Source organism: Rhodococcus sp. SBT000017 (genome assembly GCF_003688915.1).
Classification (GTDB): domain Bacteria; phylum Actinomycetota; class Actinomycetes; order Mycobacteriales; family Mycobacteriaceae; genus Rhodococcoides.
In genome coordinates this window covers 1,783,346-1,898,688 of sequence record NZ_REFU01000001.1, presented here as the reverse complement: position 1 = coordinate 1,898,688, position 115,343 = coordinate 1,783,346, and the positions used below count along the sequence as shown (strand labels likewise).

Genomic DNA, 115,343 nt, shown 5'->3' with positions numbered 1-115,343 from the left:
TCGATCGCACTCGGTCGGTGCGCTCGCTCGCGCGAACTGTTTGATCGTGATTCCGCCCTCCGACGGCGGCCTGGGTCCGCTGGGCGAGTACCCCGCGTTGCTGCTCGACTCGGTCGCGTCGACGCGGCGAGGTACGTGCATCTGAGGGCGCGGAGAACCTCTCCGCGCCCCGCACGCCGGTGTGAGGAGAGTGCACGCATTTCGTAACGCAAATGCCTCGGATGGCTTACGCCCAAGGCTTACCGTGTGTGCACTCGAACCTAGCGCGGAGTGCATCATGACGTCATATTGGACAACCCGGGGACTCGGCCCGGCCGATCAGATGAGCTATTGGGCCGATGTTCTCTGCCAGGCATTCACCCCTCTGGCACCGTGGCGATCCAGAGACCATGTCGAACACAGCTCGTCGCGTTCCGGACTTCCCGGATGGGTGCGCTCCGCAGCGATCGGGGGTGGCAACGCAGCGGAGATCGCCTCCTGCACACAGCGAATCGATCACGGAAAGCGCGAGGTCGCCCGCGCAGACGAGGACGTCGTCTTCGTGAATCTGCAGCTCGACGGCCACTGTACGACCACTCAGGACGGGCGGCAGTGCACGGTCTCCCGAGGTGAGTTCGCCATCGTCGACTCGACACGCCCGTACCGGCTCGAGTTCGTCGAGCCCGGCAACGACGAACTCTGGCGGGTCCTGTCGTTTCGGCTGCCACGACCACTGCTGGCAGACGTGGTCGGACCGTCGGCGGGGACCACGGCTCTGCGCTTTTCGAGCTCATCGGGCTCGGCTCGCCTACTGAGCTCGTTGATGGTGGAGACCTGGCGGACCGATTCCTCGCTGCATCCCGCTGAACGACAGATGATCGGTGCTGCCCATGTCGACCTGCTCCGCGCAGTGCTGGGAGCGACGGCTGAACGGGACACCGGATGCTCGTTGCAGACCGACGAAGCACTTCGGGTCGCCGCCGTTCGGTACGTCGAGTCCCGGCTTCCCTTCGGCCGAGTTCCCGCCACCGATGCGGCCCGCCATGTCGGGGTCTCGGTACGCACGCTCCATGCCCTCTTCGAGAGGACGGGAACCACTTTCGGTGCTGTGGTACGTAAGCATCGCGTCGAGGCGTGTCGTCGTGAGCTTGCCGATTCGCGTGACGATCGATCGATCGGAACGATCGCTGCAGCGTGGGGATTTTCGGATTCGGCGCACCTGGCCAAGTCGTTTCGATCGCACTTCGGATGCAGTCCGGTCGAATACCGGGCGTCGATGAAGACCAGGGCACTGCCGCAGCATTAGCGAAACGCTCTGTCCGAGTGTGCAGAACGGTACCGACGATCGTGCAGTTAGGTACAAGACCGGGATGCATCGGGCCGTGAAACATGGTGTGCAGGGCAGCGTCGCCCGATTCCGTTCTTCACCCCACCAGGACAGACATCGAGGAGTCTCACATGACCCTGAGTTTCGAGCTCAGCCCCGAGCAGATGGCCGTGCGCATTCAGGCGCGGCAAGTGGCGGACGACATTCTGAGCGGAGTAGCGGCCGCTATTTCCTCCATACAGCGCCCCGAGGATCGCTTCTACGCACTGCAGCCGGTCTACAAGCAGCTGGCCGGTCTCGGATTCGTCAAAGGACTCGTGCCCGACGAATACGGCGGCGCGTACTTCGACAATCTCACCTTCGCGCTCGCGGCCGAGGAGCTCGCTCGGGTCGACATCAACACTCCGACTGCATTGCTGGGCACGGGATTGGGACTGAACCCGATCATCAATTTCGGTACCGAGGAGCAGAAGAATCGTTGGCTTCCGACGTTCTGCGACGGCGAACCCCGATTGGCTGCGATCGCCTACACCGAGGTGACCGGCGGGGCGAACTACGATTCGGAGGACCCGACCGTCGGCATTCGGACCTTCGCTCGCCGCGAGGGCGACGAGTGGGTGATCAACGGCGCCAAGCACTACACCACCAATGCGTCGGGCTGGGACGGGCAGGGAGCCGACCTCATCAGCGTCGTGTGCCGCACCGATCCGGCCCTGCCGCCGTCGGAGTCGCTTGCGGTCATCGTCGTCGAACGGGGAACACCCGGGGTCGAGATCACCGACATGATCGACACCATCGGACATCGCGCCACCAATTCGCCGAGGGTGGAATTCCGCGACGTACGCGTGCCCGTCGACAACCTTATCGGCAGGCCCGGTGACGGGTTGGACATCGTCGCTACTGCTTTCTCGTGGACGTGCTCGTCCATCGCTGCCGCCTGTGTGGGGCGGATGCGGGCTGCCTTCGACTACTCACTGGAGTTCGCCAAGACCGACCATCGGTCCGGCCCGGTGCCCGTCATCGATTACCAGAACGTCGGATACATGTTGACCGACATCAAGACTCGTATCGAGGCCGTTCGCTACTTCGCCTGGAAAGCAGCCGACCACTTCGACCGCACCGGCGGGCGCGACCGCGAATTGGCCAACGAGGCAAAGATATTCGCGTCCGAGACGGCAGTGCAGGTGGTCTACGATGCGATGCGACTGGTCGGGGTCGACGCGTACACGAACCTGACGCCGATCGCCGCGATCATGGAGGACGTGCTGTGCTTCCCGGTGTACGACGGCGGCAACATGGGCGTCCGGCGACGCAACGTCCACAACCTGCTCAAGGCAGAAGGCTTCGATTCACTTGCCGCAGCAGAGAATCGACTGTCGGTACCCGAACACGCTTAGGCCAATGACGATTGTGGTGTCAGGATCCGATCGATCCTGACACCACAAACGCCCCCTCGCTCGGATCCGGGTCGATACACCACGATCACCGGCGAAAGGCTGACTGAGCCTTTACTTCTCGGTCATCTCTTCGGGAATATTCGGGAGCGTGTGCGACTCCGGGATCTCGGGTGGACACTGTGGTAGTCCTGACCGATTGTCCCGAAGTCGGTTGCCACCGATCTGCCTACGTCAGATCGCGTCAGATCGGTGGTGAGTCGGGGGAACGAGCACGCGAACGACATCGCTGAGTAGACGCTGAACGAGATGCACAAGGCGATGGGTACGTCGCGCAGGGCCCGCCTGTTCGGGACGGTCGTCCATGCTCGGTAGAGGCTCAGGTGACGACATTCTGAGTTCGATCTCGGCTGATTGTCCTGCTCGGAGTGCTGAGTACGACCTGCCGAGTCTGAGGTTCCGTTTCTGTCGGTGGGCCGGGTTACTCTTCACCTCGTTCGAACGCACGTTCTGAAATTGTTGCTCACCGGGGGGTGAAAAATGGGGGCAGTACCGACCGTGTCACTGGAGGGGTTGACCGCTGCCGCGCGTGAGGAGAATCGGCAGGCGGCACGCAAGATCACCGCCTGCTATCGGGTGCACTGCGACTGGATCACCCGCGACACCAAGCACAAGCACTACAGCCGATACGGGCGCACGGAAATGGCTGTCGCGTTGGGCTGTTCGGCGACGGTCGCCGAATCGTACGTGTCCGTCGGCGTTGCCCTGCACACCCGACTCCCACTGTTGCGGGCAGCGTTCGAGGCCGGGGAGATCGACCTCCCCCGCGTGCGGACCGCATGCCGGATCCTCGACAACCTCTCCGACGCGATCGTGACGTCGGTGGAGAAAGAAGTGGTGGAGGCGGCGCGGAGGTCGTCCCCGGGTCCGCTCGAGAAGGAGATCTGGGACATCCTGGTGCGGGTCGCACCCGAGGAAGCAGCGGCACTGCGGGAGTTCGCGAGGAAGTTCCGCACCGTCACCTACAGTCCGGCCGGGGAACTCACCCGCATTCGGGCGGAGTTGACCGCACCCGAAGCCGCCGCCGCATGGCAACTCCTCGAAGAGATGGCCGACACCCTCTGCCCGAAAGACCCGCGCGGGAAGAAGGAACGCCTGTGCGATGCGTTCATGGCCCGCATGCACGGCGAACCCCGACTGGCATGCCTGTGCCAACGGGAGGATTGTCCCAAGAAGGATGCGGTGTTGCCGGATCGGCGAGTGCCGTTGACGATGATCACCGTCGACATCGCCACCCTCATCGGACTACTCGCCAACCCCGCCTACCTGGCCGGGCACGGCTCCATCGACCCCGATCTCGCGCGGGAGTTGGCCCGCAGCAGTCAGTGGCAGATCCTGCTCACCGAAGCAGTGACCCTCGCCGAGAAGCTGGGCCTCGCCGTGCAGAACCCGGAGACGGGGGAATGGGAACGAGCACCGAAGGACCGGAAGCAGGAGGACTCGGGGTCGGATACTGACGACGATGCTGATGCGGCAACAACGGACACGGACACGGACGCCGACTCAGGGACTAGCACTGCTTCGGGAACACGCGCTACCGAGACTCACAGCCGCACCGACAGCAACCCGGAACCCGAGACAGAGACCGAATCCTGCCCGACCACAGGAGCTTCCGTCGACGTCGAAACCGATGCGGCTACTGCCCCGAATACGGAACCGGCGAACGAATCCGCCACCGCAGCATCGCCCGCCCCCGCGCCCTCTCCGACCAGCGCGACGGCAACGACCACGACCGCCTGGCCCTCGCCCTCGCCCTCGCCCTCACCGACCACCGTGACAGCAACCGCATCAGGACCGTCGGCGGCGGGATCTGCGTCCAACCCGGGAACAGGTCGCGACCCTGGCACCGGTCCAGCACCCTCGCATGCAGCATCGGCCCGAGGTCCGGTCGGCACATCAGATTCACCTCGCGACCCGACCGGCGAACCACCTCGAACACCGGATCCAGCACAAGGACCTGTGCCGACGCCGAAAACTGAACCGCCACCGACAACAAGCCCCGCGCAAGGAACAGTTCTCGCGCCGGACCCGAGGACAATGACATCACCGGATCCGAGGGAGGGCCAGACGGAGGACAACCCTGCCCATTCAGCGGCCGATCCAGCTCCACCCGAGACCGGGGTAGGCGAAGGCAGTCCACGACGGACGCAGTCACTGACGTCTGCCGCAGTGATGTTCTGCACCCACACTCCCGTCGGCAGGTGCACACGGCACAGCTCTGCCCTCGACCTGGACGCCATCAGACATCCCGATCGCAACATGAGGGCACTCGATCTACGCTCGACGATCCGGCCAAACCGAACCGTCCACACATCAGGCCACACACCCTCCGGCATCTACCTCGGCACCGCGACCCTTGCTGCCGCACTCGAAGCCGCCATCGCCGCCGACCCCACCCTCGGCAAGTCGGTACCGCGCGACCCCCTCACCGACCGGGCCCTGATCTACAGGCCCGACACACTCACCACCGCAGCCGTCCGACTCCGTGACAAACACTGCCGCTTTCCTGGTTGCTATCGACCCGCCGCACGCTGCCAACTCGACCACGTGAACCCGTTCGACCACACCAACCCCCTCGGCGGCGGCTGGACCACCGTCAACAACCTGCAATGTCTTTGCGAGTTCCACCACACGATCAAAACCGCCGGCTACTGGAAAGCTGTCATGCTCCCCGGCGGAGCCATCCTCTGGACATCGACCTCCAACACCACCCGAATCACCCTGCCCACCAACGGCACAGCCGTACCCGTCCTCGGCAACGACCTCAGACCACACATCCCCACCACACCCCGAAACTCCGGCATCATCGCCTACCCCAACCCACCCGACAACCACGAGCCGGTCACAGAACCAACCGCCGAAGACGCTGACGAGCCGCCGTTCTAGGTGTGCTTGGGGCAATACTCCCAGGATGCGAAACCTGTTCAGGTGAACTGGTGTGCCCAGGTCTTGTCGATCACGAGCCACCCGCCGTGGTGCTCCGAGGTCTCGATTTTCGAACCCGTCGACCGACCCAATGCCACCAATGTCTGCGCGTCGAACGTGCGGACGTGTCCGTGGCAGGCGGTGGTCTCGGTCTCGAAGGGCACAGCAACGACGACACGGGTGCGCGCGATCCGTAGCGCTTCTTTCATTATGCGCGTGCCTGTTTCGGCGTCGACGTGCTCGAGGAGATGCAGTGCGGTCACGGTATCGACACTGTTGTCTGCGACTGGAACATCGGAAGCATCACACACGACAGTGTCGAGCGTGATCCCGAGATGCGGGGCAACGGTGGCGAGCAGACGCATGGTGCCGGCGGAGAGGTCGGTCGCAGTCACCGAGTGACCCTTCTTCGCCAGTCGTAGCGGAAAGAAGCCGAAACACGACCCCAGGTCGAGCACCGATCCGACGATCAGGCTCTCCGCGCGTTCATGGACGGGCGCGAAATCGGCGGTGCCGGAGAGTAGTTCGTCCAGCGAATTGCGGTAGTAGGTGGCCCAGGCGTCGACCGGATCGGCGACGGTGGTGCGGACGATCCCGACCAACACCAATTCGAATTCCCGCTGCGACAGACCCACATGACGTGCCTGTTCGGTCACGATCGGAACCAGGCGCTCACCGATCTCGGCCGACGTCAGGCCATGGCACACCTGCACGGTCGATCCTGTTCGGGCTGCGTCCAACTCGAGTCCGGGTATATGACGGACCACGACGTTCTCGTGACCCCACACGTCGTCGGGACTCGGTGCGAGCGCATCCAGTTCGGTCATCTCGAAAGCCTTCTGTATTCGTATGCACTAAGGCGGTGGGGTCAAGCCGGACTGCAACGGTGCGATTCCGGCAGTGAGTAGCTCGACCAGACTCGATCGGTCATCGGTCAGCCACTGCTCGTATGCCGAGATTGCCACACCGAGGACCATCCAGCCAACAGTTCGCGGAAAGTGGTCTGTCGGATCGGAAGCGGTTCGTGCGGCAACGTATTCGGCGATGACGGCTCGCCAACCCTCGTACATGACCATCGAATAGCTCTGCAGTGCAGGATTGCTCAGTATCAACGACATCCGTTGTCGGTGAACCGCGGTTTCTTCTTGGGGAAAAGTATTGAACTGCAACAAGGCCGAACGTAGTCCATCGGCGAGTTCTATGTCCGCGGGTAGGCCGTTCAGATGTGCCCTCAGCGCTGCGAGTTGAGCGTCGAAGTCACCCCAAGGAACCGCATTCTTGGACGGGAAGTAACGGAAGAACGTGCGCCGAGCGATGCCTGCCGCGTCGGCTATGTCGTCGATGCTGGTCTCCTCGAAACCTCGGGAGGCGAACAGTTCGATCCCGAGATCGCTCAGTTCGCCCCGTGTCGTGGACGGGCGCCGACCTACCCGAGTGGACGGTTTCTCGCTCCTGGCCATATTTCCCTTCGATCTACTGGTTTTTCTGCACCCAGTGCCATTATGGTGGTGATCCAAGCCACTGTCGATCACGATTGTGGTCCCCAACATCTTTTGGAGGTTTCAGATGTCGAAGAACAACGAGAACCCTGTGGTAGGCACCGCCGTCGTCGAATCCGATCTGGTCGAAGAGTCGTTGGTCGAGGAAGTGTCGATCGACGGCATGTGCGGCGTGTACTGATCATGACTGTTGCAGTGCAGGGCGCACTCGATGTGGATGTGCCGTGGGCATTGCATCCGCAGGTGGCGCTGCGTCCCGAGTCGTTCGGGGCGCTGCTCTACCACTTCGGAACTCGCAAGCTCTCCTTCCTGAAGAACCGCACGATCGTGGCGATCATCGAGTCTCTTCCCGATCATCCCGATATGCGCACCGCGATCGCGGCCGCAGGGATCACCGAGTCCGGATCGGCTCCGTATGTGAAGGCACTCGCGACGTTGGCCGACTCGAAGATGATCACGCCCCGCTAAGGACCATTGACCCTCGACACCTTTCTGGACAGGACCGACCCACATGACTTCCACTCTCGAAAGACCCGCTCCGGTAGGAAAACTCGTCGATCAGTTCGAGCTCGGTCTCGACGCACCCATCTGTCTGACGTGGGAATTGACGTACGCCTGCAATTTGTCGTGCGTGCATTGCCTGTCCTCGTCGGGTCGTCGTGATCCGCGTGAACTGAGCACCGAGCAGTGCAAGTCGATCATCGACGAGTTGCAGAAGATGCAGGTGTTCTACGTCAATATCGGTGGCGGTGAGCCGACGGTGCGGTCGGATTTCTGGGAGCTCGTCGACTACGCGACTGCGCATCAGGTGGGGGTGAAGTTCTCCACCAACGGGGTCAAGATCGACAAGAAGGTGGCGGCGCGGTTGGCGGCCTCGGACTACGTCGATGTGCAGATCTCCATCGATGGCGCGACCGCGGAGGTCAACGATGCGGTCCGCGGACCAGGTTCGTTCGACATGGCGTGCCGTGCCCTGGAGAATCTGAAAGAAGCCGGATTCCGGGACGCGAAGATCTCCGTCGTCGTCACCCGACACAACGTGAGCCAGCTCGACGACTTCAAGGCGTTGGCCGACAAATACGCTGCGACACTGCGAATCACCCGGTTGCGGCCGTCGGGCCGCGGTGCGGATGTCTGGGACGATCTGCACCCGACGGCCGGGCAGCAGCGTGAGCTCTACAACTGGCTCGTCGCCAACGGTGAGGGTGTGTTGACGGGCGATTCGTTCTTCCACCTGTCTGCGTTCGGTGACGCTCTGCCCGGGCTCAACCTCTGTGGCGCGGGACGGGTGGTGTGTCTCATCGATCCCATCGGCGACGTGTATGCCTGCCCGTTCGCCATTCACGAGAACTTCCTCGCCGGCAACATAGTCCGTGACGCGAAGGACGGTATGGGAGGGTTCCAATCCGTCTGGCAGACCTCGGAGTTGTTCCAGGAGTTGCGCTCCCCGCAGACCTCGGGTGCCTGCACCAAATGTGCCCACTTCGATTCGTGCCGCGGTGGCTGCATGGCAGCGAAATTCTTCACCGGTCTCCCCATGGATGGCCCGGATCCCGAATGCGTCATCGGTAACGGCGAAATGGCATTGGCAGCGGCGGGCGAGATCCCCAAGTCCAGTGGCGATCATTCCCGTACCGGCCAGCGCAAGACCCCTCGAAAGTCGGTGCCGCTCACGTTGATGATGCGTCCGCCGGCGAAGATCTGCGACGAGAACCCGCTCGCAGGAACGGAACAGGAAGCACAGTAATGGCCAAGAGTGCGTGGTTCGAGACCGTTGCCGAAGCGCAGCGGCGGGCGAAGAAACGTCTACCGAAATCCGTGTATGCCGCGCTGGTAGCCGGGTCCGAACGTGGGTTGACGATCGACGACAACATGGCCGCGTTCGGCGAACTCGGCTTCGCCCCGCACGTGGCAGGATTGTCTGACAAGCGGGATCTGTCGACGACGGTGATGGGGCAGCCGCTGTCGTTTCCGGTCATGATCTCCCCGACGGGTGTGCAGGCGGTCCACCCCGACGGTGAGGTCGCTGTCGCGAGAGCTGCTGCGGCGCGGGGTATTCCGATCGGGCTGTCGTCGTTCGCGAGCAAGTCCGTCGAGGAGGTTGCTGCGGCGAATCCGCAGACGTTCTTCCAAATGTACTGGGTGGGCTCGCGCGAGATCCTGCTGCAGCGGATGGAGCGGGCCCGCGCAGCAGGTGCGGTCGGGTTGATCATGACGTTGGACTGGTCGTTCTCCAATGGCCGCGACTGGGGTTCGCCGTCGATCCCGGAGAAGATGGATCTCAAGGCAATGGTGCAATTCGCACCGGAGGGCATCACCCGCCCGAAGTGGTTGTGGGAGTTCGCCAAGACCGGCAAGATCCCCGACCTGACTACCCCGAACCTCACGCCACCGACCGGCGGTCCCGCGCCGACGTTCTTCGGAGCGTACGGCGAGTGGATGGGTACTCCGTTGCCGACCTGGGAGGACGTGGCGTGGCTGCGGGAGCAGTGGGGCGGGCCGTTCATGCTCAAGGGTGTCATGCGGGTCGATGACGCCAAGAAGGCCGTCGACGCAGGAGTGACGGCGATCTCGGTGTCCAATCACGGTGGCAACAATCTCGACGGCACACCGGCACCGATCCGGGCGCTACCCGCGATCGCGGAGGCCGTCGGTGATCAGATCGAGATCACCCTCGACGGCGGAATCCGGCGCGGCAGCGACGTGGTGAAAGCACTCGCACTCGGTGCGCGTGCGGTGTTGATCGGGCGGGCGTACCTGTGGGGTCTGTCGGCCGGTGGCCAGGCCGGTGTGGAGAACGTACTCGACATCCTGCGCGGCGGAGTCGATTCGGCCGTCCTCGGACTCGGACACACCTCGGTGCACGACCTGTCACCGTCGGATGTGGTGATGCCGGCCGGGTTCGACCGCAGGCTGGGTGTGTGACCGACTGGTTCGAGACTGTCGCCGAAGCGCAGCGGCGCGCGAAGAAGCGGCTTCCTAAGTCCGTGTATTCGGCGTTGGTCGCGGGATCAGAACAGGGAATCACCGCCTCGGACAACACCGCTGCGTTCGGTGAACTCGGATTCGCCCCGCACGTGGCAGGTTTGTCGGACGCGCGCAATCTGTCGACAACGCTGATGGAGCAGTCGCTGTCGTTTCCGGTGATGATCTCCCCGACGGGTGTGCAGGCCGTACATCCCGATGGTGAGGTCGCCGTCGCGAGAGCGGCAGCGGCACGGGGGATTCCGATGGGTTTGTCGTTGTTCGCGAGCAAGCCCATCGAGGAGGTCGTCGCGGCGAATCCGCAGACGTTCTTTCAGCTGCATTGGGTGGGTTCGCGGGAGTTGTTGGCGAACATGCTCGATCGTGCACGTGCGGCGGGCGCGGTCGGGCTGATATTGACGATGGATTGGTCGTTCTCGGAGGGGCGCGATTGGGGGAGTCCGGTGATACCGGAACGCCTCGACGCGCGGGCGATGCTGCGGCTGGCACCCGAAGTGTTGGCCCGTCCGGGGTGGCTGGCGCAGTGGGCGCGGTCAGGCACGTTCCCGGATCTGACGGCACCCAATCTCGCCGAGCCCGGAAAATCAGCGCCGACGTTCTTCGCCGCGTATCGGGAGTGGATGTCCACCCCGCTGCCGTCGTGGGAGGACATCGCCTGGCTACGCGCACAGTGGGATGGACCGTTCATGCTCAAAGGTGTTTCGCGGGTCGACGACGGGCTCCGGGCAGTCGATGCCGGTGTCACGGCGATCTCGGTGTCCAATCACGGGGGCAACAACCTCGACGGTTCCCCGGCGTCGATTCGGGTGTTGCCGTCGATCGCCGAAGCGGTGGAGGATCAGGTGGAGGTCACCCTCGACGGCGGTATCCGGCGGGGCAGTGATGTCGCGAAAGCACTCGCTCTCGGTGCGCGGGCCGTCCTGATCGGGCGGGCGTATCTGTGGGGTCTCGCCGCGAACGGTCAGGCCGGAGTGGAGAACGTGCTCGACATTCTGCGCGGTGGCCTGGACTCCGCGGTACTCGGACTCGGCCGCGCGTCGGTCCACGAACTGTCACCGTCCGATGTCGTCGTACCACCCGACTTCAGCCGAGCGAATCAGCTCCCCGGGCTGGGATACCCGCCGCCGATCGGATTCCGGGATACGGAACCGAGGAGCTGATTCGGAACGGCCACGGGTGTGTCACCAGTCGGACAGCTGAGTGTGACCGTCCTGTAGGGCGCGTGCGAACAGAGCGGCCTTCGTCGGCGCGTTGCGACCCACTGCCGCGTACTTCTGTCGGACACGGGTGATGTGCGTGTTGATCGTCCCCACCGAAATGTAGACGGACCGTGCCGCGACCGTTTTCGAGTCGGAGGCGAACCAGGCGATCATGACCTCGACCTCACGGGCGCTCAGCGCAGGCTTGCGGCGATGAGGATCGGGAGGTGTCGGGAACGCACCGGATGCCGGCTGTACCGGCCTTCGGAACCGATGATGTACCGCGGTTGCCAACGTGTGTTCGCGCACGAGAAGTTACCCCCTGGAGATTTCACCGACACGCTCATCGTCGGGGCAATTTCCTCGCGGTTCCAGCTCTGCGAGGAAGTCCATACAAGGTCAATACGGATGGTTTCGCGCTCGATCCGAGCGTCATTCAAACGAATCAACTTGCCGTTCTTGCTGCTCAGCGGGACGTTCAGTGCATCTGCACATGATTTTTCGGCTCTATAGTTTTCGCCCATGACCTCCGATCGCCCGGATCCCTCGTCGATTTCGGACCGCTCCGAATTCGCGGCGGGGCTGCGTGCGATCAGGATCCAGGCAGGTGCCACGGTCCGCGATGTCGTCCAGCGCTCCGGTGGCCTGCACGGCACGATCAGTGGTTGGTTCTCCGGTCACCATGTTCCGACCAAAGCCAGCGCCCAAATGTTCTCGGCCGTACTCATCGCCTGCGGAGTGGACGACGAGGACGAGCGTGCGCGGTGGTGGGATGCGGTGTCCAGAGTGCGGTCCGTTTCGGGCAGGCGCACCGTCGACCCGGTGAAGGGCGACCCTCCCTACAAGGGACTGGAAGCGTTCGAGTTCGCCGACGCCGAATGGTTCTTCGGACGCGAGGATGTGATCGAGCGCCTGAGCGCGCGCGTCCGCGAAGCCCTCGACTCCGGTGGAGGCATCGTTTTCGTCGTCGGTGCGTCGGGTTCGGGTAAGTCCTCGCTGCTGCGGGCCGGCCTGGCACCGAGGTTCGCCGGTTCGGACATCTGTGCGGGCATCGGCGATATTCGCGCCTTCCCGGCGCGAACAGCGTCGCTCGAGCCGGGTTCCGTCGTTGTTCTGGATCAGGCCGAAGAGTTGTGGACCCTGGCTACTGTGCAGGAACGCGAGAGCTTTCTCGGTGCAGCGACGGCACTGCCCAATTCCGGATCGGTCCTCGTTGTCGGCCTACGGGCCGACTTCTATCAGAACGCCGTATCGGAGGACGCTCTGCTGTCCGGGCTGTCCGACAACCCGATTGTCGTCGGCCGGCTCACCGAATCGCAGTTGCGGGAAGTCATCATCTCGCCTGCTGCGAAGGCGGGTGTGGCCGTCGACGATGCCCTCGTGCTGGTTCTGGTCGGTGAGTTGGGTCCGCGTGGATCGCAGTTCGCCCACGACTCCGGTGCCCTGCCCCTGCTCTCTCACGCACTGCTGAGCACGTGGCAGGTCTCCAGCGGGAGAACGCTGACCGTCGCGGACTATCTCGCAACTGGCGGCATCGGCGGAGCGGTGGGCCAGAGTGCCGAGGAAGTGTTCTCCGCCTTGACTTCCGAACAGCAGCGCGAAGCTCGCCGCATCTTCATGCGTCTGGTCAATCTCGACGACGATGTGGTCACTCGTCGCCGAGTCGATCGTGTCGAGTTGTTCAACGGAGACGAAGACGAAGACGTGGTCACCGACGTCGATGTCGTCATCGAACGCTTTGCCGCGCGCAGACTGCTGACCGTAGAAGAAGAGACGGTCCAAATGACACACGAGGCGTTGCTCACGGCATGGAAGCGGCTGCACGAGTGGCTCGACGACGATCGTCAGTGGCTGGTCGAACACCGTCGGCTCACTCAGGCGGCCGAACTGTGGGAGAACAACGACCGCGATGAAGGCTCGCTGTTGCCGGAGTCGAGGCTGACGTCGGTACAGGAAGCCGTCGGTCCGGTGCGGCGGCGAGATCTCAATTCCGTCGAGAAGCTCTACCTCGAAGCAAGCGCGCATCGAGTCGAGGAACAGAACCGAAACGACCGACGTCGGCGACGAACCCTCGAAACGCTCGTTACCGCACTCGCACTTCTGACCGTACTGGCAGTGACACTGGCGGTGACGGCATTCGTCGCCAGATCGGACGCGAACACGAGGCGCGACGACGCCGAGCACGCAGAGGCGGAGGCCGTCTCCCGTCAGATTGCCGGTGTTGCAAAGCAATTGCGAACGCAGGACCCAGGTCTGGCCGCGTACCTCGCGTTGGCATCGTACGAGGTGGACCGAACGTCGGAGGCGCGATCGGCGCTGCTCGATTCGTCGGCGATCCATGCGCCGGTGCGGCTGCTCGGCGTCGAGGGGGAGTCCGTGACCGCGGTCGATCCGCTCGGAAGCATCGTGGCGACAGGCGGTTCCGACGGGCGCGTCCGAATCTGGTCTCTCGCCGATGGCCACACCCGGCTCGGTGAGATCGTCTCGCGGGATTCACTCGTTCTGACGTTCGATCCGCGCGGTCGATTTCTCGCAGTGGGCGGCTATTTCGGCGTCGAGCTGTGGGACGTGTCGGATCCGGCGACACCGGTGATGTTGTCGGACATGGACGTCACCGGCGTGCAGAGCCTGTCCTTCTCGCCCGACGGCCGGTTCCTGCTGGTCGGCACCGAGGGCGAGGGCTTGCCCCTCCTCGACGTTGCAGAGCCGACCCTGCCGCGCACGATCGGTGAACTCTCCCAACCCGGTTCGCCCTCGGCAACGGAGTTCAGCCCGGATGGTCGGTTCCTGGTGACGGCCGGTGCAGGCCGCGCGATGCGATTGTGGGACGCGACGCGGCTCGCCGGCATCTCGGTAGCACAGGCCGTTCCACTCATCGACATTCCTTCCGACGGATCGACCTACACCTGGCGGCAGTTGGCATTTTCGCCCGACGGTACGACGTTGATCGCGGGTACCACCGGTCGTGAGGTTCTGCGGTGGGCCGTCGATGCCACCGGCGGGCTTACTTCATTGCCGCCGCTGACGGGGTTCACCAGCTACGTCAACGATGTGGCGTTCAGTCGGGACGGGGCATTGATCGCTGCGGTGAGTTCGGACAACTCCACGAAGGTGTGGAATGCGGCGTCGGGAACGCTGCAGCTGACGCTTCCCGGGCCGATCGCAGTCGGTTCACTCGCGTTCTCGCCGGATCGGTCGTCGATCGTGACTGCGAGCGGTGATGGAATCACCCGGATTTGGCCGATTCCCGGACCGGTCCTCCCCGATGCCGGTGACACCGTGTTTCAGAACGCCACCGACGCGTCGGGCACCCGACTGCTGGTCGGTGCCGGTCGCAATGCCGCGGGCACGGTCCTGTGGGACGTCGCGGACGTGGAGCATCCGGTGGCGTCGCCGCCGTTGGTGATGAGTGACGGTCTGGAGCAGACAGGTGCCGTGGCCTTGACCGCCGACGGCACCCGTGCTGCGGCGGGCACCTCTACCGGTGGATTTCAGCTATGGGACACAACCGATCTCGACCAACCGACAGCGCTCGGCGCCATCCGGACGGCAACGAGCAGTCTGACTGCGGTGGTGGCGTTCGATCGCTCCGGCCGTATGCTCCTCGTGTCGGGCCAGAACTCGAGCGACGTGTCGTTGTGGTCGCTGGCGGATCCTGCGGCCCCGCGTGCGTTGTCGACCCTGGTGGCGGGAAACTATCCCTCGGCAATGGCGGTGTCTTCCAACGGTTCGGTCCTTGCCGTCGCCAGTGTCGGTGGCGTGGTCGAGTTGTGGGATATCCGCGACCCCACCGATCCGCGTCGAACGACCACGCTCGGCGGTTTCGGAAGCGCCGTCCAGGCCTTGGCCATCTCGGCGGATGGGCGAACTCTCGCCGCGGGTAGCGCGGATCGCTCGATTCGACTGTGGGACATGGCAAATTCTGCCGCACCGCAGCATTTGGCTCGCCTGGTGGGGCCGTCCAATCCGATCTGGTCGCTCGCCTTCGATCGGTCCGGTATGCAATTGGCCGCAGGCGACGGCGGTTCGACGGCCTGGCTGTGGAATGTCGGTGATCGTGCCGCGCCCGAGCAGTACGCCGCCCTCACCGCGTACGGCCAGCGTGTCTACACAGTGGTGTTCGCCGCGGACGGGCGAGTGCTGTTCGGCGGTGGCACGGCCCGCGACGTCCGCATCTGGCGGACCGACCCCGACGAGGTTCGTACCCATCTGTGCGAATCCGGGGGGTCGGTGGTGACGGAAGCCGAATGGGCCCAGTACCTACCCGGCGTTCCTTACCGGCAGTTGTGCGAGAACTGATGGGTGGAAGCGCTTACCGGATCGGGTCAGCGGGAGGCCTGCTGAAACCTTCGAGCATCCCCGTGTAGAGCTTGGCCGGTGGCGTAGCGAATTCGCCCCGCTTTCCGGTCGCCAGTCCCAGCGAGACCAGGGACTGCACGAACAGGGTTCCCGCGGCCACACCGTCGACCACCGGTACTCCGATCTCGGCCGAAATGTGTTGGCACAGATCCGCCATGCCCGCGCAACCGAGTACGACGGCATCGCTGCCGTCCGTCTCGACGGCGACGCGACATGCCTCGGTGACGATCTTGCGGGCATCGGGGTCGGTCTCGAGATCGAGGACCGGCAGCTCGCACGCATGGATGCCGAGGCAGTGGCGTCCGAAGCCGTAGTGGTTCGCCAGATCCTGGGCACGACCGATGGTGCGGCCGAGTGTGGTGACGACGCTGAACCCTCGACCCAGGAAGCTCGCGGCGTGCATGGCCGCCTCGGCGATGCCGATGACCGGCCCGGTCGCCAGCTCGCGGGCTGCGTCGATGCCGGGATCTCCGAAGCAGGCGATGACGTAACCGTCGACCCCCGCGGCCTCGCCACGGGCAATCTCGGCGAGAATGCCTGGGACGCTGAGTGCTTCGTCGACGTGGCTCTCGATCGAAACGGGCCCCATCGCAGGGCTGACCGCGTCGACGACGGTGCCCGGGCCGACCACGGCCCGGGCACAGTCACCGATCGTTGCGGTCATCGAACTGGTGGTGTTCGGATTGATGACCTTGATGAGCACGAAGAAATCCTATGCCTTCGCTGGAACGTCGAAGTTGGTGACGGCCAGCTTGGTTCGCGTCGCGAGGAAGTAGTACGAGACGAATCCGATGCCGCAGCCGATGAACCAGCTGTACTTGGATGCGGTGGACATACCGGCGATCTCCAGCCCGTCGACGGCTCCGTTGAACAGCACGGTGAACATCGCCACCGCTGCGCCCGCGACGGTCGCATACACCGCCGCCGGGTTGTAGCCCTTCGAGTACCAGTACAGGCCGGTCTTGGACATCGAGAAGAGTTCGTCGACCGCCACATGCTGCTTGCGGATCAGGTAGTAGTCGGCGATCAAGATTCCGAACAGAGGCCCGATGAACGCGCCCAGTGTCTCGAGCGTCAGGTGGATGACGTCAGGGTTGTTGTACAGGTTCCACGGGGTGATCAGTACCGAACCGACTGCGGCGATCATGCCACCGGCACGCCAGCTGATGCGTTGCGGGCTGACGTTCGAGAAGTCGAATGCCGGAGCGATGAAGTTGGCGACGATGTTGATGCCGACCGTCGCGATGGCGAAGGTGAGGGCACCGAGGACGATGGCGAAGGTGCTGTCGATGCGGGCGACCGTCTCGACGGGGTCGGTGATCAGCTCGCCGAACACCGGAAGAGTCAGTGATGCCGTGACGACGACGAGGATGGAGAACACCAGGAAGTTGATCGGCAGACCGAGGAAGTTGCCCTTCTTGACGGCAGCGTACGACTTTCCGTAGCGAGAGAAGTCACCGAAGTTGAGCATAGGACCGGAGAAGTACGAGACGACGAGCGCAATGGCTCCCAGCATGACGGGTACCGCGCTGAAGCCGGTGTACTCGACCTCGCCGAGGGTGAGATCGATTGCGCCCCATCCGGCTTTCCAGATCAGGTAGCCACACAGCATGAACATGACGACGTAGACGGCCGGGCCGCAGAAGTCGATGAACTTGCGGATCGATTCCATCCCGCGCCAGAACACCGCAGCCTGGACGACCCAGAGGAACAGGAAGCTCGCCCAGCCCAGCAGCGACAATCCGGCGAAACCGTAGTCGGCGGTGACGGCGTACTGACCGAGCGACGGGAACAATTTGATCAGCACGATGTCGAGGGCAGCCGAAGCCAAGAACGTCTGAATGCCGTACCAGGCCACCGCGATCAAACCGCGGATGATGGCCGGAATATTGGCACCGAGGACGCCGAAGACACTGCGGCAGATGACCGGATACGGAACACCCGACACCTGGCTCGGCTTGGCGACGAGGTTGCAGAAGAAGTAGACGATCGTGATGCCGACGAGCAACGCGATCAGCACCTGCCAACTGGCCAACCCGAGCGCGAACAGGCTGCCCGCGGTCACGTAACCGCCGCCGAGTGCACGTCGGACATCCAGAAGGCGAACAGGTTGTACGAGGTCCACGTCTGCTTCTTCAGCGGAGCGAGGTCCTCGTTGGTCAGTCGAGGGTCGTAACTGTCCTTGATCAGTCCACCACCGACGGGGTGGCCCGCGGCTTCCACGAGATCTCCCGCTCGAGCGGGACCGTGCGCTGTATCTGTCATCGATGCTCCTGACGGCATGGCGTATGAGACGAACGAAGGAGGTGAACGAGTGAATGAGGAAAAGTTAGCGGTGAAGTGTTGCGCACTCGTGACGAGAGCGATATATCTTTCGGGTCATTGCTGCAGGCTCCACTCCCGTATCTTTCGGGTCGTTCCTGCAGGCTCCACTCCCGTATCTTTCGGGTCGTTCCCCCGGCTATTCCGGCGACGGATCGGCAAACAATCCGCGGTCGTTCGACAGTGTCGAAATGACCGAATTGAGACGCGTGTGGTGATGCTGTGCTGCGCTGAGCAGTCCGGCGGAATCACCGTCCAGGAATGCCGTGAGCATGTCGGCATGGTCGCTGTGCAGCGACGCTCTGTCGGACCCGGCGACATGCACCATGGGTTGCACGGGTTCGGTTATGTTCCAGGCAGATTCGAGCATGTGCAGCAACCGGTGCATCCGAGACGGTCGCGTCAGGGACAGGTGGAATTCACGTGAGAGTCGGTGATACTCCCGCGAGTCGTCCCGAGCCAGTGACGCTTCGAGTTGCCGATTGATCTCGATGATGTGCTCGCGGTCGGCATCGGTGGCGAGTTCGACGGCGATCGGAAGCGCTGCCGTCTCCAGAACCTCTCGGACGATGTACATTTCGCGTAGTTCGGCCGCTGTCAATTGGGCGACCGTGTAGCCCAGATTCGGCCGATGATCGACCAATCCCTCGCCGATCAGCGTCTTGAGCGACTCGCGCACCGGTATTCGGCTCACCCCGAACAGTTCCGCCACTTCGTTGAGTGGAATAGGGGTATTCGGTGGAGCGTCGCCGGCGAGAATTACCCGACGCAATTCGCGCAGAATCGAAGGCTGTGGGCCGCCGGGTGCCGATATCGACAATTGCGAGAGCAATATGGACCGACGACGGGGTGGCACGAATCGAAGATTAACGCCCATGTGTTTCGGCGGCGTGACGGCTTCGTTCCATCCGATAGCATCTGCATCCATGGCCACGGACCCCCTCGGTGTGCAGTACTGGCCGGACGTCGACGGGTCGAGGACCCTCGTCGTGCCGGTCGGTTCGATAGAGCAGCACGGACCGCACCTTCCCCTCGACACCGACACCCGTATCGCCGACGCCGTGGCGCGAACCATTCCGGACGCAGTCGTGGCCCCCGCGATCGCGTACGGTGCCAGTGGCGAGCACGAGGGCTTTCCCGGCACCGTCTCGATCGGTGCCGCTGCGCTCGAAACGCTCCTGGTGGAGTACGGACGCTCCGCCTGCCGGTGGGCCGAGCGGGTGGTGTTCGTCAACGGGCACGGCGGCAACGGGCCCACGGTGCGGTCCGCAGTGCTGCTGCTTCGGTACGAGGGACGCGATGTCGTGTGGTTCCCGTGCGCGATACCCGGAGCAGATGCTCACGCCGGACGGACCGAAACGTCGTTGCTACTGCACCTTTCGCCCGAGGTGGTGGACATGACCAAGGCGCAGGTGGGAAATGTGACCGACATCGCCGCCCTGCTGCCGGCACTTCGGAACGGTGGATTGGCACCGATCACTGCCAACGGCGTGCTCGGCGATCCCACCGGGGCCGATTCGGAGGAGGGCAGGGCTCTGTTCGAGGCCTTGCGCGCCCGCGCCGACGATGCGGTACGCAGATGGAGTCCCTCCGAGCACGGTGTGATCGCATGACCGAACACTCTGAAACGCCTGCTGGGGGACCTGACGACGAGTCCCGTGAAACGGGGCGCAGGTATGTTCCGTCCTATTTCCCGGGTGGCCGACACTCCGGCGGCTTGTCAGCTTACGATCTCCTGATGGGTGAAGGTCGGTTGCCTGATGGCTTCGGGGTGCGAGTCGATCCACGCGTACGCACATTCTCCGAAGGGCGCGTCCTGATCGGTGGTTCACCGACCCGCATGCTCAAGCTCGCGCCGACCGCTGCGGCGATGATCGGCGACGGATTCATCGAAGTGACCGACTCCCAGTCCGCTCTCGTTGCTCGCAAATTGCTCGACTCGGGAGTCGGGAACCCGCGCCCGATGTCGATCCCGTCGCCGTGCGATGTCACCGTCGTCGTACCGCTCAAGAACAACGAGGCGGGGTTGGAGCGCTTGATCGCGGCACTCCACGGTCTGCACGTCATCATCGTCGACGACGGGTCGGACGTCCCGGTCGCAGTACCGCGGATCTCGTGGAGTGTGGGCAGCGTGACGGTGCTGCGGCACGAGCGCTCGCGCGGACCTGCTGCGGCGCGGAACACTGGCTTGCGATGTGCCACAACAGATTTCGTAGCATTCCTGGATTCGGACGTCGTCCCACGCAAGGGGTGGCTGGAGGTGATGCTCGGTCACTTCTCGGATCCGGCGGTCGCCCTGGTGGCCCCCCGCATCGTCGCGCTCGAGCCCGAAGGCAGCGCGCTGGCCAGGTACGAACACGCCCGCTCGTCGCTCGACCTGGGCCGCAAGGAAGCGGCAGTACGGGCAGGCAGCTCGGTGTCGTACGTCCCCAGCGCTGCGATGTTGATGCGCCGGTCGGTGGCGATGGACTGCGACGGATTCGACGAGTCGATGCACGTGGCCGAGGACGTGGACCTGTGCTGGCGATTGCAGGAAGCGGGGTGGCGGCTGCGCTACGAACCCGTCGCCCACGTCGCGCACGAGCATCGCGTCACCTTTGTCGAGTGGTTCTCCCGCAAGCTGTTCTACGGGACCGGTGCCACACCGTTGTCGGCACGTCATCCGGGAATGGTGCCGCCGATCGCGATGTCTCCGTGGACGTTGGTCGCGTGTCTGCTCGCCGCGAGTCTGACGCGGATCGGACTTGTCGGAGCCGCCGCCACACTCGGCGTGACGATCGTTCGTCTGCGCAAGATGTTCGTCGGTCTGGATCAGCCCACGCGGATCGCGGCCATTCTCGCCGCGGAGGGTTTCGTGGCGGGGTTGTGGCAATTGGCGTCGGCCCTGTGTCGACATTATTGGCCGATCACCCTGCTCGCCGTGCTGCTGTCGAGTCGAATTCGTCGAATTGCGTTGGGATTGGCTGTGGCAGAGGCATTCTCGGATTGGTACAAGCATCGTGAGCTCGGCGGCCTCGATCCTGTGCGTTATGCCTTCTACAAGCGAGCCGACGACGTCGCGTACGGAGCGGGGCTGTGGCGCGGCGCACTGTCCGCTCGCAGCGTCGAGGCCCTCAAGCCCCGCCTCGACGGCTGACGTGGTGCGAGCCCGGTCGGCTCCGTCGACGGTGTGAACCCGGTCGAGTTCGCCGACGTCATCGTCGTCGGAGGTGGCTCTTGCGGATGTGTTCTCGCGTCGCGGCTCAGCGAGAATCCCGATCGGTCGGTGCTGTTGCTCGAAGCCGGACCGGCGTTCTCCGGCGTCGCCGATGTTCCGGCGGTCTTGCTCGACGCGTCGACGCTTCCCATCGGCCCCGGCAGCGAATGGGTGGGAACCTATGCGGCCGAACTCGCAGCGGGTGTCTCTCGGACGATCGCGCGAGGCCGGGTGCTGGGAGGCTCCGGCGCAGTGAACGGCGGCTACTTCGTCCGGGCGACGCCGGGTGACTTCGACGCCTGGCCGCAGTCGTTGTGGTCGTTCGATCAGGTGCTGCCGTTCTACATCGGCTCCGAAACCGATCTCGATGCCGGAGCGATCGATCGGTGGCACGGTTCCCGCGGGCCGATGCCGGTCTCGCGCACCCCCGAGCAGGACCGACATCCTCTGACGGCATCGTTCGTGCAGGCCGCGCAGAGCGCGGGTTTTCGATTCCACGAGGACCTGAACGCTCCCGACGCGGCCGTGGGGGGAGTGGGTGCCGTCCCGTCGAATATTCGCGGTGGGGTCCGCGTAAGTGCCGCTCTGGCATATCTTTTGCCGGTCATCGGCCGAAAAAATGTACGGGTACAAGGCAATACGACGGTGGCGTCGTTGATGTTCAAGGGAAACAGGGTGATCGGGGTCGAGATCATCGTCGACGGGGTACGCACTGTCGTCGAGTCCGACACCGTTGTCGTCTCGGCCGGCGCGGTACACACCCCTGCGTTGCTGCTTCGATCCGGCATCGGGCCCTCCGAAGGCTCTGCTGCGCTGGGTATTTCGGTGGTTGTCGACAGTCCGGGAGTCGGCCACGGTTTCAGTGACCATCCCGAGGTTGCTGTTCCCGTCGTCACGACGAAGGAATTCTCGACGGCATCTCCGGCGCTGGAAGCCGTGCTGCATGCGGGCGACGTGGAGATCAGGCCGTACACGAGGAGATTCGATCGACTGATCTCCGGTCTGCCGCGTGGGCCGCACGTGTTCGGTGTCGGCCTCATGCGCTCGACGGCACGTGGGAGCATCGCGCTGCGCAGCACGGATCCGTTCGAGGCCCCGGACGTGAGATACCGCTATCTCGAATCGGAGAGCGACCGGCGGGCGATGCGAGGTGGCGTCGAGCTGGCGCGAGAACTGCTCGCATCGTCGTCCATGGCCAGCAGTGTCGAAGTCCCCGCTATCGACGACCCCCTCGCGGCACTCGGTACGTCGCTGCACCTGTCCGGAAGCGCCCGGATGGGACCGGAGTCGGATCCGGGGTCGGTGCTCGACGAACACTGCCGGGTACGCGGAGTGGACGGTGTCTTCGTCGTCGACACCTCGGCGTTTCCGGTGGTGCCCAGCCGGGGCCCGCATGCGACGGCGATCATGTTCGCCGAGCGTGCCGCTGTGATGGTTGCGGACCACGGTAGGGGTGTCGAGGCGTAGCGTTCGTGGTCTGGGGACCGTTCAGGTTCCCCGATAGATGGGTTACTGCCATGTCGGACAAATCGCCCCGCAACACGATGACCAAGAAATCCGGCAAATCTCTCAAGGACAAGCGCGCGGACAAGCGGGCCAAGTCGAGTGGTGACACCAGCAACGACATCATCACCTCGGCCGTCAAGAAGAAGTAGGCACTCGGGGTCGGCGCGACCGGCCACGGCCGCACGCGTCGGCCACGGCTGTATCCTTGCTTGTGAGCTGGGTTACAACGATGTGGACAGGTCACGGAGGAAGCGTCGAATGGCAAGCCGATCGGACAGTGGTGGCAACCCCTGGGTCGCAGTGCGACCCGGCGAGGACATCGCTGTGCTCGCGCGCCAGATGTCCAGTGCCCATCAATCTTTCGTCGACGATATTCGTACGCACGGCTCGACGGTCAGGTCCGTCGTGCTCGATTCCTGGATGCGCAGTCGGACGAAGGGCGTCGATCCCGACGGCGGCAACGACACTCCTGCCTTGACCGGGCCGGATCTCGAGCGCTACCGCAACGGGCATCCGATGGCCATCATCCGTCCGGTCATCCGCAAGCTGCTGGTCGAGGACGCGTCGGACACCGGCTTGCTCGTCGCCATCTCCGATGCCGAGGGACGGCTGCTGTGGGTCGAGGGTGATTCTGCGGCCAAGGACCGAGCGTCGACTATGGACTTCGCCGAGGGGGTCGATTGGAGCGAGGAGAGCAAGGGCACCAACGCTCCCGGTACCGCTCTGGCGGTCGACCACAGTGTGCAGATCTTCGCGTCCGAGCACTTTTCCCGGTCGGTGCACGAGTGGAGTTGCTCGGCGGCACCGGTTCATCACCCCACCAGTGGCCATATTCTGGGAGCCATCGATATCACCGGTGGCCCGCGCGTTGCGGTGCCCGAGGTGCTCTCGCTGGTGCGTGCCACCGTCGCCGCCGCTGAATCCGAGCTACGCCTGCATCTGATGAATTCTCCGAAATCTCTGGGCGACACAGCTCCTCGGCTCGAGGTTCTCGGATCGGGACGGCCGGGAGTGGTGCGCGGCTCCGGCCGGATACCGCTCTCTCAGCGACACGCGGAGATCCTGCTTCTGCTCGGTGAGCATCCCGAAGGACTGAGCTCCGATCACCTCGCCGTGCTGCTCGACGAGCAGGAGCTGGACTCGGTGACGATCCGCGCCGAGATGTCGAGACTGCGTAAGACATTCGGGACCGCAGGCCTGGCGTCGCGGCCCTACCGTCTGGTCGGCGAGCTGACCTCGGACGTCGGCGACATTCGGCGCGCCCTCGACCGCGGTGACGTCGACGCTGCTCTCCGCATCTACTCCGGCCCGGTGCTTCCCGGGTCGTCCGCGCCCGGCATCGAGGAGATCCGCGAGGAACTGCGATCCCGGATGCAGGCCGCACTGCTCCGACTCGGAGATCCGGTGCTGCTGGCGCAGTGGACATCGTCCATTCACGGTCGCTCGGACGTGATCGCGTGGGAGGCGTACCGGGCCACCCTGAGCAGTGATTCCGCGCTCTACGGGCAAGTCAGCGCACGCATCGATCTGCTCGACCGCGAACTCGGAATCTGACCGCAGGCCCCACCGGTCCTCGTGCATAACGCGAAGCAACGTAGTTGCAACGTTGCAAACCCTAGTGTCCTGAATCACACACCGCATCAACTGTGAAGCACGTGTCGATCAGGAGGATTTTCAATGTCCGTCTACGCCCGTCCAGGTACCGCCGATTCCGTCATGTCGTTCCAGTCGCGCTACGACAACTGGATCGGCGGCGAGTGGGTACCGCCGGTCAAGGGTCAGTACTTCGAGAACCCGACGCCCGTCACCGGTGAGAACTTCTGCGAGGTCGCCCGCTCCACGTCCGAGGATATCGAGCTCGCGCTCGACGCCGCGCACGCCGCCGCTCCCGCGTGGGGCAAGACCTCCGCCGCCGAGCGCGCGGTGATCCTCAACAAGATCGCCGACCGCATCGCCGACAACCTCGAGTCCATCGCACTGGCGGAGTCCTGGGACAACGGCAAGCCGATCCGCGAAACACTCAACGCCGATATCCCCCTGGCTATCGATCACTTCCGGTACTTCGCCGGCTGCATCCGCGCGCAGGAGGGCTCGCTCTCCGAAATCGACAGCGACACAGTGGCTTACCACTTCCACGAGCCGCTCGGAGTCGTCGGGCAGATCATCCCGTGGAACTTCCCGATCCTCATGGCCGTCTGGAAGCTCGCACCCGCTCTCGCGGCCGGTAACGCCGTGGTGCTCAAGCCCGCCGAGCAGACTCCCGCGTCGATCCTGCACCTGATCTCGATCATCGGCGACCTGCTGCCCGCAGGCGTGCTCAACATCGTCAACGGATTCGGCGTCGAGGCAGGCAAGCCGCTGGCGTCGAGCCCGCGTATCTCCAAGATCGCGTTCACCGGCGAGACCACCACCGGCCGCCTCATCATGCAGTACGCCTCGCAGAACCTGATTCCGGTGACGCTGGAACTCGGCGGCAAGAGCCCCAACGTCTTCTTCTCCGACGTGCTGCAGGCCAACGACGACTACCAGGACAAGGCCCTCGAAGGCTTCACGATGTTCGCCCTCAACCAGGGCGAAGTGTGCACCTGCCCGTCGCGCTCGCTGATCCAGGCGGACATCTTCGACGAGTTCCTCGCCCTCGCTGCCATCCGCACCAAGGCTGTGCGACAGGGAGATCCGCTCGACACCGACACCATGATCGGCGCGCAGGCATCGAACGATCAGCTCGAGAAGATCCTCTCGTACATCGAGATCGGCAAGGGCGAAGGCGCACAGGTCGTCACCGGCGGCGAGCGCGCGCAGCTCGGCGGCGACCTCAACGGCGGCTACTACATGCAGCCCACCATCTTCACCGGCAAGAACAACATGCGCATCTTCCAGGAGGAGATCTTCGGGCCGGTCGTCTCGGTCACGTCGTTCACCGACTACGACAACGCCATCGAGATCGCCAACGACACCCTGTACGGGCTCGGCGCAGGCGTCTGGTCTCGCGACGGCGGTATCGCCTACCGTGCCGGTCGCGATATTCAGGCCGGTCGCGTGTGGACCAACACGTACCACCAGTACCCCGCGCACGCCGCGTTCGGTGGCTACAAGCAGTCCGGTATCGGCCGCGAGAACCACAAGATGATGCTCGATCACTACCAGCAGACCAAGAACCTGCTCGTCAGCTACGCCCAGAAGGCCCAGGGCTTCTTCTGATGAACGACGCTGCGCAGCCCGCGCGGCTGAAGACCACCGTCGAGGCGATGGACCTGCTCCGTCGCCTCGGCGGTATCCACGGGGAACTGATGATGCATCAGTCCGGGGGATGCTGTGACGGGTCGTCGCCGATGTGTTATCCCGCAGGCGAATTCATCGTCGGCGACCGGGACGTTCTCCTGGGGTACATCGACCTTCGGCTCGGGGTCGGCGAGGTCCCACAGGACCTGCCGAACGGGAGCGACGGTGTGCCGGTGTGGATCTCGGGATCTCAGTTCCAGGCGTGGAAGCACACTCAACTCGTGCTCGACGTGGTTCCCGGCCGCGGCGGTGGATTCTCTCTCGAATCACCCGAGGGAGTGCGCTTCCTCAGTCGTGGACGCGCGTACTCCGCCGAGGAGAACGAGATCCTCGCGGAGCATCCACCACTGGTCGGTGTCGACTGGGAAGCAGGTCGACGACCGGAGGTTCCCGCAGACCCCTTGGTAGTGGCCGAGGCCGTCGACGCGTGTCCCGTCCCGGGGATGCTCCAGGGCTGAATGCGGCGCACGCCACATGATGCAATCGGTGTGACAAATCCTTCTTACTGTTACGCCACGTAGACACCAAGGGCCCTCTCGTTGATTCTTGTACCGCCTCCACGAGGCGATCAGCGAGGGGGACACCATGGACATCAGCCGCAGACGTGCACTGCAGGCCGCAGCACTACTGGGTGTGAGCGGAGCGTCGGCATTCCTTTCCGGTGCACGCCCCGCCGCCGCAGCACCCATCCTCGACCCCGTCTACCGAGCCTTCGTGCCAGAGCTGTGGAACGAGCCGCTACGCGCACCCGAGCACTCCGAATCGATCATCGTCGGCTCTGGGTTCGGTGCCGCGATCGCCGCGCGTCGACTGACCGAATCCGGGTCCTCGGTCACCGTCCTCGAACGCGGATCGCAGTGGCCGCTCGATGCGCGACGGCAGATATTCGCCAACGATTTCGCGCCGGACGGTCGTGCCTTCTGGCGGCGCGGTGGCCTGACTCCGTTGACCGGTCTGCCGATGGTGCCGACCGATCGGTTCGGTGGGATATTCGACGTCACCGAGCACGGGTCCATCGACGTGTGGCGCGCGGCGGCCGTCGGTGGCGGCTCGCTGGTGTTCACCGGGGTCATGATCGCCCCCGAGCGTCGATTCTTCGATTCGCTCTTCGGCTCCACCGTCTCGTACGACGAGATGGATTCGATCTATTTCCCGCGAGTGCGTTCGGCGTTACGACTCTCGTCGATGCCCGACGACGTCTATGCCTCCATGCCTTTCACCCACTCCCGCATCTGGGACGCGCAGGCGCGCCGAGCGGGATACTCGCCCAGGCGCATCGACGGCATCTGGAACTGGGATGTGGTGCGCGCGGAATTGTCCGGCGCTGCACGACCTTCCGCGACGATCGGCGAGTCGAATCTCGGAAACTCCAACGGTGCGAAGTTCGACCTGACCCAGAACTACCTGGCCGACGCGCAACGCACCTCTCGCGCGAGGATCCATGCGCGGCACGAAGTCACCGCGGTCTCACGGGCCGCCGACGGCCGGTACGTACTCGAGGTCGACATCCTCGACCCCGGTGCATCCGTCGTCGAATCCCGAACGTTGACGTGCGACCGCCTGTTCCTCGGGGCGGGATCGATGGGCACATCCGAGCTGCTGGTCGCGGCCCGGGACACCGGCGCGCTGCCCGATCTCAACGAACACGTCGGGCAGGGATGGGGTACCAACGGCGACGCCGCTCTCGTACGCGGTATGACCCCGGAGGGCAACGGCATCGTGCAGGCGTCGCCGTCGGCGTCGCGCATCTTCGACGAGTCGGGAAGCCCGCTCACCCTCGAGAACTGGTACGTCCCCGGCTCTCCCATCGACATGTCCCTGATCGGCTCGCTCGGAATGGTGCTGGATTCGACCCGCGGTGAGTTCGTCTACGATCGCGCGGCAGGAAAGACCCAGCTGCGCTGGCCCGAGCAGGGCAACCGGTATGTCGAAGAGGCACTGCGCGCGGTGCACGATCGCATCGCCCACACCTCCGGAGTCGGAACCGGCTTTCCGCTCCTGCGGGTCCCCGACGTCAATGCCTCGTTCACCGCGCATCCTCTCGGTGGCGCGGTGCTGGGCAAGGCGACGGACGGCTACGGACGAGTGGTGGGATACGACGGCCTCTACGTCGTCGACGGCGCTCTGATCCCCGGAAGCACCGGTGCGGTCAATCCGTCACTGACCATCGCCGCTCTCGCAGAACGGAACATCGAGGAGATCATCGCCTCGGGACGGTGAGGTCTCGTTCTGCGGGCGCTCCGCTCGAACCTCGCCGTCCCGTTGATCGATCGAAACCGCCGATTCCTCACCGGCGAACCGGGATCGAGAGCATTATGGAACGCGGTGGTGCAGCGGATCGAAGAACTTCCCGACGAAGCGTCGGTTCGGTTCGTTCGCATCGAGTTCGTCGGTCCCGAACAGCTCTACGTGGTGGCGAGTGTCGATCTCGTCGGTGATTTCGCTTCGATCACGCATCGCGCACACGCTCCGGCGGCTGGAGCGTGAGTTGAAAGCCAACAGAGCTGTGGTGGACGCAGTACTGACAGTCGCCGAACCGGACGAGGGAGACATCGGCGACGTCGACGCCGCCGGGTACGAGCCGTAATTCGCCCGTCATTCATCGATGACGCGCCGCTTACATCACGGGCCTATCTTGAACCGATTCGCGCGCCACACGTGTTGTGAATCGTCCCCTCGGGCGTGACCCCGCTCCGAGCGAAATGGTTACGAGAGGCTTGCAATGTCCGTAGTAGACCCCCAGTCGTCTCATCCGAAATCCGGCTCTCACGAGAGCACTCAGTCGCACGTCGAGGGCGGTGACTACCTGGCCAAGCGAACCCTGAAGAAGGGGACGGCGGGCTGGGTCCTGCTGGCGGGCCTCGGAGTCAGCTACGTCATCTCCGGCGACTACTCCGGCTGGAATCTCGGCCTCGCCGAGGGTGGCTTCGGTGGTCTGCTCATCGCGGCGATCGTCATCGCGGGCATGTACCTGGCCATGGTCCTCGGTATGGCCGAGATGTCGTCGGCGCTGCCCGCTGCAGGCGGTGGCTACACCTTCGCCCGCCGCGCTCTCGGACCCTGGGGCGGATTCGCCACCGGCACAGCGATTCTCATCGAGTACGCCATCGCTCCTGCGGCGATCGCCACGTTCATCGGTGCCTACGTCGAATCCCTCGGGCTGTTCGGTATCACCGACGGCTGGTGGGTCTACCTGGTGGTCTATGCGGTGTTCATCGGAATCCATCTCTCCGGCGCAGGCGAAGCCCTCAAGATCATGTTCGTCATCACCGCGATCGCCTTGGTCGGACTCGTCGTGTTCGCCATCGCCGCCATCGGACAGTTCGACGCGAGCAACCTGACCGACATCGCGCCGACCGACGCAGCCGGAGCTTCGGGATTCCTGCCGTTCGGTTACCTCGGCATCTGGGCTGCCGTCCCGTTCGCCATCTGGTTCTTTCTCGCGATCGAAGGCGTTCCGCTGGCCGCAGAAGAGGCCAAGGATCCGACCAAGAACGTCCCGCGCGGCATCATCGCCGCCATGGGCGTGCTGCTGGTCACCGGTGCCGTCGTGCTGTTCCTGGTGACCGGCGCAGGCGGTGCCGACGCCGTCAAGGAATCGGGAAACCCGTTGGTGGAAGCTCTCGGTGACGGAACCGCGAGCAAGATCGTCAACTATATCGGCCTGGCCGGACTGGTCGCGTCCTTCTTCTCGATCATGTACGCGTACTCGCGCCAGCTCTTCGCACTCTCCCGTGCCGGATACCTGCCGAAGACACTGTCCATCACCAACTCTCGCAAGGCTCCGACGCTCGCATTGATCGTCCCAGGCGTCATCGGCTTCCTGCTCTCACTGACCGGTCAGGGCGGAATGTTGCTCAACATGGCCGTGTTCGGCGCGGCACTGAGCTACGTTCTGATGATGGTCAGCCACATCGTGCTCCGTCGCAACGAGCCGAACATGGAACGCCCCTATCGAACCCCCGGCGGCGTCGTGACCACCGGATTCGCATTGATCATCGCGGCGCTCGCCGTCGTCGCCACGTTCGTCGTCGATTCCACAGCGGCACTGTGGTGCCTGGCCGTGTTCGTCGCGTTCATGGCCTACTTCGGCATCTACAGCAGGCATCATCTGGTTGCGAACTCGCCGGACGAGGAGTTCGCTGCACTGGCCCGCGCCGAGGCCGAGCTGGAATGACGATCTACACCCAGCAGGTCTCGGGGACCACCTACACGTTCGACGGGCTGGTGGACTTGATGGCCAAGGCGACACCGCTTCGATCGGGTGACGAATTGGCCGGCTGCGCAGCCGAATCGGATGCCGAGCGCGCCGCAGCGCAATGGGCGCTGTCGGAGGTCTCGCTCGATGTCTTCCTGCACGATCTGCTCGTTCCGTACGAGAGCGACGAGGTCACCCGGCTCATCATCGATTCACACGACCGCATCGCATTCGGGGCCGTCTCGCACCTGACCGTCGGCGGCCTGCGGGACTGGCTGCTCCAGGTCACCGCGAGGCCGGACGCGGCGGCGGCGTTGCGGTCGGTGGCCGCCGGACTGACTCCGGAGATGGTGGCAGCGGTCAGCAAGATCATGCGAAACCAGGATCTGATCGCGGTGTCACGGGCCGCGCAGGTGACGTCGGCGTTCCGTACGACGGTGGGACTTCCCGGAACACTCACCACTCGGCTCCAGCCCAATCATCCGACGGACGATCCCCGCGGAATCGCCGCGGCCACCCTCGACGGGCTGCTGCTCGGATCGGGCGATGCGGTGATCGGGATCAACCCGGCGACCGACTCACCTCAGGCGACTGCCGAACTGCTGCATCTGCTGGACGAGATTCGGCAGCGCTTCGAGATTCCCACTCAATCGTGCGTTCTCTCGCACGTGACGACGACGATGGAACTGATCGACAAGGGCGTTCCGGTCGATCTGGTGTTCCAGTCGATCGCGGGCACCGAAGGGGCCAATTCGAGCTTCGGAGTGAACATTCCGCTGCTTCGCGAGGCCAACGAGGCCGGCCGATCGCTGCACCGCGGGACCGTCGGGAACAACGTCATGTATCTCGAAACCGGTCAGGGTTCGGCGTTGTCGGCGGGCGCGCACATCGGTACCGGCGACCGGCCCGTCGATCAGCAGACCCTCGAAACGCGTGCGTACGCGGTGGCCCGCGATCTCGAGCCGCTGCTGATCAACACCGTCGTCGGATTCATCGGGCCCGAGTACCTGTACGACGGCAAGCAGATCATCAGGGCCGGCCTGGAAGATCACTTCTGCGGCAAGCTGCTGGGACTGCCGATGGGAGTGGACGTCTGCTACACCAACCATGCCGAGGCCGACCAGGACGACATGGACACCCTGCTGACACTCCTCGGCACCGCCGGGGTCGCGTTCGTCATCGCGGTGCCCGGTGCCGACGACGTCATGCTCGGATACCAGTCGTTGAGCTTCCACGACGTGCTCTACGTTCGGCAGGTTCTCGGGCTGCGACCCGCACCGGAATTCGAGTCGTGGCTCTCCCGACTGGGAATGGTCGACGCCGATGGTCGAGTACTGGACGTGGACGCGGCGGGAAGCCCGTTGCGCGCGTTGATGAGTGCGCGATGACCGGTGAATCGGAAGTGGCAGGAGTGGAGCCCGCGGAACGACCGGAAACAGAGTTCTGGGGCGAATTGCGGGCGATGACCCAGGCGCGGATAGGCCTGGGGCGCATCGGTGATTCGTTGCCGACGACCCGGGTGCTGGAGTTTCGCTCGGCGCATGCTGCGGCGCGGGATGCGGTGCACATGCCGCTCGAGGTCGAGGAGTTCGTGGGCCGGGTCGAGCAGGTCGGTCTCGGTGCACCGTCGGTGGTGACCTCGTTGGCGACGAGTCGTGCGGAGTATCTGCGACGGCCCGATCTGGGTCGGCAGCCGAAAGATCTGTCGGCGGTTCCGCATTCCGAGGACGAGATCGGCATCGTGTTGGGCGACGGGTTGTCTCCGCGTGCGCTTGCCGATCACGGTGTGGCGATGCTGGAGGCGCTGAAAGCAGAGCTGTCCGATCGTTATTCGATAGCGGTCCCGGTAATCGCGACCGAGGCGCGGGTGGCGCTGGGTGATCACATCGCCGCGGCGATGGGTGTGCGGACGGTGCTGGTGCTGATCGGGGAGCGTCCGGGGTTGTCCGTCGCCGACAGTCTCGGTATCTATCTGACGCATCTGCCGAAACCCGGGTGCACCGACGCCGATCGCAACTGCATCTCCAACATCCACCCGCCGGAGGGGCAGGGGTATGCGCAGTCGGCCCGCATCGTGGCCGGTCTGTTGGCCGGTGCGCGCAAGCTCGGGCGGTCGGGGGTGGCGCTGAAGGACACCTCGCGCGCCGATGCGCTCGAGTCGGCCGAGGTCCTGACCCTGGAGTGAGGCCCCCATTCGGGGGTGGCTGTGCGTGATCGAGGTCACTACCGTGGGGTTCATGGACAGTTACTCTTCCGGGGCGTCGGACACAGCGGTGCTGGACGACACCATCGGCGCGAATCTGGATCGAACTGCGGTGCGGTACCCGGATCGTGATGCGTTGATCGATGTCGCGTCCGGGCGGCGGTGGACCTACTCGGAGTTCGTCGCCGACGTCGATCTGTTGGCTGCCGGATTGCTCGTGGCCGGAGTCGAGGTGGGGGACCGCGTCGGAATGTGGGCTCCGAACTGCCCGGAATGGGTTCTGGCGCAGTACGCGACGGCCAAGATCGGTGCCGTGTTGGTCAACATCAATCCCGCGTATCGCTCGCACGAGTTGCAGTTCGTGCTGAAGCAGGCCGGGGTGTCGGTGTTGTTGTCGGCCACGGAGTTCAAGGGGTCGAACTATGCGGCGATGATCGACGACGTGCGCCCCGAGGTGAAATCCCTGCGTGAGGTGCTGTTCATCGGGAGCATCCAGTGGGAGGCGGTGACCGATCGCGGGCATCGAGCGTTGGCGAAGACTCCGCGCATGATCACCGATGTGTCCGAGCGGCTCGGTGCCGACGATGCCATCAACATCCAGTACACCTCGGGGACAACGGGATTCCCCAAGGGTGCGACGCTCAGTCATCGCAACATCCTCAACAACGGCTTCTTCGTCGGCGAGCTCTGCCATTACACCGCAGAGGACCGCGTGTGCATTCCGGTGCCCTTCTATCACTGCTTCGGCATGGTGATGGGCAATCTCGCGTGCACGTCGCACGGCGCAGCGATGGTGATTCCCGGTCCCTCGTTCGATCCGGTGGCGACGTTGACGGCCGTCGCCGCGGAGAAGTGCACGTCGCTCTACGGAGTCCCAACGATGTTCATCGCCGAACTGGCACTGGAGAGCTTCGAGGACTTCGACCTCGGCAGTCTGCGTACCGGCATCATGGCCGGATCACCGTGTCCCACCGAAGTGATGAAGCAGGTGATCGACCGGATGGCGATGTCGGAAGTATCGATCTGCTACGGCATGACCGAGACGTCGCCGGTGTCGCTGCAGACTCGCAGTGACGATTCGATCGAGCAGCGGGTGTCGACTGTCGGACGCGTCGGCCCGCACCTCGAGGTCAAGATCGTCGACTCGATCGAGGGCAGCACATTGCCTCGCGGTGAGGCCGGCGAGCTGTGTACCCGCGGCTATTCGGTGATGCTCGGCTATTGGGAGCAGCCGGAGAAGACCGCCGAGGCCATCGACTCCGAGGGATGGATGCATACCGGCGACATCGGGGTGATGGACTCCGATGGCTACGTGGCGATCACCGGGCGGATCAAGGACATGGTGATTCGCGGCGGCGAGAACATCTATCCCCGCGAAGTCGAGGAGTTCCTGTACACCCATCCCGATGTCGTCGACGCGCAGGTGATCGGAGTGCCCGACCCGAAGTACGGCGAGGAGCTGATGGTGTGGATCAGGATGAAAGACGATGCCGCGCCGCTCGATTCGACGGCGGTACGGGCATTCTGCGACGGACGGCTGGCGCACTACAAGATCCCGCGTTACGTACATGTCGTCGACGAGTTCCCGATGACGGTCACCGGCAAGGTGCGCAAGGTGGAGATGCGCGAGCGATCGGTCGGCCTGATCGAGCAGCTGCCGTTCGGCTGACATACTCGCTTCCATGATCAGTGCGCTGTGGACGCCGACGGATTCCGATCTCGCCGAGGCTCGGGTGACCGCGTTCGCCCGGTTCGTCGAGCAACGTCACGATGTGCTTCTCCCGGACTACGCGGCTCTGTGGCGCTGGTCGACGAACGAGATGGAACTGTTCTGGCGAGCGGTGTGGGACTTCTTCGAGGTCCACTCCTCCAGCACGCCGACGACGGTGCTCGCAGAGCGCAGTATGCCGGGAGCGCACTGGTTTCCGGGTACGGAAGTGAACTACGTGGACCAGGTGATCAGGCACGCTCGACCGAGCCGCGCCGCGATCGTGCACGCCCGTGAAGACGGTTCGACGCGGACCGTGACGTGGGAGGAGATGATCGACCGGGCCGGGGCGCTGGCGGGCACGCTGGCCGACGCGGGAGTGCGCCGCGGCGACCGCGTCGTCGGGTACCTGCCCAACGTTCCCGAGGCGGTGATCGCATTCCTGGCGACCGCGAGCCTGGGTGCGGTGTGGTCCGCGTGCGGGCAGGACTACTCGGCCTCGGCGGCACTCGACCGTCTGGGCCAGCTCGAACCCACGGCACTGATCACTGCCGACGGGTACCTGTACGGAGGGAAGTTCCGAGACAAGGCCGCCGATGTCGACGCGCTCACGTCGGGGCTGCCCACGCTGCGAGTGGTCGTGACAGTCGGCGAGGCGTCGGGAAATGCGGTGAGCTGGTCTGCCGCAACAGCGCAGACTCGTGAATTGAACCCGGTCGCAGTGCCTTTCGATCACCCGCTGTGGGTCGTGTTCTCCTCGGGTACCACGGGTCTACCGAAGGGGATCGTGCACGGTCACGGCGGTGTGGTGCTCGAGCATCTCAAATCCGTTGTCCTGCAGTCCGATCTGGGGCCCGAGGACGTGTTCTTCTGGTACACCAGCCCCAGCTGGATGATGTGGAATTTCCAGGTCGCCGGCCTGCTGGCCGGGTCCACGATCGTGTGCGCCGACGGCAATCCGGCATTTCCGACGCCGGATGCACTGTGGGACATCGCCGGTCGTCTGGGTGTGACCTACCTCGGCACCAGCCCCGGGTACGTGCTCGCCTGCATCAAGGCCGATGCTCATCCGGGCTCGGATCACGATCTCTCGGCGCTGCGGGCCGTCGGTATCACCGGATCCGCGATGCCCGCGACGTCGTCGATCTGGTTGTCGGAGAACATCGGGGCTCACGTGCCGGTCTTCTCCATCTCCGGCGGCACCGACGTGGTGTCGGCATTCGCCGGGGGAGTGCGGACCGTGCCGGTCTGGGCCGGAGAGCTGTCGGTGCCGTTCCTCGGCGTGGCGCTCGACGCCTACGACGAGGACGGCGGACCCGTCCGCGGCACCGTCGGTGAACTGGTCGTCACCGAGCCGATGCCGTCCATGCCGCTGTACTTCTGGAACGACGCCGACGGATCTCGTTACCGAGACGCCTACTTCGACACCTATCCGGGAATCTGGCGGCACGGCGACTGGATCACCGTGACCGATCGCGGCAGTGTGCTCGTGCACGGGAGATCCGATTCGACACTCAACCGCAACGGAATTCGCATGGGGAGCGCAGACATCTACCAGGCCGTCGAATCGCTGGACGAGGTCACCGAGGCGCTCGTCCTCGGCATCGAGCTACCCGGCGGCGGATACTGGATGCCCCTGTTCGTGGTGGTCCCTGGCGGTGCGACCGACGAGTTGCGTGAGCGCATCGGATCCGTCATCAGAACACAGGCGTCGCCGCGACACGTTCCCGACGACGTCATCGCCACGCCCGCGATTCCCCACACACGAACCGGGAAGAAGCTCGAGGTACCGCTCAAACGACTCTTTCAAGGTGCTACTGCTGCAGGCACTCTCGACGCGAGTGCCGTCGACGATCCGGCTGCGTTGGCGTGGTTCGTAGAGCGGGCAGCCGAGTTTCAGCGAGTCCAGCGCGCGAGATAGGCCTTCTCCTCCGGCGCAATTCGGCGCAGGGTCTCGGCACCGACGTCGACCATCGCCATCCGGGTCGTCGCCACCACGGCGGGCGGCGAATCGGGTGCCGCGCCCGCGGCGCGGACCTCGTACCCGATTGTGAAATCGACAGCGCGAACCTTCTCGAACCAGAGCGTGACGTCGAGCGGACCGTCCGAATGTCGAAGCGGCTTCTTGTACGCGATGGTCACGTTGGCGATCAACGCACTCTTGATCAGGGCTTCGTTGGCCTCGCCCTCGCTGAGCAGCCATTCGATGCGCGCTTCTTCGAGCAGGGTGACCATCCGGGCATGGTTGATGTGCGCGAAGGCGTCCATATCGGACCAGCGCACGGTCACACTCGCGTGATATCCGACGGGCTCGGTCGGCTCTGTCTGCATTGCAACAGGCTCTGTCTGCATGGCTAGAGGATGTCATGCGCGCCCGGGAAGTCGACGCTCTAGAGTCCCAGGAGTGATTATCGCCAATGTCGCACTGGATCGTTCCGGCGTATTCTTCGACATCGAACTCGCAGGCTCGGTCATCGCGTCGATCACCCCTGCAGGCACCCGGCGCGCACCGGGCGACGAGGTGCTCGACGGTGGGGGCGGGGTTGCGCTGCCCGGGTTCGTGGACTCTCACGTGCACCTGACGCAGTGGGCGGCGGCGCGGCGGCGAATCGATGTCGGGCCCGCTGTGTCGGCTGCCGACGCGGTCGCCCTGGTGTACCCCTACGCGCGCACGGCAGGAGAATCCGTCGTGCGCGCCAACGGCTTCCGTGACGCACTCTGGCCGGAGGAGCCGCACAAGGATCTACTCGAGAATGCGCTGCCCGGTGCCCGCGTGGCGATGACGAGTATGGATCTGCACACGCTGTGGCTGAGCCCGGCGTTGCTCGACGATCTGGGTATCGACCACCCCACCGGTGTGTTGCGCGACGTCGACGGCCTCGAAGCGGTCATGGCGCTCGAAGAGCAGGAGGACCCGGCCGAACTCGATCGGGCCGTGCTCGACGCGACCGCCGCACTGGCGGTCCGTGGCGTCACCGGCGTCGTGGATTTCGAGTTCGCGGACAACAGGACGGTCTGGGATCGGCGCCTGTCGGCCGGTTCTCCCGCGGTACGCGTCGATACGACGGTATGGCCGCAGTGGCTCGACGAGGCACTCGAGCGCGGCGAGCGGACCGGCGACGTCTCGGCTCTGTCGGAACTGATCCGGCGCGGACCGCTCAAGGTGATGCTCGACGGTTCGCTCAACACCCGAACGGCGTGCTGCCACGACCGGTACCCGGGGATCGAGGGGGACGACGCGTACGGGCTGCTGCTCGAGACCCGGGAGAGCCTGTTCGAGCTCGTCTCGCGGGCGTCGCGCAGTGGCGTCGTTCCGGCGATCCATGCGATCGGTGACCGCGCCAACAGCATCGCTCTCGATGCGTTCGAGCAGGCCGGCTGCGGTGGTCGGATCGAGCATGCGCAGCAGATCCTGCCGGAGGACATCGCGCGTTTCGCCGAGTTGGGTGTCGCGGCATCGGTGCAGCCCCAGCACGCGATGTCCGATCGCGACATCGCCGAGGACCTCTGGGCCGGACGGCGCTCGGTGGCCTACGGGTACGGCTCGCTGCACCGAAGCGGTGCGACCCTGCTGTTCGGGTCCGATGCCCCGGTCAGTCCACCGGAGCCGTTGGCGGGCGTCGCCGCAGCGGTGTTCCGCACCGACGACGAGCGACCCCCGTGGCACCTCGAGGAAGCAGTACCCCTCGATGTTGCTCTTCGCGCAGCGTGCGGTGGCCGTGGAACGCTCCGAGTCGGGGATGTGGCGGATATCGTCGTTCTCACCGAGCATCCTGTGCACCGCTCGGTGCGCGATCTTGCCGAGACGGACATCAGAGCCACGATCTGCGCCGGCGCGTTGACCCACGCAGCTGCCGTGTAGGCGCACCAGGACGAAGGCCGCGGATCCGTTGTTGTCGGTGCGGCCGCGTAGCGTCACTGCGATGACGTCGATCACCGATCCGCGCGTACGCGAGTTTCTGTCCGCGGGTACCCGCACCGGCAAGCTCGGGTACCTCGCCTCCGATGGAAGGCCACTGGTGGCACCCGTCTGGTTCGTCGTCGAGGGCGACGCGATCGTGTTCAACACCGGGGCCGACACGGCGAAGGGAAAGTCGATCCGCCGCGATCCCCGCGTCGTGTTGACCGTCGATCTCGAAGAGCCGCCGTACGGATTCGTCCAGGTGCAGGGCATTGCATCGGTCGATGAGGACCCTGAGGAGTTGGTTCGCACCGCAACCGAGATCGGGGCCAGGTACATGGGCCGCGATCGCGCCGAGGAGTTCGGCGCTCGCAACGGTGTTCCGGGCGAATTGATCGTTCGGGTGACGCCGAACAGGGTGATCGCCGCTTTCGACATGACGGCATGACGACCGACCGTCTCCGCGCCGTCGGCACTGTAGATTGACCGGGTGCCGAATCGAGTCGGAGTGCGTCCGCTGCGGTCGAATCGGTTCCGACATGTAACGGTCCGGTACATAAATGCGGATATGTACTGAAAGGTAACTTCGAGTTGTTTCCGGTGAGAAAATAGAGAACGAAGTAAGCAACTTGCTCGATGTGTTCGGTGCCCACCGATCGCTGCCGCTTCGGCAGCCGGTGGGGGCGCGTGTGATTGTGGGAAAGAGAGGATTCGATTGGACCCGCTAGGTGTGGAAGGTGCTGGACACGACGACGGAGTCGGCAGTCCTGAGCATTCGTCGTTCCCACTGTCACCGGCCCAATTGGGAATGTGGTTCGCGCAGCATGTGGACCCCTCGGTACCCGCGAACATCGCCCAATACATCGAGCTGCACGGCGAGCTCGACGTGGAGCTCCTCCGTCGCGCATCCTCACAGGCGGCACTCGAGCTGCAGTCCGGATTCGTGCGCATCGTCGAGATCGACGCCGAGCCGCGGCAGATCGTCGATCCCACCCTCGACGACTCTCTGAACTACCTGGACCTACGCGGCGAGGCCGATCCGCGGGCAGCGGCCCTTGCGTGGATGCACGGCGACTACAGCGCGCCGATCGACATCCTCCGCGACCGACTGATCGCCGCGACCGTCCTGCGCCTCGAGGACGACGTCTGGTTCTGGTACGAGCGCGTGCATCACGTGGTGCTCGACGGATTCGGTGCCGTCACGTTCATGAACCGTGCGGCGGAGCTGTACACCGCGGCGGTCGAGGGCACCGAACCGAGCAAGAACCTGGCGTCGGACCTGACCAAGGTCTACGACATCGACGTGGCCTACCGCGACTCGACCCGTTTCGAGGCCGACCGCGAGTACTGGGCATCGCGGATCGACGGGATCGACGGAGTCACCACCCTCGCCGGTCACACGGCTGCTCCCGCAGCGACGAGTCTGATCGACAGCACAGCTCTGTCCAGCGAGACGATGGACAGCCTCGAAGCCCTGCGTGTCGAGACCGACACGACGATGGCGACCATCGTCATCGCCGGCTTCGCCGCCTACCTCGCGCAGATGACCGGACGCGAGGACGTCGTGCTCTCGCTCCCGGTCACCGCGCGCACCACTGCAGTGTTGCGCCGCTCCGGCGGCATGGTCTCCAACGTCGTTCCCCTCCGGCTGGACGTGTCGGGTGACACCACCGTCGAGACGCTGCTCGCGCGCGTCAACGCCGAGGTCTCCGGGGCCCTGCGTCACCAGCGATACCGGCACGAGGACATTCGGCGCGATGCCGGAGCGGCCAGCGGTCAGGCCTCGTTCTTCGGCCCCTGGGTCAACATCATGCTGTTCTTCGGCGAGGTGCGCCTCGGTTCGATGGTCGGCGGCATCAACATCCTCTCGACCGGCCTCATCGAGGATTTCGGGCTCAATCTCTACACCAGCGTCGCCGGGTCCACCACGCACATCGACTTCGAGTCCAACCCCAATCTGTACGGACCGGAACAAGCCGGCCGGAACCACGAACGCTTCGTCGACTTCTTCGCCCGCTTCGTGGCGTCGGGACCGAAGGACGCGGTATGGGATCTGGCACTGACGAACGGTCTCGAACGCGAGCAGGTCGTGGACCGGTGGAACGACACCGAGCACGAGACCGAACCACGGACTCTGCTCTCTGCATTCGAGGCAGCCGCGGCCGCGAATCCGAACGCAACAGCCCTGGTGTACGAGGGTGAGGCGCTGACCTACGGTGACCTCTCGGCGCGCGTGAACGGCCTCGCTCGCCACCTGATCGACATGGGTGTGGGTCCCGAGACGCTCGTCGGACTGTCGATTCGCCGTTCTTTCGACCTCGTCGTCGGCATGTACGCGATCGTCGCGGCAGGCGGTGCCTGGGTGCCGATCGACCCCGACCACCCCGCGGATCGCACGGCCTACATTCTGGACTCGGCACAGCCGCGGTGCGTGCTGATCTCTTCCCGCGACGACGTGGCGCTGCCCGAGGGAACCGAGACGGTTGCGGTCGATCTCGTCGACTGTGCCGCGAGGTCCACGGCACCCGTTCGGGATGTCGAACGCACTGCGCCACTACGACTTTCGAATACTGCGTACGTGATCTACACCTCCGGTTCCACCGGACGGCCCAAGGGCGTCGCGGTCGAACACGCGGCGATCCACAACCAGATGGAGTGGATGCTCTCGGAGTATCCGATGGACGGCTCCGACGTCTATCTGCAGAAGACGGCCACCACCTTCGACGTCTCGCTCTGGGGATTCTTCCTGCCGCTGCGCGTCGGCGCGACGATGGTGCTCGCCACCCCCGACGGGCATCGAGACTCGGTCTACGTGGCCAACAAGATCGCCGAACATCGGGTCACGATCACCGATTTCGTGCCGTCGATGCTGACGGTGTTCGTGGCCAACGCGCCGATGGGCACCTGCAGTTCGCTGCGCCACGTGTTCGTCATCGGTGAGGCCCTGCCGGTCGAGACGGCAGCGTCGTTCCGCGCGCTGTGCTCGGCGGGGCTGCACAATCTCTACGGCCCCACCGAGGCCGCGGTCTCGGTCACCTATCACCCCAGCGGACCGGAGGACACCCGCACCGTTCCGATCGGTGTCCCCGAGTGGAACACCAGGGCCTTCGTTCTCGACGGTCGGCTGCGACCCACCCCGATCGGCGAATCGGGCGAGCTGTACCTCGCCGGAGTCCAGTTGGCGCGCGGCTACGTGGGCCGACCGGATCTGAGCTCGGATCGCTTCGTCGCCAACCCCTTCGGCACCGACGGCGAGCGGATGTACCGCACCGGTGACCTCGTGCGCTGGCGTAGCGACGGAGTGCTGGACTACATCGGACGAACCGATTTCCAGGTCAAGTTCCGCGGCCAACGCATCGAGCTCGGTGAGATCGAAACGGTTCTGCTCGCCAACGAATCCATCTCGCAGGCAGTGGTGTTGGTGGTCCAGACGGTCACCGGTGATCAGTTGGTGGCGTATGTGGTCGCCGCTCCCGGACGATCCATCGAGTCGGCCGCGGCGATCGAGTTCGCCGGTCACGCCCTACCGTCGTACATGGTGCCTGCAGCAGTCGTCGTCCTCGACGCCCTGCCGCTGAACACCAGCGGCAAGCTCGACCGAAAAGCGTTGCCGGAACCGGTGTTCAGCAGTGCGAAGAAGTACCGGGCCCCGCAGAGCCGCGCGGAGTACGTCGTCGCGGGCATCTACGAGGATCTGCTCGGAGCTTCCAAGGTCGGTCTGGACGAGGACTTCTTCGAGCTCGGTGGCAACTCTCTGATCGCCACGCAGTTGGTGACACGAGTCGGCAGCGCTCTCGGTGTGCGCCTCGGTGTCCGTGAGCTGTTCGAGGCTCCCACGGTCGGCGCACTCGCGGCCAGGGCCGAATCGGCGGCCCGGCTCGGGGCGGACACCCCGGTTCTGGAGTCGCGGGAACGCCCCGAGCGTATTCCGCTCTCACCTGCGCAACAGCGGATGTGGTTCCTCAACCGCTTCGACCCGACCACCGCGGCGTACAACCTGCCGTTCTCCGTTCGTCTGACCGGCCCGCTGGACGTGGTGGCGCTGTCTGCCGCATTCGCCGACGTTGTCGATCGACACGAAACGCTGCGCGCCGTCTACCCCGAAGTGGACGGCTCACCGGAACAGGTCGTACTCACGGCCGCACGGACACCGGCGACGATCCTGCCGGTCCGCATCGAACGCGACGAACTGGGTGGCCGGCTGCACGAACTGGTCGCCAAGGGATTCGACGTCACGGTCGATACACCGTTCCGCATCGCACTCTTCGAGATCTCACCGACCGAACACGAACTCGCGATGGTGCTCCACCACATCGCCGCCGACGGTGCGTCGTTCGGCCCACTGGCGCGGGACGTGCTGGTGGCGTACTCGAGCCGCGTCAAGGGGCGCGCACCCGAGTGGACCCCTCTCGAGGTCCAGTACGCCGACTACGCGTTGTGGCAGCGAGCGGTGCTCGGTCCCGAGACCGATCCGCTGTCTCTGGCGTCTCGCGAAATCGCCTACTGGAGCGCGACTCTCGAAGATCTGCCCGATCAACTGGCGCTGCCGTCGAGCAGGCCACGGCCCGCCGTGTCCTCGAATGCGGGCAGCAAACTCCGGGTGGACGTTCCGGCGCATCTGCATGCCTCGCTGGCGAACCTGGCCCGAGCGAACAACGCCTCGCTGTTCATGGTCATGCAATCGGCGTACGCGCTGCTGCTCGCCCGGCTCAGTGGTACCACCGACATCGCTATCGGTGCGCCCGTGGCCGGTCGGGGAGAACCCGCGCTGGACGACCTGGTCGGCATGTTCGTCAACACGCTCGTGCTGCGCACCGAGGTCGACCCGGCGTTGACGTTCGAGGATCTGCTCTCGCGCGTACGTGACACGGATCTGTCCGCGTTCGCGCATGCAGACGTGCCGTTCGAGCGCCTCGTCGAGGTGCTGAACCCGGTCCGCTCGACGTCTCGGCACCCGCTGTTCCAGGTCGCGATCTCACTCGAATCGGCGATGTCTCGTGAACTCACCGTCGGCAGTCTGCGCGCGGAAGCCGCCGAATTCGATGTTCCCATCGCCAAATTCGACATACAGCTGTGGCTGACCGAGCACCTCGACGACGGAGCGCCCGCGGGTATCGATGCGGTGTTCGAGTACGCAACGGATCTGTTCGACGAAGATCTCGTCGAGAGCTTCGCGCGTCGCTTCCTGGCGATTCTGGACGCGGTCACCACGGACGCGACAGTGCCGGTCGGTGACGTCACGATCGTCGACGCCGCGGAGCACCGTGCCGTGGTGTCGCAGTGGAACGTCTCGGGAGACGACGTCTCACGAGAGCTGACCCTGGTGGATCTGCTCGATGCAGCAGCCGCGAATCACCCGGACGCCGTCGCGGTGCGATTCGGTGGCTCGTCGATGACCTATGCGGAGTTCGATGCGCAGTCCAATCGCCTTGCGCGCGTTCTCGTCTCGCACGGCGTCGGCCCCGAAAGCCTGGTCGCCGTAGCACTTCCTCGGTCGGCGGAACTGGTCGTCGCGCTCGTCGCGGTGATCAAGGCCGGCGGTGGATACCTCCCCGTCGACCCGAGCTACCCACTCGACCGGGTCGAGTACATGCTCGACGATGCTCGCCCCACCACCGTTCTGTTGTCCGGCTCGGACCGAGTCGAACTGCCGTCCGACGTCGAATCACGTACCGGCGCAGCGCTGCTCGATATCGACACCGTCGATCTGTCCTCGGTGTCCGACGATCCCGTCACCGACGAGGATCGGACTGCTCCGCTGCGGCCCGACAACGTCGCCTACGTCATCTACACCTCGGGTTCGACGGGCCGTCCCAAGGGCGTGATGGTTCCGCATCGCAACGTCGTTCGGCTGCTCGACAACACCGATTCGGTCTACGGCTTCGGTGCCGACGACGTCTGGACGATGTTCCACTCCTACGCGTTCGACTTCTCGGTGTGGGAGCTGTGGGGCCCGTTGCTGTACGGCGGCACGTTGGTCGTCGTCGACTACTTCACCTCACGGTCGCCGGAGGCATTCCACCGACTGCTCGTCGACGAGCAGGTCACGGTGCTGAACCAGACGCCGTCGGCGTTCTATCAGCTCTCCGAGGCCGATCGCACGACGGCGACCGCGCACGGCGAATTGGTGCTGCGGTACGTGATCTTCGGCGGTGAAGCCCTCGAACAACGACGGCTGACCGGCTGGTTCGAACGGCACGGGCACAGTGCGCCCCAGCTCGTCAACATGTACGGCATCACCGAGACGACCGTGCACGTGTCCTACCGTGCGCTCGATGCCGCGTCCGTCGAGACCAGTGCGTCGGTGGTCGGTAAGCCGATCGCCGGGCTGCGGGTATTCGTACTGGACACTCGCCTGCACCCGGTTCCGGTCGGGGTGCCCGGTGAAATGTACGTCGCCGGTGGACAACTCGCCCGCGGTTACCTCGGTCGCCGGGAACTGACGTCGGTTCGCTTCGTGGCGAACCCGTTCGCGTCGGGAGCCGACGAGGGATCGCTGCTGTACCGAACCGGTGACCTCGCACAGTGGAACGCCGCAGGCGAACTCGAGTACCTCGGACGTTCCGACGACCAGGTCAAGGTTCGCGGATTCCGCATCGAACTGGGTGAGGTCGAGGCGGCGGTGTCCGCGCAGCCGACCGTCACCCAGGCCGCCGTGGTCGTGCGCGAGGACTCGCCCGGTGCAGCTCGACTGGTCGCCTACGTGGTGTCCGCCGCGGTCGAGGGCAGGCCGATCGTCGACATCGAAGACATCAGAACCGGTATCGCAGAGGTACTTCCCGAGTACATGGTGCCGTCGGCTTTCGTCGTGCTCGACGCGATCCCACTGACCGTCAACGGCAAGCTCGATCGCCGGGCACTGCCGGCTCCGGTGTTCGAGGTGCGCGAGTTCCGCGCCCCGACCACACCGATCGAGGAGATCGTCGCGGACGTCTTCGCAGACGTTCTCGGCGTGGAACGCGTGGGTCTCGACGACGACTTCTTCGAGCTCGGCGGTAACTCGCTGATCGCCACGCAGGTGGTCTCGCGCCTGGGAGTCGCTCTCGATGCGACCGTGCCGGTGCGCATGCTGTTCGAGGCATCGACCGTAGCGCTGCTCGCGGTACGGGTGGAGCAGGCCGCAGGGGAGGGCGGCCGCGTCGCGCTCGTCGCAACCGTGCGGCCCGAGCGCATTCCGCTCTCGCTCGCGCAGCAGCGTATGTGGTTCCTCAATCGATTCGACGCCGATTCGACCGCGTACAACATTCCGTTCGCACTGAGACTGACCGGCGAACTCGACGTCGCCGCGTTGCAGGTGGCGATCATGGACGTCATCGACCGTCACGAATCGCTGCGCACGGTCTACCCCGACACCGCGGCCGGCCCGCAGCAGACCATCCTCGATGCCGCGCAGACGGTGCCGAACCTGATGCCCGTTCCGACGTCCGCGACCGATATCCAGCGGCAGGTCTTCACGCTCGCGTCGACGACGTTCGACGTGACGGTCAACGTTCCGATTCAGGCTCGCCTCTTCGAGATCGGTCCCCGCGAGCACGTCATCGCCATGGTGGTGCACCACATCTCGGCCGACGGCTGGTCGATGGGTCCACTGGCCCGCGACCTCATGATCGCGTACGCCTCACGCACCGCGTGGGAGAACCCGGCGTGGATGCCGCTCGAGGTGCAGTACGCCGACTACAGCCTGTGGCAGCGTTCGGTTCTCGGCTCCGAGGACGATCCGCAATCGCTGATCTCCGGTCAGGTCGACTACTGGGCCGACATGCTTGCCGGTCTGCCCGACCAGCTGGACCTGCCGACCGATCGGCCGCGCCCGAATCGTCAGTCTTACCAGGGATCGTCGATCCGATTCGAGGTACCGGCCGAGGTCCACCGAGGCCTGTCCTCGCTGGCTCACACGCACAACGCATCGCTGTTCATGGTCGTGCACGCCGCTCTGGCGGTACTGCTCGCTCGCTTGTCCGGCATCGAGGACATCGCGATCGGTACTCCGGTCGCAGGCCGCGGCGACGCAGCCCTGGACGACGTGGTCGGCATGTTCGTCAACACCCTCGTGCTGCGCACCGATATCGAGTCGGGTCGCACGTTCTCGGAGCAGATCGGCCGCGCCCGCGAGGTCGCGCTCGGTGCGTTCGGGCACGCCGATCTGCCGTTCGAGCGCTTGGTCGAGGTGCTGAACCCGTCCCGGTCGCAGGCGCGGCACCCGCTGTTCCAGGTGATGCTCTCGTTCGAGAACCTCACCCGTACGCACGTGGACCTACCCGGACTGTCGGTGGACAGCGTCGCCCTCGATGCCGAGGTGGCGAAGTTCGACCTGCAGCTGACCGTCACCGAGTCCATCGGAGTGGACGGTCGCGGACAGGGCATGGCAGCCGAGTTGACCTACGCGACCGATCTTTTCGACGCCGCGACGGTCCGAGGATTTGCCGAACGTTTCGTGCGGATGCTCACTGCCGTGGTCGCAGATCCCTCGCTGTCGGTGGGAGACATCGACCTTCTCGACGACGGCGAGCGCGAGCGCGTCGTCACGGCGTGGAACCGGACCGAACACGACGTGCCGAAGCAGGTGACGTTGGTCGACCTGTTCGACCGTCAGGTCGACCGGACCCCCGATGCACCGGCTCTGGTGTTCGAGGGGGAGCGGCTGACGTATGCGGAGTTCGCGGCGAGAGCCAATCGTCTTGCGCGACATCTGGTGTCGACCGGTGTCGGGCCCGACACCCTCGTGGGGCTCGCCATCGGACGCAGCCTCGACCTGTTCGTGGGTATGTACGCGATCGTCAAGGCCGGAGCCGGGTATGTTCCGATCGATCCGACGCAGCCGGCCGATCGCAACGAATACATCGTGGCCACGGCCGCACCGGTCCGAGTGCTGTCCACCACGCGAGATCACGTGGAGTTCGCCGGGGTCGCGACGATCGACATCGACACACTCGACGTGTCGGACCTGTCCTCGACGCCGTTGACCGACGCCGACCGGGCAGCCCCGCTGCGGCCCTCGAACATCGCCTACGTGATCTTCACGTCGGGATCGACAGGTCGCCCCAAGGGCGTCGGAGTCTCGCACGAGGCGATCGTCAACCGCCTGCTGTGGATGCAGCACGAGTATCAATTGAACGCCGACGACGTGGTGCTGCAGAAGACTCCGTCGACCTTCGACGTCTCGGTGTGGGAGTTCTTCTGGGCTCTGCAGAACGGCGCATCGGTCGCCATCGCTGTTCCGGACGGTCACCGCGATGCGATGTATCTGCTCGACGTAATTGCGCGCGAACATGTCTCGGTGGTGCACTTCGTACCGTCGATGATGTCCGTCTTCGTCCCCGAGGTGGAGCGACGCCGAGCATCGGGTGCCACACTGCGGCTGGTGTTCGCATCCGGCGAGGCACTGGCTCCCACCACGGCTCGTGCACTACGCCGAGCGGTCAAGGGAGTCGAGCTGCACAACCTCTACGGCCCGACGGAGGCCGCCGTCGACGTCACCTATCACGCTGTCACGGACGAGGATTCGGACGTGATGCCGATCGGTGCGCCGGTGTGGAACACCGCCGTGTACGTGCTCGACTCGCGACTGAATCCCACTCCCGTCGGTGTCGCAGGTGAGCTCTACCTCGCAGGTACACAGCTGGCTCGTGGCTACGTGAGCCGCCCCGACCTGACCGCGGATCGCTTCGTGGCACATCCGTTCGCAACGGGCGGGCAGCGCCTCTATCGGACCGGCGACGTGGTGCGGTGGAACCGTGACGGCGAGCTGGAGTACGTGGGTCGTTCGGATTTCCAGGTGAAGCTGCGCGGCCTGCGCATCGAACTCGGCGAGATCGAATCCGCATTGCTGGCACAACGCTCCATCTCTCAGGCAGTCGTCGTGGTCCGCAACGACCAACTCGTCGGGTACGTCGTACCGTCCGGTGCCTCGGTGGAGACCGGAGCCGTCCTCGGTGCCCTGCGCTCTCGACTCGCGGAGTACATGGTGCCGTCGACGCTGATCGTGCTCGAGGAGTTTCCGCTCGGTGCCAGCGGAAAGCTCGACCGCAAGGCTCTGCCCGATCCCGCTTTCGAGGTGACCGAGTACCGGGAACCGACCAACGACATCGAACGCACCGTTGCGGAGGTCTTCGCCCAGGTCCTCGGAGTCGAGCGCGTCGGTCTCGACGACGACTTCTTCGAGCTCGGCGGAAACTCCCTCATCGCAACACAACTGGTGTCACGACTGGGCGTCGCCATGGACACTCGAATTGCGGTTCGAGAGCTGTTCGACACCTCCACGGTGGCCGATCTGGCCGCGCGGTTGGGCACACTGGTCGCCACCGGAAGCCGTCCGCCGCTGGTGCCTCAGCAACGGCCGCAACACATTCCGTTGTCGCTCGCGCAGCAGCGGATGTGGTTCCTGAACAAGTTCGACGTCGAATCCGCAGCCAACAACATCCCGATCGCCGTGCGACTGTCCGGTCTGCTGGACCGTCGCGCAATGCAGATCGCGGTCGCGGACGTCGTGGCTCGGCAGGAGTCCCTGCGCACGGTGTTCCCGGAGACCGACGGAACCGCACATCAGGTGATCGTCGACGCAGCCACGGCCACACCGGATCTGACGCCCGTCGACATCGCCGCGCACGAGGTCGCGGATGCGTTGCGTGAACTGGCGACCACCGGATTCGACCTGTCGAAGGACCTGCCCTTCCGAACCAGGCTCTTCGAGGTCAGCCCCACCGAGCACCTGCTGGTGTTCGTCGTCCACCACATCGCGGCCGACGGGTTCTCGCTGGGCCCGCTCACCCGAGACGTGATGAACGCGTACGCGGCTCGCTCGCTGAACCAGGAGCCCTTCTGGTCTCCGCTGCCGGTCGACTACGCCGATTACAGCCTCTGGCAGCGCGAAGTACTCGGTTCCGAGGACGACCCGCAGTCGGTCGTCTCGCAGCAGATCGACTACTGGACAGCCACTCTGGCGGGCCTACCGGATCAGCTCGACGTGCCGTCCGACCGACCGAGGCCTGTCGTGGCGTCGAACCGTGGCGCGCTCGTACGCTTCTCCATCGACGAAGATCTGCACCGCGCGCTGATCGATGCCGCCAGAGCAGAGAACGCCTCGCTGTTCATGGTGGTGCACACCTCGTTGGCCGTACTGCTGTCGCGGTTGTCCGGCGAGGCCGACATCGCGATCGGCACCCCGGTCGCCGGTCGCGGTGAGGCCGCCCTCGACGACTTGATCGGCATGTTCGTCAACACGCTGGTGTTGCGCACCGAGATCGACACGTCGCGGCGATTCGACCAGGTTCTCGCCGACACCCGCGAGACCGACCTGTCGGCTCTGGCCCACGTGGACGTACCTTTCGAGCGGCTGGTCGAAATTCTCAACCCCGCCCGATCCACGGCTCGGCATCCCCTCGTGCAGGTGGTACTCGCGTTCCAGAACCTGGGACAGAAGGATCTCGAACTGCCTGGACTGTCGGTCTCGGGTGTCGATTTCGAGACGCTGGTCGCGCTGTTCGATCTGCAGTTCACGTTCGTGGAGTCGATCGGACCGAGCGGTGCTCCGCAGGGCATGACCGTCGACGTCACCTACGCCACCGATCTCTTCGACGAAGCCACGGTCGTCACGCTTGGCGATCGGTTGATCACGGTTCTCGAAGCCGTCGCCGACAACCTCTCGACCGTGGTCGGGGACATCGAGCTGCTCGAGCCCGTCGAACGCAGCCGGGTGCTGGTCGAGTGGAACGACACCGCGCACGAGCTCGACCGGGCACAGACGTTGGCCTCACTTGCCGGACAGGTCGACTCGACCTCCGCCGCACTGGTTTTCGAGGGCGACACGCTCGGCTACGGCGAATTCCAGGAACGGGTCTCCCGTCTGGCGCGGTTCCTGATCGCCCGCGGTGTCGGACCCGAGAGCGCGGTGGGCATCGCTGCCCGTCGCTCGGTGGAACTCCTCGTCGGCATTCACGCGATCATCGCCGCCGGCGGTGCGTACGTACCGATCGATCCGGACCAGCCGACCGAGCGGATCGCACACATTCTCGGAACCGCGGAACCGGTCTGCGTGCTGACCACCTCACGTGACGCGGTGGAAGCCGACGGCTACGAGGTGCTCGATATCGACACCCTCGATCTGTCCGGCTTCTCCGATGCGCCGATCACCGACGCGGACCGAATCAGTGCGCTGGCACCGTCCAACACCGCCTACGTCATCTTCACCTCGGGTTCGACCGGGCAGCCCAAGGGCGTGGCCGTCTCACACGAGGCGATCGTCAACCGCCTGCTGTGGATGCAGTCGGAGTACGAGCTGAGTCCCGACGACGTGGTGCTGCAGAAGACCCCCGTCACGTTCGACGTGTCGGTGTGGGAACTGTTCTGGCCGTTGCAGATCGGCGCTACGTTGGTCATCGCGAAGCCCGACGGCCATCGCGACCCTCAGTACCTGCTCGAGACGATCGAGGCACAGTCGGTCACCACGGCGCACTTCGTACCGTCTTTGCTCGAGGTCTTCGTGTCCGTCGTGGCGGCTGCGCCGTCTCCTGCGGCCGGCTCTCTGCGGACGCTGTTCGCATCAGGAGAGGCGCTGCCCGCCGAGGTCGGCGATCGGCTCCGTCGCGTCCTGCCGGGCGTGGCTCTGCACAACCTCTACGGCCCCACCGAGGCGGCCGTCGACGTCACCTACCACGCAGTGACGGAGGCGGACGTCGACCTCGTCCCGATCGGTGTCCCCGTGTGGAACACCAGAACGTATGTCCTCGACGCTCGACTGTCTCCGGTCGCACCTGGGGTTGCCGGCGAGCTGTACCTCGCCGGAGTTCAACTGGCCCGCGGATATCTCGGACGAACGGACCTGACGGCCGATCGATTCCTTCCCGACCCGTTCGGAGAACCGGGCTCGCGCATGTACCGCACCGGTGACCTGGTGCGCTGGCGTGCGGCGTCCTCCGGTTCAGGACGGTTGGAGTACCTGGGCCGTACCGACTTCCAGGTCAAGCTTCGAGGACTGCGCATCGAACTCGGCGAGATCGAGACCGTGCTGCGCAAGCATCCGTCCGTGGAATCCGCCGTCGTATTGGTTCGGCAGACCGTTGCCGCGGGTGATCAGCTGGTCGCCTACGTCGTACCCACGGTCGGCGGGACCGTCGACGTCGCCGAACTGACGGAGTTCGCGTCGCGTTCGCTCGCGAGCTACATGGTCCCGGCCGCGACCGTCGTGCTCGACGCGCTGCCACTGACGCCCAACGGCAAGCTCGATCGTCGCGCTCTGCCGGAGCCGAACATCGAGCAGCGCGTGTTCCGTGCACCGACCACCACGTCGGAAACCGTTGTGGCCGAGGTCTTCCGCGATGTTCTCGGCATCGATGTGGTCGGTGTCGACGACGAGTTCTTCGCGCTCGGCGGCAACTCCCTCGTCGCCACGAGAGTGGCGTCGAGAATCGGCGCTGCACTCGACACCACGGTGACCGTGCGGACGATATTCGAGGCATCGACCGTGTCCGCCCTGGCGGCCAGGCTCGACGAGCTCTCGGGTTCGGGCCGTCGAATTCCGCTGGTGCGTACCGATTTGCCGGATCTGGTACCGCTCTCGCTCGCGCAGCGCCGGATGTGGTTCCTCAACCGGTTCGACCCGGAGTCCGCGACGGAGAACCTCCCCGTCGCCATCGAGCTCAGTGGCGGTCTCGACATCCCCGCTCTGCGCGCAGCAGTGGCCGACGTGATCGAGCGGCACGAGTCGCTGCGAACGGTCTACCCGGAGGTCGACGGCGTCGCCTCCCAGGTGATCGTTCCGGCGGAGCGGGTGGTTCCGGATCTGGTACCGGCTGCGACCACCACGGCGGAACTGCCGTCGGTGCTGGCGGCGCTGGCGATGGGCGGGTTCGACGTCACCGCGGAGCCGCCGTTGCGCGCTGCGTTGTTCGAGCTGGGCTCGGACCACCACGTTCTGGCGTTCGTCACCCACCACATCGCTGCCGACGGCTTCTCGATCGGCCCCATGACTCGGGATCTGATGGTCGCGTACGCGGCCCGGAGCGCGGGCACCGAGCCCGGTTGGGCTCCGCTCGCCGTCCGCTACGTCGACTACACCCTCTGGCAGCAGGCCGTTCTCGGTTCCGAGGACGATCCGTCGTCACCGGTCTCGAACCAGATTCGGCACTGGACGAGGGCATTGGCCTCGCTGCCGGACGAGGTCACCTTCCCCGGCGATCGCGTCCGCCCGGACAGGTCGTCGTATCGCGGCGGCAACATCACGCTGGCCCTCGACGCAGCCACGCACGGACGCCTCGGCGACGTGGCCCGCGCCAACCAGAGCTCACTGTTCATGGTGTTGCACTCCTCGCTCGCCGTGCTGTTGGCCCGGCTGTCCGGTGAGACCGACATCGCGATCGGTACTCCGGTCGCAGGACGCGGTGAGGCCGCGCTCGACGACGTCATCGGAATGTTCGTCAACACGCTGGTACTGCGGACCGACATCGATCACGGCAGCGCCTTCACCGAGCTGCTGGCTCGGGCACGCGAGACCGACCTGTCGGCGTTCGCCCATGCCGAGGTGCCGTTCGAGCGGCTCGTCGAGGTACTCGACCCACCGCGGTCGGCGGCTCGGCACCCGCTCGTCCAGGTGATGCTCACCGTGCAGAACATGGAGCAGACCGAGCTCGAACTCCCCGGTCTGAGCGTGCGCGGAGTCGATCTCGACGTCGAGACGGCCAAGTTCGACGTTCAGTTCACGTTCACCGAGAACCACGTCGACGGCGGCATGACCGTCGACGTCACCTTTGCTCGCGACCTGTTCGACGACAGCACAGCGCGTGTGATCGGGGAACGCCTGATCCGCGTCCTCGAGTCCGTGGCAAGCAATCCTGGTCAGCGAATCGGCGACGTCCCTGTGATGGACGAAGCCGAACGCGGCCGTGTTCTCGCACTCGCCCAGGACGCGCCTGCCGTTGCCGATTCGCTCGACACGATCGTCGATCTCTTCGCCGCTCGGGTGGCCGAGGACCCGGACGCTCCCGCAGTGGTGTTCGAGGGTGCCTCCAGGAGTTACCGAGAGATCGACGAGTCCTCGACGGCACTGGCGAGAATTCTCGCCGGCCAGGGAGTCGGGCCGGAGTCGCTGGTGGCCGTCGTGCTGCCGCGTACCGCCGATCTCGTCGTGGCACTGCTCGCGGTGCTCAAAGCCGGCGGTGCCTACGTTCCGATCGATCCGTCCTACCCGGCCGACCGTATCGAGTTCGTACTCACCGATTCTCGTCCGGTGGCCGTCCTGACGTGGACCGGTGTGGACGTGGAGCTACCCGCCGCGCTTCCCCGGATCGATATCGACACCGCCTCGATGCCGGGCGACGTGTCGGTGGCCGATCCGATTCCGGCGACCGCGGCTGCGACGGCGTACGTGATCTACACCTCGGGCTCGACGGGCAAGCCCAAGGGCGTGCTCGTTCCACATCGCAACGTCGCACGGCTGTTGGCGAACACCGAGCGGCACTTCGACTTCGGTCGAGGCGACGTGTGGACGCTGTTCCACTCGTTCGCGTTCGACTTCTCGGTGTGGGAACTGTGGGGCCCGCTCACCACCGGCGGCAGCGTCGTCGTGGTCGACTACTTCACCTCCAGGTCGCCGGAAGCGTTGCGAGAGCTGCTCGTTCGTGAACACGTCACCGTTCTCAATCAGACTCCGTCGGCGTTCTACCAGCTCGATCAGGTCGATCGGACCGCAGGCTCGACAGGCGACTATTCGTTGCGGTACATCGTGTTCGGTGGCGAGGCGCTGGAACTGCGACGACTGGCCGGTTGGTTCGATCGTCACGGCGACGAATCCCCGCAACTGGTCAACATGTACGGCATCACCGAAACCACCGTCCACGTCTCGCACCGCGTCGTGGACGCGCAGTCCGCAGCGCAGGCTTCGGGATCTCTGGTGGGACGCGCCATCTCGGGGCTCTCGGTGTACGTACTGGATTCGCGACTGTCGCTGGTGCCAGCAGGCGTGCCGGGGGAGATGTACGTCTCCGGTGGTCAGGTCGCGCGCGGGTATCTCGGTCGGCCCGGACTGAGCGCGACGAGGTTCGTCGCCGATCCTTTCGCAGGCGACGGATCGGTCCTGTACCGCACCGGCGACGTGGCACGGTGGTCGACCGACGGCGAACTCGAATTCGTCGGTCGCGCCGACGAACAGGTCAAGATCCGCGGTTTCCGAATCGAGCTGGGCGAGGTCGAATCCGCCGTCGCGTCCGCTCCTGCCGTCGGGCAGGCCGCGGTGATCGTGCGCGAGGACACTCCCGGTGCCGCACGCCTGGTTGCCTACGTCGTGCCCGCGGCCGAGTCGACCGTCGACATCGACGTCGTCAGGGCAGCGATCGGGGAGCACCTTCCCGAGTACATGGTGCCCTCGGCGTTCGTGGTTCTCGACGCGATTCCGTTGACCGGCAACGGAAAACTGGACCGGCGAGCGCTGCCCGAGCCGGCCGCGCGCACACGTGAGTTCCGGCCACCGACCACTCCGGTGGAGGAAATGGTCGCCGACGTGTTCGCCGAGGTTCTCGGAGTGGAGCGCGTCGGTCTCGACGACGACTTCTTCGAGCTCGGCGGCAATTCGCTGGTGGCAACGCAGGTGGTGTCCAGGCTGGGAGCCGCAGCGGACACCACTGTCCTCGTCCGCGCACTGTTCGAGGCCCCGACCGTCGCGGCTCTGGCAGCGCGGGTCGAGCAGGGTTCGGGCGCAGGCGCGCGTCCGGCGCTGGTGGCATCGACGCGACCGAGCCGAGTGCCGCTCTCGCTCGCGCAGCAGCGGATGTGGTTCCTCAACCGCTTCGATTCCGAGTCCACGGCGTACAACATCCCGTTCGCGCTTCGGCTCAGCGGGCGTCTCGACGTCGACGCGTTGCAGCGTGCCGTCTCCGACGTGATCGAACGTCACGAGACTCTGCGATCGGTCTATCCGGATTCACCCGAAGGCCCGCATCAGGTGATCGTGCCGATGTCCCAGGTGCCCACCACTCTCGAGGTGATCGACACCGACGCGGAGTCGGTGACCGCGCGGGTTCTGGAGCTCCTGTCGGCGACGTTCGACGTCACCACCCAGGTTCCGCTGAAGACCGCACTCTTCCGAGTCTCGAACACCGAATTCGTACTCGGCATGGTCATCCACCACATCAGCGCCGACGGTCTGTCGGTGATGCCGTTGTCCACCGACGTCATGACCGCATACGCCGCGCGCACCCGTGGTTCCGATCCGGCGTGGGCACCGTTGCCGGTGCAGTACGCCGACTACGCGCTGTGGCAACGCCAGGTTCTCGGATCCGAGGAGGATTCGGAATCGATTGCTGCGCAGCAGATTCGGTACTGGGAAAGCGCTCTGGCCGAGCTGCCCGAGCAGATCGAACTACCGCTCGATCGCCCGCGACCCGCCGAGCAGACCTTCCGGGGCAGCCGCGTCGACTTCCGGATCGACGCAGCCGCGCACGCTCGACTGACCGAACTGGCACGCGCACGTAACGCGACGGTGTTCATGGCCGTGCACGCGGCGTTCGCCGTGCTGCTCTCGCGCATGTCGGGATCGTCGGACATCGTCGTCGGAACTCCGATCGCGGGTCGCGGCGAAGCGGAGATCGAGAACCTCGTCGGGATGTTCGTGAACACGTTGGTGCTGCGGCTCGACGTGGCGGGCGGTGCGAGCTTCGAGGACCTCCTCGACGCGGCTCGGGAAACCGATCTGCAGGCTTTCGCCAACTCCGACATACCGTTCGAGCGGCTCGTCGAGGTCGTCAACCCCACCCGGTCGACGGCGCGTCACCCGCTGTTCCAGGTCGGCTTCTCGTTCCAGAACTTCGCGCGCCGAGAATTCGAGCTCGACGGACTGGATATCTCGGCCCTGGACACCGAGACCGGAACGTCGCAGTTCGACCTGCATCTGATCGTCTCCGACGCATCGAGCGGCGACGAGGCGTCGGGCGGGGCCGATGCGTTGTTGACCTACGCGACCGACCTGTTCGACGAGCGCACCGCGCGTTCGCTCGTAGCCCGGTTCGAGGCCGTGCTCGACGCTGTCACAGCGGCGCCGGCGACCCCGATCGGCGATCTCGATCTGTTCCTCGACGGTGAGCTGCCCGCCATCGTCGAGGAGTGGAACGACACCGACCGCGACTTCGATTCGGAAGGTGGCACCACGCTCGCCGATCTGTTCGCGGGCTCGGCAGCGCGCAACGGTGACGCCGTTGCACTCGTGCACGACCACGGCACGCTGACGTACGGCGAGTTCTCCGAGCGGGTGTCGCGTCTGGCCCGTCATCTGATCGGTCTGGGTGTCGGACCCGAAGTGCCGGTGGGGCTTGCCATTCGGCGTTCGGTGGATCTGCTGGTCGGCATGTACGCCGTCTCCGTGGCCGGAGGCGCCTACGTCCCGATCGATCCGGATCAGCCGGCCGAGCGCAACGCGCTGGTGTTGGAGACCGCAGCTCCGCTGTGCGTACTGACATCCGGTGCTGTCGGCCCGGAGATCTCCTCTGCAGCAACGGTCGTCGATCTGGCGCAACTCGATCTCGAGGGCTACTCGTCCGCGCCGGTCGAGACCTCCGAGCGCTGCGGTGAACTCTCCGCCGACACCACGGCCTACGTCATCTTCACGTCCGGGTCCACCGGCCGGCCCAAGGGCGTGGCGGTCTCGCACGGCGCAGTGGTGAACCAGTTGAACTGGCTGCGCGCGGAGTACCGCCTCGACGAGACCGATGCGTCTCTGCTCAAGACCGCAGCGACGTTCGACCTGTCGGTGTGGGAGTTCTGGTCGCAACTGACCTCGGGTGGGCGACTCGTCATCGCGAACCCGGAGGGTCATCGCGATCCCGACTACCTGCTCACACTGATCCGTCGGCACGCGGTGACGACGTTGCATCTGGTGCCGTCGATGTTGTCGATGCTCGGCACCGTTGCCGCGGGCGAGCTGTCACCCGATCTGCGACGTGTCCTGGCCATCGGTGAAGCACTACCCGCAGCGGTGGCACAGGACTTCCGGCGGCACAACGGTTCCGCCGAGCTGTTCAACCTCTACGGTCCGACCGAGGCTGCGGTGTCGGTGACCTCGCATCCGGTCACCGATGCCGACACCGTCACCGTGCCGATCGGCGTGCCCGAGGCCAACACCGCCGTGTTCGTGCTGGACTCGCGCCTTCATCCGGTTCCTGCCGGAGTCACGGGAGAGCTGTATCTCGCCGGTGCACAGCTGGCGCGAGGATATTTCGGGCGTGCGGACCTCACCGCCGAACGGTTCGTGGCGAATCCGTTCGACGCGAACGGAACGCGGATGTATCGCACGGGCGACCTCGTGCGCTGGCGGGTTCCGGTCGTCGACGGAGCACCGGGCGCGGCCCGCCTCGAATACATCGAGCGCGCCGACTTCCAGGTCAAGATTCGCGGCTTCCGCATCGAGCTCGGTGAGATCGAGGCAGCCCTGCGCACACAGGCGACGGTGGCCGACACCGCCGTCGTGGTGCACACCGGCGAATCGATGGGGGACCAGCTGGTTGCCTACGTCGTCGGTACGTCCGGAGCAGTACTCGACGTGGCGAGTGTCGAAGCCGAACTCGCCCGCGCCGTGCCGTCGTACATGGTTCCGGCAGCGTTCGTCGTCCTCGATGCCCTTCCGCTCAACGCCAACGGCAAACTGGATCGACGGGCACTTCCGGCACCGCAGTTCGAGGTTGCCGAGTTCCGCGCCCCGGTCACTCCGGTCGAAGAGATCGTCGCGGCCACCGTGGCGGAACTGCTCGGTCTGGACCGTGCCGGACTCGACGACGATTTCTTTGCGCTCGGCGGAAACTCATTGGTCGCAACGCAATTGGTTTCGCGGCTGGGCCAGGCTCTCGACGCCCAGATTCCGGTGCGAGCAGTGTTCGCGGCGTCCACCGTCGCAGGCCTGGCCGCCCACATCGCCCCGCTCGTCGGGGGCGGTGCGCGCCGAGAACTGACCGTTCGTGAGCGACCCGATCTGCTTCCACTCTCGATCGCTCAGGAAAGAATGTGGACGATCAACCGGATCGACCCCGGTTCCTCGGCGTACAACATTCCTGTCGCGGTCCGGCTGACCGGCGCACTCGACGTCGACTCCCTGCGTGGGGCATTCGACGACGTTCTGGGGCGCCACGAAATTCTGCGCACGGCATACCCGGATTCTGTGGACGGGCCGGTGCAGCAGATCGTTTCCGTCGCCGAGGTAGGGGTCGATCTGACGCCCGAGCGGGTGGAACCGGATGCAGTGATCTCCCGCCTGACCGAAACCCTCGGTGCCGGGTTCGACGTCACGAAGTCGGTCCCGGTGCGCGCTGCGTTGCTGCAGGTCGCCGACAACGAGAATGTGCTCGCCGTGGTGGCACACCACATCGCTGCCGACGGTTTCTCGATGGGTCCGCTGATCCGCGATGTCATGGTGGCCTACACCGCTCGGGTTGCGGGGGAGATGCCGGCATGGACTCCGCTGCCGGTCCAGTACGCCGACTTCGCGCTGTGGCAGCGTGACGTGCTCGGCAGCGAGAACGATCCCGAGAGTCCACTCGCGAAACAACTGGCGTATTGGACGACCGAGTTGGCAGGAGCGCCGGAACAGTTGGCGCTTCCGCTGGATCGGCCGCGACCGCCTCGCCCGACGATGCAGGGTGCCTCGTACGAATTCTCGTTCGGCACCGACATCGCATCGGCGATCGAGAAGATCGCTCGCGAACACTCGGCGACGACGTTCATGGTGGTGCACAGTGCCTTCGCCGTGCTGCTCTCGAGGCTGAGCAACTCCTCCGACATCAGCATCGGCACACCGACTGCCGGTCGCGGTGAACAGCAACTCGACGAGCTCGTCGGCATGTTCGTCAACACCCTCGTGCTGCGAACTCGACTCGATCAGAGCGGCACGTTCGTCGACCTGCTGCAGCAGGCAAAGGACAAGGATCTGGCAGCGTTCGGCCACGCCGACGTCCCGTTCGAGCGGCTCGTCGACGCACTGGGCCGGGCACGGTCGAGTGCCTACACTCCGCTGTTCCAGGCGATGCTGACGTTCCAGAACCACGTGACCGGATCGTTCGAGTTGCCGGGTCTGCACGTACAGGCCTTGCCCGCGGGCGACGACCAGGCCAAGTTCGATCTGCAGCTGACCGCCGTCGAAAAATTCGACGACACCGGAGCACTGCGCGACATCGAGGCGACGTTCACCTACGCGACGGCGATCCTCGAAGAGTCGTCGATCGCGACGTTCGCAGATCAGCTGCTGCGGATTCTGAACGCCGTGGTCTCGGATCCGGATGTGGTGCTGCGGTCCATCGACATCCTCTCCGAGGAGGAGAAGGCGGAGTTCGCACCGCGAACCAAGCCCAAGACGGTGGACGATCTGCCGGATCTGATTGCCCGCGCAGCGGCCGTCGCACCCGATGCGGTGGCACTCGAACACGAGTCGACGACGGTCGATTTCGCTGCTCTGCACGCCAAACTGGCTCAGATGTCGGCAACGATGGGCTCGGCGATGAAGCCGCAGGCTCTGGTGACGGTCACTCTGTCGGCACTGGTTCCGGGGATCTTGCCCGCCCTCGGTGCGGAGGGGCTGAACACCGCTCTGGCATCGTTGATCGAACGGGCGGAGTCGGTGATCGCGTCGTCGTGACGAATGCCGAGCTCGCCGGTTGTGCACGTGGATCGATCAGGAGGAAAAGGTAGATGGCGGTAGGACGTCGAAGCGATGCAGCTCTGACGGTCGAGGACCTTCCGCGCTTGGTTCGGAGCGTCGCAGCGGTCGAACCCGACCGCGTAGCTCTCACGCACCTCGGTACGGAACTGACCTACGCCCGCCTGGACGAGGAGATCACCAGCCTCGATGCGGCCATGGGGGGCGTCCTCGGCCCCGACGCGCTGGTTCCGGTCGTGTTGTCCAACACGCTTGCAGGCCTCATCGAGGCCACCGAGGGTGGTCTGGACGCGGTCGTGTCCACCGTCGTCGCGGATGCGGTGTCGGTTCTCGGCGACGACGAGTCGACGTCGAGCTCCGCCCATCCCGAAGCCGCCACGCTGTACGCGCTGTTCGCCGATCAGGCCGAGCGCACCCCGGACGCACCTGCCCTCGTCTTCGGCGACGACACGCGAACCTACGCCGAGTTCGCCGCCTCGGTGGAGCGTCTAGCCCGCGTGCTGATCGCACGGGGAGTCGGCCCCGATTCAGCGGTGGGACTGTCGATCCGCCGATCCTTCGATCTGCTGGTGGGCATGTACGCCGTCTCCGCAGCAGGCGGAGCCTACGTGCCGTTGGACCCGGATCATCCGGTCGACCGACTCGGCTACGTTCTCGACATCGCGACACCTGTCCTGGTTTTGACGACCACGAACGACATACCGCAGTTGCCCGAGGGCACCGCCACCGTTCTCGTCGACGAGCTCGACCTGACCGATGTGCCGGGAGGACGGATCACCGATGCGGATCGGCTCTCCGCCCTGACCGAGGACGACCTCGCCTACGTCATCTTCACCTCCGGTTCGACGGGACGCCCGAAGGGCGTGGCGGTGAGCCACCGGGCCATCGTCGCCAACATCTCCTGGCGTCAGCGGGAGTACTCGATGAGTGCTGCCGACGTCGTGTTGCAGAAGACTCCGTTCACGTTCGACGTATCGGTGTGGGAGTTCTTCTGGCCGTTGCAGATCGGTGCCACGCTCGTGATCGCCGAGCCCGAGGGCCACCGCGACCCCGCCTACCTCGCCCGCGTCATCGGCGAGCGCAGCGTGAGTGTGACGCACTTCGTGCCGTCCATGCTCTCGGTGTACGTCGCCGAACCCACTGCTGCCCAGGCTGATTCGCTCCGAATGGTGTTCGCTTCCGGTGAGGCGCTCCCGGCGCGCACCGTCAACGCGTTCCACTCGATCTCGAACGCGGAACTGCACAACCTCTACGGTCCCACCGAAGCGGCCGTCGACGTCACGTACTACCGAACCCAGCAGGTGGAAGAAGCCTCGGTTCCCATCGGCGCTGCTGTCGACGACACCGATCTGTACGTGCTAGACGAAGGACTGCGGCGATCGCCCCGTGGAGTCGAGGGTGAGCTCTATCTGGCGGGCGTGCAGCTCGCTCGCGGATACCTCGGACGCACCGACCTGACCGCCGACCGGTTCGTGGCCGACCCGTTCGGTGAGCCGGGCGACCGCATGTACCGCACCGGCGACCTGGTGCGCCGACGCGCCGACGGCCTCATCGAGTACATCGGGCGCACCGACTTCCAGGTCAAGCTACGTGGCCTGCGCATCGAACTGGGCGAAATCGAATCGGCTCTGCTCGCCGAGCCCGAGGTGACTCAGGCGGCTGTGCTGCTCCATTCGTCCGAGCAGTCGGAACAACAGCTCGTCGGATACGTCGTCAGCACCGATCCCGATATCGATCACGACGGCCTCGCGGACGCGGTGCGACGGCGCATGCCGGAGTACATGGTGCCGTCGGTGTTCGTCGTCCTGGACGAGTTTCCGCTGGGTGCCAGCGGAAAGCTCGATCGAAAGGCATTGCTCGCGCCCGATTTCGCGTCCCTGGCGCGGGAATACCGCGCACCGAGCACGGACACCGAGTCGGCACTGGTCTCGATCTTCGAGACCGTGCTCGGCATCGATCGCATCGGCGTCGACGACGACTTCTTCACACTCGGCGGCAACTCTCTGAACGCGACCCGCGTGATCGCGCGGGTCAACGCCGAACGCGGTTCGGCCGTCGACGTACGTGCATTCTTCGACGCCCCGACCGTTGCCGAACTCGCTGCGGCCGTGGACGCGTCGGATTCGACCGGCCACCGTATTCCGTTGACGGCGCAGCCGGATCACGACCACGTCCCTCTGTCGCTGGCTCAGCAGCGCATGTGGTTCCTCAACAGATTCGAGCCCGAATCTGCAGTGAACAACATCCCGGTGGCACTGACCCTGTCCGGGGCGCTCGACCTCACGGCGCTGCGTGCCGCGCTCGCCGACGTTCTCGATCGGCACGAGTCGCTGCGCACGGTGTTCCCGGACCGCGACGGTGTCGGCTACCAGCATGTACTCCGATCCGATTCGGCAACAGTCGAATTGGAGATCTCGGCCGCGGAAGAAGCAGAGCTTCCCGCCACCCTGCTCGAGTTCGCTCTCCGCCCGTTCGACCTGTCGGTTCAGCTGCCCTTCCGGACCTTGCTGCTCGCGTTGTCGGATACCGAGCACGTGCTCGCGTTCGTTGTCCATCACATCGCCGCCGACGGGTTCTCCATGGGTCCGCTCACGCGTGACGTGGTGACGGCCTACGTTGCCCGCTCGAACGGGCAGGCCCCGCAGTGGACTCCGCTCGAGGTGCAGTACGCCGACTTCACGCTATGGCAGAGAAAGGTTCTCGGCAACGAGGACGATCCCGAGTCGGTGCTCTCGGCTCAGCAGGAGTACTGGCGCGGACGCCTCGGCGGAGCGCCCGATCAACTGGAACTGCCCACCGACCGGCCACGTCCTGCCGTCGCCTCGACCCGAGGTGGAACGTACAAGTTCGAGATCGATGCAGATCTGGTTCTCGCGCTCGAGAAACTCGGCCGCGCACATGGCGCGACGACCTTCATGGTCGTGCACGCCGCACTGGCGACTCTGCTCGCCAAACTGTCCTCCAGCGAGGACATCTCGATCGGCACACCTGTGGCCGGACGTGGTGACGCAGTCCTCGACAACGTCATCGGAATGTTCGTCAACACCCTGGTTCTGCGCACCGCCGTCGAATCGGACGCGACGTTCGAGGACTTCCTGCGTGAGGTGAGGGGCGTCGACCTCGCGGCGTTCTCGCACGCCGACGTGCCGTTCGAGAAGCTGGTCGACGCGTTGGCTCCCGCGCGGTCGCAGGCCCGGCATCCGCTCTTCCAGGTGATGCTCACGTTCCAGAATCTCGATCAGACCTCGGTGGAGATCCCGGGTCTTCGCGTTGCCGCACTCGACTACGAGGCGGATCTGGCGAAGTTCGACCTGCAGGTGACGTTGTGGAATTCGATTGCCGCAGAAGGTGAGCCGTCGGGTCTGACCGTGGCACTGACCTATGCCGCCGACCTCTTCGACGAATCCACGATGGCCGAATTCGGTCGGCGGTTCGAGCGGATCCTCACTGCGGTCACCGACTCGCCGACGGCGGTGATCGGTGACATCCACCTGCTCGACCCGGCCGAGCGTACTTCGGTTCTCGCGCTCGGTGATGGAGCGGTGTCCGAGATCGATTCGGGTACAACGCTGGTCGATCTGTTCGATCGTCAGGTGGCCGAGACTCCTGATGCGCAGGCGTTGGTGTTCGAGGGTGAGCGGTTGACGTATGCGGAGTTCGCGGCGCGAGCCAATCGTCTTGCGCGGCATCTGGTGTCGACGGGTGTGGGGCCTGATTCGCTGGTGGGGCTTGCGATCGGACGTAGTCTGGATCTGTTCGTGGGTATGTATGCGATCGTGAAGGCCGGTGCGGGGTATGTGCCGATCGATCCGACGCAGCCGGCGGATCGGAACGAGTACATCGTGGCGACGGCCGCGCCGGTTCGGGTGTTGTCGACGACGCGTGATCATGTGGAGTTCGCGGGTGTCGAGACGATCGATATCGACACTCTGGATGTGTCGGGTCTGTCTGCGACGCCGTTGACCGATGCCGATCGCGCAGCGCCGTTGCGGTCTTCGAATGTTGCGTACGTGATTTTCACGTCGGGGTCGACGGGTCGTCCCAAGGGTGTGGGGGTCTCGCACGAGGCGATCGTCAATCGGTTGTTGTGGATGCAGCACGAGTACGGGTTGAGCGCCGGGGATGTGGTGTTGCAGAAGACTCCGTCGACGTTCGATGTGTCGGTGTGGGAGTTCTTCTGGGCGTTGCAGAACGGTGCGTCGGTGGCTGTCGCTGTTCCGGATGGTCATCGGGATGCGATGTATCTGCTCGATGTCATTGCTCGTGAGCATGTGTCGGTGGTGCATTTCGTGCCGTCGATGATGTCGGTGTTCGTACCGGAAGCTCGGCGCGCACCGCACGCTGCCGAATCGCTTCGCCTGGTCTTCGCCTCGGGCGAAGCACTTCCCCCCACGACGGCGCATGCGTTGCGTACCGCCCTGTCGCAGTTGTCGCTTCACAACCTGTACGGCCCCACCGAGGCTGCCGTCGACGTGACCTATCACGCTGTCACGGACGAGGATTCGGCCGTGATGCCCATCGGTGCGCCGGTGTGGAACACCTCGGTGTACGTGCTCGACTCGCACCTGGTTCCGGTACCTGCAGGGGTGACCGGCGAGCTCTATCTCGCTGGTACGCAGCTGGCCCGCGGCTACGTGAGCCGCCCGGATCTGACCGCGGACCGCTTCGTCGCAGACCCGTTCGGGCCCGACGGTTCCCGGATGTACCGGACCGGTGATGTGGTGCGGTGGCTTCCCGGTGGTGAGTTGGAATACGTGGGTCGGTCGGATTTCCAGGTGAAGCTGCGCGGACTGCGCATCGAACTAGGCGAGATCGAATCGGCATTGCTGGAACTGTCCGGCATCGCGCAAGCGGTGGTGGTGGTCCGCCGAGACCAGTTGGTGGGCTACGTCGTTCCCGCCGACGGATCGGTCGACCACAGCCAGGTCCTCGGGGCGCTGCGTGAACGGTTGGCCGAGTACATGATTCCGGCCGCACTTGTCGAACTGGCCGAGTTCCCGCTCGGTGCGAGTGGCAAGCTCGATCGAAAATCGCTGCCGGATCCGCACTTCGAGGCAACCGAGTACAGAGCTCCGTCGAATCCTCTGGAGGAGATCGTCGGAGAGGTGTTCGCTGCCGTTCTCGGCATCGACCGCATCGGCGTCGACGACGACTTCTTCGCCCTCGGCGGAAACTCGCTCGTCGCAACTCGGGTCGCCTCGCGGCTGGGTACCGAATTGCGGACGACCGTGCCCGTCCGGGTGATGTTCGAGGCCAGTACCGTTGCGGCCCTGGCGGCAGCATTGGAAAGCCATGTCGGAACAGGTGCCTCGGCACCGTTGGTGCCACAGGAGCGCCCCGATCAGATCCCGCTGTCGCTCGCGCAGCAGCGGATGTGGTTCCTGAACCGATTCGAGCCCGAATCTGCCGTGAACAACATCCCGGTGGCTATTCGGCTCTCCGGTGCGCTGAACGTGTCGGCGCTGCAGTCCGCCGTCACCGATGTCCTCGACCGACACGAAGCGCTGCGCACCGTGTACCCGAGCGTGGACGGCACCGGGCATCAGGTGGTGCTGCCCGCCGCGTCGGTCGCACCGGACCTGACCCCGACCGCCTCCTCGGCGGAACAGGTGATCGGCGACCTCATCGTGTTCGCATCCGAGGGCTTCGACGTGACGGAGTCGGCTCCGTTGCGCGCCAAGCTGTTTCGAATCTCGGACGACGAGTACGTGCTCGTGTTCGTGGTACACCACATCAGTGCCGACGGTTGGTCGATGGGGCCGTTGACCCGCGACGTCATGACTGCGTATGTGGCCCGATTGGCCGGAGACTCTCCCGCGTGGACACCGCTGGCGGTTCAATACGCCGACTTCGCCGTGTGGCAGCGCGAAGTTCTGGGGGACGACACCGAACCGGGCAGCCTGATGGCAACGCAGGCCGACTACTGGCGCACTGCACTGGCGGACCTGCCGAGTGAGCTGACGTTGCCGTACGACCGGCCGCGTCCGGCCGTGCAGTCCTACGAGGGCGGGCGATTCCAGTTCGACATCGATACCGATGTGCACGCGGCGCTGGTCGGGCTCGCCAAGTCGACCGGAACCACGTTGTTCATGGTCGTCCACAGCGCCCTCGCCCTGTTCCTGGCGCGAATGTCGACCTCCGACGACGTCGCTGTGGGTACCGCCGTAGCCGGCCGAGGCGAGGCAGTACTCGACGATGTGATCGGCATGTTCGTCAACACCTTGGTGCTGCGAACGAAAGTCGACCGAAGCCGAGGATTCACCGAGCTGCTGGCACAGGTTCGTGACGTCGACCTGGAGGCGTTCGCGCACGCGGACATTCCGTTCGAGCGGCTCGTCGATCTGCTCGAGCCCGAACGGTCGACGGCCCGTCATCCGCTGTTCCAGGTGGCGATCGCCTTCGAGAATCTCCCGCCGAGCCACTTCGAGCTTCCGGGACTGACGGTCTCGGCCGTGGACGTCGAGGTCGACACCGCAAAGTTCGACCTGTCGTTGACCCTGCACGAGAAGCCCGACGGAACCGGCCTTGCGGCCAGCTTCGTCTATGCGAGAGATCTGTTCGACGAGAACACGATCGAAGTGTTCTCGCGCCGATTCCGTTGGTTGCTCGACGCGGTCGCCGCCACACCGGATATTCCGGTCGGCGACCTGTCGATCCTCTACGACGACGAGTACGAACGCCTCACTCACGTGCACGGTGACGACGTGTTGGCCGGCGGCACCCTGGCCGAGATCCTCACGGCCGGAGCCGCCCTCGATCCGTCGGCCGTCGCCATCAGGTACGAGGGCCGGTCGATTTCCTACGCCGAACTCGACGCGACCTCCTCGCAGCTCGCGCGCGTTCTCATCGAACGTGGCGCGGGACCGGAATCCGTTGTGGCAGTCGGATTTCAACGCTCCTACCTCATGGTGCTGGCAGTATGGGCAGTGGCGAAGTCCGGTGCGGCCCACCTGCCCGTCGATCCCACGTATCCGCAGGATCGCATCGCCCACATGGTCTCGGACTCCGAGGCCGTACTGGGCCTGACCACCCGGGAGCACTTGGATCAGCTCGCCGCCGGACAGCAGGATCTGCCCTGGGTGAGCGTCGACGACGACCAGTTCGTTGCCGAGGTCCGCACTCGGTCTGCCGAGCCGGTCACCGACGCCGACCGCCTGCGACCCGTCACCTTCCAGAACCCGGCCTACCTCATCTACACCTCGGGCTCGACCGGCAAGCCGAAGGGCGTTGTCGTCACGCACGCCGGTCTCGGCGGCGTCCTCGACGCAGCAACCGATCTGTACCACCTCTCGCCACCTTCACGCTTTCTGCACGTCTGCTCGCCGAACTTCGATCCGTCGGTTCTGGAGTGGATGGCGGCATTCTCGGTCGGCGCAACATTGGTGATCGTGCCGGCGTCGATTCTCGGCGGCACCGAGTTGGCCGAACTGCTGAAGGCGGAGAAGGTCACTCACGCCATCATCACCCCGGCCGTGCTGGGCACGATGGACCCGCACGGGATCGATTCGCTCGAAGTGCTCTCGGTCGGCGGCGATGTGACCACTCCCGAACTGCTCGCCCGATGGGCACCGGGCCGCAAGTACTTCAACGGATACGGACCGACCGAGACGACGATCATCTCCAGCTTCGCCGAGTTGACGTCCGGCGAGCCGATCACCATCGGTCGACCCATCCACGGCATGTCCGTGCTCATCCTCGATTCCCGACTCGAACCGGTTCCGACCGGCGTCGCGGGTGACCTCTATCTGTCGGGCGGTGCGCTCGCTCGCGGCTATCTCGGTAGGCCCGGTCTGTCTTCCGAGCGCTTCGTGGCCAACCCGTACGGCATCGACGGCGCACGGATGTACCGCACCGGTGACGTGGTGCGGTGGACGGACGACCTGCAGCTGCAGTTCGTGGGGCGTACCGACTTCCAGGTGAAGGTGCGCGGATTCCGCATCGAGCTCGGCGAGATCGACTCGGCGCTCGCCGCCGATCCCAGCGTCGATTTCGCAGTGACGGTAGGTCACCTGCTTCCGTCCGGCGTCACCACTCTCGTGTCCTACGTTCTTCCCGTGCGCGGCAGCGTGATCGATGTCGAGGAGCTTGCCGCGTTCATCGGGAAGTCCCTGCCGGGGTACATGATTCCGGCATCCATCGTCGTTCTCGATGCGATCCCGCTGACCCCGGTGGGCAAGCTCGACCGGGCCGCCCTACCTGCCCCGGTGTTCGAGGCCGGTCGGTTCAGAGCGCCGACCACCGCGGTCGAGGAGACCGTCGCCGGTGTGTTCGCCGGTGTGCTCGGTATCGACCGGGTGGGGCTCGACGACGACTTCTTCGCGCTCGGCGGTAACTCACTGATCGCGACGCAGGTCGTGTCGCGTCTCGGCGCGGCTCTGGACACCGTGGTGCCGGTGCGGGCATTGTTCGAGAGCTCGACCGTTGCGGCCCTGGCGGCGCACGTGGAGACGGCCGTCGGATCCGGTGCCAGGGCGGCACTGGCACCGCGGCCGCGTCCGGAACGCCCGCCCCTGTCGTCGGCCCAGCAGCGCTACTGGTTCCTGAACCGGTTCGACACCACGTCGTCGGTGGACAACATCCCGTTCGCGGTCCGGTTGTCGGGTGACCTCGACGTCGCGGCGTTGCACACAGCCGTTCTCGACGTTCTCGAACGTCACGAATCTCTGCGGACGCAGTACCCCGATTCACCCGAAGGTCCTTACCAGCAGGTACTTCCGGCCTCCGAGGTAGCCCTGGATTTGACCGTCCGTGACCTGTCCGCCGGTGGGCAGGCCGATGTGGTGACGGTCGTCGGGGAATTCTTCGGACGCGGCTTCGACGTCACCAGCGAGGTGCCCGTCGACGCACGACTGTTCCGCGTGGCCGATGCCGAGTACGTTCTGGCATTCGTCGTCCACCACGTCTCGGCGGACGGTGCCTCGATGGGCCCGTTGGCAGTGGACATCATGACTGCGTACACCGCGCGTTCGGCTGGTAGTGCGCCGGATTGGGAACCCCTCCCCGTGCAGTACGTCGACTTCGCGTTGTGGCAGCGTGACGTGCTCGGTTCCGAATCCGATCCTGATTCTGTTGCTGCACAGCAAGTCTCGTTCTGGAAGCGTGCTCTGGCCGAGCTGCCGGACCAGCTGGCGCTTCCCGCCGACCGCCCACGCCCGCCGAGCCAGAGCTTCCGCGGCGATACGGTGCGCTTCACCGTCGACGCGGGACTGCACGAGGGTCTCGCCGAACTCGCACGCGCACATCAGTCCACGTTGTTCATGGTGGTGCACTCGGCGTTCGCGGTGTTCCTCGCCAAGCTCTCCGGTTCCGAGGACATCGCCATCGGCACCCCCATCGCCGGGCGCGGCGAGCGTGCCCTCGATCCGATGATCGGCATGTTCGTCAACACGTTGGTGTTCCGGTCTACGGTCGAGCCGTCGATGACGTTCGAGGAACTGCTCGCGCAGTCGCGTGAACGCGACCTGTCCGCATTCGCGCATGCGGACGTGCCGTTCGAGCGCCTCGTCGAGGTGCTCAACCCGGTCCGCTCGACCGCCCGCAACCCGTTGTTCCAGATCGGCCTGAGCTTCCAGAATCTCGCCGATTCGACGTTCGAGCTCCCCGGTTTGACGGTCAGTGCGGTCGATGCCGACACGGCGACGGCCAAGACCGATCTGCAGCTGTCGATATCGGACCAGTACGCCCCGGATGGTTCGGCGGCCGAGCTGGCAGCCGAATTCAGTTACGCCACAGACCTGTTCGATCGGTCGACCGTCGACGGTTTCGTCGAGCGATTCGTCGAGGTGCTGCGGACCGTGGCGAACGACCCCTCGGTCGTCGTCGGGGACCTCGATGTCCTCACTGCGACAGAGCGCCGCACCATTCTGCGCGACTGGAACGACACCGCGCACCCGGTGGATTCCGAGCTGACCCTGGCGGCACTGTTCGACCGCCGGGTGCAGGCGGACCCGGATGCGATTGCACTGATCGACGCACGAGAGTCGTTGACCTACCGTGAGTTCGACGCACGGATCAACCGGCTGGCGCGGGTCCTGATCGCCTCGGGGGTCGGCCCGCAGGTGACCGTGGCCCTGGCGATCCGCAGATCCGTCGAGTTGCTGGTGGCCATGTACGCGGTCACCAAGGCAGGCGGCGCGTACGTGCCGATCGACCCCGATCAGCCTGCCGAGCGGAACACTTACATCCTCGAGGTCGCCGCTCCGGCGCTGGTGCTCGGCACCACCGGAGTCGACATCGACACCGGAACGGTGCCGGTCGTGTCGGTCGACACCGACGACAGGCTGCACCGTTCGAGTGCGGTGGTGTCCGATGCGCCTGTCACCGACGCCGAGCGCACCTCGCCGCTGCGAGCAACGAACACCGCGTACGTCATCTTCACGTCCGGTTCTACCGGTCGACCCAAGGGCGTCGCGGTGAGCCACCGCGCGATCGTCAACCAATTGCTCTGGCAGTCAGAGCATTACGGACTCGACAGTACCGACCGGGTGCTGCTCAAGACCGCGGCGACATTCGACCTGTCGGTCTGGGAATTCTGGGTGGCCACGATCTCCGGCGGTGCCGTGGTGATCGCCGAGGCCGGTGCACAGGGTGATGCGGCCTATCTGGTGGACCTGATCGCCGAACGATCGGTCACCACGCTGCATACCGTGCCCTCCGTGCTCGACGCCCTCGTCGCTGCGTCGGCGGGAGCACTTCCGAAGAGCCTGAAGACAATCCTGGCGATCGGGGAGGCGCTTCCGGTCGCGACCGCAGACCGCGCACTGCGTGCGTCCAAAGCACGACTGGACAATCTGTACGGCCCGACGGAAGCCGCTGTATCGGTCACCGCACATCGCGTCGTCCGGACGACCGGTGCCTCCGTGCCCATCGGTGGACCCGAATGGAACACCAGGGTCTACGTCCTGGACTCGCGCCTTGCACCGGTACCGGTAGGTGTAGCAGGCGAGCTCTATCTCGCGGGCGCGCAGCTGGCCGAAGGCTACGTCGCGCGGCCGGACCTGACCGCGGAGCGATTCGTGGCCGACCCGTTCACTCCGGGCGGACGGCTGTACCGCACCGGCGACCTGGTCACCTGGCGCAAGGACGGCGAACTCGAGTACGTCGGCCGGACCGACTTCCAGGTGAAGATTCGTGGATTCCGCATCGAACTCGGCGATATCGATGCCGCCCTGGGGTCGCTGAACGAGGTCGGCGACGTTGCGGTGCTTGCGCTCGACGACACCGGACTCGGTGCACGCCTCGTGGCCTACGTCGTGCCCGCTGTCGGTGCCACGGTGGACTCCGACAGGTTGCGCACAGCTCTGTCCGGCCGGTTGCCCTCGTACATGGTTCCGTCGGCTTTCGTGATCCTCGATGCGTTGCCCCGCAACGCCAACGGGAAGCTGGACCGACAAGCGTTGCCGGAGCCGCAGTTCGAGGCGGCACAGTTCCGCGCACCGACCAACCCGGTCGAAGAAGCGGTGGCGGCGGTGTTCGCCGAGGTGCTCTCGGTGGAACGGGTCGGTTTGGACGACGACTTCTTCGCACTCGGCGGCAACTCGCTGATCGCGACTCAGGTGGTCTCCCGACTGGGAGCCGCACTCGACACTCAGGTGCCGGTGCGATCGATCTTCGAATCGCCGACGGTTCTCTCGCTCGCCCGTGCCGTCGAATCCAAGGTGGGCACCGGTGCACGACGGGCGCTCACGGCCCGCCCGCGGCCCGATGTGGTGCCGCTGTCGATGGCGCAGCAGCGCATGTGGTTCCTGAGCCAGTTCGATCCGACCTCTGCCGTGAACAACATTCCGGTGGCAATTCGGTTGTCCGGCAACGTCGATGTCGATGCTCTGTCGAGCGCGGTCCGCGATGTCCTCGCACGGCACGAGATTCTGCGCACCGTGTACCCCGAGGTCGACGGACGAGGCAGTCAGGTGGTCCTCGGTACTGCCGAGGCGGGGGTGACGGTAACCGTCGACGACGTCGATGCCGACTCCGTGGAGCAGGTCCTGCGAACGTTCGTCTCGGCCGGATTCGACGTGACCCGAGCCGTTCCGGTTCGGGTTCGGATTCTGCGAGTGAGCGAGTCCGAGTACGTGCTGGCATTCGTGGCGCACCACATCGCCGCAGACGGTTTCTCGATGGGGCCGCTGACCCGGGACGTGATGATCGCCTACACGGCCCGCGCAGCGGGGGAGAGCCCGCAGTGGGCACCGCTTGCCGTGCAGTACGCGGACTACACGTTGTGGCAGCGGGACGTCCTCGGCTCGGCGGACGATCCCGAGTCGCCGCTGGCAGCGCAATTGGCGTACTGGACCTCGGCCCTCGCGGGAGCGCCTGCGCAGCTCGATCTCGCCACCGACCGTCCCCGGCCCGCCGTGGCGTCCTATCGCGGTGCGGCATACAACTTCTCGATCGATGCGGCCCTGCAGTCGAACATCGCCCGCGTCGCGCGATCGACCAATGCCACCAACTTCATGGTGGTGCACACCGCCCTGGCCGTCTTGCTGTCGGCGATGGCGGGAACCGACGACGTCACGATCGGGACCCCGGTGGCAGGCCGAGGAGACGCCGATCTGGACGGACTCGTAGGCATGTTCGTCAACACGCTCGCACTGCGTACCGGGGTGAACCCGGCGGCGTCGTTGCGCGAGCAGCTGGCGCTCGTCCGAGACGCCGATCTCGGTGCCTTCGGGCACGCCGACGTGCCGTTCGAGCGGCTCGTCGACGAGCTGGCACCGGACAGGTCTCAGGCCAGGCATCCGATCTTCCAGGTCATGCTGACCTTCCAGAACCTCGAACGGCAGACGTTGACGCTGCCCGAGCTCGGTGTCGAGGGCATCGATCTGGGCAGCGCGTTCGCCAAGTTCGATCTGCAGGTCACGCTGTGGGAGAACGTCGACGAATCCGGCGCTCCTGCCGGTATCGACGTCCAATTCGATTACGCCACAGATCTCTTCGACGAGTCGACCATGAGCGCGCTCGCGCGTCGCCTGGTGCGCGTTCTCGGCACTCTCGTCGACGACCCGGATCGCATCGTCGGTGACGTCGACATTCTCGAGGACGGTGAGCGCTCCCGCGTCCTGGAGGAGTGGAACGCCACCGGGCACGAGGTGGATGCTGGGGCGACGCTGGTGTCTCTCTTCGAATCGCGGGTTGCGGCGAGCCCGGAGAACATCGCGACGAGCTTCGGCGACGAACGGGTGAGCTATCGCGAGTTCTCGGACCGCGTGAACGCATTGGCGCGAGTTCTCGTCTCGGAAGGCGTTGGCCCGGAAACCGTCGTGGCGACCGCCATGCGGCGATCGGTCGACATGCTGGTGGGTGTCTACGCGGTGCTGACCGCAGGTGGTGCCTACGTGCCGGTCGATCCGGATCTGCCCGCCGAGCGCATCGGGTACATCCTCGACACCGCGGCACCGGTGGTCCTGCTCACGACCGAGCGGGACGGCACCGCACTCCGATCGAACGTCAACCGAATCCTGGTCGACGCCGTCGACACCACAGGTGTGTCCGCCGCACCGATGACCGACGCCGAGCGGATCGCACCGCTGCGGCCCGCCGACATCGCCTACGTCATCTTCACGTCCGGGTCGACCGGTCGACCCAAGGGTGTCGCGGTGAGCCACGAGTCGATCGTCAACCGATTGCTGTGGATGCAGGCGGAGTACTCACTCACCGAGAGCGACAAGGTGCTGCAGAAGACACCGGTCACGTTCGACGTGTCGGTGTGGGAGCTGTTCTGGCCGTTGCAGATCGGTGCCGAACTCGTCATCGCCGAACCCGACGGCCATCGGGATCCGATCTATCTGGTGAGCACCGTCGCCGAACGAGGCATCACCGTTGCCCACTTCGTGCCGTCGCTGCTCGCGGTGTTCGCGACCGCCGAGGGCGTCTCGAACTGCACGGGACTGCGTGCGGTCTTCGCCTCCGGCGAGGCGCTGCCTGCCTCGGTTGCCTCGGCCCTGCGCGCTGCACTGCCGACCACCGAACTGCACAACCTGTACGGCCCGACCGAGGCCGCAGTCGACGTCACCTACCACCGCGTGGTGCCGGCCGACATCGCGTCGGTCCCCATCGGTGCTCCGGTCTGGAACACCCGAGTCACCGTGCTCGATGCACGCCTGCACCCGGTCCCGGTCGGGGTACCCGGGGAGCTGTATCTCGCCGGAGTTCAACTCGCCCGTGGATATCTGGGGCGAGCGGATCTCACCGCCGACCGATTCGTCGCCGACCCGCACGGCACTGCAGGCTCGAGGATGTACCGCACCGGAGACCTCGTTCGGTGGAACGCCGACGGTGAGCTGGAATACCTCGGCCGCACCGACTTCCAGGTCAAGCTGCGCGGACTTCGCATAGAACTGGGTGAGATCGAGGCCGCCCTGACGGCACACCCGTCCGTGGATCAGGCCGTGGTGCTGGTTCGGCAGACCCCGTCGTCCGGTGAAATTCTCGTGGGCTACCTCGTGCCCGCCGCCGGGGCGACGATCGATACCGACACGGTCACCGCCGCCGTCGCCGCATCGGTGCCCGAGTACATGGTTCCCGCCGGTCTCGTGGTTCTCGATGGCTTGCCGCTCGGCCCGAACGGCAAGCTCGACCGACGAGCGCTACCCGAACCCGAATTCGGCAGCGACGCCGAGTATCGCACGGCCAGTACCGATACCGAACGCATCATCGCGGAGGTCTTCGCGGACGTGCTCGGGCTCGACACCGTCGGCGTCGATGATTCGTTCTTCGCGCTCGGGGGCGACAGTATCGTCTCCATCCAGCTGGTCTCGCGTGCCAAGGCACGGGGAATCCAGTTCGGACCACGAGATGTGTTCGAGCGCAAGACCGTCGCAGGTCTCGCCGAAATCGCGGTGACCGTCGGTGAAGGCAGCGACGCCGTTGTGCTCGAGGAACTCGACGGCGGGGGAGTCGGCTGGATGCCGTTGCCGCCGTTCGGTGTTGCACTGATCGAGCGCGGTGGAGGCTGGTCGCGCTTCCACCAGGCCGTCACGCTCGAACTGCCCATCGGCATAGACCGAGCCGGAATTCTCGCGACGCTGAACGCCGTGATCGATCGGCACGACGTGGTGCGCTCCACCCTGGTCCACGACGACCGCGGGTGGGGGCTCGACGCGGCGGCACCAGGGAGTGTCGATGCGGGGTCGATGCTGACCGAGGCCGACACGGATTCCGCTGCAACGGCATTCGATTCCGCTGTCGGAACCCTCGACCCCACGGCCGGGCGCATGCTGGCCTTCGTCTGGGTCGATCGCGGTCCAACCGAAGCAGGCACGCTCTCCGTCATCGCCCACCACCTCGTGATCGATGGAGTGTCCTGGCGAATCCTGATCCCCGACTTCGTCTCCGCGTGGGCGCAGTTGTCCGCGGGAGCGGCCGCGACTCTTCCCGAGGTGGGAACGTCGATGCGGCGGTGGACGCATGCGTTGGTCGATGCCGCGTCGAGCCAGGCGCGCCTGGAGGAACTGCCGATGTGGCGGCGGATCGCCGACACCGAGGACCCCGTTCTCGGCGACCGCCCCTTCGATCCTGCACGCGACGTCGTTGCCACCCTCGGCAGGGTCGATGTCGAGCTGACACCCGAGGTCACGCGCAGCCTGTTGACGACAGTGCCGGAGATCTTCCGCGGTGGCGTCGCCGACGGGTTGCTCGCCGGTTTGGCGCTCGCGGTCACGAAACTGCGTGCGGGGCAAGGAATCTCGGCACCGGCCACGCTGGTGCAGCTCGAAGGGCACGGCCGCGAGGAAGCGGTGGTGCCGGGAGCCGATCTGGGACGCACAGTCGGATGGCTGACCAGCTTGTTCCCGGTGCGCCTCGATCTGACCGGTATCGACGTCGATGCCGCATTCACCGGTGGGCCGCAGCTCGGCGATGCCGTCAAGGCCGTCAAGGAGCAGATGCTGGCGCTGCCCGAGCGAGGCATGGGCTGGGGACTGCTCCGCTACCTGAACTCCGAGACCGCTGCGGAACTGGCGGAACTCGGCACCGGCCAGATCAGCTTCAACTACCTCGGACGCGTCAACACCGGCGAGGTGTCGGACGAGATGAAGTCGCTCGGATGGCTACCCGCAGCGGACAACGAGCTGTCGGCGGCCGGTGACGCCGACATGGCGGCCAACAAGACCGTCGACATCAACGCCATCGTCCTCGACACCGACGACGGCGGCGTACTGAGCGCCTCGTTCGCATTCCCGACCGGGGCGGTGACCGAGGCGACCGTCGAGCGGCTCGCGCAGCTGTGGTCGGACGCGTTGACCGCGCTCGCGGCGCATGCCGACGCCCCCGGCTCGGGTGGTTTGACGCCGTCCGACGTGCCGCTGGTGCGGCTCTCACAACCCGACATCTCGTCCTTCGAGACGCGGTACCCGGAGCTGACGGACATCTGGTCGCTGTCGCCGCTGCAGCAGGGACTGCTCTTCCACGCACTGTTCGCAGACGCGTCGATCGACGTCTACACGATGCAGGTGGTGCTCGACCTCGCAGGCGACGTCGACGACGATCGACTGCACCGCGCGGCGCAGACACTCCTGGACCGGTACGACAATCTACGGACGTCCTTCACCGCGACCGCGGACGGCGAGACGGTGCAGATCGTCCAGCAGAACGTTCGTCTGCCCTGGAACACGATCGATCTGTCTCATCTCGACGGGCCCGAACTCGACGCCGCCGTCGCCGATGCACTGGCCGCGGATCAGCGTCGACACTTCGACGTCTCCACCGCACCCCTGCTGCGATTCCTGCTCGTCAGGATCACGCCGACCACGTACAAGCTCGCGATGACCAATCATCACGTGTTGCTCGACGGCTGGTCGTTGCCGCTGGTGATGAAGGAATTGCTGTACCTGTACGCCGCGCAGAGCTCCACGACGGCGCTGCCTCGGGTGCGGTCGTATCGCTCGTACCTGGCGTGGCTCGATCAACAGGACCCGGCCGCGTCTCTGAGCGCGTGGACCCGGGCACTGGACGGTGTCGAGGAACCGACCTTCGTCGCTCCGCCGAGCGTCGGTCGAGAGATCTCGTCGAGATCGGCCGAGGCGGAGAAGTCGACCGATGTCGAGACGACGGCGGCGCTCGTGGCGCTCGGTGGCCGGCTCGGCGTCACCGTCAACACTCTGGTGCAGGCGGCGTACGGTCTGCTGGTCGCTCACATCACCGGGCGAACCGACGTCGTGTTCGGTGCAACGGTATCCGGTCGCCCCGCAGGTCTGCCGGGCGTGGAGTCGATGATCGGGCTGTTCATCAACACCATTCCGGTCCGAGTGCGATTCGACCCGGCGGAGACGGTGGAGACGTACCTCGGCCGGATCCAGGGTGAGCAAGCCGATCTTCTCGACCATCACCACATGGGGCTGGTCGACATCCAGCGGGCGATCGGCGTCGGAAATCTGTTCGACACCCTGACCATTTTCGAGTCCTACCCGGTGGACGAAGCGCAACTGACGCAACAGGCCGCGGCCATCGACGGTATGACCGTCGAGGGCGTGAGCTCCAACGACAACACCCACTATCCGTTGACGTTGCTCGTCGTGGCCGAGGACCGAATCTCGTTCACGCTCAAGTACATCAGCGATCTGTTCGATCCCGCGTACATCGACTCCGTGCTGGCACGCCTCATCGGCATACTCGAGACCTTCGTATCCGACACGACAGCCGCGGTCGGCGACATCGATCTACTCGGGGCAGCAGAACGAACCCGAGTGATCGAGACCTGGAACGACACCGCGCACGAGGTCGACGCAGGCGTCATGCTGACCGAGCAGTTCCGGGCCCGAGTGGCCGCGAACCCCGATGCGCCGGCAGTGGTGTTCGAGGACACGACCGTCACGTATGCGGAGTTCTCGGATCGAGTGAATTGCCTCGCGCGACACCTGGTGTCTCTCGGTGTGGGTCCGCAGTCGCTCGTCGCGCTCGGGATGCGGCGCGGAATCGACCTCATGGTCGGCATCTACGCCGTCCTCGAAGCCGGTGGTGCCTACGTGCCCATCGATCCGGACCACCCCTCGGATCGGATCGAGTACATCCTCGACACCGCGAAGCCGGTAGTGGTGCTCTCCACCGGTCGTGATCGGACGGGTCTACCGGAACGTTTCCCGATTCTCGAGCTCGACACTGTCGACCTCACCGTCCACTCGACCGGTGCCGTGACCGACGCCGATCGACTGGCACCGGTGCGCCCGGGAAACACCGCCTACGTCATCTTCACCTCGGGCTCGACCGGACGACCCAAGGGCGTCGCGGTCTCGCACCGTGCCGTCGTCAACGAGATGGCTTGGATGGTGCAGCAGTACTCGCTCGATGCGAACGATGTCTACTTGCAGAAGACCGCCACGACTTTCGACGTGTCGCTGTGGGGATTCTTCCTCCCGCTCTGGGTCGGTGCGACGGTTGTTCTGGCCACACCGGACGGCCACCGCGATCCCGCGTACGTCGCCGATCGGATCGCTCGGCACGGCGTGACCGTCACCGATTTCGTACCGTCGATGCTCACGGTGTTCGCCGCGTACGCCACAGCGGATCAGTGCCGTTCGCTTCGGCACGTGTTCGTGGTCGGCGAAGCGTTCCCGCCGGAAACGGTGGTCGATTTCCGAGCGATCAGCTCGGCCGGCATCCACAATCTGTACGGGCCGACGGAAGCCGCTGTGACAGTGACGTTCTGGGAAACCGAGCCGGGGGATGTCTCGACGGTTCCGATCGGTGCGCCGGAGTGGAACACCCAGGCCTACGTCCTCGACGGGCGACTGCACCCCGTGGCAGCAGGAACCGCGGGTGAGCTGTATCTGGCGGGCACCCAGCTCGCCGACGGCTACCTCGGCCGCGTCGACCTGACGATGGATCGATTCGTGGCCAACCCGTTCGCGACGAACGGTGACCGGATGTATCGCACCGGTGACCTGGTCAGATGGCGTCCGGGCCAGGAAACGGTCGGGGTGCTCGAGTACATCGGACGCACCGACTTCCAGGTCAAGTTCCGTGGCCAGCGCATAGAACTCGGCGAGATCGAGACCGCGCTGTTGACTCATCCCGACGTGAATCAGGCCACCGCGGTGGTCGCGACGACAAGTGCCGGAGATCAGCTCGTGGGCTACGTCGTTCCGGGGCCGGGCCGAACGCTGGACCCGGCCGAGGTGCGCACGTTCGTCGGCGGCGCTCTACCGGCGTACATGGTGCCGTCCACGGTGATGGTGCTCTCGGAGTTCCCGCTCAACACGAGCGGCAAGCTGGACCGAAAAGCATTGCCGGAACCGGTGTTCGAGGTCAAGGCGTTCCGTGCTCCTGCAACTCCGATCGAGGAGACGGTCGCGCAGATCTTCGCCGAACTGCTCGGCGTGCAGCGCGTCGGATCGGACGACGATTTCTTCGATCTGGGCGGCAACTCGCTCATCGCGACCCGAGTTGCCGCACGCGTCGCGTCGGCGCTCGGCAAGAAGGTCGGTGTTCGAGATTTGTTCGAGGCCTCGACCGTTGCCGCGCTCGCAGCTCGGGCCGAGTCGCGTATCGACGACGCCAACGACGTGCCGTTGCGGCGACGGGCACCAGGCGGACAGGTTCCGCTCTCGCTCGCCCAGCAGCGCATGTGGGTGCTCAACCGACTCGACCCCGATTCCGGGGCGTACAACATGCCGTTGGCCCTGCGTCTTCGAGGTGAACTGGATGTCGCTGCGCTGCAGGCCGCGGTGACGTCGACAGTGGAACGCCACGAGTCGCTTCGTACCCGGTATCCGGAGAGCACCGACGGTTCGCCCTACCAGGAGATCCTGGACGTCGAGGGTGCCGTTCCCGACCTGACCCCCATCGACGCTCCGAGCGATGCCGACACCGCCGATCGTATTCGCGCGATGATCCACGGCGGCTTCGACGTCACCGTGGCACCACCGATCCGCGGAGCCCTGTTCCGCGCCGGCCCGGACGACCACGTGTTCGTCATCGTCATGCACCACATCAGTGGCGACGGCGCTTCCATGACGCCCCTGGCCCGCGACGTCATGACCGCCTACCTAGCGGCAGCCTCGGGAAATGCCTACAGTCCCGAACCGCTGACGGTGCAGTACGCCGACTTCGCCGTATGGCAGCGGCAGGTGCTGGGCTCGGACAGCGATCCCAGCTCGATACTGTCCGAGCAGTTGGCATTCTGGGCGGACGAACTGGCCGGTATCACCCCGGTCGTTTCGCTGCCGTGGGACCGACCTCGGCCTGCCACCGCGACACTGCGCGGGGCCGGTCTGAGTACTCGGCTCGACGAATCGACCCACTCCGGACTGGTCGCCATCGCGCGCGAGAACAACGCCACCCTGTTCATGGTGTTGCACGCGGTACTCGGTGTGTTGTTGTCGAGAATGAGTGGTTCCCGCGACTTCGCGGTCGGCACACCCATCGCCGGGCGCGGGCACGAACAGCTCGACGGGCTTGTCGGCATGTTCGTCAACACACTGGCGTTGCGGACGAACGTGGACCCGGACGCCACGTTCGGCGAGCTGCTGAAGACGCTGCGCGAGAACGATCTTCGTGCCTTCGCCAACTCCGACGTACCGTTCGAGCGAGTGGTCGACGCCATCGCCCCGGACCGACATACCGGGTACACCCCGCTGTTCCAGACCGTCCTGTCGGTCGAACCACACGGCGATGCGCGCTTCGAACTGCCGAACCTGGTGGTCGAACCCGTGAGCGGCTTCGAACCGACGGCGAAGTTCGACCTGCAGGTGACGGTGGAGACACAGCACGCCGAAGGGGAGTCGGGAACCGGAACTCTGATCGTGGAGTGGGTGTACGCCGCCGACATCTTCGACGAGTCCACCGTGGCATCGCTGGCAGCACGATTCACTCGTATCGCCGAGGCCGTGGCGGCAACACCGTCTGTGATCGTCGGAGACATCGATGTACTCGATGCCGCCGAGCGAGCGGTGCTGTCCGACGCCCGAGAGACTGCGGATCCCGTTGCGGCGCCGGTTCGATCGGATCTGACTCTGCCCCAGGTGCTCACCACCGCGGTCGACACCGATCCCGATGCGCCCGCACTGTCCTCGGGCGGTGCCGAGACGACCTATCGTGAGCTCGACGAGCGCTCGTCGCGTCTGGCCCGCCTGTTGATCGACAAGGGTGTCGGGCCCGGCGTCGTCGTCGCTGTCGCAGTCTCGGACGGGGTCCAGGCCGTCGTGACGCGTTGGGCGGTCGCAAAGGCGGGAGCAGCTCTCGCTCCCGTCGATCCGGCAGATTCGGACGCCGCGCCTGCGTGGGTCGAGCGGACGGGCGCGTCGGTTGCGGTTCTCGACGAAGACGACGTACCGGCGTGGGCCGGGTCGATGACGGTGGTTCAACTCGGTCGGACCGACATCGTCGATGCGATCTCGGCCCATTCCTCGCGGCCGGTGACGTACACCGATCGGACCGCGGTCCTCGGGCCCGACAGTCCGGCACTGGTCGGGAACGACGGAACTGTCGTCGACCACGGAACCCTCGCGGCAGTGGCGGCGAGAGCAGTCACCGACTGGGCGGTCGAATACGATTCGCGGCTCGCGGTTCCCGCGCGTTTCGACACCGCTGCGGCGGTGCTGGCCGGTGTCGTCGCGGTGACGGCAGGCGCGGCCCTGATCCTGGATCAGGCGGAGTCGGCCGAGGACGCCGCCGAGATCGTGTCCGCGGAATGGGCGACGCACGCATTCCTCACCGAGGATTCGATCACCGCTGTCGAAGAGTTGGCACCCGGCGATCTGGAGGATCTCGTCGCCATCGTGTCGGCCGACGGTGACCGCCACGAGGCGATGCCGGACGGCACCCCGGTGCACCGTCTGCCTGAACCGATCGGGACCGGCCGACCGATAGGCTGAGGCGAACTGCAACGCCGACCACCGCGTGAACGATCAACCGTGGAGGTGACCGCCGGTCACCTCCACGGTCGACGGTGCGGCGAAGAACTGGTGAGGAGTCATTGCTTAAGATGAGTGCGGATGGATCGACCGGTACACCGTCCGAGTCCGACGGCCGAGTGGGGGGCCGAACGGCCCGTCCCAGGCCCACCCGGTCTCGGCCGACGCGTACTCGACCCGCCCGTATCGTTGCGCTGCCGACTCTGCTCTCGGCGGCGGTGGAGAAGAACCCGGACGGCATTGCTGCCGAATTCGGGGACCGGTCTCTGACCTATCGAGAGATCGATTCCCGATCGTCCAGGCTGGCCCGCCTGTTGCTCGCACGTGGGGTAGGGCCGGGGGATTTCGTGGCGCTGGCGCTGACCCGGTCGCCCGAATCGGTCATGGCGGTGTGGGCGGTGGCCAAGACCGGGCAGCGTTCGTGCCGATCGACCCCAACTACCCGGTTGCTCGCATCGAGCACATGGCCGCTGATTCGGGTGTCCGAATGGGCGTCACGGCAACGCAGTTCGAGGCCGCGATGCCGAATGCGGTGTCGTGGATCGCGCTCGACGCATCCGACGTCGAGGAAGAACTGAGTGGGCTGTCGGACGGTCCGGTGGTCGCGGACGATCGACGCGCACCGATTCGCGCGTCCGACCTCGCATACGTCATCTACACCTCCGGCTCGACGGGCCTACCGAAGGGCGTCGCGGTCTCCCAGGCGGGCCTGGCACCACTGGCCGCCACACAGGTCGAAACGTACGGCCTTGACTCCGATTCGCGCACACTGCATTTCGCGTCCCCCAGTTTCGACGCGTCCGTCCTCGAACTGCTCATGGCAGTCGGGGCCGGTTCGACGATGGTCATCATCGAACCGGGCGTCTACGGTGGTACCGATCTGAGCGAAGTGTTGCGCCGCCACCGGGTCACGCATGCGTTCATCACCCCGGCGGCGCTCGCGTCGCTCGACCCGGCAGATGTGCCCGATCTGCGAGTGCTCGCTGTCGGCGGTGAGGCCTTCTCGTCGGAACTGATGTCGAAGTGGGCCACCGACCGACGGTTCCACAACGTCTACGGACCTACCGAAGCCTCCATGGTGTGCAACATCTCGCCACCGCTGACCGCGGGCGAGGCGGTGCTGCTCGGGCAGTCGACCAGGGAGATGGGTCATCACGTTCTCGACGACCGGCTTCGCCAGGTCCCTGCAGGAGTTCCGGGCGAGTTGTACCTCACCGGGGCGGGCCTTGCTCGCGGCTACCATCGCCGGTTCGGGCTGACGGCAGCCCGCTTCGTCGCCAACCCCTATGCGGTCGAGGGTGATTCCAATCAGGCGCGGCTGTACCGAACCGGTGACATGGTGCGATGGCGCGAAGGGCCCTCAGGACCCGTCATCGAATACCTGGGCCGCAACGACTTCCAGGTCCAGGTTCGGGGGTTTCGGATCGAGCTCGGCGAGATCGACGCGGTTCTGACCGCACTCGACGGTGTCGAGTTCGCAGCAACCCTCGGCTACCAGGGGCCAACGGGAGAAACGGTTCTCGCGGCCTACGTGCTGCCGACGACAGGGGCCGAACTCGACGTCGACCACGTGCTCGACGCGGCCGGGCGCAGTCTGCCTGCGCACATGGTGCCGTCCGTGGTCACCGTGATCGAGTCGATTCCGCTGACTCCCACCGGCAAACTCGACCGAGATGCGTTGCCGGAGCCGGTGTTCGAGGTCGCCGAGTTCCGCGCTCCGGCGACACCCACCGAGCAGGCGGTAGCCGACATCTTCGTCGAGTTGCTCGGCGTCGAACGAGTCGGTCTCGACGACGACTTCTTCGCGCTCGGCGGCAATTCGCTGATCGCCACCAAACTCGCTGCACGGCTGGGGTCGGCACTCGGCGTACACGTGCCTGCGCGTTCGGTGTTCGAGTCGTCCACCGTCGAAGCACTCGCGAACGCAGCCGACTCGGTCGACGCTCCGGTCCGGGCCCGGCTCGACGCCTCGAGGGCTCGGCCGCAACACATTCCGCTCTCGTCCGCTCAGCAGCGCATGTGGTTCCTGAACCGACTCGACACCTCGTCGGCAATCAACAACGTGCCGGTTGCCTTGCTGCTGCGCGGTTCACTCGACATCGATGCGCTGCAGGCCGCCGTGATCGATGTGGTGGGTCGCCACGAGTCGCTGCGCACCGTCTACCCCGACATCGACGGCAGCGGATATCAGCATGTGCTCGACGAGGCCGACACGCAGGTCGACACGGCCGTGGTGCCTGTCACCCGCGAGAGCGCCCTGGCCGACGTCACGCAGTTCTTCACGCGTGGATTCGACGTCACCACCGAAATTCCGTTCCGTGTTCGACTGTTCGAGATCACCGATCCCGCCGGTCCGGTACCGGAGTACGTACTGGCCTTCGTGGCACATCACATCTCGGCCGACGGTCTGTCGATGGCTCCGCTGTCTCGGGACGTCATGACGGCATACCTCGCGCGACGCAGCGGATCGGCACCGCAGTGGACGCCGCTGGCGGTTCAGTACGTCGACTACACGCTGTGGCAACTGGACATGCTCGGTTCCGAATCGGACCCGAACTCTCTGGCCAACAAACAGATTCGGTACTGGCAGCACGCGCTCGACGGTCTACCGGAACAGTTGGAGCTACCCGCCGACCGGCCGCGCCCGCGGGTCGCATCGGGACGAGGGGCGGTGGTGTCGTTCGATATCGACGCCGAGCTGCACGCCCGAGTGCTCGAGTGCGCCCGCACGAGCGAGTCGACCCCGTTCATGGTGGTGCACGCCGCGCTGGCCGTGCTGCTGGCGAGACTCTCGGGTACGGCGGATATCGCCGTGGGAGCGCCGGTGGGTGGCCGTGGCGACGCCCGGCTGGACGATCTGGTCGGCATGTTCGTCAACACGGTGGTGCTGAGAACACCAGTTGCGCCGGATGCCTCGTTCGCCCAGGTTCTCGACACGGTACGTACGGCCGATCTCGAGGCGTTCGACAATGTCGACGTGCCCTTCGAGCGTCTGGTCGAGGTACTCGATCCGGTGCGTTCGCAGGGACGACACCCACTGGTGCAGGTTGCACTGTTCTTTCAGAACTTCTCACAGGGTTCGTTCGAGCTGCCCGATCTCGGTGTCGAGGCGTTCGGTTCCGGCGTGGCATCGGCGAAGTTCGACCTCCAGGTGACCTTCACCGAGCGGGGCGACGGCGAAGGACTCGCCGTCGAGCTGATGTACGCGACTGATCTGTTCGACGAGTCGACCGTGACGTCCTTCGGACACCGGTTGGTGACCGTTCTCGACGCGGTGACCGCTCGACCCGAGCTCCCGGTCGGTGACATCGATGTGCTCGACGCCGGTGAGCGAGATCGGATTGTGTCGGTTGTCAACGACACTCGGGTTTCGGCGGCTGCTGCGGGTGAGGTCTTGTTGGATGGTTTCGATCGCGTGGTGGTCGATTCGCCGGATGCGGTGGCGTTGGTGTTCGGTGAGCGGTCGTTGACCTATCGGGAGTTCTCGGATCGGGTGGATGCGACCGCGTGGTTGTTGCAGGAGCGCGGTGTCGGGCCGGGTGCGCTGGTGGGGTTGGCGATGCGTCGATCGGTCGAGCTGGTGGTCGGGATGTACGCGGTGCTGCGATCCGGTGCGGCGTATGTTCCGGTGGATCCGGATCAGCCGGCGGAGCGTAACGACTACATTCTCGACACGGCGTCGCCGGTTGTCGTTCTGTCGACGGCGCGGGACGACTTCGTCACGGGAACTGCGATTCCGGTTGTCGATATCACGGATCCGCCCGTGCCGGGTGTGTCGGTGGCGTTCCCTCGTGCTGTGGGTGGCGATCTGGCGTACGTGCTGTTCACCTCGGGGTCGACCGGTCGGCCCAAGGGGGTGGCCGTGGAGCATCGTGCGATCGTCAATCAGATGGCGTGGATGGCGCAGGAGTACGGTCTCGACGCGTCGGATGTCTACTTGCAGAAGACTGCTACGACGTTCGATGTGTCGTTGTGGGGGTTCTTCCTGCCGTTGCGTACCGGGGGTCGGTTGATCGTGGCGGCCCCGGGGGCGCAGCGTGATGTGGAGGCCGTTGCGGCCGATATCGCCCGTCATGGTGTGACGGTGACGGATTTCGTGCCGTCGATGCTCACGGTGTTTGCCGAATCGGTTGCTGCGCAGTCCATTTCTTCGCTTCGGCATATTTTCGTGATCGGTGAGGCGTTGCCCGCGCGGACCGTGGGTGCGTGCCGGGCCGTGTCGGATGCTCGGGTGCACAATTTGTACGGTCCGACCGAGGCTGCGGTGAGTGTCACGTATCGGGACGTCTCCGATGACGTCGCGGTGGATGGTTCGGTGTCCATCGGAGTGCCGGAGTGGAATACCTCTGTTCACGTTCTGGATTCGCGGTTGCATCCGGTACCCGCGGGTGTGCCGGGTGAGCTCTACCTCGCCGGGGTGCAGTTGGCTCGGGGTTACGTTGCGCGGGCGGATCTGTCCTCGGAGCGTTTCGTTGCCGATCCGTTCGGTGCTGAGGGGGCGCGGATGTATCGCACCGGTGATCTGGTGCGGTGGTCGATGGATGCCGGACGGCTCGAGTACATCGGTCGTACCGATTTTCAGGTCAAGTTCCGTGGGCAGCGCATCGAGTTGGGGGAGATCGAGACGGCGTTGACGGCGTTGTCGTCGGTGAGTCAGGCCGTTGTGGTGGTCGCGCAGTTGTCGGTGGGGGAGTCGTTGGCTGCGTACGTGGTGCCTGCCGTCGGCACCGCGGTCGATGTCGAGGCGGTGCGGTCGGAGTTGGGGTCGGCGGTGCCGTCGTACATGGTGCCGTCGGCGTTCGTAGTGCTGGATGCGCTGCCGCTCAATGCGGCGGGGAAGCTGGACCGTCGGGCGTTGCCTGCCCCGGAATTCGAGATCCGTGAGTTCAGGGCTCCGCAGACTCCGGTCGAGGAATCGGTCGCCGCGGTGTTCGCGGAAGTCTTGGGAGTCGAGCGCGTCGGGCTGGACGACGACTTCTTCGCGGTGGGTGGCAACTCGTTGCTTGCAGTCAAATTGGTCTCCAAGCTCAGAGCAGCCGTGGGCGGCGGGCCGATACCGCTGAACTGGTTGTTCGTCGACGCGTCCGTGGACTCGCTCGCCGCACGGATCACGGCAGCGACGACGTCGCCGGTCGAGGGGGTCGAATCCACCGGGCTGGAGACTTTGATTCCTCTTCGGATCGGTGGTTCCTCCGCAGCACTGTTCTGCATCCATCCCATCGTGGGGCTGTCCTGGGCCTTCGGTGGACTGTCGGCGTACCTCGGCGACGACCGTCCGATCTACGGGTTGCAGTCACCTGCCCTCTCCGGTGCCGAACCCCTGCCGGAATCGATCGAGCAGTGGGCCGCCCTGTTCGTGGACAGGATTCGCACCGTGCAGCCGTCCGGCCCGTACCACCTGCTCGGTTGGTCGATGGGTGGGTCGATCGCTCACGCCATGGCTGTGCAACTGCAGCGTGAAGGCGAATCGGTGGACACACTGGCCATGATGGATTCGTTCGTCGCGGGCAGGACCGACCACCTCGTCGACCGTCCCGTGTCGGCCGGAGAGATGCTCGGCGGCCTGGGCCTGGGAGGAGACTCCGATATCGAGATCGGCGAGCTCACAGTCGATTCCGTGGCCGAGCTGTTGGCATCGATGCCTGCTCCGTTCGATGCGATTTCTCGCGAACGGATCGCCAGGATACTGGACGGGATCGCCCGCTCGGCCGAGCTGATCGACTCGTACGTGCCCCGGACATTCGTCGGACGGTCGATTCTCTTCGCGTCGGTCGTCGACGATCCGACCGGAACCGTTGCGGCGTCGACGTGGAAGGACGCGGTCGACGGGAGCGTCACCGTGGTTCCCGTGCATTCGACGCACTGGCAGATGGCGTCGCAGTCTGCGCTCGCCGAGATCGGACCCGTGTTGCAGATCGAGTTGGACCGGTAGTCCTTCGAAAGCCACCGGGGCCTCCCGACATGATGTCGTGAGGCCCCGGTGGCTACGGAACGTGCACTGTCAGCAGGGTGCCGGTGTGGTCGCTGCGTAATCGGGATCGAGTGCCGACTTGACCATGTACAGCGGCGCGGGATCGGTGACGAGGCCGATGTGCGATGTCGTGGCGGACGGGCACACGTCCTGGACCCATACGTTGTGCACCGTCGACGGATCACCCGACCGGAGGAAGGTGTTCCCCGGGGGTGTCGACACCGTGTCGTTGCGGGTGGCGATGACGGTGTACTCGACTCCCGTTTGGACGTCTCCGCCGTCGTTCAGGCTCGTCAACGTCGTCGAACCGACCAACTGCTGTGCACCGGCCATGTTGTACGTGAGCGGGGTGAGCGCGTCACCGGGGAGACCGAGCGAGGTGAGCAGTTCGGAGAGCTGCTGCAAACCTCCGAACGTGGTGCCGTGGTTGGTGGCACCGAGGGTGACCAATGTGTGCACCTTGTTGCGGGCCGGGTCCTGCGGATCGGTGCCGCCGTCGAACTTCATGTACTGGCGCGAGGAAGTGCCGCCCTGTGAATGGCCGACGAGATCGACCTGTTCGGCACCGGTGGCGGCAAGTACCTCGTCGACGAAGCGGCCGATCTGCCGTCCCGACTCGGCGATATCGCCCGAACCCCAGATGGTCGTGCTGGGATCGAGCAGGAGCGAGACGCCGCCGTAGTTGGGGGCGAAGACGCAGTACCCCTCGCTCTTCAACTGCGGTGCGAGCGTCTTCCACGTCGACGCATCCATCTTCGTTCCGTGCACGAGAACCACCGGACGTGGATGCGCTGCACTGGGCACACAGCCGAAGTCGTTCGCGCCCTCCAGGACGGGGGTGGCCGAAACAGAGGTGCCCGTGGGGGAGGCGGGTGCCGCGGTCGCCGTTCCCGCCCCGGTCAGGCACAGGGCGCCGGCAACGGCGGCAGCAACCGCCGTGGGCAGCACTCGGGAAAGCGTGTTCGACATGGCCTCGATCTCGTGTGAAGGCGTGGATGCGCCGCCGGTTTCGGCAGGTCTGTGTTGTCGACCGTAACATCGGTCATCCATCCGTTACAGGCGCGCCGGTCAAGACTGCAGGCCGGGTGGTCCGGCGAGCCAGTGGGTGTGTCGGACGTCACCAGCAGAAGGCGCGATAGGCGATGCCCCCGCGAACTTCGCCCACCCGGATGAACAGGGCCCTCGACCAATGACCACGGGCCAACCCGGTCCACGCCGTCGGTAGAAGCGGATTGCGAACCAGCAGGGCCGTCCACCACGACGCGACCGTACGGATACTCATGGCCGGGCAACCCTGGGTCCGATAGATTCCCCGCAGCTTGGCGAAGCCGAATCCGAGCCGGAACGATTGGCGCAGCATGGGTCGGAGCTCGGCGCGGAGTCGATAGGCGACGACAGCCTCGGTACTGAAGCCGAGGGTGTAGCCGGCCAACTGCGCGCGCCAGCAGAATTCCACGTCCTGGCTGGCCCTGAACCGGTTGTCCATGCCACCGAGATCGCGGTAGACCGACGCCCAGCAGGCCATGCTGGCCCCGATGGCGAACGGCAGGAAATCCGTACGGCCCTGATCCTCCGGCGGTGTGGTCGGAGTCCAGGACAACGCCTGTGCACTGTTCAACGTCTGTGTCTCCACCGCGGTACCCGCCACGTCGAAAGACCTGGCCAGTTCGGCGAGGGTTCGTAGCCACGACGGATGCACCACGTCGTCTGCGTCGCAGAACATCAACAGGTCGCCGGAGGCATTCTCGGCACCGCGATTGCGGGCATGCGCCGCGCCGACCTGCGCAGAGGCGTCGACACAGGTCAGTCGCAGTCGATCCCGTAGAGGGTGCGAGGAGACGTGATCGCTGACTCGTCCGTCACCGGCGTTGTCCGAGATCAGCACATCGAACGGACAGTCGGCATCCTGCTCCGCCAATGCCTGCAACTGCGCGTCGAGCAGGGGATCGAGCGAGCTCACAGGAATGATCACCGAGATCGACGGATGTGCCGCGCGCGCACGGTCCACGACGTCACCTCCTATCGGGGCCACGGGTGGCCGGAGCCTGCTCGATCAGCCGGTCGCGGATGCCTTCTTGTAGCCGCGGATTGCGGGGATCAGAAACACAGCTGCCATTCCGAGTGACCACGCCAGAGTTTGCAACACCGGCGTCAGGACCGGACCACCCATTGCCAGGTTTCGCATTGCATCGACCGCGACCGACATCGGCTGCGCCGCGACGACCGGTTGGAGCCACGGCGGGTAGGCCAGCACGGGTACGAAGCCGGCATTGAAGAACATGAGAAGCGTTGCGAAGATCGACACGACTTCGACCAGAGGTGCGTCGCCGGCGACGGTGGCCAGGAATGTCACCATGACCGCGAACCCGATACCGAATACGATCGGCACCAAGATCAACAAGATGCCGGCCGGAACTCCCTGAGTGAAGCGGAATCCCATCGCCACTCCGGCACTGGTGATGACGAGGGTAGTGACGAGCACCCGAACTGCTTCGGCAATCATTCTGCCCAGCAGGCCGGCGGCCCGGTGCGTGGGTGTCGTCCAGAACCGTGACAGCAAACCCGATTTGCGTTCGCCCTTGAGTCCGACCGCGCTGACGATGGATCCGAACATGGCCCCGACGAGGGCGATCATCGGCACCTGGCCGTAGATCGCGGGTGATCCGGTCGCCGCGGAAATCGAGTTGCCGAGTACGACACGGAACATGACCAGCATCAAGGCGGGGTACAGCAACGCCTGAATCATCGTCGACGGATCGCGCATCCATCGCATCAACAGTCGCTTGGCCTGGATCAGGCTGTGGGTCCAGAGAGCACGGACGGACCCTTCGCCCAGGACCATGTTGGGTTCGGGAAAGGTCAAGCTGGACACGCGGGTTGTACTCACCGACGCTTCGGACATCGTCATCTCCGACTCGTCACTCTGGCCTGGAGCTCGCCCAGATGGCGAGCGGTACGAAGAACAGGATCAAGCCGGCCACCCACGCGAGCGACGGCCACAACACCTGGAAGCTGACTCCGCCTTCGGCCATGTCCCGCATCGCGAAGGAGAACTGCGAGATCGGCTGGTTGCGTACGAACGGTCGGATCAGTTCCGGGAAACCACTTTCCGGAACGAACCCGCACGAGGCCATACCCAGAATCAGCTGGGGGAGGGTCAGTACCTGGCTGGTCGCCTCGGGACTTTTCGACAGCGTTCCGATCGCATCGGCACCGATCGACAACGTGGTGCTGATCAGCATGGCGAGTGCGCAGAACAACACGGCCTGGCCGAATCCCGCGGTGAAGCGAAAACCGATCACATAGCCGAAACCGAGGGCGGATACGAGCGAGACCAACGAGCGGACGACACCGCTCGAGATTCTCGCGACCAGAGGCACACCGCGCACGACGGGCATGGTCTTCAACCGCGAGTTCAGGCCACTCATGGCCTCGGCCGAGGCACGCTGTGCCGCCGAGATCGCGGTGAACGCCATGGCCTGCAGCACGATGATCGGCATCAGGAACTGGGCGTAGTCGATTCCCTGCAGACCCATGACGAACTTGAGGGGCAGATAGAAGCCGACGGTGAAGATGAGCGGGGCGATGACCGCGACCAACAACTCACCCTTGGTCAGCATGGTCCACAGTGCGCGCCCGGTCAGAGCCTGCCACTGCACGAATCCCGACGGCTTCGTCCTCGACCGCCGCTTCGGCTGCTGAGCCGTCGACCCGACATCGGTCCTCGGCACGGTCCTGGCCTGCGAATCGGCCACGCCTCGTGTCGTGGCCGTCATGGCGTGGTGCTCGTCTGCGAGTGCCCGGTGAGAGTGAGGAACACGTCGTCGAGCGACGGACGGCGGAGGGCGATGTCGGCGAGCACGATTCCCACCGCATCGATCCGGCGCAGAATCTCCGACAGAGTGGCTGCGCCGTCGGGTGCAGGAACGGAGAGCCGGTCCGAGGCAGCGGTGATCTCGGCGTGCACTGCAGCGGGGACCATGTCGCCCAGGGCTTCGGCGGCCGCGCGGAGTTGGCCGGGATCGAGGGGAACGACCTCGCAGTAGCTGCCGCCGGTCATGGCCTTGAGATGGTCCGACGTGCCTTCCGCGATGACCGTGCCCTTGTCGATGACGATGATGTTGTCGCTCAGGACGTCTGCTTCTTCGAGATACTGCGTCGTCAACAGCACGGTGATGCCCTGCGCCTTGAGCGCCTCGACCAACGACCAGACGCCCTGCCGACTGCGTGGGTCGAGTCCGGTGGTCGGCTCGTCCAGGAAGACGACCTCCGGCCGCACGACGAGGCCGCAGGCGATGTCGATACGGCGACGCATACCGCCCGAGTAGCCGCGCACGGGGCGCTTGCCGGTGTCGGAGAGGTCGAACTCGTCGAGCAACGCCTTGGCTCGCGCCTTGGCGGCCTTCTTGTCCAGACCCATCAGGCGACCGAAGAGCTCGATGTTCTCGCGGCCGGACAGCGTGTCGTCGAGAGCCGCGTACTGCCCGGTCATCATGATCGAACGACGGACTGCCGGAGCGTCGGCCACCACATCGTGACCCGCGACGAAGGCTCTGCCGCTGTCGGGTGCGATCAGGGTGGACAGCACTTTCACGGTCGTCGTCTTGCCTGCACCGTTCGGGCCGAGAATGCCCAGAACGGTTCCCCGCTCTGCGGAGAAGCTGATGCCGCGCAACGCCTGCACATCGCCGAAGGACTTGTGTACATCCTCCACGTGTACGGCTGCGTGTTGAGCTGACGACATCGAATCTCCGAGCTGTCGGGGGGAGTGGTGGGACCGGGCCCCGTGGAGTCGAGGCCACTACTTGATAGCGAAATTCGCCGTAGATGTTACGTGTGGGTAGGCGCTGCGTGAGCCTCGCAGTCAGTCCCAGTCGATATCGATACTGTTCTCGACGTCGAGTTTTCGGCACAGTGACCGCAACCCGCTGTAATCCTGAACCAACGCGCGGCGGCTGACGTCCTGCTCGACGTCGGCGAGCATTTCTTCGGCGCCGCGGATGCCCTCGAGTTCGAGTATGCGTCCCCAGGTGGAGAAATCGCTGCTCGAGAACGCGTCCATGCCGTCGACGAGGCCGTCCAGGAACTTCTGCCGGTCGTCGGAGCCGAGTCGGTCGAAGACGATCGCAGCCATGTCGTCGGCGATCGATGCATGGCAGTACTCGTCGCGGTTGTGCAGTTTCACGGTTGCCCGGTTGATGGGCTGAATGACGTCGTCGTCCTCGATCAGGTCCAGATACGAGGTGATGGAGATCTCTGCGACCGTCATGAACGCGAGCGAGCTGATAGCTGCCGACCAGGGGTCGTCGCTGTTCGCCTGCGCCGCACGCTGCCTGCGCACGGTGGAGCTGAACGGCAATGAACGTTCCGACAGAGCCCAGCCGCGTCCGCGCCGAGTGGCTGCGCTCGCATTGAGGTGCATCAGGGTGTGGTACTGCTCGTCGACCATGGCCTGGGTCACCGCGACCGCGAGGGTGTCACCCATTCCGGTCTCGAACACGTCTTGCGCCAACAGCGCAAAACCGGGATGAACGACGTGCTGCTCGACGTCCATCACGTTCTTGTTGAACGCGATCCAACCCCACGCCCGAAGTCGATCCTGTTGCTCGGGAGTGGCACCGGTGAAGGTGTCGTGCTCACCGAAGGGGATCAGGGCGTCGGGGAAATCTTGCTTGGCGAGGTCGAACAAATCGTCCAGCTCGGGCTCGGGCTTCTTGACCGTCGCGCGCTGCGACCAGTTCTTCGCCAACCGTGCGACGACTGCGCTCTCGACGACATCATCGGAGTCGAATTCCGGCAACGACGGTTGCTCCAACATCGTGTGCCTCCGCTTCCGCACTCGTCCCACCGCGGCTATGGGCTACCACCGCTGCCTCGAACGATACCGAACATCTCCGCACACAATGCTCGATACCGATCGCCGTTCCCGCCCAGAGCGGCTTCGGCCTGCGCCAACAGGCGGGCGAAGTCGGCCTCGGAACCGGAGTCGACCGTCTCGCTCACCGTCTGCGTCGCTCGGTGTAGCGCAGCCCTGGCGTCGGCGGCGTGCGGATTGCCCGCCTGGACATCCCAGTAGACCTCGGGTTCGCCGCCGGTGATGCGAGCGAGCACGGCAAGCATCGTCGCGTGTGGGGGAGGCGCAACGGCGTCGATATCGACGAACGGAAGGTCCAGTTCGGCCAGAGCCATGCCGAACGCCAGGACGCTGGCGTGCGTCAGCGCCTGCGTCGCCGCGGCGAGGCGATCATGGCGTGCCGCGTCGAGATGGACCACTCGGCCGCCCCACCGCGTGATGCTGTCCAGGAAGGCATCCACCGGCGGGCCGGGTCGGTGCACGACGGCGGCGACCGGGCGTCCGGCCATCCCGAGGGACGGGGCGAACATGGGATTGATTCCCACCGCGGCACCTATCGGACGTGCGTCCTGCACATGGCGGGAGAAGCCGGACTTCACCGAGAGGGTTTCCACCAGCAGGGTGTCGGGGCGAATCGCGGACAGGTCGGCCCGCAGTGCCACGGATTCGGGGACCGCCAGAATCACCGTGGCGGCTTGTCTCAGCACCGACTCGACCGGAGCGTCTGGTTCGGTGATATCGCCGGCGATCGCCGCCGAACCCCCGGGCGCCGAGCCGCCGTGCACGTCCACGATGGTCACCGGCACGCGGTCCGCGAGCAGGAGGTCGACCATCAAGCGGCCGACCGCTCCCGAACCTCCGACCACCACTACCGAGTCACCGGACTCCGACCGCGTCACCGAGTTCATCGGTCGAGTATGTCAACGGGACGCCGCGGAGACCCAGATGGTGATGTCCGCGTGCACCACTTCGATGCCCGCGGTGTCTCGAATCGCGACGGGCACGACGATGTCGATGCCATCGGTGATCGTCCCGAAGTCGGGGACCTCGTCGAGTTCAGCGACCGCGCGCAGCGATGTGGTGGCCTTCGTCAGGTACCGAACTGTCATGGATTTGGGGATCCATCGGTGCGAAGTGGGGACGGTCGCCTCGGCGAGCATGCCCATGGCGACCTCGGCGAGGTTGCAGGCGGCGATGGCGTGGAAGGTGCCCAGGTGGTTCCGAATGCCGAACCACTTGGGCGCGGTGACCTCGCAGCGTCCCGGCTCGAGCGCGACGACGCGGGGCAGCACGGATGCGAAGTACGGAACCCGTAGGCACATGCCGACAGAGAAGAGGGTGGAGCCGACAGTGTTGTTCGGTAGCTTCGACCAGGCTCGATAGGTTGCGCCGGTGGTGTTCTGGACAGTGGTCATGGCGCTACCTTACTGCTCGGTAAGGTAGTGCGGTGGCAATCGATCGGGCCCGAGTTGATCTACTGCCCGGTCTGCGGCATACTGGTCGGGTTGCCTGGACACGGGACGCGCATGCGTGCGGCCTGAAACAGGTGAGTCGGCCGAAAGGCCGACTGAGCAAGAACATGAGACCAGCGCTCCACGTGAGCGCGTCCGGAACACCAGCTCGATCGGTGCGGGTTTCGTTCGATTCGGATGGTTGCGGCGAAAGTTTCAGCGCAGAAGAATGAGCGGAATCGCGACACGCCCGACCGCGTGGACCGGAGAACCATGACAGATGAAGAGCGGCAACGGAATCAGGCCACGCCTGGTCGTCAACGTTTTTCACTGTCGTGTGTGCACGAAGGCAGTTCGGGTCGATGGGTTTCCCACGGCTCGGGGACTGTGCAGACGAGGTGGAGCAGGCCGAACGGCCCGTTCTACGACCAAGCGGCAAGAAAAGGACACTAAGCGTGGCGGGACAAAAGATCCGCATCAGGCTCAAGGCCTACGACCATGAGGCGATCGACGCGTCAGCGCGCAAGATCGTCGAAACGGTCACCCGTACGGGTGCCCGCGTCGTCGGACCGGTGCCGTTGCCGACAGAAAAGAACGTGTACTGCGTCATCCGTTCGCCGCACAAGTACAAGGACTCGCGCGAACACTTCGAGATGCGTACTCACAAGCGGCTCATTGACATCCTCGACCCGACACCGAAGACGGTGGACGCGCTCATGCGCATCGACCTCCCGGCCAGTGTCGACGTCAACATCCAGTGAGCGCGGAGACAACGATGACTGATAACAAGAACCGGCCTGCGACAGGAATTCTGGGCACCAAGCTCGGAATGACCCAGGTCTTCGACGAGAACAACCGCGTCGTTCCGGTGACCGTGATCAAGGCAGGCCCCAACGTGGTCACCCAGATCCGCACCCAGGAACGTGACGGCTACAGCGCCGTCCAGGTCGCATTCGGTGCGATCGACCCGCGCAAGGTGAACAAGCCCACCACCGGCCAGTTCGAGAAGGCAGGTGTCACGCCGCGTCGCCACATCGTGGAGATTCGCGTAGCCGACGCCTCGCAGTTCGAGGTCGGCCAGGAGCTCACCGCTGCAGTGTTCGAGGACGGCGCATACGTCGACGTCACCGGCACCAGCAAGGGCAAGGGCTTCGCCGGAACCATGAAGCGTCACGGCTTCAAGGGTCAGGGCGCGAGCCACGGCGCACAGGCCGTGCACCGTCGTCCCGGATCCATCGGTGGTTGCGCAACACCCGGTCGCGTCTTCAAGGGAATGCGCATGTCCGGACGTATGGGTGGCGACCGCGTCACGACGCAGAACCTCTCGGTCCACAAGGTGGACAGCGAGAACGGTCTGCTGCTGATCAAGGGAGCGATCCCGGGCCGTCGCGGCAACGTCGTGATCGTCAAGTCTGCATTGAAGGGTGGTGCACGGGCATGACCAGCCTCGAGAAGAACACCGAGACCAAGCTGACGCTCGATGTCAAGGAAGCCGGCGGCAAGACCAACGGCACCGTCGATCTCCCCGCGGAGATCTTCGACGCTCCGGCCAACATCGCGCTGCTGCACCAGGTCGTCATCGCACAGCTGGCAGCTGCTCGTCAGGGAACCCACTCCACGAAGACTCGTGGCGAGGTTCGCGGCGGTGGCAAGAAGCCGTACCGGCAGAAGGGCACCGGCCGCGCTCGTCAGGGCTCGACCCGCGCTCCTCAGTTCGTCGGCGGTGGCACGGTCCACGGACCCCAGCCGCGCGACTACAGCCAGCGGACCCCCAAGAAGATGAAGGCCGCCGCATTGCGCGGAGCCCTCTCCGATCGGGCCCGCAGCGAGCGTCTGCACGTCATCACCGAACTGGTTGCCGGACAGGTTCCGTCCACCAAGGGTGCGAAGACGTTCCTCGCCGAGATCTCGGACCGCAAGAAGGTCCTGCTCGTCGTCGGCCGCGAGGACATCGCAGCCTGGAAGAGCGTTCAGAACCTGGACGGCGTGCACCCTATTGCACCCGACCAGCTCAACACCTACGACGTGCTCAACGCCGATGATGTCGTTTTCAGCGTGGAAGCGCTGAACACCTTCATCGCTGGGCCTGCAAAGAACGAGGAGGCAAGCAAGTGACCACGATCGCCGATCCCCGCGACATCTTGCTGGCACCGGTCATCTCCGAGAAGTCCTACGGACTGATCGAAGAAGGCACCTACACGTTCCTGGTGCACCCGGACTCGAACAAGACGCAGATCAAGATTGCCGTCGAGAAGATCTTCGACGTCACCGTGACCAGCGTCAACACGATGAACCGTCAGGGCAAGCGTAAGCGGACCCGGTTCGGTTACGGCAAGCGCAAGGACACCAAGCGCGCGCTCGTAACGCTCTCCGCCGACAGCAAGCCCATCGAGATCTTCGGAGGTCCGGTCGCGTAAGCGACTGGGACTCTTCGGATATAGAGGACGAGAAGACTCATGGCAATCCGTAAATACAAGCCGACAACCCCGGGCCGTCGTGGCTCCAGCGTTTCCGATTTCGCTGAGATCACGCGTTCGACCCCCGAGAAGTCGCTGATCCGCCCGCTGCACGGTCGCGGTGGACGTAACGCACACGGTCGTATCACCACCCGGCACAAGGGTGGCGGTCACAAGCGTGCGTACCGTCTCATCGATTTCCGTCGCAACGACAAGGACGGCGTGCCGGCCAAGGTCGCTCACATCGAGTACGACCCCAACCGCACCGCGAACATCGCACTGCTGCACTTCGCAGACGGCGAGAAGCGCTACATCGTCGCACCCAAGGGCATTGCCCAGGGCTCGCCGATCGAGCAGGGTGCCAACGCCGACATCAAGCCCGGCAACAACCTGCCCCTGCGCAACATCCCGACGGGTACGACCATCCACGCGGTCGAACTCCGTCCGGGTGGTGGCGCGAAGATGGCCCGCTCCGCCGGAGCGAGCATCCAGCTCCTCGGTAAGGAAGGCCCCTACGCCACGCTGCGTATGCCGTCCGGTGAAATCCGTCGCGTCGACGTGCGCTGCCGCGCAACCGTCGGCGAGGTCGGCAACGCCGAGCAGTCGAACATCAACTGGGGCAAGGCCGGCCGCATGCGATGGAAGGGCAAGCGCCCGACCGTTCGTGGTGTCGTGATGAACCCGGTCGACCACCCGCACGGTGGCGGCGAGGGCAAGACCTCCGGTGGACGCCACCCGGTCAGCCCCTGGGGACAGCCGGAAGGCCGTACCCGCAAGAACAAGGCGAGCGACAAGCTGATTGTCCGTCGTCGTCGTACCGGCAAGAACAAGCGCTAGGAGGGAGTTCAGAATGCCACGCAGCCTGAAGAAAGGCCCGTTCGTAGACGATCACCTCCTCGCGAAGGTTGACGTCCAGAACGACAAGGGAACCAAGCAGGTCATCAAGACCTGGTCCCGTCGATCGACAATCCTGCCCGACTTCATCGGTCACACTTTCGCCGTCCACGACGGTCGCAAGCACGTGCCGGTGTTCGTGTCCGACTCCATGGTCGGCCACAAGCTCGGGGAGTTCGCACCGACCCGCACGTTCAAGGGTCACATCAAGGACGACCGGAAGGCGAAGAGGCGATGACCAACTTCACCCCCACCGCCAATCCGACTGCCAAGGCCGTAGCGAAGCACGTTCGCGTCACGCCGATGAAGGCACGTCGCGTCGTGGATCTCGTTCGTGGGCGCTCCGTCGAGGACGCCCTGAACATCCTCAAGTTCGCGCCGCAGGCAGCGAGCGAGCCGGTCGCCAAGGTGATCGCCTCCGCAGCCGCCAACGCCGAGAACAACCTGGATCTCGATCCCAGCACGCTGATCGTCGCCACTGCATTCGTCGACGAGGGTGCAACCCTCAAGCGATTCCAGCCGCGCGCTCAGGGCCGGGCATTCCGGATCCGCAAGCGCACCAGCCACATCACGGTGATCGTCGAAAGCCTGCCCAAGACCGGCGGAACGTCTCGCAACCGTCGTAAGGGCCAGGCGTCCAAGGAAGGGGCTCAGTAGTGGGTCAGAAAATCAACCCGCACGGCTTCCGCTTGGGTATCACCACTGACTGGAAGTCGCGCTGGTACGCAGACAAGCAGTACTCGGAGTACGTCAAGGAAGACGTCGAGATCCGCAAGCTTCTTGCCACCGGCATGGAGCGCGCAGGCATCGCGAAGGTCGAGATCGAGCGCACCCGTGACCGTGTTCGCGTGGACATCCACACGGCACGTCCGGGCATCGTCATCGGTCGTCGTGGCGCCGAGGCCGACCGCATCCGCGGAGCTCTCGAGAAGCTGACCGGCAAGCAGGTTCAGCTCAACATCCTCGAGGTCAAGAACGCCGAGTCCGAGGCTCAGCTCGTGGCCCAGGGTGTTGCCGAGCAGCTCAGCAACCGCGTCGCATTCCGTCGCGCAATGCGCAAGGCCATCCAGTCGGCCATGCGTCAGCCGAACGTCAAGGGCATTCGTGTTCAGTGCTCCGGCCGTCTCGGTGGCGCCGAAATGTCTCGCTCGGAGTTCTACCGCGAGGGACGCGTTCCCCTGCACACGCTCCGTGCCGACATCGACTACGGGCTGTACGAGGCCAAGACCACCTTCGGCCGCATCGGCGTGAAGGTCTGGATCTACAAGGGCGACATCGTCGGCGGACGGCGTGAACTCGCTGCCGCTGCGGCTCCGGCCGCCGGTGCAGACCGTCCCCGTCGTGAGCGTCCCACTCGTCCGCGTCGCAGCGGTGCCTCGGGCACCACGGCGACCAGCACCGAGGCCGGCCGCGCGGCATCCGCAACCGAGGCTCCGACCTCGACCGAGCCCACTCAGGAGGGCTGACGCATGTTGATCCCCCGCCGGGTCAAGCACCGCAAGCAGCACCACCCGAAGCGTTCGGGTGCCGCCAAGGGCGGAACTCAGGTGACATTCGGTGACTACGGCATTCAGGCTCTCGAGCCCGCCTACATCACCAACCGTCAGATCGAGTCCGCACGTATCGCGATCACTCGCCACATCAAGCGTGGCGGCAAGGTCTGGATCAACATCTTCCCGGACCGCCCGCTCACCAAGAAGCCTGCCGAGACCCGCATGGGTTCCGGTAAGGGTTCGCCCGAGTGGTGGATCGCGAACGTCAAGCCGGGTCGTGTGCTCTTCGAGCTGTCGTACCCCGACGAGACCATCGCGCGTGAGGCACTGACTCGCGCCATCCACAAGCTGCCCATCAAGGCACGCATCATCACCAGGGAGGAGCAGTTCTGATGGCTACCGGAACCCCAGCCGCAGAGCTCCGCGAGCTCACCGGTGAAGAGCTGGTCACCAAGCTGCGTGAGTCGAAGGAAGAGCTGTTCAACCTTCGTTTCCAGATGGCTACCGGCCAGTTGGACAACAACCGTCGACTGCGCGTGGTGCGCCACGAGATCGCGCGTATCTACACGGTGCTCCGCGAACGTGAGCTCGGCTTGGCCTCTGGTCCTTCCGAGGACACAGCAGGTGACGCAGCATGAGCGAGGAAAAGACTGTGACTGAAGAGCGCAACAACCGTAAGGTTCGGATCGGCTACGTCGTATCCGACAAGATGGAGAAGACGATCGTGGTCGAGCTCGAGGACAGGGTCAAGCACCCCCTCTACAGCAAGATCATCCGTCGCACCACCAAGGTCAAGGCACATGACGAGAAGGGCGACGCCGGCGTAGGCGATCGCGTTCAGCTCATGGAGACCCGCCCGCTGTCCGCCACGAAGCACTGGCGACTGGTCGAGGTTCTCGAAAAGGCCAAGTAAGCATCTGATGCTCGAAAGACCCACCCCCGGCAACGAGGGTGGGTTTTTTGTGTTCGATGCCAGGTCTGGTTGGCTGTGAGCCGTGAACGAGTCGACAACCATGAAGCGTCCTCGACCGTCACTGGTGTCGGTGATCGTTCCGACGTTCGACGCGATCGCTACGATCGGACACCAGCTCGATGCGCTGGCCGCGCAGGACTACGACGGCGCATACGACGTCATCGTCAGTGACAACGGTTCGATCGACGGGTTGCGCGAATGGCTCGATGAGCGGGTGCGGGTGGACGGCCAGGTCGTGCACTACGTGGACGCTTCCGGTTCGGCTGGGGCATCTCACGCACGTAACGCGGGTGCGGCTCACAGCTCAGGCGAGTTCCTCGCATTCTGTGACGCGGACGATGTGGTGCGGTCCGCCTGGTTGCGCGAGCTGGTAGCGACTGCCTCGACGGCTGATCTCGTGAGCGGATCGCTCGACACCTCGGTGGTGAACTCGGTGGCCACGTACCGCCGACGTCCCCTGAGCCCATCTCTCCACGGTTTCGAGACCGACTTTCTGCCGTACGCACCGGGGTGCAACTTCGGGGTGTGGTCATCGGTGTTCAGGGCTGTTCGAGGCTTCGACGAAACTATTACCGATGGGGGAGAAGACCTCGATTTCTCGTGGCGGGTGCAGTTGGCCGGGTATCGGATGGCTCATGCAGGCGCAGCCATCGTCGACTACCGGCTCAGACCGACGGTTCGGGAGTTCTGGTCTCAGGTGCGCAGGTATGCCGTGGGCGACGTTCTGCTGTATTCGGCGTATCGCGAGTACGGGTTCACCGGACTGTCGAACACGGACTTTGCACAGCATGTCCTGCGACTGCTGGTCACGAATCCTGCAGTCCCGCACGCGCTTTCGAGGTCACCCCGCGGACAGTGGATCGGTGCCGCGGCGGTGGTCGTCGGTCATCTACAAGGCTCGATCCGCTACCGGACGCTGTTCCTGTGACGCGAGGTCATCGGCCCAACAAGCCGCCGAGCGCCCCGCCGACGCCGGCCTGCTCTCCGCCACCGGTGCCACCCACCAGACCACCAGGAGGTTGCTCCGAGGGCTGAACCACGACGAATCCATCGCCGGCGAACTCGAGGGTGAATCGTTCTCCGGTCGTGCGGCCGATGAGCGCACCCAGACCGAACGAATCGTTCTTCTTGACCCTGGTCTGCAAGGAGGACGACCATGCGACGGCCGCCTGCGGGTCGGCGAACGTCGGTTGATCGACGTTCAGCACCACCGGAATGCCTTCGGTGGTGATGGCAATGCGGCCACGGCCGGTGAACACGCAGTTGAAGAAGCCCGCGTTGCCGCCGGCCGCTGCACCCTGCACCCGTTTGATGTCGTAGCTCAGCGTGGATTCGAAGGCCAGGACGTTGGCGCCGTTGATGGTCAGACCGTCGGAGCCGTCCAGGTCGATGAGATGCACGTCCTGGGCGGCGTTGGCGAGGAAGAGATCCCCCTGGCCGGTGACCTTCATCAGCGGAACGCCCTCGCCGGACAACGCCTGTTTCAGAGCCCGGCCGATGCCTCCGGAGCCCTTGGCCTCGAACTGCAGATTGCCTTGATAGGCGACCATCGAACCGGCTCGAGCCATGATGTCGCCGTTCATCCCGATTCGGCACATCTTGCTGCCCTGCTTCTGGATACCCGAGCCGGGAACCTCGGCGTGGGCGGGCGCGAACAGTTCGCTTCTCATGGCCAGAACTCCTTGTCGAGCAGGTGAATTCACGGTGGAATTCGTGATGGGTGAGGACGGCTCGGCGGGCGCGGGTGGCTCGTCCGTTTCGACGCTGATGCCGAATGCGGTGGCCAACCCCGCCAGGCCATCTGCATAGCCCTGGCCGACGGCGCGGATTTTCCACTGATCGCCGCGCCGGTATACCTCGATGCACACGAGCGCAGACTCGTCACCGATGCCGTCTGCCGAGTACGAGACCTGAGGTGCCGACGCGTCGGACACGGCAACAGATACCGGTCCGGCTGCTGCGAACGTCGTCGGCCCGGTGCCATCGAGGGAAGCAGCGATGACGACGGTCTCGATGTCGGCTGGAATCGCCGACGGATCCACCCGAACGAGATGGCCGGACGACGCGCGTCGGTATTCGACGCCTGCACCCTCGGGCTTATTCCAGAAGACCATATCGGCGTCGGACCGCACGCGGCCGTTGGAGGCCAGCAGCAGAGCCGACACGTCGACGTGCGTCGAACTACTCAGTTCGACCGTCAGTGGACCAGTTGGTGCAGGGCAGTTCTCCCCGCGTGCGAGGACTTTCACAGGAACCAGTGTGCCAGGCACATCTGGTGTACGAGAATCTGCCGAGACGCCGGTGTCGCGTTTGAAGGTGTGCGTCAAGGGGTAGTACAGGAAGCCGAGCGGGTGATCCTTGGGCTCATTCACTTCTTGTCGAGAAAGGGTGCTCACTATGCAGTGGTGGGGTTGGGTCATTGTGGCCCTCGTGTTGATTGTGGCGATCGTCGGAGCAGTACTGCTGGTGCAGGCCCGGCGTCGGTCCGGAGGCGTGATCATCACCGCGCCGCGCAACGAAACGCCTACGAAAAAAGAACCATGAGCGAAAAATTGATGCGGTCGAGTGAGATCGCCAAAAGGCCCGTAGTCACCTTCGCAGGCGAGGACGTCGCGCAGGTCAAGGACATCGTGTACGCCCCGGATGGCGGGGCCGTAGCAGGCTTCACCCTCGCAGGCCGAGGCCTTTTCTCCGGCCCGAAGAAAGAGGTCATGCCGTGGCGATCGGTGGCTGCCCTCGGACCTGACGCGGTGATGATTCTCAGCGAGGACGCTCTGACCCCCGCCGATCAGATGTTCGCCGCAGCCGAGGACGACGGTGAGAATTTCGAGCCTGCGCCGGAGCGTCGTGGGGACATTCTGGGTTCTACTGTCCTGACGGATACGGGAACGGATCTGGGCACTGTCGTCGACGTGATCATCGAGGTGAGCGGACGGAACGGCGGGCAGTGCGACGTCGTCGGCTACGAGATCAAGTCCTCCGAGTCGATGAAGAACAAGGGAGCAACCGTGCTCATCCCGCTGCCGGACACACTTGCGGCCTCGGGCGAGCACCTCATGGTTCCGGCCAGTGCCACCGATTTCGTACGTGACGACCTCGCAGGTTTCGGCGCGGCCGTGGACGCCTTCCGAGCACAGCTGAAGGGAACTCGCTGATGTTGTTCTCAGAGTCCATCGGACGCAAGGTAGTGAGCACCTCCACCGCCGACACTGTCGGGGCCGTCGGGGAATTTCTTGTCGATCCGCGAAGTCGCACCGTAGCCGGTCTACAGATCAAGAAAAGCAAAACCGGTGATGCGCTTATGTGGTCCGGTATTTCCTCGTTCGGTTCGGACGCAGTGACAGTCGAGTCGGCGGACTCCATCGTCGATATCGGAACCGAGGACTCACTGTCCGAACTGCACGGCAAAGCCCACCGCGTGATCGGTAAACGCGCGCTCAGTACCGCTGGGGTCGATCTCGGCACGGTTGACGACGTGGAGTTCGATCCGGAGACAGGCGCTGTCACGTCGGTGATCGTGGACACCGTATCCATCGAGGGACGCACCCTCACCGGAGTCGGGTCGTATGCCGTCGTCCTCGATCATCGGGATCGCTGAATTCACACCTCACTGGTGTGCGTCCGGGTGTCGACGAGCATCGACTATTTTGAGATCGGGAATCCCCACGATCGCGTTGGTGGCTGACGCTATACCTATTCCAGCTTCGTCCAGACCGGCGAGAATGTCGCGGGTCATGAGGTCCTTGATCGCTCTGACGCCGCGGTGCGGCACGAGGAACCGTAGCGACAGTTCGACCCAGTTGTCGGTGATCCGCCAGTAGACCGACGGGTTCAACGATGTGGGTGCCAAGGCATAGCGCCTGCGCATGGACTCGAAAGCGCCGTTGGCGCTCGGGTCGTCCACCACCGCGTGGTCGCGTGCAGCACGGAGGAGGATCTGCTCCACCAACTGTCGGTCGTCGGTGTAGGCGATGGGCAGAACGATCTCTTCCCATAGATATGGGAATTCACGGGTGTAGTTGTAGACCGGATCGGTGAAGATGACACCGTTGGTGACGGTGACCAGGCGTCCGGTGTACTGGCGCGAGTTGACCCAGATTGCGGGATCGGAGTCCGACACAGCCGGCGGTTGGCCCATCTCCATGATCGTGGTCTTGAGAAAGCCGAGACGGACGACGTCACCGCGCACACCGCCCAGAGTGATCCTGTCGCCGATTCCGAAGGTGTCCCCTCGCAGGATCACGAAGTAGGCGGCCAGCGAGGTGATCACCTGCTGCAAAGCGAAAGCCAAACCTGCACTGATCAATCCGACGCCGGTGGTGATATCGGTATTCGGGGTCACCCAAATCGATACCAGGCCCAGCACGAGAACTACGGCGACGATCACCTGCAGGCCCTGGCGCGCCCAGAATCGCCGCGAATCACCGACCTCGCCCCCGAGGGATCGGCGCGTGAGTGCCAACACCAGCCGGCGCAGAGCGAGCACGATGGTGACGAAGACGGCGGTGACCACCAGCTTCACGCCGGTCGTGATGCTGACTCCCACGAGGGTGACCCCGAATAGTTCGACGGACTGTGCCGTATACATGACGCTCACGAACTACTCCGACTGCCGATCAGGCTGCAGGCATCCACGATACGGGTGCAATCGGCACCGAAGTCGAGACTCGGCGCATCGCATTCCTGGTATCGGTGTGGTGCGATGACCGGGACACGAGCGGCTGTCCTGCCCATCCGTCGGGTGGTCGTCACAGCTGAGCCAACGCGATGACTTCTTCCTCGGTGGGCGGACTCTTCGGATGGTAGGACAGGCACAGTGGAGTGGCGGTGCGTCGGAATTCTGCGCCCTCCACCGCCGCGTAGAACTGACCTGCAGGCAGGCGTCCGACGTCGGGAACCGAGCCACCCTTCACCCGCGCCATCTCCTTGGCGGCCTCGACCTGCGATGGACTGTTGAGCAGGCCGTAGAACTGAGTGGACGCATTGCCCGCGATGCGGTTGTGCAGGCCCTTCGGAGATTGCGTGGCGAACACCAGTCCCAGTCCGTACTTTCGCGCCTGCGACGCCAGGGCCAGGGTGCTGTGGGTTGCCGCAGTGCTCCGGTCGGAGGGTGCGAAATTCTGCGCCTCGTCCATGACGAACAAACCTCCGAGTGGCCGGTCGCCCGCCGGGTTCTTCTTGATCCAGGCGAACAGCCCCATCTGGAGTTGATTGACGAAGCTCTGCTTCTGCTCGTCGGTGGTCAGCCCCGCGAGGTTGATCACCGATACCCGGGCTTTCTTGCCCTCGGCCGGTGTCAGTAGGACAGCAGGGTCGACCGGCGTGCCCGCTCCTGCGAACATCGGATCGTTCGCGGCGGCGGCCTTGAGATTCTCGGCCAGTCCGGCAGCGATGCGCACCGCATCGCGCATCTCGCTCGCGTCCTCGGGGAATTCTTCCAACAGGTCGATGAAGTCCGACAGATCCCCGCCCCGCGAACGGCGACCGAACTGATCGAGGGCCGATTTCAGCACTGCCCGACCATGTTTGGCCTTCTGGGACGTGCCGAGGACACCCGCGGCCGGTTCGAGCGAGGCCAAGGCGGACTCGACCGAGGCCTCAAACTCGTCCGCGTCGCCCACGACACTGGCGAAGTCGGGTAGCGGCTGGAAGCTGAGCGGCCGACCGGCCGACTTACGCGGCGTCCACACCACGACGTCGGTGTCGCGTAGGTACGCCGCTGCCTTGGCCTCGTCACCCGGAGGCCACGTCCTCTCGTCCTCGGGCCACGCGGTGCCGAGCCGAGCCAGGTCGTTGTTGACGTCCAGCACGATCGCCGAAACACCCTGCAGGGCACACTCTTCCACCAGCCGGCGGATCAGAACCGTCTTGCCCGAGCCGGATCCCGCGAAGATCGCCGTGTGCTTGCGCAGCGCTTCGAGTGGAATGGCGACATCCGCACCGGTGCTCAGTTCGGCACCGACCACGATCGACGGCCGCCGCGACACCGCGGGCTGCGCGGCAACGCTGGGTGTCTCGGGTTCGATGAGCGCGGTGTCGTCGTCGACGACACTCACAGCGGGCAGCACCGCCCCGAAGAGTTCGACATCGTGTGCCGGCTTGCGTGCGAGCAACCAGGATGTGAGCGCGGGGGAGTTCTCGGCCAACAGGATCGACAATGCCGCCAGGGACCTGCGGTCCTCGTCGCCGAGGGGCACCACGATGCCGCCGGCGCGGCGCAGGGCCGCGATCGTCTGCTCGGTTTTCGCGCCGTTGGGCCACGGGTCGTTCCTGATCAGGATCAGCCGTCGCCTCGGCATGTCGATGCGCAGGCCCGCCGTCGTCACTGCCCGCTCGACCCGGGCCAACGCGGCGCGAGCGTTGCCGGACGTGACCGCACGGAAGCACCAGTGCTCCTCGTCGTCGGTATCGGTATCGACGGTGTGACGCAGGCGCGCGTGCAGCGCCGGCTTTCCGCTCGGCGGTGGGTCCTGAGCCAGGCTGTCGTCGGACGACTGATGTTCGTGAATCCACGCGGTCAATCCCGCCGACAGCAGTGCGGGAACGATCGAGTCCTCACTGTCGGGTGCCAACGGAACCGACACGTCCACCTGTTCGCACAGTCGCTTGTATCGATCGTCGAGCGCGTCGAGTTCGTTGACCCGTGCGGTGGGCAGGTCCGGCGCATCGGTTGGACCGGACCTGTCGGTGAAGCTCTCCAGCTCCGACGCGACGCCGGTGTCGAGGCAATGCCTGATGTGCCGATCGACGGCGATGAGAAGCTGGCGCGGAGTGAAATCCGGGGCCTGCTCGAACGCGTCGGGCGCGACCGGCCACGTGGGGTGCGGCGGGATGAACCCGGCTTCGAGGAAACACGCTGCCAGACGTCGTCCGAGAAGCAGCCGTCCGATGTCCGACGAGGGAATCGGCTTGAGAGACTGGGTGACTCGGAAGCGGTCACGCATCGGCGCGACGCCGCGCGCGGCGATCAGTTCCCAGGCGCTCGACAACGCGGAGAGCACGGAGGCAGTGCGGGGGAGCGTCTCGCGCAACGACATCAAGCCGTGTGCGAGCTGCTCGACGACCTTGTCTTCCTGCGCATCGGCGAACTCCTGATCCGATCCGGTACGAGACTGCGCCACGAGCGTGTCGATCTGGTCGATCGCGAGAATCGTCGGACCGGTGATGGCGAGCAGGCGCGAGATGTTCTCGGCGATGCCCTGATGGCCGAGCTCGGCCCGGCGAATGCCCCAGGCCGAGAACTCGTCGGGATCGACATCGTCGATCGACTGCAGGTACGCGTCACCCAGATCCTGAACGGCCGAATCGGGCGCGATGGACAGTACGAGCGCGCGCAGCGTGTGCTGCGACGTCCGTCGATGGCGGGGGTGAACCTTGTACACCGCAGTGACGAAATCGTTCAACGTGTCCGAGTCGATCATGTTCTCGCCCATGATCTTTGCACGCTGATCCTCGGGGATCTCGCCGATCTCGCACAGGCGTCGGAGCAACAGCCCGAGCTGGCTGTCCGATCCGCGTCCCGACGGACGCATCAGGTCGTCGAGCATCCCCATCAGCGTCGAGCGCCAGAATCCGGCAGCGTCGAGCAACCTGATCAGAAAGAAGTAGCCGCCCTTGAGCTGCACTTCTTCTCGTACCTGGCCGAGCAGATGCGTCTTGCCCGAACCGGCCGGGCCGCGCACGACGACCCCCAGCGGACTGGCGTCATCGGAGGCGTCCGCGTCGTCGTAGGCATTCATCACCTCGAGGAACACACGTTCGTGCATTCCCGGCACGTGCACGTTCGACTGCGAACGCCACACGTCGTCGGGGGTCGGTGCCCAGCTCAACCGCACCGATTCGAGAGCTCGGATCTGCTCGTTGTCCGTCATCGTCGACTCAACGCCCATCATGGTTCGATCGAGAGAAGGTGGTTCTGCTGATTTCCGACGACGACGGCCGCGGCGCGTTCCTCATCGGTCAGCGTCTTCTGATTTTCCTCGGGTATCAACGAGACGTCTGCCGCGCGACGCAGACGCGCAAGGGCGTCATCGAGATCGCTTCGAGGTATGTCGCGCAACTCGTTTCGCAGCCTGGAGAGCCGAACGGTGCTGCCGGGTTCGCGCGCGAGCCGGGCATAGGCCGCGCGAATCGAGCCTTCGATGTCGACCGTCGTCTCGGTCTTCTCGACGGGCGCAGGCTCATCTGTTCGCGGCGAGAACACATCCGCCGGGCGGCTGTCGGTGCGATCGAGCCACCGACGCAACCCCGCCAACACGGTGAACATGGCCTTACCGGCACCGGTCGATCGAGCCGGTGGTTCCCCACCGATGAGTTCGCCGCAGATCCGCCACCCCTTGTCGGTGAGTTCGAGTGTCATCGGAGTGACGTTCCGGTTCACGTCGATAAGACCGGACTTCTCCAGTTTGTCGCGGGGTGTCTTCTTGAGTTCGGGGCCCATCGTCTTGAGCTCGGAGTTCTTGACCGGACTCGCTTCGGCCATCAGGACGAGCAGCACTGCTATTTCGGTCCCGTTCAGGTCTTCGGTACTCATCGAGGATCCCCCTTCGATCGTCTTCTCGATACTGCCTCGCGGATGGTAGCGACCGCACGTTGCGGATCGTCGATCACCTGAGCGTTGGTGAAGCGCAACACCATGTAGCCGTGTGTCTGCAGCTGGTTGTCACGGACGCGGTCCTCGGCGAACCGGTCGACGGCCCGATGCTCGTTGCCGTCTATCTCCACCACGACCTTCTCGGTGCGCCACAGTACGTCGACAGTGAACGGACGGCTGAGCTCGCCGAGTCGGATCGAGCGGTTGTGCTCACGCCCGGTGGCCCAGTCGTGGGCGTCCAGCGCGCGACACAGGCGCTTCTCGGGTTCGCTTGCCGGGTGAGGGTGACCCGCGATCGGGGGATAGCTCAGCGGTCGGAATCGGTCGAGGACAGTGCTGACACCATCGGGTACTTCCGGCGCACGTACCGAGACCGACGGGAATCGGTCCATGTTCGAGGCCCCGTCGCCAGTCACCCACACGGCGGCCTCGGCGTGGGCGCACAACCATTCCGCCGCCGCTGCGACGACTCCGGCATCCATTCCGGCGGGCACGACCAACACGAGGGCAGCAGTGCTTCGATGCTGAGCCGAGGCAAGGACTCGGGCCGACCCTGCGGCTCGGGTCTCGACGGTGAATGCGGTTCGACGCGGCAACCGGCCCGCGACCGCGGCGTCTGCGAGTGACCCGACGTACGGGCCGAAGTGTGCGGTGTCGCCGGCGAGCCGCACAGCCGCGACGCGTGCAGCGCGCCGATCCAACGTCGACGAGCCTTCGTGGTGATCGAGTTCGGTGAGCAACAGCGGAATCGAGTCGACTGCCGCGTTCTCTAACTCCGCGACCACCGCATCGACGAGATCGACGGCACGACTCGCCGTCGTGGGATCGACCGCGAAGAACACGATCGAGGGCGAATCCGACGGCAGAGGATTCACGGACTCGGCGAGTTCGCGCTCGGTGGCACCGTGCAGTCGGACGACGCGATCCAGTGGCAGACTCGACCACCATCCGCCGTCGTCATCCGTCGACGTCATCGCCGCGCCTCGCTGATCCCAAGATGTCCCATCCCCGAAACCGTACCGAGAGTTCCGAGTTCGCAGGCGACGGCCGGTGCTGGAGCGAAAGCGATTTGGATCCCGGGGGTCGGTTCCCCTACACTTGACCGGTTGCCTGTGGCAGCGGTGTCCCTTCGTGTGCCCGCACCCAGCAGCCGACCGCGCGTGTCGGGACGGAAATCCGGCACGTACGTACATCCAGGTCAAGGAGAAGTTAGTGATTCAGCAGGAGTCGCGAGTACGCGTCGCTGATAACACGGGCGCGAAGGAAATCCTTTGCATCCGCGTTCTCGGTGGTTCGTCACGTCGCTACGCCGGAATCGGCGACATCATCGTAGCTACGGTGAAGGACGCCATTCCCGGTGGAAACATCAAGAAGGGTGAGGTCGTCAAGGCCGTCATCGTCCGCACCATCAAGGAGCGTCGCCGTCCGGATGGCTCGTACATCCGTTTCGACGAGAACGCTGCGGTGCTGATCAAGCCGGACAACGATCCCCGTGGAACTCGTATCTTCGGCCCGGTCGGCCGTGAGCTGCGTGAGAAGAAGTTCATGAAGATCGTCTCGCTCGCCCCGGAGGTGCTGTAAATGAAGGTGCACAAGGGCGACACCGTTCTCGTGATCGCAGGCAAGGACAAGGGTGCCAAGGGCAAGGTCATTCAGGCCTACCCCGCTGACTCCAAGGTTCTCGTCGAGGGTGTGAACCGCATCAAGAAGCACACCGCGGTCTCCGCCAACCAGCGCGGAGCATCCTCGGGTGGCATCGTCACCCAGGAAGCCCCGATCCACGTATCGAACGTCGCAGTGGTCGACTCGGACGGCAACCCCACTCGCGTGGGCTACCGGACCGACGAAGAAACCGGCAAGCGCGTTCGTGTTTCCCGGAAGAACGGGAAGGACATCTGAGATGACTACCACCGAAAACATCGCGGGCGAACAGCCCCGCCTCAAGGCGCGCTACCGCGCCGAGATCAAAGACGCCCTGAACACCGAATTTGCATACGAGAACGTCATGCAGATCCCCGGCATCGTCAAGGTCGTCGTCAACATGGGTGTCGGCGACGCCGCCCGTGACGCCAAGCTGATCAACGGTGCAGTTGCCGACCTCGCTGCCATCACCGGCCAGAAGCCGGAGATCCGCAAGGCACGCAAGTCCATCGCACAGTTCAAGCTGCGCGAAGGAATGCCCATCGGCGCACGCGTCACCCTCCGTGGCGACCGCATGTGGGAGTTCCTCGACCGTCTGGTCTCCATTGCCCTTCCCCGAATCAGGGACTTCCGCGGCCTCTCGGGCACGCAGTTCGACGGCAACGGAAACTACACGTTCGGCCTCAACGAGCAGTCGATGTTCCACGAGATCGACGTGGACAAGATCGACCGTCCGCGCGGCATGGACATCACCGTAGTAACCACCGCAACCAACAACGAAGAAGGCCGCGCGCTGCTCAAGCACCTCGGCTTCCCGTTCAAGGAGAACTGAGTCCATGGCGAAGAAGGCATTGGTCAACAAGGCCAACAAGAAGCCGAAGTTCGCGGTGCGTGCATACACTCGCTGCAACCGCTGCGGCCGTCCCCATTCCGTGTTCCGCAAGTTCGGCCTCTGCCGTATCTGCGTGCGCGAGATGGCACACGCCGGAGAGCTTCCCGGAGTTCGCAAGAGCTCCTGGTGATCTGAGGCCTCCGGGCTTCACCACACCACGCTGATGGGCGTGGGTTCCGAAAGGAACCCACGCCCATTTCGCGTTTGCTCACCTCTCCCATCTCATACCGACCACACGTCGTTTCGTAGATCGAGTGACCGAGTCAGATCCAGCGCAGCACGACGGCCGTCGTTGTCGACAAACAGAAGAAGGCCACGCTCGGACATCGACGACGCGAGAGCGTCGATGGGAACGGTTCGACATCCGGGTGGCATACCCGAGACTCCGAGCTCTCGATAGGTATCGGCGATCCCGACCACGTCCTCGACAGTGTCCATTCCCAGGATGGTCACGAAATGGCCTACGCTCCAATCGAATTCGGTCAGTTCCGCGGTGTGGACGTTCGCCAGCAGGCCGAATCGGAACTGTACGTCGGCAAGGCGGGCGAGTAGCAGGCGCAGACCCTCGGCACCGGGCCCCATGATCGGAACCACTGCGACGCGTCCTTCGGTCGCCGTCTCGATACCCGTCGCAAGACCTGCCGCTGTGGTCCCGGCCGTGTCGATCGATGCGGCCCTCGGAAGGGAATCCCACCCGTCGGTGAGCCTCGGCGTTCCGGGAGGGCGGGCCGAGTCGATCTCGCCCGGCCAGATCGCGGATCCCGATGCGATCGCGAGCGCAGTGACGTCCGGTGTGTCGCCGACGACGGCGGTCAGCGCTATCGATGCCGAGAACGGTCCGCAGAGCTGATCCGGTTGTGGCAGAGCGCTGTCGAGGGCCGAGACGATTGCGCCTACGCCGGGGAATTGTCGCAGCATGTCAGTAGATCCAGCGCAGCGATTCCAGCAGTTCGTCCTCGGTGTGGCTCTCCGCCCACGCGGCGTCGGCGTCCCGGCAGGCTACGAATGCGCCCAGAAGCTCCACGCCCAACACGTCTGCGACCAGCGTGGACGACAGTAGGTTCTCACGTTGTTGCGCATGCGTCGTCGCGAGTGGGGAGATACCGGCGGCGTCGCGACGGGCATCGTCCCAGCCGCCCACATCCTCCTGAACCGGTGGCGACAACTGCGCGTCATCCGCCACTCCCGACAGGCCGGCCGCGATCGTGACGGCAAGCGCCAGGTACGGATTGGCGGAAGCGTCGCACGCCTTCAATTCGACGTTGGTGTGATTCGGACCGAGTAGAGGGGTAGCGGGTACGAGCCGTACTGCAGCCTCCCGGTTCTCGACGCCCCAGAAACCGAAGGCACCGGCCCAGTAGCCGGGTCGACGTCGGAGCAAGGATCCCGAACTCGGTGCAGTAACGGCGGTGACTCCCGGCAGCTCTCGAACCAGGCCTGCGATGTACGACTGCCCGGTATCGGACAATCCATGGTCACCGTCTCCGGTCAGAGCGTTCCGGCCGTCGCGAACCAGCGACGTGTGCAGGTGCCATCCGTTCCCCGCATTGCTCGACGAGGGCAGGGGAGCGAAGCTTGCCCGCAGGCCGTGAGCTTTCGCCGCCGCGTGGATGGTTTGCCGCGCGAGAACTTGCGCATCGGCCGCAGCAAGTGGATCGAGTGGAGCGAGCGCGATCTCGAGCTGGGAACTGCCGTACTCGGCATGAATCTGACCGATGCTCACACCGTTCGCAGACAGGGCGTGCAGCAGCGATACGACGAAGTCGTCGACATCGCGTAGTGCGTTGGCGGAGTACGCAGGTCCGCGATGAGCGGACATGCCGTCCGATTCACGGGTCAGGGCGAACTCGATCTCGAATCCGGCCCGCACCTCGAAGCCGGCATCGGCAGCCAGTTGCACCTGGCGCTCGAGAACCGCGCGTTGATCGTAGGGCCAGGGCGAGCCGTCCGCCGAGAGCTGCCTGCCATGTATCCAGGCAAGCCCTGGTTGGTCGGAGAGCGCGACCACGCTCGACGCGCTGTCGATCACCGGAATCAACCGCACATCGCCCGACGGCGTCGACAATCCATCGTGGGCGAAGGTGATCCCGTCGTGCGAATCGAAAACCGCGAACACCGCGGTGACCCCTACTCCGCGACGTGCGACTGCGGTCAATTCTGCGGTCGGTACGGTGCGCGATCGGACAATGCCGTTGTTGTCGACCCACCCGATCGTCACCCCGGCGATGTTGCGGTCGCGCAGAGTGTGGGTGAGGTGGTCGATGTCGACTGCCTTCGAGTCCGTCATGGTCCGACGTTAGCGAAGAACTGGACGCCGGGGTGTCCGACTGGACCCGAGCCGTCGCACAATGGTAAGGCGATTTGGTCTTCGGGGGTGCGATGCCTACACTAGAGCGGTTGCCCGGGCTTCGTCGTGCCTGCACGCGAGTCCTTGCAATACAGAACGCAACCTCGAGTTCTCCGTACGTCAGCATCGAAATGCGGAAGCTCGAAACACCTGGCAGTGCAGCGATGCATTGCTTGGAGCGCAACCCCTGACCGGCAACAGTCGGTCAGGACATGTTCACTTCGTTGTAGGCCCACGATGTGACGAGCCAGGCCCGCCGGGTTTTCGAGAATCCAGGGGCACCAGCTCGCGCGTGCTGCATGGGAACCGCTGCGAGAAAGGTGCACAGGTCACACCATGACGATGACCGATCCAATTGCAGACTTCTTGACCCGTCTGCGCAACGCCAATTCGGCGTACCACGACGAGGTGAAGCTTCCCCACTCGAAGCTCAAGGCGAACATCGCCGAGATCCTCAAGCGCGAGGGCTACATCTCCGATTACCGCACGGAAGACGCCGAGGTGGGCAAGACCCTCATCGTCGATCTGAAGTACGGCCCGAGCCGTGAGCGCAGCCTCGCCGGCGTGCGACGCGTCTCCAAGCCCGGTCTCCGGGTATACGCAAAATCCACCAATCTGCCCAAGGTTCTCGGCGGCCTGGGCGTGGCGATCATCTCCACGTCCACAGGTCTGCTCACGGAGCGTCAGGCGGCCAAGCAGGGTGTGGGCGGAGAAGTCCTCGCCTACGTCTGGTAGGGGAGGCCACCACCATGTCACGTATTGGAAAATTGCCGGTACCAGTCCCCGCTGGAGTCGATATCACCATCGACGGCCAGAACGTTGCGGTCAAGGGCCCCAAGGGTGCCCTGAGCCTGACGGTCGCCGAGCCCATCCAGATCGCTCGCGCCGACGACGGCACCATCGCCGTCACGCGGCCCGATGACGAGCGCAAGAGCCGTGCACTGCACGGACTCTCGCGCACTCTCGTCGCGAACCTCATCACCGGTGTCACCAACGGTTACACCAACAAGATGGAGATTCACGGCGTCGGTTACCGCGTCGTACTCAAGGGCAAGGACCTCGAGTTCGCACTCGGTTACAGCCATCCCGTGCTGATCGAAGCACCCGAGGGCATCACGTTCACGGTCGAGTCGCCCACGCGATTCACCGTTGTCGGCATCGACAAGCAGAAGGTCGGTCAGATCTCTGCCAACATTCGTCGTCTGCGGCGTCCGGACCCGTACAAGGGCAAGGGCATCCGCTACGAGGGTGAAGTGATCCGCCGCAAG

General features: G+C 65.1%; 70 protein-coding genes and 2 pseudogenes (2 of these 72 running past the window's edge). 50 read left to right on the top strand and 22 right to left on the bottom strand.

The genetic code is table 11. The features are described 5' to 3' along the window. The 4 genes from glp to AYK61_RS08465 all read left to right on the top strand — a co-directional run. Positions 1–145, top strand: the final stretch of a protein-coding gene (gene glp, locus AYK61_RS08480; RefSeq protein ID WP_121870475.1) for a gephyrin-like molybdotransferase Glp. It extends 1,118 nt beyond the left edge of the window; 145 of the gene's 1,263 nt are visible here — the last part of the coding sequence; its start codon lies off the left edge, out of view; the stop codon is at positions 143–145. Positions 146–277: 132 nt separating this feature from the next. Next, positions 278–1,285, top strand: coding sequence for a helix-turn-helix domain-containing protein (locus AYK61_RS08475; RefSeq protein ID WP_121870474.1), 1,008 nt, complete (start codon positions 278–280; stop codon positions 1,283–1,285). A gap of 152 nt (positions 1,286–1,437) precedes the next feature. Continuing rightward, entirely contained in the window at positions 1,438–2,703 is a 1,266-nt protein-coding gene (locus tag AYK61_RS08470) for an acyl-CoA dehydrogenase family protein (protein WP_121870473.1), read from the top strand. 537 nt (positions 2,704–3,240) lie between these two features. Continuing rightward, positions 3,241–5,646 carry an HNH endonuclease signature motif containing protein gene (locus tag AYK61_RS08465; RefSeq protein ID WP_121870472.1) on the top strand — a complete coding sequence of 802 codons (2,406 nt, stop codon included), beginning with the start codon at positions 3,241–3,243 and terminating at the stop codon, positions 5,644–5,646. 38 nt (positions 5,647–5,684) lie between these two features. Here the strand turns inward: AYK61_RS08465 and mftM are convergent, their stop codons facing one another. Beyond that, on the bottom strand, positions 5,685–6,512 hold the full coding sequence (gene mftM, locus AYK61_RS08460; RefSeq protein WP_121870471.1) for a mycofactocin oligosaccharide methyltransferase MftM: 828 nt from the start codon (positions 6,510–6,512) through the stop codon (positions 5,685–5,687). Between the two features lie 27 nt (positions 6,513–6,539). Beyond that, positions 6,540–7,145: a mycofactocin system transcriptional regulator gene (gene mftR / locus AYK61_RS08455; protein ID WP_121870470.1), complete on the bottom strand. Its 606-nt coding sequence runs from the start codon at positions 7,143–7,145 to the stop codon at positions 6,540–6,542. Between the two features lie 106 nt (positions 7,146–7,251). Between mftR and mftA the strand changes: the two genes are divergently transcribed. The 5 genes from mftA to mftD (AYK61_RS08430) are packed head-to-tail and all read left to right on the top strand — an operon-like array spanning position 7,252 to position 11,329. After that, positions 7,252–7,365: a mycofactocin precursor MftA gene (gene mftA / locus AYK61_RS08450; RefSeq protein ID WP_080739146.1), complete on the top strand. Its 114-nt coding sequence runs from the start codon at positions 7,252–7,254 to the stop codon at positions 7,363–7,365. A gap of 2 nt (positions 7,366–7,367) precedes the next feature. Next, entirely contained in the window at positions 7,368–7,652 is a 285-nt protein-coding gene (gene mftB / locus AYK61_RS08445; RefSeq protein ID WP_121870469.1) for a mycofactocin biosynthesis chaperone MftB, read from the top strand. Between the two features lie 43 nt (positions 7,653–7,695). Further along, the gene (gene mftC, locus AYK61_RS08440; protein ID WP_121870468.1) at positions 7,696–8,931 is read left to right on the top strand and encodes a mycofactocin radical SAM maturase; all 1,236 of its coding nucleotides are present in this window, start codon (positions 7,696–7,698) and stop codon (positions 8,929–8,931) included. Continuing rightward, entirely contained in the window at positions 8,931–10,109 is a 1,179-nt protein-coding gene (gene mftD / locus AYK61_RS08435; RefSeq protein WP_121870467.1) for a pre-mycofactocin synthase MftD, read from the top strand. The genes mftC and mftD (AYK61_RS08435) overlap by 1 nt, the downstream gene beginning before the upstream one ends. Next, positions 10,106–11,329, top strand: a complete 1,224-nt coding sequence (gene mftD, locus AYK61_RS08430) for a pre-mycofactocin synthase MftD (RefSeq protein WP_121870466.1) — start codon at positions 10,106–10,108, stop codon at positions 11,327–11,329. Before mftD (AYK61_RS08435) ends, mftD (AYK61_RS08430) begins: the two co-directional genes overlap by 4 nt. A 21-nt stretch (positions 11,330–11,350) precedes the next feature. On the opposite strand, the gene AYK61_RS08425 is transcribed toward mftD (AYK61_RS08430), so the two are convergent. After that, the gene (locus AYK61_RS08425; RefSeq protein WP_259467967.1) at positions 11,351–11,677 is read right to left on the bottom strand and encodes a LuxR C-terminal-related transcriptional regulator; all 327 of its coding nucleotides are present in this window, start codon (positions 11,675–11,677) and stop codon (positions 11,351–11,353) included. Between the two features lie 213 nt (positions 11,678–11,890). On the opposite strand from AYK61_RS08425, the gene AYK61_RS08420 reads away from it, so the two are divergent. Further along, positions 11,891–15,667, top strand: coding sequence for an AAA family ATPase (locus AYK61_RS08420; RefSeq protein ID WP_121870465.1), 3,777 nt, complete (start codon positions 11,891–11,893; stop codon positions 15,665–15,667). A 13-nt stretch (positions 15,668–15,680) separates the two neighbouring features. Here the strand turns inward: AYK61_RS08420 and AYK61_RS08415 are convergent, their stop codons facing one another. The 3 genes and pseudogenes from AYK61_RS08415 to AYK61_RS08405 all read right to left on the bottom strand — a co-directional run bounded on the left by AYK61_RS08415 (position 15,681) and on the right by AYK61_RS08405 (position 18,905). Further along, positions 15,681–16,430 (bottom strand): aspartate/glutamate racemase family protein, encoded by a 750-nt coding sequence (locus tag AYK61_RS08415; protein ID WP_121870464.1) that lies wholly within the window; start codon positions 16,428–16,430, stop codon positions 15,681–15,683. A gap of 9 nt (positions 16,431–16,439) precedes the next feature. Beyond that, positions 16,440–17,992, bottom strand: a pseudogene (locus AYK61_RS08410) (NCS1 family nucleobase:cation symporter-1). 196 nt (positions 17,993–18,188) lie between these two features. Beyond that, on the bottom strand, positions 18,189–18,905 hold the full coding sequence (locus AYK61_RS08405; protein ID WP_121872570.1) for a GntR family transcriptional regulator: 717 nt from the start codon (positions 18,903–18,905) through the stop codon (positions 18,189–18,191). 70 nt (positions 18,906–18,975) lie between these two features. Between AYK61_RS08405 and mftE the strand changes: the two genes are divergently transcribed. The 14 genes from mftE (at position 18,976) to AYK61_RS08340 (ending at position 36,063) form a co-directional block, all read left to right on the top strand. After that, positions 18,976–19,662, top strand: coding sequence for a mycofactocin biosynthesis peptidyl-dipeptidase MftE (gene mftE, locus AYK61_RS08400; RefSeq protein WP_121870463.1), 687 nt, complete (start codon positions 18,976–18,978; stop codon positions 19,660–19,662). Between the two features lie 125 nt (positions 19,663–19,787). Continuing rightward, positions 19,788–21,185 carry a mycofactocin biosynthesis glycosyltransferase MftF gene (gene mftF / locus AYK61_RS08395; protein WP_121870462.1) on the top strand — a complete coding sequence of 466 codons (1,398 nt, stop codon included), beginning with the start codon at positions 19,788–19,790 and terminating at the stop codon, positions 21,183–21,185. Positions 21,186–21,218: 33 nt separating this feature from the next. Continuing rightward, positions 21,219–22,712, top strand: a complete 1,494-nt coding sequence (mftG, locus tag AYK61_RS08390; RefSeq protein ID WP_121870461.1) for a mycofactocin system GMC family oxidoreductase MftG — start codon at positions 21,219–21,221, stop codon at positions 22,710–22,712. A 50-nt stretch (positions 22,713–22,762) separates the two neighbouring features. Beyond that, positions 22,763–22,900 (top strand): hypothetical protein, encoded by a 138-nt coding sequence (locus AYK61_RS27240; protein WP_167326762.1) that lies wholly within the window; start codon positions 22,763–22,765, stop codon positions 22,898–22,900. 109 nt (positions 22,901–23,009) lie between these two features. Continuing rightward, on the top strand, positions 23,010–24,305 hold the full coding sequence (locus AYK61_RS08385) for a transcriptional regulator (RefSeq protein ID WP_121870460.1): 1,296 nt from the start codon (positions 23,010–23,012) through the stop codon (positions 24,303–24,305). Positions 24,306–24,428: 123 nt separating this feature from the next. After that, positions 24,429–25,952: an aldehyde dehydrogenase family protein gene (locus tag AYK61_RS08380; protein ID WP_121870459.1), complete on the top strand. Its 1,524-nt coding sequence runs from the start codon at positions 24,429–24,431 to the stop codon at positions 25,950–25,952. Continuing rightward, positions 25,952–26,491, top strand: a complete 540-nt coding sequence (locus tag AYK61_RS08375; protein ID WP_183130212.1) for a DUF779 domain-containing protein — start codon at positions 25,952–25,954, stop codon at positions 26,489–26,491. The genes AYK61_RS08380 and AYK61_RS08375 overlap by 1 nt, the downstream gene beginning before the upstream one ends. 127 nt (positions 26,492–26,618) lie before the next feature. After that, positions 26,619–28,253, top strand: coding sequence for a GMC oxidoreductase (locus AYK61_RS08370; protein WP_121870458.1), 1,635 nt, complete (start codon positions 26,619–26,621; stop codon positions 28,251–28,253). Positions 28,254–28,358: 105 nt separating this feature from the next. Continuing rightward, complete coding sequence (locus tag AYK61_RS27750; RefSeq protein ID WP_259467966.1) at positions 28,359–28,520, top strand: hypothetical protein; 162 nt, start codon at positions 28,359–28,361, stop codon at positions 28,518–28,520. 235 nt (positions 28,521–28,755) lie between these two features. Further along, a complete protein-coding gene (gene eat, locus AYK61_RS08360; protein ID WP_121870457.1) occupies positions 28,756–30,210 on the top strand; it encodes an ethanolamine permease in 1,455 nt (484 codons plus the stop codon). Next, a complete protein-coding gene (locus AYK61_RS08355) occupies positions 30,207–31,619 on the top strand; it encodes an ethanolamine ammonia-lyase subunit EutB (protein WP_121870456.1) in 1,413 nt (470 codons plus the stop codon). Before eat ends, AYK61_RS08355 begins: the two co-directional genes overlap by 4 nt. Further along, positions 31,616–32,416 (top strand): ethanolamine ammonia-lyase subunit EutC, encoded by an 801-nt coding sequence (eutC, locus tag AYK61_RS08350; RefSeq protein ID WP_121870455.1) that lies wholly within the window; start codon positions 31,616–31,618, stop codon positions 32,414–32,416. Before AYK61_RS08355 ends, eutC begins: the two co-directional genes overlap by 4 nt. A gap of 52 nt (positions 32,417–32,468) precedes the next feature. Beyond that, positions 32,469–34,103 (top strand): AMP-binding protein, encoded by a 1,635-nt coding sequence (locus tag AYK61_RS08345; protein WP_183130211.1) that lies wholly within the window; start codon positions 32,469–32,471, stop codon positions 34,101–34,103. A 13-nt stretch (positions 34,104–34,116) separates the two neighbouring features. Next, complete coding sequence (locus AYK61_RS08340) at positions 34,117–36,063, top strand: acetoacetate--CoA ligase (protein ID WP_121870453.1); 1,947 nt, start codon at positions 34,117–34,119, stop codon at positions 36,061–36,063. Here the strand turns inward: AYK61_RS08340 and AYK61_RS08335 are convergent. Further along, positions 36,039–36,473 (bottom strand): thioesterase family protein, encoded by a 435-nt coding sequence (locus AYK61_RS08335; protein WP_121872568.1) that lies wholly within the window; start codon positions 36,471–36,473, stop codon positions 36,039–36,041. The two genes, AYK61_RS08340 and AYK61_RS08335, sit on opposite strands and share 25 nt — an antisense overlap. A 73-nt stretch (positions 36,474–36,546) precedes the next feature. Between AYK61_RS08335 and AYK61_RS08330 the strand changes: the two genes are divergently transcribed. The 6 genes and pseudogenes from AYK61_RS08330 (at position 36,547) to AYK61_RS08310 (ending at position 87,442) form a co-directional block, all read left to right on the top strand. Next, on the top strand, positions 36,547–38,004 hold the full coding sequence (locus AYK61_RS08330; protein WP_121870452.1) for an amidohydrolase: 1,458 nt from the start codon (positions 36,547–36,549) through the stop codon (positions 38,002–38,004). Between the two features lie 61 nt (positions 38,005–38,065). Further along, the gene (locus tag AYK61_RS08325; RefSeq protein ID WP_121870451.1) at positions 38,066–38,491 is read left to right on the top strand and encodes a PPOX class F420-dependent oxidoreductase; all 426 of its coding nucleotides are present in this window, start codon (positions 38,066–38,068) and stop codon (positions 38,489–38,491) included. A gap of 282 nt (positions 38,492–38,773) precedes the next feature. Beyond that, positions 38,774–59,644 (top strand): non-ribosomal peptide synthase/polyketide synthase, encoded by a 20,871-nt coding sequence (locus tag AYK61_RS08320; protein ID WP_259467965.1) that lies wholly within the window; start codon positions 38,774–38,776, stop codon positions 59,642–59,644. 53 nt (positions 59,645–59,697) lie between these two features. Next, a complete protein-coding gene (locus AYK61_RS08315; RefSeq protein ID WP_121870450.1) occupies positions 59,698–81,471 on the top strand; it encodes a non-ribosomal peptide synthase/polyketide synthase in 21,774 nt (7,257 codons plus the stop codon). Positions 81,472–81,581: 110 nt separating this feature from the next. After that, positions 81,582–82,693, top strand: a pseudogene (locus AYK61_RS27745) (AMP-binding protein); the annotation flags it as partial. A gap of 153 nt (positions 82,694–82,846) precedes the next feature. Next, on the top strand, positions 82,847–87,442 hold the full coding sequence (locus AYK61_RS08310) for a non-ribosomal peptide synthetase (protein ID WP_259468173.1): 4,596 nt from the start codon (positions 82,847–82,849) through the stop codon (positions 87,440–87,442). A gap of 69 nt (positions 87,443–87,511) precedes the next feature. On the opposite strand, the gene AYK61_RS08305 is transcribed toward AYK61_RS08310, so the two are convergent. The 8 genes from AYK61_RS08305 to AYK61_RS08270 all read right to left on the bottom strand — a co-directional run bounded on the left by AYK61_RS08305 (position 87,512) and on the right by AYK61_RS08270 (position 94,750). Continuing rightward, positions 87,512–88,450, bottom strand: coding sequence for a triacylglycerol lipase (locus AYK61_RS08305; protein ID WP_121870449.1), 939 nt, complete (start codon positions 88,448–88,450; stop codon positions 87,512–87,514). Positions 88,451–88,598: 148 nt separating this feature from the next. Continuing rightward, positions 88,599–89,489, bottom strand: a complete 891-nt coding sequence (locus AYK61_RS08300) for a glycosyltransferase family 2 protein (RefSeq protein WP_183130210.1) — start codon at positions 89,487–89,489, stop codon at positions 88,599–88,601. 45 nt (positions 89,490–89,534) lie between these two features. Next, on the bottom strand, positions 89,535–90,389 hold the full coding sequence (locus tag AYK61_RS08295) for an ABC transporter permease (protein ID WP_121870447.1): 855 nt from the start codon (positions 90,387–90,389) through the stop codon (positions 89,535–89,537). A gap of 10 nt (positions 90,390–90,399) precedes the next feature. Continuing rightward, positions 90,400–91,257, bottom strand: a complete 858-nt coding sequence (locus AYK61_RS08290) for an ABC transporter permease (protein WP_121870446.1) — start codon at positions 91,255–91,257, stop codon at positions 90,400–90,402. Further along, positions 91,254–92,225, bottom strand: a complete 972-nt coding sequence (locus AYK61_RS08285; protein WP_121870445.1) for an ATP-binding cassette domain-containing protein — start codon at positions 92,223–92,225, stop codon at positions 91,254–91,256. The genes AYK61_RS08290 and AYK61_RS08285 overlap by 4 nt, the downstream gene beginning before the upstream one ends. 120 nt (positions 92,226–92,345) lie before the next feature. Beyond that, a complete protein-coding gene (locus tag AYK61_RS08280) occupies positions 92,346–93,299 on the bottom strand; it encodes a diiron oxygenase (RefSeq protein ID WP_121872566.1) in 954 nt (317 codons plus the stop codon). Between the two features lie 35 nt (positions 93,300–93,334). Continuing rightward, the gene (locus AYK61_RS08275) at positions 93,335–94,243 is read right to left on the bottom strand and encodes a prephenate dehydrogenase dimerization domain-containing protein (RefSeq protein ID WP_121870444.1); all 909 of its coding nucleotides are present in this window, start codon (positions 94,241–94,243) and stop codon (positions 93,335–93,337) included. Between the two features lie 12 nt (positions 94,244–94,255). Further along, the gene (locus tag AYK61_RS08270; RefSeq protein WP_121870443.1) at positions 94,256–94,750 is read right to left on the bottom strand and encodes a hotdog fold domain-containing protein; all 495 of its coding nucleotides are present in this window, start codon (positions 94,748–94,750) and stop codon (positions 94,256–94,258) included. Between the two features lie 491 nt (positions 94,751–95,241). Here AYK61_RS08270 and rpsJ point away from each other — a divergent pair, with 491 nt between their 5' ends. The 12 genes from rpsJ (at position 95,242) to AYK61_RS08210 (ending at position 101,530) form a co-directional block, all read left to right on the top strand. Next, positions 95,242–95,547 (top strand): 30S ribosomal protein S10, encoded by a 306-nt coding sequence (gene rpsJ, locus AYK61_RS08265; RefSeq protein ID WP_003938093.1) that lies wholly within the window; start codon positions 95,242–95,244, stop codon positions 95,545–95,547. 14 nt (positions 95,548–95,561) lie between these two features. Then, the gene (gene rplC / locus AYK61_RS08260; protein WP_027496309.1) at positions 95,562–96,227 is read left to right on the top strand and encodes a 50S ribosomal protein L3; all 666 of its coding nucleotides are present in this window, start codon (positions 95,562–95,564) and stop codon (positions 96,225–96,227) included. Continuing rightward, a complete protein-coding gene (rplD, locus tag AYK61_RS08255) occupies positions 96,224–96,901 on the top strand; it encodes a 50S ribosomal protein L4 (protein WP_008718317.1) in 678 nt (225 codons plus the stop codon). Before rplC ends, rplD begins: the two co-directional genes overlap by 4 nt. After that, entirely contained in the window at positions 96,898–97,203 is a 306-nt protein-coding gene (rplW, locus tag AYK61_RS08250) for a 50S ribosomal protein L23 (protein ID WP_027496310.1), read from the top strand. The genes rplD and rplW overlap by 4 nt, the downstream gene beginning before the upstream one ends. A 39-nt stretch (positions 97,204–97,242) precedes the next feature. After that, on the top strand, positions 97,243–98,079 hold the full coding sequence (gene rplB / locus AYK61_RS08245) for a 50S ribosomal protein L2 (protein ID WP_008718311.1): 837 nt from the start codon (positions 97,243–97,245) through the stop codon (positions 98,077–98,079). Between the two features lie 13 nt (positions 98,080–98,092). After that, positions 98,093–98,374, top strand: a complete 282-nt coding sequence (gene rpsS / locus AYK61_RS08240; protein WP_008718309.1) for a 30S ribosomal protein S19 — start codon at positions 98,093–98,095, stop codon at positions 98,372–98,374. Further along, on the top strand, positions 98,371–98,793 hold the full coding sequence (gene rplV / locus AYK61_RS08235) for a 50S ribosomal protein L22 (protein ID WP_037188319.1): 423 nt from the start codon (positions 98,371–98,373) through the stop codon (positions 98,791–98,793). The genes rpsS and rplV overlap by 4 nt, the downstream gene beginning before the upstream one ends. Further along, on the top strand, positions 98,793–99,602 hold the full coding sequence (rpsC, locus tag AYK61_RS08230) for a 30S ribosomal protein S3 (RefSeq protein WP_121870442.1): 810 nt from the start codon (positions 98,793–98,795) through the stop codon (positions 99,600–99,602). Before rplV ends, rpsC begins: the two co-directional genes overlap by 1 nt. A 3-nt stretch (positions 99,603–99,605) precedes the next feature. Further along, complete coding sequence (rplP, locus tag AYK61_RS08225) at positions 99,606–100,022, top strand: 50S ribosomal protein L16 (RefSeq protein WP_027496313.1); 417 nt, start codon at positions 99,606–99,608, stop codon at positions 100,020–100,022. After that, positions 100,022–100,267, top strand: coding sequence for a 50S ribosomal protein L29 (rpmC, locus tag AYK61_RS08220; protein WP_032376634.1), 246 nt, complete (start codon positions 100,022–100,024; stop codon positions 100,265–100,267). Before rplP ends, rpmC begins: the two co-directional genes overlap by 1 nt. Next, positions 100,264–100,542: a 30S ribosomal protein S17 gene (gene rpsQ, locus AYK61_RS08215; RefSeq protein ID WP_032397542.1), complete on the top strand. Its 279-nt coding sequence runs from the start codon at positions 100,264–100,266 to the stop codon at positions 100,540–100,542. The genes rpmC and rpsQ overlap by 4 nt, the downstream gene beginning before the upstream one ends. A gap of 100 nt (positions 100,543–100,642) precedes the next feature. Continuing rightward, entirely contained in the window at positions 100,643–101,530 is an 888-nt protein-coding gene (locus AYK61_RS08210) for a glycosyltransferase family 2 protein (protein ID WP_147458299.1), read from the top strand. A gap of 7 nt (positions 101,531–101,537) precedes the next feature. Here AYK61_RS08210 and AYK61_RS08205 read toward each other — a convergent pair whose 3' ends face one another. Beyond that, positions 101,538–102,851: an AIM24 family protein gene (locus AYK61_RS08205; RefSeq protein WP_121872565.1), complete on the bottom strand. Its 1,314-nt coding sequence runs from the start codon at positions 102,849–102,851 to the stop codon at positions 101,538–101,540. A gap of 291 nt (positions 102,852–103,142) precedes the next feature. On the opposite strand from AYK61_RS08205, the gene AYK61_RS08200 reads away from it, so the two are divergent. Together AYK61_RS08200 and AYK61_RS08195 are read left to right on the top strand one after the other, a co-directional pair. Then, entirely contained in the window at positions 103,143–103,757 is a 615-nt protein-coding gene (locus AYK61_RS08200; protein ID WP_121870440.1) for a PRC-barrel domain-containing protein, read from the top strand. Further along, positions 103,757–104,200 (top strand): PRC-barrel domain-containing protein, encoded by a 444-nt coding sequence (locus tag AYK61_RS08195; protein ID WP_121870439.1) that lies wholly within the window; start codon positions 103,757–103,759, stop codon positions 104,198–104,200. Before AYK61_RS08200 ends, AYK61_RS08195 begins: the two co-directional genes overlap by 1 nt. Positions 104,201–104,209: 9 nt before the next feature. Here AYK61_RS08195 and AYK61_RS08190 read toward each other — a convergent pair whose 3' ends face one another. The 4 genes from AYK61_RS08190 to AYK61_RS08175 all read right to left on the bottom strand — a co-directional run bounded on the left by AYK61_RS08190 (position 104,210) and on the right by AYK61_RS08175 (position 110,169). After that, entirely contained in the window at positions 104,210–105,190 is a 981-nt protein-coding gene (locus AYK61_RS08190; protein ID WP_259468172.1) for a mechanosensitive ion channel family protein, read from the bottom strand. Positions 105,191–105,350: 160 nt separating this feature from the next. Further along, positions 105,351–108,473, bottom strand: a complete 3,123-nt coding sequence (locus AYK61_RS08185) for an ATP-binding protein (RefSeq protein WP_121872564.1) — start codon at positions 108,471–108,473, stop codon at positions 105,351–105,353. A gap of 17 nt (positions 108,474–108,490) precedes the next feature. Beyond that, complete coding sequence (locus AYK61_RS08180) at positions 108,491–109,135, bottom strand: hypothetical protein (RefSeq protein WP_121870437.1); 645 nt, start codon at positions 109,133–109,135, stop codon at positions 108,491–108,493. Further along, positions 109,132–110,169 carry an endonuclease domain-containing protein gene (locus AYK61_RS08175; protein ID WP_121870436.1) on the bottom strand — a complete coding sequence of 346 codons (1,038 nt, stop codon included), beginning with the start codon at positions 110,167–110,169 and terminating at the stop codon, positions 109,132–109,134. The genes AYK61_RS08180 and AYK61_RS08175 overlap by 4 nt, the downstream gene beginning before the upstream one ends. A 238-nt stretch (positions 110,170–110,407) precedes the next feature. On the opposite strand from AYK61_RS08175, the gene rplN reads away from it, so the two are divergent. The 4 genes from rplN to AYK61_RS08155 are packed head-to-tail and all read left to right on the top strand — an operon-like array spanning position 110,408 to position 111,858. After that, entirely contained in the window at positions 110,408–110,776 is a 369-nt protein-coding gene (gene rplN / locus AYK61_RS08170; protein ID WP_032397538.1) for a 50S ribosomal protein L14, read from the top strand. Then, a complete protein-coding gene (gene rplX, locus AYK61_RS08165) occupies positions 110,777–111,094 on the top strand; it encodes a 50S ribosomal protein L24 (RefSeq protein ID WP_032397537.1) in 318 nt (105 codons plus the stop codon). 1 nt (position 111,095) lies between these two features. Next, positions 111,096–111,668, top strand: a complete 573-nt coding sequence (gene rplE / locus AYK61_RS08160; protein WP_008718275.1) for a 50S ribosomal protein L5 — start codon at positions 111,096–111,098, stop codon at positions 111,666–111,668. Between the two features lie 4 nt (positions 111,669–111,672). Further along, positions 111,673–111,858 carry a type Z 30S ribosomal protein S14 gene (locus tag AYK61_RS08155; RefSeq protein ID WP_008718273.1) on the top strand — a complete coding sequence of 62 codons (186 nt, stop codon included), beginning with the start codon at positions 111,673–111,675 and terminating at the stop codon, positions 111,856–111,858. 92 nt (positions 111,859–111,950) lie between these two features. Here AYK61_RS08155 and AYK61_RS08150 read toward each other — a convergent pair whose 3' ends face one another. Together AYK61_RS08150 and AYK61_RS08145 are read right to left on the bottom strand one after the other, a co-directional pair. Then, complete coding sequence (locus AYK61_RS08150; protein WP_121870435.1) at positions 111,951–112,646, bottom strand: DUF6885 family protein; 696 nt, start codon at positions 112,644–112,646, stop codon at positions 111,951–111,953. A gap of 1 nt (position 112,647) precedes the next feature. Then, entirely contained in the window at positions 112,648–114,015 is a 1,368-nt protein-coding gene (locus tag AYK61_RS08145; protein WP_121870434.1) for a glutamine synthetase family protein, read from the bottom strand. 396 nt (positions 114,016–114,411) lie between these two features. Between AYK61_RS08145 and rpsH the strand changes: the two genes are divergently transcribed. Together rpsH and rplF are read left to right on the top strand one after the other, a co-directional pair. Next, positions 114,412–114,810 carry a 30S ribosomal protein S8 gene (gene rpsH, locus AYK61_RS08140; RefSeq protein ID WP_008718266.1) on the top strand — a complete coding sequence of 133 codons (399 nt, stop codon included), beginning with the start codon at positions 114,412–114,414 and terminating at the stop codon, positions 114,808–114,810. Between the two features lie 14 nt (positions 114,811–114,824). Next, on the top strand, positions 114,825–115,343 hold the 5' portion of the coding sequence (rplF, locus tag AYK61_RS08135) for a 50S ribosomal protein L6 (protein WP_032397535.1). It continues 21 nt past the right edge of the window; the window shows 519 of its 540 coding nt (coding positions 1–519); its start codon is at positions 114,825–114,827; the stop codon falls past the right edge of the window.

Bases quoted from the DNA above. Each gene is read 5' to 3' on its own strand.
- rplP (WP_027496313.1), top strand. From the start codon at position 99,606: ATGTTGATCCCCCGCCGGGTCAAGCACCGCAAGCAGCACCACCCGAAG.
- AYK61_RS08355 (WP_121870456.1), top strand. From the start codon at position 30,207: ATGACGATCTACACCCAGCAGGTCTCGGGGACCACCTACACGTTCGAC.
- AYK61_RS08150 (WP_121870435.1), bottom strand. From the start codon at position 112,646: ATGCTGCGACAATTCCCCGGCGTAGGCGCAATCGTCTCGGCCCTCGAC.
- rplB (WP_008718311.1), top strand. From the start codon at position 97,243: ATGGCAATCCGTAAATACAAGCCGACAACCCCGGGCCGTCGTGGCTCC.
- AYK61_RS08420 (WP_121870465.1), top strand. From the start codon at position 11,891: ATGACCTCCGATCGCCCGGATCCCTCGTCGATTTCGGACCGCTCCGAA.
- AYK61_RS08380 (WP_121870459.1), top strand. From the start codon at position 24,429: ATGTCCGTCTACGCCCGTCCAGGTACCGCCGATTCCGTCATGTCGTTC.
- AYK61_RS08370 (WP_121870458.1), top strand. From the start codon at position 26,619: ATGGACATCAGCCGCAGACGTGCACTGCAGGCCGCAGCACTACTGGGT.
- AYK61_RS08310 (WP_259468173.1), top strand. From the start codon at position 82,847: ATGGTGCGATGGCGCGAAGGGCCCTCAGGACCCGTCATCGAATACCTG.
- AYK61_RS08190 (WP_259468172.1), bottom strand. From the start codon at position 105,190: ATGTATACGGCACAGTCCGTCGAACTATTCGGGGTCACCCTCGTGGGA.
- rplC (WP_027496309.1), top strand. From the start codon at position 95,562: ATGACTGATAACAAGAACCGGCCTGCGACAGGAATTCTGGGCACCAAG.
- AYK61_RS08475 (WP_121870474.1), top strand. From the start codon at position 278: ATGACGTCATATTGGACAACCCGGGGACTCGGCCCGGCCGATCAGATG.
- AYK61_RS08280 (WP_121872566.1), bottom strand. From the start codon at position 93,299: ATGTTGGAGCAACCGTCGTTGCCGGAATTCGACTCCGATGATGTCGTC.
- AYK61_RS08345 (WP_183130211.1), top strand. From the start codon at position 32,469: ATGGACAGTTACTCTTCCGGGGCGTCGGACACAGCGGTGCTGGACGAC.
- AYK61_RS08465 (WP_121870472.1), top strand. From the start codon at position 3,241: ATGGGGGCAGTACCGACCGTGTCACTGGAGGGGTTGACCGCTGCCGCG.
- mftM (WP_121870471.1), bottom strand. From the start codon at position 6,512: ATGACCGAACTGGATGCGCTCGCACCGAGTCCCGACGACGTGTGGGGT.
- AYK61_RS08155 (WP_008718273.1), top strand. From the start codon at position 111,673: ATGGCGAAGAAGGCATTGGTCAACAAGGCCAACAAGAAGCCGAAGTTC.
- AYK61_RS08325 (WP_121870451.1), top strand. From the start codon at position 38,066: ATGACGTCGATCACCGATCCGCGCGTACGCGAGTTTCTGTCCGCGGGT.
- mftR (WP_121870470.1), bottom strand. From the start codon at position 7,145: ATGGCCAGGAGCGAGAAACCGTCCACTCGGGTAGGTCGGCGCCCGTCC.
- AYK61_RS08210 (WP_147458299.1), top strand. From the start codon at position 100,643: ATGAAGCGTCCTCGACCGTCACTGGTGTCGGTGATCGTTCCGACGTTC.
- AYK61_RS08275 (WP_121870444.1), bottom strand. From the start codon at position 94,243: ATGAACTCGGTGACGCGGTCGGAGTCCGGTGACTCGGTAGTGGTGGTC.
- AYK61_RS08340 (WP_121870453.1), top strand. From the start codon at position 34,117: ATGATCAGTGCGCTGTGGACGCCGACGGATTCCGATCTCGCCGAGGCT.
- AYK61_RS08385 (WP_121870460.1), top strand. From the start codon at position 23,010: ATGGCAAGCCGATCGGACAGTGGTGGCAACCCCTGGGTCGCAGTGCGA.
- AYK61_RS08295 (WP_121870447.1), bottom strand. From the start codon at position 90,389: ATGACGATGTCCGAAGCGTCGGTGAGTACAACCCGCGTGTCCAGCTTG.
- AYK61_RS08270 (WP_121870443.1), bottom strand. From the start codon at position 94,750: ATGACCACTGTCCAGAACACCACCGGCGCAACCTATCGAGCCTGGTCG.
- mftC (WP_121870468.1), top strand. From the start codon at position 7,696: ATGACTTCCACTCTCGAAAGACCCGCTCCGGTAGGAAAACTCGTCGAT.
- eutC (WP_121870455.1), top strand. From the start codon at position 31,616: ATGACCGGTGAATCGGAAGTGGCAGGAGTGGAGCCCGCGGAACGACCG.
- eat (WP_121870457.1), top strand. From the start codon at position 28,756: ATGTCCGTAGTAGACCCCCAGTCGTCTCATCCGAAATCCGGCTCTCAC.
- AYK61_RS08470 (WP_121870473.1), top strand. From the start codon at position 1,438: ATGACCCTGAGTTTCGAGCTCAGCCCCGAGCAGATGGCCGTGCGCATT.
- AYK61_RS08375 (WP_183130212.1), top strand. From the start codon at position 25,952: ATGAACGACGCTGCGCAGCCCGCGCGGCTGAAGACCACCGTCGAGGCG.
- rpsH (WP_008718266.1), top strand. From the start codon at position 114,412: ATGACGATGACCGATCCAATTGCAGACTTCTTGACCCGTCTGCGCAAC.
- AYK61_RS08285 (WP_121870445.1), bottom strand. From the start codon at position 92,225: ATGTCGTCAGCTCAACACGCAGCCGTACACGTGGAGGATGTACACAAG.
- rpsS (WP_008718309.1), top strand. From the start codon at position 98,093: ATGCCACGCAGCCTGAAGAAAGGCCCGTTCGTAGACGATCACCTCCTC.
- rplE (WP_008718275.1), top strand. From the start codon at position 111,096: ATGACTACCACCGAAAACATCGCGGGCGAACAGCCCCGCCTCAAGGCG.
- rplX (WP_032397537.1), top strand. From the start codon at position 110,777: ATGAAGGTGCACAAGGGCGACACCGTTCTCGTGATCGCAGGCAAGGAC.
- rplV (WP_037188319.1), top strand. From the start codon at position 98,371: ATGACCAACTTCACCCCCACCGCCAATCCGACTGCCAAGGCCGTAGCG.
- AYK61_RS27240 (WP_167326762.1), top strand. From the start codon at position 22,763: ATGTCGGACAAATCGCCCCGCAACACGATGACCAAGAAATCCGGCAAA.
- AYK61_RS08175 (WP_121870436.1), bottom strand. From the start codon at position 110,169: ATGACGTCGACGGATGACGACGGCGGATGGTGGTCGAGTCTGCCACTG.
- AYK61_RS08185 (WP_121872564.1), bottom strand. From the start codon at position 108,473: ATGACGGACAACGAGCAGATCCGAGCTCTCGAATCGGTGCGGTTGAGC.
- AYK61_RS08200 (WP_121870440.1), top strand. From the start codon at position 103,143: ATGAGCGAAAAATTGATGCGGTCGAGTGAGATCGCCAAAAGGCCCGTA.
- AYK61_RS08335 (WP_121872568.1), bottom strand. From the start codon at position 36,473: ATGCAGACAGAGCCGACCGAGCCCGTCGGATATCACGCGAGTGTGACC.
- AYK61_RS08305 (WP_121870449.1), bottom strand. From the start codon at position 88,450: ATGTCGAACACGCTTTCCCGAGTGCTGCCCACGGCGGTTGCTGCCGCC.
- rplD (WP_008718317.1), top strand. From the start codon at position 96,224: ATGACCAGCCTCGAGAAGAACACCGAGACCAAGCTGACGCTCGATGTC.
- mftE (WP_121870463.1), top strand. From the start codon at position 18,976: ATGGCCACGGACCCCCTCGGTGTGCAGTACTGGCCGGACGTCGACGGG.
- mftF (WP_121870462.1), top strand. From the start codon at position 19,788: ATGGGTGAAGGTCGGTTGCCTGATGGCTTCGGGGTGCGAGTCGATCCA.
- mftD (WP_121870467.1), top strand. From the start codon at position 8,931: ATGGCCAAGAGTGCGTGGTTCGAGACCGTTGCCGAAGCGCAGCGGCGG.
- mftB (WP_121870469.1), top strand. From the start codon at position 7,368: ATGACTGTTGCAGTGCAGGGCGCACTCGATGTGGATGTGCCGTGGGCA.
- AYK61_RS08290 (WP_121870446.1), bottom strand. From the start codon at position 91,257: ATGACGGCCACGACACGAGGCGTGGCCGATTCGCAGGCCAGGACCGTG.
- mftA (WP_080739146.1), top strand. From the start codon at position 7,252: ATGTCGAAGAACAACGAGAACCCTGTGGTAGGCACCGCCGTCGTCGAA.
- AYK61_RS08195 (WP_121870439.1), top strand. From the start codon at position 103,757: ATGTTGTTCTCAGAGTCCATCGGACGCAAGGTAGTGAGCACCTCCACC.
- AYK61_RS08145 (WP_121870434.1), bottom strand. From the start codon at position 114,015: ATGACGGACTCGAAGGCAGTCGACATCGACCACCTCACCCACACTCTG.
- AYK61_RS08315 (WP_121870450.1), top strand. From the start codon at position 59,698: ATGGCGGTAGGACGTCGAAGCGATGCAGCTCTGACGGTCGAGGACCTT.
- rpsQ (WP_032397542.1), top strand. From the start codon at position 100,264: ATGAGCGAGGAAAAGACTGTGACTGAAGAGCGCAACAACCGTAAGGTT.
- rpmC (WP_032376634.1), top strand. From the start codon at position 100,022: ATGGCTACCGGAACCCCAGCCGCAGAGCTCCGCGAGCTCACCGGTGAA.
- AYK61_RS08180 (WP_121870437.1), bottom strand. From the start codon at position 109,135: ATGAGTACCGAAGACCTGAACGGGACCGAAATAGCAGTGCTGCTCGTC.